At 64.8% G+C, this 114884-nt stretch carries 104 protein-coding genes and 3 pseudogenes (1 of these 107 only partly in view); 51 read left to right on the forward strand and 56 right to left on the reverse strand.

The genetic code is table 11. The features are described from left to right. Positions 1–476: the beginning of an aminopeptidase gene (locus QA642_RS44320; RefSeq protein WP_283082436.1), read on the reverse strand. The gene continues 781 nt to the left of window position 1, outside the view; 476 of the gene's 1257 nt are visible here — the first part of the coding sequence; its start codon is at positions 474–476; its stop codon lies beyond the left edge, outside the window. 113 nt (positions 477–589) lie between these two features. Then, positions 590–1951: a 3-carboxy-cis,cis-muconate cycloisomerase gene (gene pcaB, locus QA642_RS44325; RefSeq protein WP_283082437.1), complete on the reverse strand. Its 1362-nt coding sequence runs from the start codon at positions 1949–1951 to the stop codon at positions 590–592. A 445-nt stretch (positions 1952–2396) separates the two neighbouring features. Between pcaB and QA642_RS44330 the strand changes: the two genes are divergently transcribed. Further along, the gene (locus QA642_RS44330) at positions 2397–3950 is read left to right on the forward strand and encodes a winged helix-turn-helix domain-containing tetratricopeptide repeat protein (protein ID WP_283082438.1); all 1554 of its coding nucleotides are present in this window, start codon (positions 2397–2399) and stop codon (positions 3948–3950) included. 176 nt (positions 3951–4126) lie between these two features. Here the strand turns inward: QA642_RS44330 and QA642_RS44335 are convergent, their stop codons facing one another. Both QA642_RS44335 and mddA read right to left on the reverse strand, forming a co-directional pair. Next, positions 4127–4549 (reverse strand): GFA family protein, encoded by a 423-nt coding sequence (locus tag QA642_RS44335; protein ID WP_027562006.1) that lies wholly within the window; start codon positions 4547–4549, stop codon positions 4127–4129. 150 nt (positions 4550–4699) lie between these two features. Then, positions 4700–5488, reverse strand: a complete 789-nt coding sequence (gene mddA, locus QA642_RS44340; RefSeq protein WP_283082439.1) for a methanethiol S-methyltransferase — start codon at positions 5486–5488, stop codon at positions 4700–4702. A 133-nt stretch (positions 5489–5621) separates the two neighbouring features. On the opposite strand from mddA, the gene QA642_RS44345 reads away from it, so the two are divergent. Then, positions 5622–7172, forward strand: coding sequence for a winged helix-turn-helix domain-containing tetratricopeptide repeat protein (locus QA642_RS44345; protein WP_283082440.1), 1551 nt, complete (start codon positions 5622–5624; stop codon positions 7170–7172). A gap of 59 nt (positions 7173–7231) precedes the next feature. On the opposite strand, the gene irr is transcribed toward QA642_RS44345, so the two are convergent. Then, positions 7232–7711 carry a Fur family transcriptional regulator Irr gene (irr, locus tag QA642_RS44350; RefSeq protein WP_283087107.1) on the reverse strand — a complete coding sequence of 160 codons (480 nt, stop codon included), beginning with the start codon at positions 7709–7711 and terminating at the stop codon, positions 7232–7234. Between the two features lie 183 nt (positions 7712–7894). Between irr and QA642_RS44355 the strand changes: the two genes are divergently transcribed. Then, positions 7895–8206 carry a hypothetical protein gene (locus QA642_RS44355; RefSeq protein WP_283082441.1) on the forward strand — a complete coding sequence of 104 codons (312 nt, stop codon included), beginning with the start codon at positions 7895–7897 and terminating at the stop codon, positions 8204–8206. A gap of 3 nt (positions 8207–8209) precedes the next feature. On the opposite strand, the gene QA642_RS44360 is transcribed toward QA642_RS44355, so the two are convergent. The 3 genes from QA642_RS44360 to QA642_RS44370 all read right to left on the reverse strand — a co-directional run bounded on the left by QA642_RS44360 (position 8210) and on the right by QA642_RS44370 (position 10400). After that, the gene (locus tag QA642_RS44360; RefSeq protein ID WP_283082442.1) at positions 8210–8779 is read right to left on the reverse strand and encodes a DUF2147 domain-containing protein; all 570 of its coding nucleotides are present in this window, start codon (positions 8777–8779) and stop codon (positions 8210–8212) included. A 32-nt stretch (positions 8780–8811) separates the two neighbouring features. After that, positions 8812–9468 carry a DUF3313 domain-containing protein gene (locus QA642_RS44365; protein WP_283082443.1) on the reverse strand — a complete coding sequence of 219 codons (657 nt, stop codon included), beginning with the start codon at positions 9466–9468 and terminating at the stop codon, positions 8812–8814. 296 nt (positions 9469–9764) lie between these two features. Further along, a complete protein-coding gene (locus QA642_RS44370; protein ID WP_283082444.1) occupies positions 9765–10400 on the reverse strand; it encodes a TetR/AcrR family transcriptional regulator in 636 nt (211 codons plus the stop codon). Between the two features lie 216 nt (positions 10401–10616). Here QA642_RS44370 and QA642_RS44375 point away from each other — a divergent pair, with 216 nt between their 5' ends. The 7 genes from QA642_RS44375 (at position 10617) to QA642_RS44410 (ending at position 17918) form a co-directional block, all read left to right on the forward strand. Further along, on the forward strand, positions 10617–12167 hold the full coding sequence (locus tag QA642_RS44375; protein ID WP_283082445.1) for an ABC transporter substrate-binding protein: 1551 nt from the start codon (positions 10617–10619) through the stop codon (positions 12165–12167). Positions 12168–12409: 242 nt separating this feature from the next. Then, the gene (locus QA642_RS44380) at positions 12410–13381 is read left to right on the forward strand and encodes an ABC transporter permease (protein ID WP_283082446.1); all 972 of its coding nucleotides are present in this window, start codon (positions 12410–12412) and stop codon (positions 13379–13381) included. Beyond that, complete coding sequence (locus tag QA642_RS44385; protein ID WP_283082447.1) at positions 13378–14217, forward strand: ABC transporter permease; 840 nt, start codon at positions 13378–13380, stop codon at positions 14215–14217. Before QA642_RS44380 ends, QA642_RS44385 begins: the two co-directional genes overlap by 4 nt. 2 nt (positions 14218–14219) lie before the next feature. Further along, positions 14220–15839: an ABC transporter ATP-binding protein gene (locus tag QA642_RS44390; RefSeq protein ID WP_283087108.1), complete on the forward strand. Its 1620-nt coding sequence runs from the start codon at positions 14220–14222 to the stop codon at positions 15837–15839. Between the two features lie 620 nt (positions 15840–16459). After that, entirely contained in the window at positions 16460–16636 is a 177-nt protein-coding gene (locus QA642_RS44400; protein ID WP_283087162.1) for a hypothetical protein, read from the forward strand. Then, positions 16633–16842 (forward strand): hypothetical protein, encoded by a 210-nt coding sequence (locus QA642_RS44405; RefSeq protein ID WP_027561994.1) that lies wholly within the window; start codon positions 16633–16635, stop codon positions 16840–16842. The genes QA642_RS44400 and QA642_RS44405 overlap by 4 nt, the downstream gene beginning before the upstream one ends. Positions 16843–16988: 146 nt before the next feature. Further along, complete coding sequence (locus tag QA642_RS44410) at positions 16989–17918, forward strand: AEC family transporter (RefSeq protein ID WP_283082449.1); 930 nt, start codon at positions 16989–16991, stop codon at positions 17916–17918. 12 nt (positions 17919–17930) lie between these two features. Here the strand turns inward: QA642_RS44410 and QA642_RS44415 are convergent, their stop codons facing one another. Then, positions 17931–18215, reverse strand: a complete 285-nt coding sequence (locus QA642_RS44415) for a hypothetical protein (protein ID WP_283082450.1) — start codon at positions 18213–18215, stop codon at positions 17931–17933. A gap of 183 nt (positions 18216–18398) precedes the next feature. On the opposite strand from QA642_RS44415, the gene QA642_RS44420 reads away from it, so the two are divergent. The 4 genes from QA642_RS44420 to QA642_RS44435 all read left to right on the forward strand — a co-directional run bounded on the left by QA642_RS44420 (position 18399) and on the right by QA642_RS44435 (position 23268). Then, positions 18399–18719: a hypothetical protein gene (locus QA642_RS44420; RefSeq protein WP_283082451.1), complete on the forward strand. Its 321-nt coding sequence runs from the start codon at positions 18399–18401 to the stop codon at positions 18717–18719. 223 nt (positions 18720–18942) lie between these two features. Then, entirely contained in the window at positions 18943–19668 is a 726-nt protein-coding gene (locus QA642_RS44425; RefSeq protein ID WP_283082452.1) for an outer membrane protein, read from the forward strand. A gap of 165 nt (positions 19669–19833) precedes the next feature. Further along, positions 19834–21987, forward strand: coding sequence for a methyl-accepting chemotaxis protein (locus QA642_RS44430; protein ID WP_283082453.1), 2154 nt, complete (start codon positions 19834–19836; stop codon positions 21985–21987). Between the two features lie 219 nt (positions 21988–22206). Next, positions 22207–23268 carry an MBL fold metallo-hydrolase gene (locus tag QA642_RS44435; RefSeq protein WP_283082454.1) on the forward strand — a complete coding sequence of 354 codons (1062 nt, stop codon included), beginning with the start codon at positions 22207–22209 and terminating at the stop codon, positions 23266–23268. A 201-nt stretch (positions 23269–23469) separates the two neighbouring features. On the opposite strand, the gene aroQ is transcribed toward QA642_RS44435, so the two are convergent. Next, positions 23470–23901 carry a type II 3-dehydroquinate dehydratase gene (aroQ, locus tag QA642_RS44440; RefSeq protein WP_283082455.1) on the reverse strand — a complete coding sequence of 144 codons (432 nt, stop codon included), beginning with the start codon at positions 23899–23901 and terminating at the stop codon, positions 23470–23472. 339 nt (positions 23902–24240) lie between these two features. Between aroQ and hemA the strand changes: the two genes are divergently transcribed. After that, on the forward strand, positions 24241–25470 hold the full coding sequence (gene hemA / locus QA642_RS44445) for a 5-aminolevulinate synthase (RefSeq protein WP_283082456.1): 1230 nt from the start codon (positions 24241–24243) through the stop codon (positions 25468–25470). A 389-nt stretch (positions 25471–25859) separates the two neighbouring features. Next, positions 25860–29369: a PAS domain-containing hybrid sensor histidine kinase/response regulator gene (locus QA642_RS44450; RefSeq protein WP_283082457.1), complete on the forward strand. Its 3510-nt coding sequence runs from the start codon at positions 25860–25862 to the stop codon at positions 29367–29369. Between the two features lie 13 nt (positions 29370–29382). Here the strand turns inward: QA642_RS44450 and QA642_RS44455 are convergent, their stop codons facing one another. The 4 genes from QA642_RS44455 to QA642_RS44470 form a co-directional block, all read right to left on the reverse strand. After that, positions 29383–30207 (reverse strand): SDR family NAD(P)-dependent oxidoreductase, encoded by an 825-nt coding sequence (locus QA642_RS44455; RefSeq protein ID WP_283082458.1) that lies wholly within the window; start codon positions 30205–30207, stop codon positions 29383–29385. Between the two features lie 17 nt (positions 30208–30224). Then, positions 30225–30788 carry a cytochrome P460 family protein gene (locus tag QA642_RS44460; RefSeq protein WP_283082459.1) on the reverse strand — a complete coding sequence of 188 codons (564 nt, stop codon included), beginning with the start codon at positions 30786–30788 and terminating at the stop codon, positions 30225–30227. A gap of 72 nt (positions 30789–30860) precedes the next feature. Beyond that, a complete protein-coding gene (locus QA642_RS44465; protein WP_283082460.1) occupies positions 30861–31889 on the reverse strand; it encodes an alpha/beta hydrolase in 1029 nt (342 codons plus the stop codon). Between the two features lie 32 nt (positions 31890–31921). Further along, positions 31922–32341, reverse strand: a complete 420-nt coding sequence (locus QA642_RS44470; RefSeq protein ID WP_283082461.1) for an organic hydroperoxide resistance protein — start codon at positions 32339–32341, stop codon at positions 31922–31924. 198 nt (positions 32342–32539) lie between these two features. Here QA642_RS44470 and QA642_RS44475 point away from each other — a divergent pair, with 198 nt between their 5' ends. Continuing rightward, on the forward strand, positions 32540–35380 hold the full coding sequence (locus QA642_RS44475; RefSeq protein ID WP_283082462.1) for a winged helix-turn-helix domain-containing protein: 2841 nt from the start codon (positions 32540–32542) through the stop codon (positions 35378–35380). Between the two features lie 105 nt (positions 35381–35485). On the opposite strand, the gene QA642_RS44480 is transcribed toward QA642_RS44475, so the two are convergent. After that, complete coding sequence (locus QA642_RS44480; RefSeq protein WP_283082463.1) at positions 35486–36157, reverse strand: response regulator transcription factor; 672 nt, start codon at positions 36155–36157, stop codon at positions 35486–35488. Between the two features lie 338 nt (positions 36158–36495). Here QA642_RS44480 and QA642_RS44485 point away from each other — a divergent pair, with 338 nt between their 5' ends. Beyond that, a complete protein-coding gene (locus QA642_RS44485) occupies positions 36496–38121 on the forward strand; it encodes an MFS transporter (protein WP_283082464.1) in 1626 nt (541 codons plus the stop codon). A 67-nt stretch (positions 38122–38188) separates the two neighbouring features. On the opposite strand, the gene QA642_RS44490 is transcribed toward QA642_RS44485, so the two are convergent. The 3 genes from QA642_RS44490 to QA642_RS44500 form a co-directional block, all read right to left on the reverse strand. Further along, positions 38189–38662, reverse strand: a complete 474-nt coding sequence (locus QA642_RS44490; protein ID WP_283082465.1) for a secondary thiamine-phosphate synthase enzyme YjbQ — start codon at positions 38660–38662, stop codon at positions 38189–38191. Between the two features lie 166 nt (positions 38663–38828). Next, the gene (locus QA642_RS44495; RefSeq protein WP_283082466.1) at positions 38829–39362 is read right to left on the reverse strand and encodes a hypothetical protein; all 534 of its coding nucleotides are present in this window, start codon (positions 39360–39362) and stop codon (positions 38829–38831) included. A 36-nt stretch (positions 39363–39398) separates the two neighbouring features. Then, entirely contained in the window at positions 39399–39641 is a 243-nt protein-coding gene (locus tag QA642_RS44500) for a hypothetical protein (protein ID WP_283082467.1), read from the reverse strand. A gap of 75 nt (positions 39642–39716) precedes the next feature. Between QA642_RS44500 and QA642_RS44505 the strand changes: the two genes are divergently transcribed. The 6 genes from QA642_RS44505 to QA642_RS44530 all read left to right on the forward strand — a co-directional run bounded on the left by QA642_RS44505 (position 39717) and on the right by QA642_RS44530 (position 43720). After that, positions 39717–40091, forward strand: a complete 375-nt coding sequence (locus QA642_RS44505) for an AtpZ/AtpI family protein (RefSeq protein ID WP_283082468.1) — start codon at positions 39717–39719, stop codon at positions 40089–40091. 113 nt (positions 40092–40204) lie between these two features. Next, positions 40205–40954: a F0F1 ATP synthase subunit A gene (locus QA642_RS44510; RefSeq protein WP_080133417.1), complete on the forward strand. Its 750-nt coding sequence runs from the start codon at positions 40205–40207 to the stop codon at positions 40952–40954. Between the two features lie 53 nt (positions 40955–41007). After that, entirely contained in the window at positions 41008–41235 is a 228-nt protein-coding gene (locus tag QA642_RS44515; RefSeq protein WP_018643436.1) for a F0F1 ATP synthase subunit C, read from the forward strand. Between the two features lie 61 nt (positions 41236–41296). After that, positions 41297–41863, forward strand: coding sequence for a F0F1 ATP synthase subunit B' (locus QA642_RS44520; RefSeq protein WP_283082469.1), 567 nt, complete (start codon positions 41297–41299; stop codon positions 41861–41863). 5 nt (positions 41864–41868) lie between these two features. Then, a complete protein-coding gene (locus QA642_RS44525) occupies positions 41869–42354 on the forward strand; it encodes an ATP F0F1 synthase subunit B (RefSeq protein ID WP_283082470.1) in 486 nt (161 codons plus the stop codon). Between the two features lie 190 nt (positions 42355–42544). Next, positions 42545–43720, forward strand: coding sequence for an IS481 family transposase (locus tag QA642_RS44530; protein ID WP_283079492.1), 1176 nt, complete (start codon positions 42545–42547; stop codon positions 43718–43720). A gap of 105 nt (positions 43721–43825) precedes the next feature. Here the strand turns inward: QA642_RS44530 and QA642_RS44535 are convergent, their stop codons facing one another. The 5 genes from QA642_RS44535 to QA642_RS44555 all read right to left on the reverse strand — a co-directional run bounded on the left by QA642_RS44535 (position 43826) and on the right by QA642_RS44555 (position 49129). Next, positions 43826–44479, reverse strand: coding sequence for a hypothetical protein (locus tag QA642_RS44535; RefSeq protein ID WP_283087109.1), 654 nt, complete (start codon positions 44477–44479; stop codon positions 43826–43828). A gap of 129 nt (positions 44480–44608) precedes the next feature. Further along, positions 44609–45196 carry a GNAT family protein gene (locus QA642_RS44540; RefSeq protein ID WP_283082471.1) on the reverse strand — a complete coding sequence of 196 codons (588 nt, stop codon included), beginning with the start codon at positions 45194–45196 and terminating at the stop codon, positions 44609–44611. A 39-nt stretch (positions 45197–45235) separates the two neighbouring features. Further along, on the reverse strand, positions 45236–46525 hold the full coding sequence (locus QA642_RS44545) for a pitrilysin family protein (RefSeq protein ID WP_283082472.1): 1290 nt from the start codon (positions 46523–46525) through the stop codon (positions 45236–45238). Further along, on the reverse strand, positions 46522–47940 hold the full coding sequence (gene thrC, locus QA642_RS44550; protein WP_283082473.1) for a threonine synthase: 1419 nt from the start codon (positions 47938–47940) through the stop codon (positions 46522–46524). The genes QA642_RS44545 and thrC overlap by 4 nt, the downstream gene beginning before the upstream one ends. 544 nt (positions 47941–48484) lie before the next feature. Next, positions 48485–49129, reverse strand: coding sequence for a response regulator transcription factor (locus QA642_RS44555; RefSeq protein WP_283082474.1), 645 nt, complete (start codon positions 49127–49129; stop codon positions 48485–48487). Positions 49130–49215: 86 nt separating this feature from the next. Here QA642_RS44555 and QA642_RS44560 point away from each other — a divergent pair, with 86 nt between their 5' ends. Next, on the forward strand, positions 49216–50556 hold the full coding sequence (locus QA642_RS44560) for a histidine kinase (RefSeq protein WP_283082475.1): 1341 nt from the start codon (positions 49216–49218) through the stop codon (positions 50554–50556). Between the two features lie 120 nt (positions 50557–50676). On the opposite strand, the gene QA642_RS44565 is transcribed toward QA642_RS44560, so the two are convergent. The 9 genes from QA642_RS44565 to coxB all read right to left on the reverse strand — a co-directional run bounded on the left by QA642_RS44565 (position 50677) and on the right by coxB (position 57789). Next, positions 50677–51042 carry a nuclear transport factor 2 family protein gene (locus tag QA642_RS44565; RefSeq protein WP_283082476.1) on the reverse strand — a complete coding sequence of 122 codons (366 nt, stop codon included), beginning with the start codon at positions 51040–51042 and terminating at the stop codon, positions 50677–50679. Positions 51043–51147: 105 nt separating this feature from the next. Continuing rightward, positions 51148–51909 carry an SURF1 family protein gene (locus tag QA642_RS44570; RefSeq protein WP_283082477.1) on the reverse strand — a complete coding sequence of 254 codons (762 nt, stop codon included), beginning with the start codon at positions 51907–51909 and terminating at the stop codon, positions 51148–51150. Further along, positions 51906–52307 (reverse strand): DUF983 domain-containing protein, encoded by a 402-nt coding sequence (locus QA642_RS44575; RefSeq protein ID WP_283082478.1) that lies wholly within the window; start codon positions 52305–52307, stop codon positions 51906–51908. The genes QA642_RS44570 and QA642_RS44575 overlap by 4 nt, the downstream gene beginning before the upstream one ends. Before the next feature lie 97 nt (positions 52308–52404). Further along, entirely contained in the window at positions 52405–53301 is an 897-nt protein-coding gene (locus QA642_RS44580; RefSeq protein WP_283082479.1) for a cytochrome c oxidase subunit 3, read from the reverse strand. Between the two features lie 80 nt (positions 53302–53381). Next, positions 53382–54035, reverse strand: a complete 654-nt coding sequence (locus tag QA642_RS44585) for a cytochrome c oxidase assembly protein (protein WP_283082480.1) — start codon at positions 54033–54035, stop codon at positions 53382–53384. A 5-nt stretch (positions 54036–54040) separates the two neighbouring features. Then, positions 54041–54205 (reverse strand): hypothetical protein, encoded by a 165-nt coding sequence (locus tag QA642_RS44590; protein WP_018644977.1) that lies wholly within the window; start codon positions 54203–54205, stop codon positions 54041–54043. A 7-nt stretch (positions 54206–54212) separates the two neighbouring features. Beyond that, on the reverse strand, positions 54213–55157 hold the full coding sequence (locus QA642_RS44595; RefSeq protein ID WP_283082481.1) for a heme o synthase: 945 nt from the start codon (positions 55155–55157) through the stop codon (positions 54213–54215). Between the two features lie 60 nt (positions 55158–55217). Further along, the gene (gene ctaD, locus QA642_RS44600; protein ID WP_283082482.1) at positions 55218–56846 is read right to left on the reverse strand and encodes a cytochrome c oxidase subunit I; all 1629 of its coding nucleotides are present in this window, start codon (positions 56844–56846) and stop codon (positions 55218–55220) included. 88 nt (positions 56847–56934) lie between these two features. Beyond that, a complete protein-coding gene (coxB, locus tag QA642_RS44605) occupies positions 56935–57789 on the reverse strand; it encodes a cytochrome c oxidase subunit II (protein ID WP_283082483.1) in 855 nt (284 codons plus the stop codon). Positions 57790–58236: 447 nt separating this feature from the next. Here coxB and QA642_RS44610 point away from each other — a divergent pair, with 447 nt between their 5' ends. Further along, positions 58237–58797, forward strand: a complete 561-nt coding sequence (locus tag QA642_RS44610) for an invasion associated locus B family protein (protein WP_283082484.1) — start codon at positions 58237–58239, stop codon at positions 58795–58797. A 6-nt stretch (positions 58798–58803) separates the two neighbouring features. On the opposite strand, the gene QA642_RS44615 is transcribed toward QA642_RS44610, so the two are convergent. Next, complete coding sequence (locus tag QA642_RS44615) at positions 58804–59091, reverse strand: hypothetical protein (protein WP_283082485.1); 288 nt, start codon at positions 59089–59091, stop codon at positions 58804–58806. Between the two features lie 170 nt (positions 59092–59261). Between QA642_RS44615 and tldD the strand changes: the two genes are divergently transcribed. The 4 genes and pseudogenes from tldD (at position 59262) to QA642_RS44635 (ending at position 62393) form a co-directional block, all read left to right on the forward strand. Beyond that, positions 59262–60689: a metalloprotease TldD gene (tldD, locus tag QA642_RS44620; protein ID WP_027561956.1), complete on the forward strand. Its 1428-nt coding sequence runs from the start codon at positions 59262–59264 to the stop codon at positions 60687–60689. Then, entirely contained in the window at positions 60686–61462 is a 777-nt protein-coding gene (lepB, locus tag QA642_RS44625) for a signal peptidase I (protein ID WP_283082487.1), read from the forward strand. The genes tldD and lepB overlap by 4 nt, the downstream gene beginning before the upstream one ends. Positions 61463–61472: 10 nt before the next feature. Next, positions 61473–61814 (forward strand): MmcQ/YjbR family DNA-binding protein, encoded by a 342-nt coding sequence (locus QA642_RS44630; protein WP_283082488.1) that lies wholly within the window; start codon positions 61473–61475, stop codon positions 61812–61814. A gap of 12 nt (positions 61815–61826) precedes the next feature. Further along, positions 61827–62393, forward strand: a pseudogene (locus QA642_RS44635) (nucleotidyltransferase family protein). Positions 62394–62516: 123 nt separating this feature from the next. Here QA642_RS44635 and QA642_RS44640 read toward each other — a convergent pair. The 3 genes from QA642_RS44640 to QA642_RS44650 form a co-directional block, all read right to left on the reverse strand. Beyond that, positions 62517–63095 (reverse strand): PAN domain-containing protein, encoded by a 579-nt coding sequence (locus QA642_RS44640; protein WP_283082489.1) that lies wholly within the window; start codon positions 63093–63095, stop codon positions 62517–62519. A 113-nt stretch (positions 63096–63208) separates the two neighbouring features. Then, positions 63209–64579 carry a glutamate--cysteine ligase gene (locus QA642_RS44645; RefSeq protein ID WP_283082490.1) on the reverse strand — a complete coding sequence of 457 codons (1371 nt, stop codon included), beginning with the start codon at positions 64577–64579 and terminating at the stop codon, positions 63209–63211. A 99-nt stretch (positions 64580–64678) separates the two neighbouring features. Then, a complete protein-coding gene (locus tag QA642_RS44650; RefSeq protein ID WP_027561950.1) occupies positions 64679–65176 on the reverse strand; it encodes a MarR family winged helix-turn-helix transcriptional regulator in 498 nt (165 codons plus the stop codon). Positions 65177–65302: 126 nt separating this feature from the next. Here QA642_RS44650 and gstA point away from each other — a divergent pair, with 126 nt between their 5' ends. The 3 genes from gstA (at position 65303) to QA642_RS44665 (ending at position 67174) form a co-directional block, all read left to right on the forward strand. Further along, entirely contained in the window at positions 65303–65917 is a 615-nt protein-coding gene (gstA, locus tag QA642_RS44655) for a glutathione transferase GstA (RefSeq protein WP_283082491.1), read from the forward strand. Positions 65918–66143: 226 nt separating this feature from the next. Next, positions 66144–66452 carry a hypothetical protein gene (locus tag QA642_RS44660; protein WP_283082492.1) on the forward strand — a complete coding sequence of 103 codons (309 nt, stop codon included), beginning with the start codon at positions 66144–66146 and terminating at the stop codon, positions 66450–66452. A gap of 377 nt (positions 66453–66829) precedes the next feature. Then, on the forward strand, positions 66830–67174 hold the full coding sequence (locus QA642_RS44665; RefSeq protein WP_283082493.1) for a hypothetical protein: 345 nt from the start codon (positions 66830–66832) through the stop codon (positions 67172–67174). A gap of 52 nt (positions 67175–67226) precedes the next feature. Here the strand turns inward: QA642_RS44665 and QA642_RS44670 are convergent, their stop codons facing one another. The 4 genes from QA642_RS44670 to QA642_RS44685 all read right to left on the reverse strand — a co-directional run bounded on the left by QA642_RS44670 (position 67227) and on the right by QA642_RS44685 (position 73087). Continuing rightward, a complete protein-coding gene (locus QA642_RS44670) occupies positions 67227–69440 on the reverse strand; it encodes an FAD-dependent oxidoreductase (protein WP_283082494.1) in 2214 nt (737 codons plus the stop codon). A gap of 155 nt (positions 69441–69595) precedes the next feature. Next, positions 69596–70804, reverse strand: coding sequence for an acetyl-CoA C-acetyltransferase (locus QA642_RS44675; protein ID WP_260386835.1), 1209 nt, complete (start codon positions 70802–70804; stop codon positions 69596–69598). A 69-nt stretch (positions 70805–70873) separates the two neighbouring features. After that, complete coding sequence (locus tag QA642_RS44680) at positions 70874–72664, reverse strand: acyl-CoA dehydrogenase C-terminal domain-containing protein (RefSeq protein ID WP_283082495.1); 1791 nt, start codon at positions 72662–72664, stop codon at positions 70874–70876. A 39-nt stretch (positions 72665–72703) separates the two neighbouring features. Next, positions 72704–73087, reverse strand: coding sequence for a nuclear transport factor 2 family protein (locus QA642_RS44685; protein ID WP_283082496.1), 384 nt, complete (start codon positions 73085–73087; stop codon positions 72704–72706). Between the two features lie 204 nt (positions 73088–73291). On the opposite strand from QA642_RS44685, the gene QA642_RS44690 reads away from it, so the two are divergent. Next, positions 73292–73882, forward strand: coding sequence for a PadR family transcriptional regulator (locus QA642_RS44690; RefSeq protein ID WP_283082497.1), 591 nt, complete (start codon positions 73292–73294; stop codon positions 73880–73882). Between the two features lie 11 nt (positions 73883–73893). Here QA642_RS44690 and QA642_RS44695 read toward each other — a convergent pair whose 3' ends face one another. Further along, positions 73894–74652: an outer membrane protein gene (locus tag QA642_RS44695; RefSeq protein ID WP_283082498.1), complete on the reverse strand. Its 759-nt coding sequence runs from the start codon at positions 74650–74652 to the stop codon at positions 73894–73896. A 441-nt stretch (positions 74653–75093) separates the two neighbouring features. On the opposite strand from QA642_RS44695, the gene QA642_RS44700 reads away from it, so the two are divergent. The 3 genes from QA642_RS44700 (at position 75094) to QA642_RS44710 (ending at position 80516) form a co-directional block, all read left to right on the forward strand. After that, positions 75094–78498, forward strand: coding sequence for a hypothetical protein (locus QA642_RS44700; RefSeq protein ID WP_283082499.1), 3405 nt, complete (start codon positions 75094–75096; stop codon positions 78496–78498). A 333-nt stretch (positions 78499–78831) separates the two neighbouring features. Next, positions 78832–79749 (forward strand): sulfite exporter TauE/SafE family protein, encoded by a 918-nt coding sequence (locus QA642_RS44705; protein ID WP_283082500.1) that lies wholly within the window; start codon positions 78832–78834, stop codon positions 79747–79749. Further along, positions 79746–80516 carry a TIGR02186 family protein gene (locus tag QA642_RS44710; protein WP_283082501.1) on the forward strand — a complete coding sequence of 257 codons (771 nt, stop codon included), beginning with the start codon at positions 79746–79748 and terminating at the stop codon, positions 80514–80516. Before QA642_RS44705 ends, QA642_RS44710 begins: the two co-directional genes overlap by 4 nt. Positions 80517–80673: 157 nt before the next feature. Here the strand turns inward: QA642_RS44710 and QA642_RS44715 are convergent, their stop codons facing one another. Further along, the gene (locus tag QA642_RS44715) at positions 80674–81447 is read right to left on the reverse strand and encodes an MBL fold metallo-hydrolase (RefSeq protein WP_283082502.1); all 774 of its coding nucleotides are present in this window, start codon (positions 81445–81447) and stop codon (positions 80674–80676) included. Positions 81448–81460: 13 nt separating this feature from the next. Then, complete coding sequence (locus QA642_RS44720; protein ID WP_283082503.1) at positions 81461–82369, reverse strand: DMT family transporter; 909 nt, start codon at positions 82367–82369, stop codon at positions 81461–81463. Positions 82370–82465: 96 nt separating this feature from the next. Here QA642_RS44720 and QA642_RS44725 point away from each other — a divergent pair, with 96 nt between their 5' ends. Next, positions 82466–83329: a LysR family transcriptional regulator gene (locus QA642_RS44725; RefSeq protein WP_283082504.1), complete on the forward strand. Its 864-nt coding sequence runs from the start codon at positions 82466–82468 to the stop codon at positions 83327–83329. Positions 83330–83345: 16 nt separating this feature from the next. On the opposite strand, the gene QA642_RS44730 is transcribed toward QA642_RS44725, so the two are convergent. Then, positions 83346–83579: a hypothetical protein gene (locus QA642_RS44730; RefSeq protein ID WP_283082505.1), complete on the reverse strand. Its 234-nt coding sequence runs from the start codon at positions 83577–83579 to the stop codon at positions 83346–83348. 209 nt (positions 83580–83788) lie between these two features. Here QA642_RS44730 and QA642_RS44735 point away from each other — a divergent pair, with 209 nt between their 5' ends. Further along, positions 83789–86314 carry a glycogen/starch/alpha-glucan phosphorylase gene (locus QA642_RS44735; protein WP_283082506.1) on the forward strand — a complete coding sequence of 842 codons (2526 nt, stop codon included), beginning with the start codon at positions 83789–83791 and terminating at the stop codon, positions 86312–86314. A 226-nt stretch (positions 86315–86540) separates the two neighbouring features. Beyond that, complete coding sequence (locus QA642_RS44740; RefSeq protein WP_283082507.1) at positions 86541–87356, forward strand: thioesterase family protein; 816 nt, start codon at positions 86541–86543, stop codon at positions 87354–87356. 170 nt (positions 87357–87526) lie between these two features. On the opposite strand, the gene QA642_RS44745 is transcribed toward QA642_RS44740, so the two are convergent. From QA642_RS44745 to QA642_RS44755, 3 genes are all read right to left on the reverse strand, one after another. Beyond that, positions 87527–89143 carry a phosphoenolpyruvate carboxykinase gene (locus QA642_RS44745; protein WP_283082508.1) on the reverse strand — a complete coding sequence of 539 codons (1617 nt, stop codon included), beginning with the start codon at positions 89141–89143 and terminating at the stop codon, positions 87527–87529. A gap of 284 nt (positions 89144–89427) precedes the next feature. Beyond that, positions 89428–92016 (reverse strand): CHAT domain-containing protein, encoded by a 2589-nt coding sequence (locus QA642_RS44750; protein ID WP_283082509.1) that lies wholly within the window; start codon positions 92014–92016, stop codon positions 89428–89430. Positions 92017–92088: 72 nt separating this feature from the next. Beyond that, the gene (locus tag QA642_RS44755; protein WP_283082510.1) at positions 92089–92823 is read right to left on the reverse strand and encodes a DUF2470 domain-containing protein; all 735 of its coding nucleotides are present in this window, start codon (positions 92821–92823) and stop codon (positions 92089–92091) included. A gap of 240 nt (positions 92824–93063) precedes the next feature. Between QA642_RS44755 and QA642_RS44760 the strand changes: the two genes are divergently transcribed. The 5 genes and pseudogenes from QA642_RS44760 to QA642_RS44780 all read left to right on the forward strand — a co-directional run bounded on the left by QA642_RS44760 (position 93064) and on the right by QA642_RS44780 (position 97135). After that, positions 93064–93765 (forward strand): response regulator transcription factor, encoded by a 702-nt coding sequence (locus tag QA642_RS44760; RefSeq protein ID WP_008542552.1) that lies wholly within the window; start codon positions 93064–93066, stop codon positions 93763–93765. 203 nt (positions 93766–93968) lie between these two features. Continuing rightward, positions 93969–95765 (forward strand): sensor histidine kinase, encoded by a 1797-nt coding sequence (locus QA642_RS44765; protein ID WP_283082511.1) that lies wholly within the window; start codon positions 93969–93971, stop codon positions 95763–95765. Further along, a pseudogene (locus QA642_RS44770) lies at positions 95762–96229 on the forward strand (HPr kinase/phosphatase C-terminal domain-containing protein). The gene QA642_RS44765 and the pseudogene QA642_RS44770 overlap by 4 nt, the downstream one beginning before the upstream one ends. Before the next feature lie 190 nt (positions 96230–96419). Then, positions 96420–96821 (forward strand): PTS sugar transporter subunit IIA, encoded by a 402-nt coding sequence (locus QA642_RS44775; protein WP_024339151.1) that lies wholly within the window; start codon positions 96420–96422, stop codon positions 96819–96821. Further along, a complete protein-coding gene (locus tag QA642_RS44780; RefSeq protein WP_283082512.1) occupies positions 96818–97135 on the forward strand; it encodes an HPr family phosphocarrier protein in 318 nt (105 codons plus the stop codon). Before QA642_RS44775 ends, QA642_RS44780 begins: the two co-directional genes overlap by 4 nt. A 125-nt stretch (positions 97136–97260) precedes the next feature. Here the strand turns inward: QA642_RS44780 and QA642_RS44785 are convergent, their stop codons facing one another. Next, the gene (locus QA642_RS44785; protein WP_283082513.1) at positions 97261–98886 is read right to left on the reverse strand and encodes a glycosyltransferase family 39 protein; all 1626 of its coding nucleotides are present in this window, start codon (positions 98884–98886) and stop codon (positions 97261–97263) included. A gap of 114 nt (positions 98887–99000) precedes the next feature. Here QA642_RS44785 and lepA point away from each other — a divergent pair, with 114 nt between their 5' ends. Both lepA and QA642_RS44795 read left to right on the forward strand, forming a co-directional pair. Then, positions 99001–100812: a translation elongation factor 4 gene (gene lepA, locus QA642_RS44790; protein ID WP_283082514.1), complete on the forward strand. Its 1812-nt coding sequence runs from the start codon at positions 99001–99003 to the stop codon at positions 100810–100812. A gap of 827 nt (positions 100813–101639) precedes the next feature. Further along, positions 101640–102470 (forward strand): sulfite exporter TauE/SafE family protein, encoded by an 831-nt coding sequence (locus QA642_RS44795; protein ID WP_283082515.1) that lies wholly within the window; start codon positions 101640–101642, stop codon positions 102468–102470. Between the two features lie 188 nt (positions 102471–102658). On the opposite strand, the gene QA642_RS44800 is transcribed toward QA642_RS44795, so the two are convergent. Genes QA642_RS44800 through QA642_RS44810 form a run of 3 tightly spaced genes read right to left on the reverse strand, consistent with a single transcriptional unit; the run spans position 102659 to position 105725 of the window. Continuing rightward, a complete protein-coding gene (locus tag QA642_RS44800) occupies positions 102659–103687 on the reverse strand; it encodes a hypothetical protein (protein WP_283082516.1) in 1029 nt (342 codons plus the stop codon). Beyond that, on the reverse strand, positions 103642–104889 hold the full coding sequence (locus QA642_RS44805; protein WP_283082517.1) for a hypothetical protein: 1248 nt from the start codon (positions 104887–104889) through the stop codon (positions 103642–103644). The genes QA642_RS44800 and QA642_RS44805 overlap by 46 nt, the downstream gene beginning before the upstream one ends. Continuing rightward, positions 104886–105725 carry an MBL fold metallo-hydrolase gene (locus QA642_RS44810; protein WP_283082518.1) on the reverse strand — a complete coding sequence of 280 codons (840 nt, stop codon included), beginning with the start codon at positions 105723–105725 and terminating at the stop codon, positions 104886–104888. Before QA642_RS44810 ends, QA642_RS44805 begins: the two co-directional genes overlap by 4 nt. On the opposite strand from QA642_RS44810, the gene QA642_RS44815 reads away from it, so the two are divergent. Continuing rightward, on the forward strand, positions 105724–105924 hold the full coding sequence (locus QA642_RS44815; RefSeq protein ID WP_283082519.1) for a hypothetical protein: 201 nt from the start codon (positions 105724–105726) through the stop codon (positions 105922–105924). The two genes, QA642_RS44810 and QA642_RS44815, sit on opposite strands and share 2 nt — an antisense overlap. A gap of 88 nt (positions 105925–106012) precedes the next feature. Here the strand turns inward: QA642_RS44815 and QA642_RS44820 are convergent, their stop codons facing one another. Both QA642_RS44820 and QA642_RS44825 read right to left on the reverse strand, forming a co-directional pair. Beyond that, entirely contained in the window at positions 106013–106546 is a 534-nt protein-coding gene (locus QA642_RS44820; protein ID WP_283082520.1) for a hypothetical protein, read from the reverse strand. 151 nt (positions 106547–106697) lie between these two features. Next, positions 106698–107534: a hypothetical protein gene (locus QA642_RS44825; protein ID WP_283082521.1), complete on the reverse strand. Its 837-nt coding sequence runs from the start codon at positions 107532–107534 to the stop codon at positions 106698–106700. Positions 107535–107853: 319 nt separating this feature from the next. On the opposite strand from QA642_RS44825, the pseudogene QA642_RS44830 reads away from it, so the two are divergent. The 3 genes and pseudogenes from QA642_RS44830 to QA642_RS44840 all read left to right on the forward strand — a co-directional run bounded on the left by QA642_RS44830 (position 107854) and on the right by QA642_RS44840 (position 111629). Continuing rightward, positions 107854–109291 (forward strand): annotated as a pseudogene (locus QA642_RS44830) (IS1182 family transposase). 148 nt (positions 109292–109439) lie between these two features. After that, entirely contained in the window at positions 109440–111212 is a 1773-nt protein-coding gene (locus tag QA642_RS44835) for a tetratricopeptide repeat protein (RefSeq protein WP_283082522.1), read from the forward strand. A gap of 222 nt (positions 111213–111434) precedes the next feature. Next, entirely contained in the window at positions 111435–111629 is a 195-nt protein-coding gene (locus QA642_RS44840; protein ID WP_283082523.1) for a hypothetical protein, read from the forward strand. 49 nt (positions 111630–111678) lie between these two features. On the opposite strand, the gene pip is transcribed toward QA642_RS44840, so the two are convergent. From pip to QA642_RS44855, 3 genes are all read right to left on the reverse strand, one after another. Continuing rightward, entirely contained in the window at positions 111679–112632 is a 954-nt protein-coding gene (gene pip, locus QA642_RS44845; RefSeq protein WP_283082524.1) for a prolyl aminopeptidase, read from the reverse strand. 148 nt (positions 112633–112780) lie between these two features. Further along, positions 112781–113875 carry a serine hydrolase gene (locus QA642_RS44850; RefSeq protein WP_283082525.1) on the reverse strand — a complete coding sequence of 365 codons (1095 nt, stop codon included), beginning with the start codon at positions 113873–113875 and terminating at the stop codon, positions 112781–112783. A gap of 304 nt (positions 113876–114179) precedes the next feature. Next, positions 114180–114869: an aspartate/glutamate racemase family protein gene (locus QA642_RS44855; protein WP_283087110.1), complete on the reverse strand. Its 690-nt coding sequence runs from the start codon at positions 114867–114869 to the stop codon at positions 114180–114182. Between the last annotated feature and the right edge of the window lie 15 nt (positions 114870–114884).

Raw genomic sequence — 114884 nt, forward strand, 5'->3', positions numbered from 1 at the left:
GACGGGCTCGGATAGGCGATGATATTCCAGTTGGTGTCGAAATTGACGATCTTTTCCAGCGCCGGCTGATAGGCCATCGAATTGGCCTTGCTGGCGCGCGCGACCTTGGACGGATCCTCGCCCGACAGCAGCATCGGATTGTCGCCGACGATGGCGAGCCGCGCCGTGTTGTCGGAGAATGCCTTGGCCATGCCCTCATAGAGCCAGCCGGCGGCGCGGTCGAAACTGTCGTCGTGACCGTGGCGGTAGCGCGCCAGCGTCATCTCCTCGTCCGACAGGATCGGCGTCACGATGCCGGCGCCGGCCTTGTAGGCATGCACGGCGATCCGCCGCACCAGCGGCAGCGCGATCGCGGGCGCCGTCAAGAGCAGATCCTGTCCCGGCCGCAAGCCCAGGCCCACCTTCACCGCCACCTCGGCCAGCCGGTCGAGTTTCGCGGGATCGATGGGAGCGGCGGAATTGCGGTGATCAGTCATGCGGAGTCCTCTGCCGAAAGTCTGACGTTCAATCTAAGCCTAGCATCGCGAGACACAAGTGCGCGAGCACCTTGCGACACATGAAAGATACGCAATTTCACCCATCTTGGTTTTCAACGCGTTGCGGATTTCAGCACCCGGTCGACCATCGCGGGCGCGAGACCGAGGTAATTTTTCGGTGAGGTGAGCGCCTCGATCGTGGCGCGGTCGATGCGGCTTGCGACGCGGGAATCGGACGAGAGCGCGTCCGCCAGCGTCAGGCCCTTCTCGTTGGCGAGCCGGCAGGCGTCGTAGACGACGTCATGCGCCTCCTGCCTTCCGATCTGCGGCGCGAGCCCCATCATGACCGCTTCGGCCACGATCAGGCCGCGGCTGATGGCGAGATTGTCGTTCATCTTCGCTTCGTCCACGATGAGGCCGGCGAGCGCGAACTTGGCCTGGTGCAGCGCGCCCGCGGTGAGCACAAAGCTTTCGGGGATGGCCATCCATTCGGCGTGCCAGGGACCGGTGGCGCGTTCGAAGTCCTGCACCATCGCGTCCAGCATCAGCCCGGCGTGCTGGCGCACCGCCTTGCTTGCCGCGAGCATCAGCTCCGAGGAGATCGGGTTGCGCTTCTGCGGCATGGTCGAGGAGGCGCCGCGGCCCTTGACGAAGGGCTCATAGAGCTCGGCGAACTCGGTCGAGGCCATGATCATGATGTCGAGCGCGATCTTGCCGAGCGAGCCGGTGACGAGCGCGAGGAAGTTCACGCCTTCCGCAAAGCCGTCGCGTGCGACATGCCAGGTCGAGGCGGGCACCCCGAGCTTCAGCTCCGCGCAGAGCGCCTCCTGCACCTCAAAACCCTTGTCGCCGAGCGAAGCAAGCGTGCCGGCAGCGCCGGCGAACTGGCCGACCAGGACGCGCGGCTTCAATTGCTTCAGACGCTCGGCGTGGCGGTCGAACATCGCGAGCCAGATCGCCGTCTTGTAGCCGAACGTGACCGGCAGCGCCTGCTGAAGATGGGTGCGGCCGGCCATCGGCGTGTCGCGATAGCGCTTCGAGAGGTCCGCAAGGATTTTTCGGAGCTCGGCGATGTCGCGCTCGATGATCTCGAGGCCCGCGCGCAGTTGCAGCACCACGGCGGTGTCCATGATGTCCTGCGTGGTCGCGCCCCAATGCACGTAGCGGCCGGCCTCCCCGCACTGCTTCACCATCTGATGCACCAGGGGGAGGATCGGATAGCCGACGATGTCGGTCTCCTGCCGCAGCAGATCGAAATCGAGCGCGGCGACGTCGGTCCGCGCCGCGATCTGGTCGGCCGCCTCCTGCGGGATCACGCCGCATCGCGCCTCCGCTTTCGCCAGCGCCACCTCGACCTCGGCATAGCGGCCGACCAGCGCGACGTCGGAAAACACCTCGCGCATCTCCGGCGTGCCGAAGGCGTCGCGGAACAGCATGGAGTCGAGCACGGTGGTGGAGGCGGGAAAAGCGGGCATGGGCGTTTCTTTATGGTTGGCGTTTGTGTGGAGGGCAGCTTACGCGGGGCGTGCTGTTCGGCAATGGACATTCACTGTTCGGTGCATATGCAAATGCCGTCATTGCGAGGAGCTCTTGCGACGAAGCAATCCAGAATCCCTCCGCGGAAAGACTCTGGATTGCTTCGCGGAGCCTGTCATCGGGCCGCGCTTCGCGCGGACCCGTTGGCTCGCAATGACGAAGGAGAGGACGGAGGCCGCATGAGCGCAGCGATACCTCGCGAGAAGCTGTCGGAAATGGCCACAATTCTAATTCCGGTTGTATTCCCCCTTGAAATCCGCATGGCAGCCATCACGCAAACGTGCTGAACCCTGTTGCCCCTTCGGCGGACTCACAGACTTCAAGTCGAAATCCATTTTCGATTTCATCATTGCCAGATGTTGCCGTGAGGATTGAGTTTTCGACGTGCAGTTTCTGTTCCGGGATCACCTTCTCGACACCGACCGGCGCGAGCTGAGCCGCGAGCAGGTTCCCGTGGCCGTGGAGCCGCAGGTTTTCGATCTCGTCGTCCACCTCATGGAAAATCGCGATCGCGTCGTCAGCAAGGACGAGCTGATCGACAAGATCTGGCACGGGCGCAGCGTCTCCGAATCCACCCTGACCAGCCGGATCAACGCGGCGCGGAAGGCGATCGGCGACAGCGGCGCGAACCAGGCCCTGATCCGCACCATCGCGCGCAAAGGCTTCCGCTTCGTCGGCGACGTCCAGACCCAGTTCGGCGCGGCCGAGCCCGGCCGTATTGCCGCAGCGCCGCAGATCACGCTCGCGCTGCCCGACCGGCCCGCGATCGCGGTGCTGCCCTTCACCAACATGAGCGGCGATCGCGAGCAGGATTATTTTTCCGACGGCATCAGCGAGGACATCATCACCGCGCTGTCGAAGCTGCGCTGCTTCTTCGTCGTCGCGCGCAACTCCTCCTTCATCTACAAGGGCCGCGCCGTGCACATCCACGAGGTCGCGCGCGAGCTCGGCGTGCGCTACGTGCTCGAAGGCAGCGTGCGGCGGAGCGGCGAGCGGCTGCGCATTTCGGCGCAGCTCAACGACGTCTCGACCGGCAGCCATCTCTGGGCCGAGCGCTACGACCGCGAGCTCGCCGACATCTTTGCCGTGCAGGACGAGATCACCGAGGCGATCGTCGCCGCGATCGAGCCGCAGCTCTATGCCGCCGAGAGTTTTCGCGCGCAGCAGAAGCCGCCGGGGAGCCTGGATGCCTGGGACCTCGTGATGCGCGCGCTGTCGCATTACTGGCGCATCACGCGCGAGGACAATGCCGCCGCGCAAGGCCTGCTGGAAAAGGCTATTGCGATCGATCCCGCCTATGGTAAGGCGCTCGGCCTGTTCGCAACCAGCCATATCTTCGGCGCGCATATGGGCTGGGCCGACATGGCCATGACCGTGCCGGTCGCCGAGCGCGCCGCGGTCGCAGCGGTGGCGGCCGATCGCGACGACGCCTGGGCCCATCACGGCCTCGGCTATACGTATCTCTTCCGCCGCCGCTTCGACGACGCGCTGGCGGAGTTCGAGCTGGTGCTAAAACTCAATCCGAATTTCGCGATGGCGCACGCCTTCCATGGCGTGACGCTGTGCTACGCGGGAAGATGGCAGGACGGCGATGCCGCCGCGCGCCGCGCGCTGCGGCTCAGCCCGCGTGATCCGCTGGCCGCGATCTATTGCGGCGTTGTCGCCTATGCCCAGTTCATCGGCCACAACTATGAGGCATCCATGCAGATGGCGCGGGAATCGATGCGGCAGCGGGCCGATTTCGTCGGCGCCCATCGCGTGCTGACGGCGGCGGCCGGCATGTCGGGCGATCCCGAGCTCGCGGCCTCCGCGCTGCAAGGTCTGAACCGTGCCCAGCCTGGCATCTCGCTCGCCTGGATCACGCGCGAGCTGCCGATGCTGCGGGCCGAGGATCGCGAGCATTACCTGGAAGGATTGCGGCGCGCGGGGATGAGGTAGGCGCTACACTGACGGTGCACCCTCTCCCCTTGTGGGAGAGGTGGATTCGATGCAACGCATCGAAGCCGGGTGAGGGGTTTCTATCCTCGCGAGCGGTCTTGCATGCGGAGGGAAACCCCTCATCCGGCGCTTCGCGCCACCTTCTCCCACAAGGGGAGAAGGAAGAACAGAGTCCCCTACTCCTGCATCATCTCGCCGCTGCCGCCGAACTCGGCGGGGAAATCCTTCAGCTTCGGCAGCCCGTCGCGCATCGGCAGCACGGTCTCGGCATAGTTGACGTGGACGCCCGGCGTAAACGCGAGCGTCGGGATGGTCGCGGTGAAGACGTCGATCAAGTCGAGCGGCGGATGGTTGGTCATGAGATGGCCGCCGCACTTCCTGCAATATTTGCGCTGGCTGAGCGGCGTCTTCACAAAAGTCTCGACGTGCTGGGCGCCTTCGGTGATGCGCACCGCTTCGGGCTTCCACAGGCTGAAGGCGTTCACCGGTCCGCCCGACCACGACCGGCAGGAGCGGCAATGGCAATAGCCCATCGCCGCCGGCTCCCCCGTGACCTCGATCGTGACCGCGCCACAGAAGCAGTTTCCGACATGTTTCATTGGGTCGTCTCCGTTGAGTATGAGATTTGGTGAGTGAGAAGAGATTTGGTCAGGCGAGCAGGCTGCGCACTCCCCGTTCGTCGAAGGAGGGGCGAAGAGACACCGCCGCGCATCCTCCTTTCGGAGGACGCGCGCGGATGGACGCGAGGCCTATACTGACCGGCGCCAGGGAATAAGCATCGAAACCCGTTGTTTGTACTGCCGGTATTCGTCGCCAAAGAGGCCGATGAGATCGTGCTCCTCCAGCGCGATGCCGACGAAAATGTACATCGTGGTCACGGCCGCGAACAGCAGGTGGCCGACGGTCATCACAGGCGCCGCCCAGAACGCGATGATGAAGCCGAGATAGATCGGATGACGGACGAACTTGTAGAGCATCGGCGTCTTGAAGCGCACCGGCGCCTCCTCCTTGCCGACGAGATGGTTGGTCACCTGGCTGAGGCCGAACAACTCGAAATGGTTGATCATGTAGGTGCTCATGAACACCAGCACCCAGCCGGCGAACGACAGCGTGACCATGGTCACGGCAAGGTCCGGATTGCCGACGTCCCATACGACCGATGGCAACGGACGCCACTGCCAGAACAGGAGCAGCAATGACAGGCTCGCGAACAGGACGTAGGTCGAGCGCTCCACCGCCTTGGGGACGAATTGCGTCCACCATGCCTTGAAGCGCTGACGCGCCATCACGCTGTGCTGAACGGCAAACAGGGTCATCAGCAGCAAGTTGATGATGACGGCCTCGGCCGTCGGCGTGTCGGTTCCGGTGTCGATCGTCTTCGGCACCACCAGCCCCATCACGAAGCCGATAGCGTAGAGAATGGTGACGAAAAACACGAGATATGCCGCAATTCCGTACAGAAAGGCGATGAACTTGAAAACGCGTGAGCCCGCAATGTCCGGGCCGATCGAATGAACCTGATGATCAATTTGGGTCATAGAACGCTCCGTTGTGCCGAAGCATCGGCACTATTTGGTCTTCGCACCATGCCGGATCGGCCTGCCAGAGACTTTCGCGGACGGTTGATTTTCGCCTGAGACGACTTTGATTTTTGCTTGAGACGACAGAAACGTGCGATTTCTCTTTGAAAACAACGTGCTCGACGGCGACCTGCGGGAACTGACCTGTGACGGCGCAGCCGTGCCGCTGCAGCCGCAGGTGTTCGATTTGCTGCTTTATCTGGTCGCGCAGCGCGCCCGCGTGGTCACCAAGGATGACCTGATCAGCGCGATCTGGAGCGACCGAATCGTGTCGGATTCCGCGCTGAACAGCCGGATCAACGCCGCGCGCAAGGCGATTGGCGACGATGGTGCGGCGCAGCGGCTGATCAAGACCATCCCGCGCAAGGGCTTTCGTTTCGTCGGCGAGGTCCGGGAACAATCGGCAGCGCCATTGGCGGCGACCGAGCCCGCCCCTGCCAGGCCGCGCACTGCTGCGGACCGGCCGGCGATCGCGGTGCTGGCCTTCGAGAACATGAGCGGCGATCCCGCGCAGGATTATTTCGGCGACGGCATCAGCGAGGACATCCTCACCGCGCTGTCGAAGCAACGCTGGTTCATGGTGATCGCCCGCAACTCGTCCTTCACCTACAAGGGACGCGCTGTCCATATCCGGCAGATCGCCGAGGAGCTCGGCGTCCGCTACGTCGTCGAGGGCAGCGTGCGCAAGGCCGACAATCGCGTGCGCATCACCGCGCAGCTCAACGACGCCACGTCAGGCAGCCATCTCTGGGCCGAGCGCTACGACCGCGAGCTCGTCGACGTCTTCGCCGTGCAGGACGAGATCACCAACGCGATCGCCGCGGCGATCGAGCCGCAGATCCACGCGGCCGAGAATTTCCGCAGCCGTCGCAAGCCGCCCGCGAGCCTGGACGCCTGGGACCTCCTGGTGCGGGCGCTGTCGCATTACTGGCGGGTGACGCGGCAGGATCACGAGGCCGCGCGGGCGCTGCTCGAGCGCGCGATCGGGATCGATCCGAACTACGGCCAGGCATTGTCGGTGCTGGCGGCGAACCACATGTTCGGCGTGCATCTCGGCTGGGCCGAGCTCGCCCGCGTGGCGCCGGCCGCGGAAGCCGCTGCACTGAGGGCGGTGCGCTGCGACCACGAGGATGCCTGGGCGCATGCCGCGCTCGGCAGCGTGTTCTTCTCGACGCGCCGGCTTTCGAACGCGCTGTCCGAGTTCGAGCAGGCGCTCGCGCTCAATCCCAACTTCTCGCTGGCGCAGGGCTATTACGCGCTGGCGCTGTCCTATGCCGGACGCTCACGGGACTCGTTCGACGCGGCGCAGCGGGCGATCCGGCTGTCGCCGCGCGATCCCTCGCTCGCGATCTATCACGGCATCGCCGGCTATGCCCGCTTCACCGAGCGGCACTATGACGAGGCCATCGCGCTCGCGCGCGAGGCGATCCGCCACCGCGGCGACCTCACCGGCGCCTACCGCGTGCTCGCGGTGTCCGCCGGCATGACCGGCGACGCCGCGCTGGCGGAGAGCGCGCTGGGCGAGCTGCGCCGCACCCAGCCGGGCATCTCGCTGCACTGGATCGCGACGCAGCTGCCCTGGGCCAGCGAGGCCGACCGCGAGCATTACCTGGAAGGGTTCCGGCGCGCGGGGTTGAGGTGACATCTCTTACCCTCCCCTGGAGGGGGAGGATAAGAGCGGAGGGTAAGAGCGCGGCGGCGTTACATGCTCTTTCGGCGCAGATGCACGATGACGTCGAGCCGCGCGATCTCATGGCCGGGAAGCGCCTCGGGCATTCTGGTGAAGGCGAGGCCATCGGCGACATCGACCAGCACATCCTCGCCTTCGAGGTAGAAGTGCGGGTGCACTGACGTGTCGGTATCGAAGAACGACTTGATGCCGTCAGCGGCGATCCGGCGCAACAGGCCGGCTTCCGTGAACTGATTCAGGGTGTTGTAGACGGTCGCAAGCGACAGATAGGCGTTCGCGGCCATTGCCTCTTCATAAAGGCTCTCCGCGGTGACGTGACGGTGGCCGCGCAGGAACAGCAACTGGCCAAGCGCCAGGCGCTGGCGGGTTGGCCGCAGGCCGGCATCGACGAGCAATTGCAGGCAGTGCCGCATGCCCTCATCAAGCTCAGGTCCGACGCAGTCAGATCCGCTGTCGTCGGCCGTAGCGATATTCGTGGCCTGCATGTCCATCGATCGTCTCACGTCTGCAAGAACCAGGACGCGCAACAGAACATCCCGCCAGTTGCTATTGGATCGCAGAAGCGGCGACCCGGCGTTGATCCGGATCAAATTCGGCGCCGCCCCGCCTCTGACCTATCGCAAGGCTGTCCGGTTTATTCCCGGCCACAATGCGAAGATATCGATGAGGCTCACATGTCCAGGCCGGTTCCCGACAAGGCAGAGGTCGCGCTCGAATATCCCGACAAGTTCTATGTCGGCACCTTCGAGCATTCATCGCGTTTCGAGGCGCGGCTCGACGGCAGCGGCGTTGCGCTCGTGCTGCAACATCCGGGCGCGGCCGATGAGCGCAAATCGGTGCACCTGCACATCAATTTCGGGCTGCTCGCCGGCATCCTGCGGGAGCTTGCCGGCAGCGTCGCCGCCCTCCCCAAGGACGACATCGCACATCGCGAGCAGCTCGCAGACGCGCTCGACGAATTGCGAAAGGCGCTGCGGACGCCCTGAAGGCTACTTCGTTTTCACCTGGATCGGCTTCGGCGCCGGCACGGCGGCCCATTCCTTGTCGGCGCGGGGGCCGTTGAGATCGCCGGTCAGTCCGACGAGCTGGCCGGGTAGCACGTCGAGCGTCTGCTGCCAGGTCTGGGTCTGGCACAGAAATCTTATGAGGCAGCCCTTCAGCTTGAGGCGGTCGGGAGACTCGCGCCAGAGCGAGACCGAATAGGACCTGCCGTCCTCGGCATTATAGATCTCGCCCGCAAACCGCCCCTCGGCCGTCGCCTGCAAGCCCATGATGAACTGGTGGCCGAGCAGCGCCCGGGCGCGCTTGTCGGGATCCGGATTCTGGCTGTCGCGATAAGGCTGGCCGCGCTTGTCGGCGGGCTCTTTCATCCAGACGATGAAGCCGCAGATGCGATCGCGCGAGGGACCGCAGCGCTCGAGCCGGATGCGGGCGCGGCCGTCCTCGACCAGCCAGGTGCCGCTCGGATCCGGCGGTGCGGCGGCGCCGGCGCGGTCGCCAAAGGCCATCAGCACGATCGTGATCGCGATGCGCAGCACGAAGCGAAGCAGGAGGTTCATCAGTGGCACCTTTCGTTGGATTGGTCGCGGCGTCAGTTCAGTTGCGCCATCAGCGCGTCGGCGCCCTTGTCGAGGCCGGCGGTGGCGGCTGCGAGCGCGCCTGCGGTGGCCTTGATGTCGTAGGCGCCGGGATATTGCTTGGTGACGTAGGCGCTGATCAGCCGTGAGGTCGTGGCGTCGAAGATCTCGACGCCGTAGATGACCGAGCCGGTCAAGGTGCCCTCGCCGTCGCGCGCGGCCTGCACGCCGTTATAGACCGCACCGGCGACGTCGAAGCGGGAGAGCGTGCCGAGCACGGGCGTGTTGGTGACGGCGCCGGTAAGCGTCAGCCTGATCCGCAGCGTGTTCGGCCCGCGATCGCGCACCAGCGCGAAGCGGCCCCGCAGCCGGTCGGCGAAGCAATTCTGCATGTGGGCGGCGAGCGTCGCCTTGTCCTTGGCGGACATGTCGCCGAACTGATGATCCTTGCCGCGGTAGATCACGACGGGATCGAGGATCACTTTATTATAGGCGCGCCAGTCGACCGGCGTGGAATAGCGATAGGGCACACGGCCGTCCGACTTGTCTGGCACCATGTAGGCCGACGACGCCATCTCCGAATAGGGCACGGGCACGACCGAGGCGCAGCCGGCCGCGGCCACGCAAAACAGCAGCGTTCCCAGACCGCGCAGCGCGATCGAGCGATCCATTCCAGACTCCTCAAGTGGCTTTTGTGAAAGGCCGATTTTGCAAGAGGCCTTTTTGGGAAGGTCTTTTGAGAAAAGCTTCGGTGGCCGCAGCCGCGTATGGGACCAGACGCGGCTGCGGCGCTCACCATCGCCGGCCCGGGGCTTCTCCGGGGCCAGTTCGGAAGCCTCGGGCCGTCTCAGTGTTTCGATTTATAAAACCGACCAGTTGGTTTGTAAAGTCGCAAAATGACAGCCTGACGCATTTGGCCGCAGGCGCGGCTTTGAGCAGGTCATGGCAAGCTTTCGTTAACGATGAATCAGGCGCGCTTGCGCCGCGTTGCGGCCTTTGCCGCCGACGGCGCCGCAGATTTGGCGGCGCGCGTGGCCGGCTGTTCGAGGCCGGTCCACTGCGTATCATCGAGCAGGCGCGCGAACAGTCGCTGGTGCTCGTCCTTGTCGAGCGGCGACATGCCAAACAGCGAGCTCAGCAGCAGGCCCATCGCGCCGGCCCAGCGCAGCATCGCAAGATCGGGATCGGTGGCTTCTTCCCTGATCGCCGCCATCCTCTCCATCTCGCGCTCGCGCGGCAACGCCATCAGGCGGGGATTCTCGACCATGGCTGCAACCAGCGCCAGCGCAGCGGAGTTCGGCGAGGCCGCGGCTTCGCGGACGGTGGCGAGCTGGGTCGCCAGATTGGGATTGGCGGAGGTCTTGCTCACCTTCGCCATATAGGCTGCCGAGAATTCCTCAAAATGCGCCATCTGGCGCTCGAGCAACGCCTTCAGCACCGCCTCCTTGGTGCGGAACTGGTGCATCACGCCGCCCTTGCTGAGACCGCTCTCGCGCGCGATCGCATCGAGCGTCAGTCGGCCCGGACCGTCGCGCGCGATGATCGCGATGGCCGCTTCGAGCGCGGCATTGCGGGATCGTTCGGAGCGGGTGGCGTTGTCCATGGCCGACTTGTCTCCGTGACAAGACAATGAATCAAGTAAAAACGGGACGCGCTGTACATTTTTTGGGCGAACGCTGTCGAGACTTTCATCTTGCGGCGCCGAATGGGACTGTGTGAGCCTCGATATCGGATGGGGACTGAGATGGGCCGGCCGTCGCTTCGCGCGCGAGCACGTCGCGAAGCGTTTGCGGCCGGCCGCGCTTGAGAAAGATACGATATGCCAAAACGAGTGTTGCTTGGTCTCCTCCTGGCTTGCGGCCTCACGGCCCCGGCGCTGGCGCAAGAGCCGAAAACGGGGGGCGTGATCAATGCCGTGATCCAGCCCGAACCGCCCGGCCTGATGCTTGCGCAGGTCCAGAACGGCCCGACCCAGATGGTCTCGGGCAACATCTTCGAGGGCCTTTTGCGCTACAGCCCCAAGCTCGAGCCGCTACCGGAGCTGGCCGAAAGCTGGAGCGTCAGCGAGGACGCCAAGACCTACACCTTCAAGCTCAAGAAGGGCGTGACCTGGCATGACGGCAAGCCCTTCACCGCCGCCGACGTTCTGTTCTCGATGGAGATGCTGAAGCAGACGCACGCCCGTGCGCGCACCAATTTGGCGCAGGTCGACAAGATCGAGACGCCGGACGACTATACGGTGGTCTTCACGCTGAAGCAGCCGTTCGGTCCGTTCCTCGGCATCTTCGAGGTCGGCTCGATGCCGATGGTGCCGAAACATCTCTACGAAGGCACCGACTGGAAGACCAACCCCTACAACAACGCACCGGTCGGCACCGGCCCCTTCATGTTCAAGGAGTGGCAGAAGGGCTCGTTCATCCGCCTGGTCAAGAACCCGAACTACCACGAAAAGGGCAAGCCCTACATCGACGAGATCTACTGGCAGATCATCCCCGACGCGGCCGCGCGCTCGGTGGCGTATGAGACCGGCAAGGTCGACGTTCTGCCCGGCGGCTCGGTCGAGAATTTCGACGTGCCGCGCCTCTCCAAGCTGAAGGACACCTGCGTCACCGGCGCCGGCTGGGAGTTCTTCTCGCCGCTGGCCTGGCTATGGCTGAACAACCGCCAGGGGCCGCTCGCCGACAAGCGGGTGCGGCAGGCCATCATGTACGCGATCGACCGCGATTTTGCCAAGGACGTGATCTGGAACGGGCTCGGCAAGGTCGCGACCGGCCCTTCGTCCTCGGCCATCAAATACTACACCGACGACGTGAAGAAATATCCGTACGATCCGGCCAAGGCCAAGGCGCTGCTGAAGGAAGCCGGCTACAAGGGCGAGAAGATCCGCCTCTTGCCGCTCGCCTATGGCGAGACCTGGCAGCGCTGGGGTGAAGCGGTGAAGCAGAATCTCCAGGACGTCGGCATGAACATCGAGACGATCGCCACCGACGTTGCCGGCGGCAACCAGAAGATCGGTGACTGGGACTACGACATCGCCTTCACCTATCTCTACCAGTATGGCGATCCCGCCCTCGGCGTCGGCCGCAATTACATCTCCAGCAACATCGCGAAGGGACAGATCTTCAACAACGTCGAGGGCTACGTGAACCCGGAGATCGACAAGCTGTTTGCCGACGGCGCGACCGCGACCCCGGATTCCAAGCGCAAGGAGATCTACGACAAGGCGCAGAAGATCCTGGTCGAGGACGTGCCGGTGGCCTGGATGCTCGAGCTGCAATTCCCGACCATCACGCGCTGCAAGGTCAAGAACCTGATCACCACCGGCATCGGCGTCAATGACGGTTTCAAGGACGCATGGCTCGACAAGTGATGAGCCTCTTACCTCTCCCCGCCTGCGGGGAGAGGTCGACGCGCCCCGAGCGATGCGAAGCATCGTCTCGCGCGCGGCGGGTGAGGGGGTACATGTCCCTCGGCAACGTCCTGCCGTGGGGAGAGGCCCCTCACCCCAACGCTCTCAGAGCGAGCGAAGCTCGTCTCGCCCCCGCAAGGGCGGGGCGAGGGAGCGCACTGCCCCAGTGATTCCTGGTCAACTCACCAAGATGACTTTCTAAGATGCTCTCCTTCGTAGCCCAGCGTGTCCTCAAGGGCGTGATCGTCCTGCTCGCGATCGTCGTCCTCAATTTCTTCCTGATCCGGCTTGCGCCCGGCGATCCCGCGGTCGTGATGGCGGGCGAGGCCGGCGCCAGTGACCAGGTCTTCGTCAAGCAGCTCCGGGAAAAGTTCGGCCTCGACAAGCCGCTGCCCGAGCAGCTCTTCATTTACGTCAAGGGCGTCGTCAGCCTCGACCTCGGCTTCTCCTTCCGCCAGCAGGCGCCGGTCGCGAAGCTGATCGGCGAGCGGCTGCCGGCGACGCTGCTGCTGACGCTGACGGCATTCGCGATTTCGCTCGCGCTCGGCGTTATCTTCGGCACCTTCGCCGCGCGCTTTGCCGGGACCTTCCTCGACACCGCCATCACCGTGTTCGCGCTGATCTTGTATGCCATGCCGATCTTCTGGGTGGCCTTGATGGGCATCCTCCTGTTCTCGGTCACCATGGATTGGCTGCCGAGCTTCGGTTACGAAACGGTCGGCGCCAACTACACCGGGCTTGCCCATGCGGTGGACGTCGCAAAGCACCTGGTCATGCCCGCGATGACGCTCGGCCTGTTCTTCATGGCGACCTATACCCGCATGACGCGCGCCTCGATGCTCGAGGTGAAGCGCCTCGACTTCGTCAAGACCGCGCGCGCCAAGGGCCTCAGCGATGCCGTGATCCAGCGCCGCCATGTGCTGCGCAACGCGCTGCTGCCGGTCGTGACGCTTGCTGGCGTGCATTCCGGCACACTGATCGGGGGCGCCGTCATCACCGAGACCGTGTTCGCCTGGCCCGGCATCGGCCGCCTGATGTACGACGCCCTGCTGCAGCGCGACTACAACCTGCTGCTCGGCGTGTTCGTGATCTGCTCCGCCATGGTGCTGATCTTCAACCTCATCACCGACCTCGTCTATCGCCTGGTCGACCCGCGCATCGAATTCGCCTCATGAAACAGTTCTGGAAATCGATGCTGAAGAGCCCCAGCGGCGTCATCGGGCTCGTCATCTTGCTCTTCGCGATCTCGATCGCGGTGTTCGGACCGATGCTGTTCCCGAACTCGCCCTGGCGCATGGTGCAGCGGCCGTTCCTGCCGCCGTTCACGCTCTCGACGGTACCGCTCGGCACCGACGCGCTCGGCCGCGACGTCTTCGCCGGCATGATCTTTGGCGCCCGCGTCTCGCTGCTGGTCGGCCTCGTCTCCACGCTGGTCGCACTCGTCGTCGGCGTGCCCATCGGCGCCATGGCCGGCTATTTCGGCGGCAAGGTTGACGACGCCTTGATGCGCTTTACCGAGTTCTTCCAGACCATTCCGAGCTTCGCGCTCGCCATCGTGCTGGTTGCGATCCTGCAGCCCTCGATCTATTCGATCGTGGCCTCGATCGCGGTGGTGAGCTGGCCGCCGGTCGCGCGCCTCGTCCGCGGCGAGGTGCTGTCGCTACGTACGCGCGAGTATGTCCAGGCCGCAATCGTCACCGGCCAAAGCAACAGCTGGATCATCCTGCGCGAGATTTTGCCGAATGCGTTGTCGCCGGTGATCGTGCTGGCATCATTGATGGTGGCGACCGCCATCCTCCTGGAATCCTCGCTGGCCTTCCTCGGCCTCGGCGATCCCAATCTGATCTCCTGGGGCTACATGGTCGGCGCCGGCCGCACCGTGATCCGCCAGGCCTGGTGGATCACGGTGTTTCCCGGCGTCGCCATCCTGATCTCGGTGCTCGGGCTGAACCTGATCGGCGAAGGGCTCAACGACGCGCTCAATCCGCGCCTGTCGCGGGAGGGCCGCTGATGATGACCGCGCCGCCTGCCGTCTCCATCAAGAACTTGCGGATCGCGCTGCCCAAGGGCGCCGAGCGCCCCTTCGCGGTCGACGGTGTTTCGCTGGACTTGCGGCCCGGCAAGATCGTCTGCGTCGTCGGCGAGTCCGGCTCCGGCAAGTCGATGTGCGCCCACGCGCTGATGGGCCTGCTGCCCGATACGGTCTCGGTCACATCAGGCGAGATCCAGTTCGAGGGACGCGACCTGCTCAAGCTCGATGACGACGGCTGGCGCGATTTGCGTGGCCGCCGGCTCGCGATGATCTTTCAGGAGCCGATGACCGCGCTCAATCCGTTGATGCGGATCGGCGACCAGATGGCGGAGATGTTCGAGGCCCACGGCCTGCTCACGCCGAAGGAGCGGCGCGCGAGGGCGTTGGCGCTGGCGCGCGAGGTCGGCCTGCCCGACCCCGAGCGCATCGTGCGCGCCTATCCGCACCAGCTCTCCGGCGGTCAACGCCAGCGCGCCATGATCGCGATGGCGCTCGCGCTCGAACCGGCGGTGCTGGTCGCGGACGAGCCGACCACCGCGCTCGACGTCACCACGCAAGCACAGATCCTCAAACTGATCCGCAACCTCCAGCGCAACCGCAACATGGCGGTGATGTTCATCACCCACGACTTTGGCGTGGTTGCCGATATCGCCGACCAGGTCGTGGTGCTCAGGCACGGCAAGGTCGTCGAGGAAGGTCCCGCCGCGACCGTATTCAACGAGCCGCGGCATGACTACACCAAGGCGCTCCTCGCTGCCGTGCCGTCGATGGATCCGCCGAAACGCGCGCCGCTCGACGACCAGGCCAGGGCCGTCGAGGTGATCGGGCTGGACAAGACCTATGTCACGTCGGGCGGCTGGTTCCGCGAGGATCGCCGTGTCGATGCCGCGCGCGCAGTCAACTTCAACATCCTCAAGGGCGAGACGCTCGGCCTCGTCGGCGAGTCCGGCTCCGGCAAATCGTCGGTCGCGCGCCTCGTGATGCGGCTGATCGAGGCCGACTGTGGCACGGTGCGGATCGGCGAGACCGACCTCACACAGCTCTCCGGCAGGGCGCTGCGCGCCGAGCGCCACCGGATCCAGATGATCTTTCAGGATCCGTTCGCTTCGCTCAACCCGCGGCGCAAGATCGGCCACATCATCGCCGACGGCCCGATCGCAGCGGGCACCGATCCCAAGGTCGCGTTCGAGCGCGCTCGCGATCTCCTCAAGATGGTCGGCCTGGATGCCGGCGCGCTCGAGCGCTATCCGCACGAATTCTCCGGCGGCCAGCGCCAGCGCATCGGGATTGCCCGCGCGCTTGCACTGGAGCCCGAGATCATCGTCGCGGACGAAGCCGTCTCTGCGCTCGACGTCTCCGTGCAGGCGCAGGTGCTAAAGCTGCTCGAAGATCTCAAGGCACGCCTTGGCCTCTCGATGCTGTTCATCACCCACGACTTACGCGTCGCGGCTCAAATCTGCGATCGCATCGCGGTGATGCAGCGCGGCGCCATCGTCGAGCTGAAGCCGACCGCGCAGCTCTTCGCCGCGCCGGAGCACGCCTACACGCGCGAACTGCTCGTGGCGGTGCCGGGACGGAAGGAACGTGCGCCGGCGGCGTGAGACCGCAAATCGCGACTATCGCTTGGCCGGAGGGTTCGTATTGTTCCAGTTGGGGACCGAGTTGGTCACACCGACGGACGGCTGATTAGATGTTCCGACCGATGGCGCGGTGACCGTCCCGACAGTTTGTCCGGAACTTCCAACTGTGCCTTGTTGTGCGGGTACGCCCGGGCTGAGGCGCGTGCCGCTTTGTGAGCCCGCCGACGTTTGCGCGCTTGCGGCGAGCGGCACAGCCGCCAATCCAAGAGTAACAAGTGTGGCGATAGCGCGTCTTGTTCTTGTCATGACTGATCCTTTCGAGCGCGGTCCTTTGATCGCATCGGCCGTTCGGCAGGTCGAACCGCTCGTGCATTGAACGATTGTACAACTCCAAGCCCGCAAAAATGTGCCGCGGCACGATCGTACTGCGGGGCTCAACACTGCATCACGATGCCGGGAAGCGGCTCTGTCAGACGTGGCGTGAGGCAGAGGCGTTGCTGAGGTATTCTCTTCCGCTCAGGAACGGATCGGTCACGGGCTTTTTATCCCTTGTGACCGCCAGCACGGCTGCAACAACGAAGTGTGCACCCCATATCCGCATGGAATGATTTCCATCATCTGATGATGGATCGAGGATCATATTGGAGGCCGACATGGGCCAGGTTATTCAGTTTGTGTCGAAATCGGAGCGCGAACGTCTTCGCCTCATCCAGGAAGCGCGCGCGATTTACGACAGCATCTTCCCGCCGGCCGATCCGGCCGGCGATCAGTCGAGCGGAGCCGACGCGCGCCAGAGCGACAGGGGCAACCTCGCATGATCAAGATCATCGCCGTGCTTTGCAGCCTCGCCTCTCCGACCAACTGTCACGAGCAGCTCGTCACCAGCTCGGACTTTGCGCAGGTCTCGGTGCAGTCGTGCCTGATGGGCGCGCCGCAGCTCGCCGAATGGATGAACCAGCATCCGGCCGAGCGCCTGGCAGCCTGGCGCTGCGTGATCGGTCAACAGAACGGCCGGGGCATTTAGCGGCGCGAGGCCGCTTTCCCCGAACGGTCCGGCCGTCACGGCTATCGTGACCGGCGACCTTTCGAGCCAGGAACGGCTCGAACACAGTGACGACCATCCATTGCCGGAGTAACCTGACCTGCACCGTTGGCAGCAGGGGAAATCGGATGGAGGTCGCCAGCCTCGTTCTTCCCGTATTCGCGATCATCGTCACCGGGTGGCTCGCCGGCGAGTTCGGCTATCTCTCGCGCTCGCTCGCCGATGCGCTGGTGCATTTCGCCTACAACGTGGCGATGCCGGCGCTGCTGATCGTCACCATCGCCCAGGAGCCGGCGCGCAATCTCTTGGAATGGCGCTTCCTGCTCGCGTTCGGCGGCGGCTCCCTCATCTGCTTCGCGCTGGTCTTCGTCGCCGTTCGCGGAAAGCATGATCTCGCCAGCAGCACGATCCACGGCATGGCGGCGGCGATGACCAATACCGGGTTCGTCGCGCTGCCGATCCTGCATGCGATCTACGGCCAGCCCGCCGTCCTGCCCGCCGCGGTGGCGACGGTGTTCGTGGCCGCGGTGATGTTTCCGATCACCGTCATCCTGCTGGAGCGGAACGCGCGCGAGCCTGCGCATTCCGCCGGCCTCGCAAGGCAGATCCTGCTCAATCCGATGGTGCTGTCGACCCTCATCGGCCTCCTCTGGTCGATCACGGGCTTGCGGATTCCAGCAGCCGTCGCGGCCTATCTGAACATGATCGCGGCCGCGCTCACGCCCTGCGCGCTGTTTGCCATCGGGCTCGGCCTGTCGGTCGAAGGCCTCCGCTCGAACCTGAAGGCATCGTTCGCACTCGCCGCCATCAAGCTGGTGATCATGCCGCTGCTCGTCTACGGGCTCTGCGTGATCCTGGGCCTCAATCCGCTCTACACGGTGGCCGCCGTCATCTGCGCGGCCGTGCCGACGGCGAAGACCGTGTATGTGCTGGCGCACGAGCACAAGGTCGAGGAGAAGCTGGTTGCGGCCACGGTCTCGGTCACGACGATGCTGTCGGTCGGAACATTGCTGGTCGCGCTCTACCTGCTCTCGGGCCTCGCCACCGGATCGCGCTGATCCACATCGGCGCTATCGGGTGGTGTTGCTCCAGGTCGGCACCGCATTGGTCACGCCGACCGACGGCCAGTTGTACGTTCCGATCGACGGCGCAGTAACCGTGCCGACCGTCTGTCCGGACGAGCCATAGGAGGCCTGGGGCTGCGCGACCGGCGCGCCGACGCCACGATAGGTCGGAGCCACCACGCTGGTGCTGTAATGCCGGCTGGACCGGTGCTTCTTCGCTTCAGCCGCGTAGGGCGCGGCAAGCAGTCCGGTCGTGATAAGTGCGGCAATGGCGAGTTTCATGCTGGTCATGGCTGATCCCTCGATCGCTGGGAGCCCCTCGTGCCATGTGTTCATTCGCCGGCCGATGTCCATAGGCACTCGTTCATAACTCCGTGCACAGGCGAATGTGGCGACGCGGACGGCCGCCTTCGGATGGACCCGAATCAGCGCTAGTGCTTTGCCTTCAGTGATGTCCCCTGGACGAAAAGCAGCATGACCGGCGCCGAACTGAAGCAGCTCCGCAACGACCTCTCCGATGCCCTCGGGCGGACGCTCACTGCAGCCGATATGGCAAAGCTTTGCGGATTGCCGGAGAAGGGTGGCGCCGACACCATCCGGCGCTGGGAGGTGAGCGGTCCGTCACCGTCCGCGACCAAGGTGCTGCGCGTGCTCGCGATGGCGAGCGAGCGCTATCCGATCATGGAGAAGTTCGACATCTTCGATCGTCACGACGTGCGCGAGGAAGACCGGCCGGCCAGGCGCGCCGCGTTCCGCGAACAGATGCGCGACGAGGCGCGGCGGCGTCTTGGTTAACGGAAGCCGCGCGAAGGTTGCTCGATCGGCTTCGAATTAAGCCTTCCTTCAGCATTTCTTAAGCCGCCATTAAGCACGAAAATCATTTGCAGCCCAATACGTTAGGTTGGGTGCCGCTGTGCCACGGATGTGACAGCATTTTCGACAAAAGCGAGCTATCTGCAAAACCAACGCGGCGCGGACAGCGCGCCTGCCGGGGACCTTTAGTGCTGGAGTTTGGACTATGAAGAAGATTCTGATTGCGACCGTTGCGCTGCTCGTGGCGGGCGCTGCCGCGCCGGCCGTCGGCGCCGATCTCGGTAATCGCAATTACTACAAGACGCCCGCGCCGGCCTATGCCGCACCGATCTACAACTGGACCGGCTTCTATATCGGCGGCCATGTCGGTGGCGCGTTCTCCAGCGACAACAATTTCAACGGCCTCTCCACCGGCAACAACGGCAACGGCCGTTTCCTCGGCGGCCTGCAGGTCGGCGCGGACTGGCAGTTCAACCCGAATTTCGTGGTCGGCGTCGAGGGCCAGTATTCCTGGCTCTCCGGCAGCGTCGGCGCGGTGTTCCCGGGCGGCATCGCCTACACCAATGACCAGCGCGGCCTCGGCTCGCTCACCGGCCGTGTCGGCTACACATGGGGTCCGGGCCTCGTCTATGTGAAGGGCGGCTACGCCTATTCGAACAACAACGAGAAGGTGACCGTCGGCGGCGTGCCGACCGCCTTCGTCATCGATGGCGATCACAAGAACGGCTACACCGTCGGCGCCGGCATCGAGTACATGTTCGCCCCGAACTGGTCGGCCAAGGCCGAATACCAGTACTACAATTTCGGCGATGCGCACTTCACCGGAGGCCCGCTGACGGGCACCGGCAACTTCACCACCGACGACCACACCATCAAGGCGGGCGTCAACTACCGCTTCAATTGGGCGAGCCCGGCCGTCGCGCGCTACTGATCGGTTAGCAAAGTCTTATCCCGACCAAGGGCCGGCGTTCTCGCCGGCCCTTCTTTTTTCGCCCTGCGGAACCAATGCAAGCAATTGCACCAATTGCGATTTTTTAACCGGCCCCGCGGATACTGCGCGCCACAAAATAGAAGCAAGAGCGTGGGGGAATTTTCGATGGCGATCCGTCTGGGCGTTGGCCGCGTGCTCGGCCGATTCAAGCCTCGCTTCAAAATGCCGAAATGGGGCGTGCGCGGCAGCCTGTTCGCGGCCTTCGGCGTGATCGCGGGCATGGGCCTCGTGATCGCTGCCGGTGCTGGCCTCGCGCTGCAGAATCTCGGCGGACGCATGACCGAGCTAAGCGGACGTGACATTCCGCGCCTTGCCGCCAGCCTGCAATTGTCGGCCCTGAGCGCCAGCCTTGCGGCACAGGGACCGGCCCTGCTCGCGGCTCAAAGCGAGGAAGCCCTCAACGAGCGCACCAAGAAGCTCAAGGAATTGCAGGAGCAGACTCAGCAGAAACTCAACGAGATCATCGAGCTCGGTGCCGACAAGTCCGTCGTCGCCGGACTCAGCGACACGATGAAGAGCATCAACGAGGCGGCCCAGAGCCTGGCCAAGGCCGCCCGCGAACGGCTGGACATCGCAGCCCTCCATGACAAGCAATATGACGCGCTGCGCAACGCGCAGAGCGCGTTCGTCGGCGCGGCCAGTCCGGCGATGCTGGAGGCGCAGACCCGCGTCAACGCCATTCTCGGCTCGGCAAACCTGTCGGCCGAAGATGCCACCGAAGCTGCGCAGACCGTCGGCCAGCTCGGCAACGTCGTCGCCAGCGGCAATCTCGCCGCCGCCGACATGAGTGCAGCACTGTCGGCGAGCACGAGCGACAAGCTCGACGACATCCAGAAGGAGTTCAAGACGGCCCAAGGACGCCTGCGGTCGAACCTCGATCTGCTGGCGGACAACGAGGGTAACAAGATGCTGCGCGCGACGGCGGAAAAGCTGCTTGCGCTCGGCACCGGCAAGACCGGCGTGTTCAATCTGCGTGAAAAGGAGCTCGACTCCATCGACTACGGCCAGACCATCCTGGACGAGACGCGCAAGCTCAATGTCGGCCTTGGCATCAGCGTGCAGCAGCTCGTCGACGGCGTGCAGAAGGAGACCAATGCCTCGACCTTCCAGGCCCGGCAGGAGATTTCGCTCGCGACGTCGGTCATGCTGGCGCTGGGCGCGCTGATGCTGGTCTGCTCCGCGCTGTTCGTCTGGCTCTATGTCGGCCGCAACATCCTGCGCCGCATCCGCGAGCTTCAGCGCGCCATGCAGCTGCTCTCGGCCGGCGACCTCGATACCGAAATCGTCCGCTCCCGTCAGAACGACGAGATCGGCGCGATGAAGGAAACGCTGACGGTGTTCCGCGCCAGCATGATCGAAGCCCGCGCATTGGCGAGCGAGCAAGACAAGGATCGCGTCGCCAAGGCCGAACGCGCCGCCCATATGGAAGCCAGGATCGCGGAGTTCGAGGGTGCCGTGCGAACCGCGCTCGACAATCTGGCGCAATCGGCCAATTCGATGCAGTCGACCGCGCAGAGCATGTCGAACACCGCCGACCAATCCAACGCGCTGGTGAACGCGGTCGCTTCCGCTGCGGAGGAGACCTCGGTCAACGTACAGACCGTCTCGTCAGGCACCGAGCAGCTGTCGTCCTCGATCGAGGAGATCAGCAAGCAGGTCGTCACTTCCGCCGCGATCGCCAAGAAGGCGGTCGACGAGGCCGGCGCCACCGACACCACGGTGCAGAGCCTTGCCGACAGCGCAAGCCGCATCAGCGTCGTCGTCGACCTGATCCAGACCATCGCCTCGCAGACCAATCTGCTCGCCCTCAACGCCACCATCGAGGCGGCGCGCGCGGGCGAGGCCGGCCGCGGCTTCGCGGTGGTCGCCTCCGAGGTGAAGAGCCTCGCGAGCCAGACCGCCAAGGCGACCGAGGAGATCCGGACCCAGATCGCCAGCATGCAGCAGGTCACGACCTCCGCGGTCGGCGCGATCCAGGGCATCGGCCGGATCATCGGCGAGATCAACGACGTCACGACGACGATCGCCGCCGCGATCGAGGAACAGGGCGCAGCCACCCGCGAGATCGCCCGCAACATCCAGCATGCTGCGGGGGGCACCAGCGAGGTCTCCAGCAACATCGTCGGCGTCTCCACCGCATCGGCCGAGGCTGGCGCGGCGGCAGGCGAAGTGCTGAGTGCATCGGACGCGCTCCGCCGCGAGGCCGACATGCTGCGCGGGGAGATCGACGCGTTCCTCAACAATATGCGGGCGGCCTGATTGTCATTCCGGGGCGGCGCGTCGCGCCGAACCCGGAATCCCGCAATGACAACCTCTGGATTCCGGGTTCGCGCTCACGCGCGCCCCGGAATGACTGCGTTTTTTGGCAGGCTTCAACCGGCACACGGAAATACACCGCCCGGAATGACCGCCATGCGGAGACCACGGCCCGTCCTTTTTCGGCTGGCGCACCGCCCGCGCTGGGTTTAAGCCGGTAGCATGAACGCAAAAACCGACACCGTGCAGTCCTCGGCCGAGGCGCTGCGCTATCCCTGGGACCAGCATCCCGGCCACGACGAAGTCGTCGAAGTCCGACCCGGCGTGTTGTGGGCGCGGCTGAAACTGCCGTTCCGCCTCAACCATGTGAACATCTATCTGCTCGCCGACGGTGACGGCTATGCGATGGTCGATGCCGGCTTCGGCAACGAGGAGACGATCGAGGCCTGGACCAAGCTGTTCGACGGGCCGCTGAAGGGCGTCAACATCACGCGGCTGATCGTGACGCATTCGCACCCCGATCATGTCGGTCTCGCCGGGTGGATCGTCGAGCGCTTCAACTGCCCGCTGGTGATGTCGCAGGTCGAATATCTGCAATCGGTCTATCACCAGAACCGCGGCACCGAGGAGCGGCGCGAGGCGCAGCGGCTGTTCTTCCGCCGCCACGGCATGGACGAGTCGCTCACCGAAAAGCTGCTCGGCCGCGGCCAGGATTATCTCAAGCGCGTCTCGGTGCTGCCGCCGTCCTACCGCCGCATCTCGCATGGCGACGAGGTCGTGATCGGCACGCGCCGCTTCAAGGTGATCACCGGCGGCGGCCACGCGCTCGACCAGGTGATGCTGTATTGCGCCGACGACAAGCTGTTCCTGTCCGCCGACCAGGTGCTGAGCAAGATTTCGCCCAATGTCAGCGTGTGGGCGGTCGAGCCCGACCAGAATTCGCTCGGCGAATATCTGGCCTCGCTCGCGAGCCTCACCACCACCCTGCCCTATGATCTGCTCGTGCTGCCCGGCCACGGCGTGCCGTTCTACGGCCTGAAGACCCGCATCAAGCAGCTCGCCGATCACCACGAGGAACGCTGCCGCCTGATCGCGGAGGCCTGCCGCGAGGTGCCGCAGACCTCGCGCGCCCTGGTGCCGGTCGTGTTCAACAAGCATGTGCTGGACGAGCACCAGATGGGCTTTGCCGCCGGCGAGCTCGTCGCTCACGTCAACTACATGATCGTCGAGGGCCGGCTGACGGCGGAGACGAAGGACGGCGTGCTCCAGTTCAGGACGACGTGAGCTCTTTCTTCACCTCGCCCCGCTTGCGGGGAGAGGTCGGAATTCGCGCGTAGCGGATTCCGGGTGAGGGGGACTCTCCGCGAGTCCAATTCTCACCATCTTTGCCAAAGCAGCCCCTCACCCCAACGCTCTCAGCGCGAGCGAAGCTCGTCGCGCCCCCGTAAGACCGGGACGAGGGAGCGCAGCGGCGGCTCCAGCAGCTCACTTCATACTCGCGATCGCGTGCAGCGCGGCGATGTAGCCGAACGGCCCGAGACCGCAGATCACGCCGGTGGCCACGAACGAGATCTTCGAGTGGCGGTGATATTCGTCGCGGGCGTGGATGTTGGAGATGTGGACCTCCAGCACGGGGCCCTCGAACGTCTTGATCGCGTCCATGATCGAGACCGAGGTGAAGGACAGGCCCGCCGGATTGATGATGATCGCATCGGCATCCTGCCGGGCCGACTGGATCAGGTCGACCAGCACGCCTTCATGGTTGGACTGGTGGAAGGCGAGCTTGAGCCCGAGCTTTGCGGCGGCGTCTTCGCAGCTCGCATTGATCTCTGCGAGCGTCGTCGTGCCGTAGATGTGCGGCTCGCGGATGCCGAGCATGTTGAGGTTGGGACCGTTGAGGATCATCACGCGCTTCATGAAAAGGTCCTTTCGAAGGCCTGGTTTGAGCATGCTCTCAGGGCCAATGGCGCATGCGCTGCGAGAATCGGATTGGGTAAAGCCGGCGGCCGCGGTCAAGAAAGCGCGTACCGAGCCGCGAAGGAAGACCAGGGCTGGCCAGACCCGCACGCGGCTAATGCTGCAAAGCAACATGACCTCTCGCGCGAGTTTGATCGGGATCAAGTTTCAAATCGCACGATAGGGCATTTTGCCCAAATGCCCCTCACCCCCAAATGTGGGATAGCGCATAGACATTGGAGCTGGAAAAGCTCTAAGAAGATGCGGCCCTTTTGGTCAGTTCCGTCTCAGGTTTTGCCGATGGATTACAGCCAGTTCTTCAATTCCGCCCTCGATCGCCTCCATACCGAGCGGCGCTACCGCGTCTTCGCCGATCTGGAGCGCACCGCCGGCCGGTTCCCGCACGCGGTGTGGCACTCGCCCAAGGGCAAGCGCGACGTCGTGATCTGGTGCTCCAACGACTATCTCGGGATGGGCCAGCACCCGAAGGTAGTCGGCGCCATGGTCGAGACCGCGACCCGCGTCGGCACCGGCGCAGGCGGCACCCGCAACATCGCCGGCACGCATCATCCGCTGGTGCAGCTCGAGGCCGAGCTCGCCGACCTCCACGGCAAGGAAGCCGCGCTGCTGTTCACCTCGGGCTATGTCTCGAACCAGACCGGCATCGCCACCATCGCAAAGCTGATTCCGAACTGCCTGATCCTGTCGGACGAGCTCAACCACAATTCGATGATCGAAGGCATCCGTCAGTCCGGCTGCGAGCGCGTCGTATTCCGTCACAACGATCTGGCTGATCTCGAAGAGAAGCTGAAGGCTGCGGGTCCGACCCGGCCGAAGCTGATCGCCTGCGAGAGCCTCTATTCGATGGACGGTGACGTCGCGCCGCTCGCAAAAATCTGCGATCTCGCCGAGAAATATGGCGCGATGACCTATGTGGACGAGGTCCACGCCGTCGGCATGTACGGCCCGCGCGGCGGCGGCATCGCCGAGCGTGACGGCGTCATGCATCGCATCGACATCCTCGAAGGCACGCTCGCAAAAGCGTTCGGCTGCCTTGGCGGCTACATCGCCGCCAACGGCCAGATCATCGATGCGGTGCGCTCCTACGCGCCGGGCTTCATCTTCACCACCGCGCTGCCGCCGGCGATCTGCTCGGCCGCGACCGCCGCGATCAAGCATCTGAAGACCTCGAGCTGGGAGCGCGAGCGCCATCAGGACCGCGCCGCCCGCACCAAGGCGATCCTGAATGCCGCTGGGCTGCCGGTGATGTTGAACGACACCCACATCGTGCCGCTGTTCGTCGGCGATCCCGAGAAGTGCAAGCAGGCGTCCGACCTGCTGCTCGAAGAGCACGGCATCTACATCCAGCCGATCAACTATCCGACCGTCGCCAAGGGCACCGAGCGGCTGCGCATCACGCCCTCGCCCTATCATGACGACGGCCTGATCGATCAGCTCGCCGAAGCGCTGCTGCAAGTGTGGGATCGCCTCGGCCTGCCGCTGCGCGAGAAGTCGCTCGCGGCGGAGTAGGCGCTTTCGCCGCTCTCCGAATAACTCTCACCGAGCCCGGGGCTACCCCTCTCCCCGACCCTCCCCCGCAAGGTCCCCGCAAGGGGGGGAGGGAGCGAGGCAGGTGTGCCTACCTCACGTTGATCTGTCGCCCCGACCTGGCTCGTCGCCGCCGCGACAATCGGCACTCTCTCTGTTCCCTCCCCCTTGCGGGGGAGGGTCAGGGAGAGGGGTGCCACACGGGGACTCTCTCGGTGGGCCAAGACGCCCCAGGCGACGCACCTTAACGACACCCCCAGTTCCCGCTCCTGCCCCGCCATTTCGCTGTCGCCTCCACCGGTCCAACGCGCTAGATTTGCAGGGAAAATGAGATCGGGCGCCTCGCGCGCCCAGGGAGAAGCACGCTCGCCATGCTGCACGACTGGGGCGTGATCGCCGCCGCCTTCGGCTATATCGGCTTCCTGTTCCTGGTGGCGAGCCATGGCGACCGCCGCTCGCCAGCGGGGCCCGGCCGCGCCTCGGGGCTGATCTATCCGCTGTCGCTGGCGATCTACTGCACCTCCTGGACCTTCTTCGGCTCGGTCGGCTTCGCCACCCGCACCTCGACCGACTTCCTTGCGATCTATGTCGGCCCGATCCTGATGATCGGGCTTGGCGCCGGCGTGCTCCGCCGCGTGATCCAGCTCGCCAAAACCCACAACATCACCTCGATCGCCGACTTCATCGGCGCGCGCTACGGCAAGAGCCAGGCGGTGGCGGCAACCGTGGCGCTGATCGCGATCATCGGCTCGGTGCCCTACATCGCACTCCAGCTCAAGGCGGTGGCGTCCTCGCTGGAAACCATCCTCAGCGAGGACCAGGCGTTCTCCCACATCCCGATCCTGGGCGACATGGCGCTGATGGTGACGCTGGCGATGGCGGCCTTCGCGGTTCTGTTCGGCACGCGGCAGACCGATGCCACCGAGCACCAGCACGGATTGATGCTGGCGGTCGCGACCGAATCCATCGTCAAGCTGGTCGCCTTTCTCGCCGCCGGCATCTTCGTCACCTTCTGGATGTTCTCGCCCCATGAGTTGATCGAGCGCGCGATGAAAACGCCGGAGGCGGTGCGCGCCATCAACTATTCGCCGTCGATCGGCAATTTCCTGACCATGACGCTGCTGTCGCTGTGCGCGGTGATGCTGCTGCCGCGCCAGTTCCACGTCAGCGTGGTGGAGAATTCATCCGATGCCGAGGTCGGCCGCGCGCGCTGGCTGTTTCCGCTCTACCTCGTCGCCATCAACGTGTTCGTGATTCCGATCGCGCTCGCCGGTCTCGTCACCTTCCCGTTCGGCACGGCTGAACCGGACATGTATGTGCTGGCGCTGCCGATGGAGGGAGGCGCGGACCTGCTCAGCGTCGCCATCTTCGTCGGCGGCCTGTCGGCGGCAACCGCGATGGTGATCGTCGAATGCGTCGCGCTGTCGATCATGGTATCGAACGACCTCGTGGTGCCCCTGGTGCTGCAACGGCGGCCGGAGGGACGCACCGGCGGGGCCGATTTCAGCGACTTCCTGCTGCGCTCGCGGCGCCTGGCGATCTTCGCCATCATGGTGATGGCCTATTTCTACTATCGCGCGCTCGGCAACACCCAGCTCGCGGCAATCGGCCTGCTCTCCTTTGCCGCCATCGCCCAGCTTGCACCGAGCTTCTTCGGCGGTCTGTTGTGGCGGCGGGGGACCGCGCGCGGCGCAATCGGCGGCATGATGGTCGGCTTCGCGGTGTGGCTCTACACGCTGTTCATGCCGAGCTTCATGGATTCCTCGACCACAGGCATCCTGCTGCTCCAGCACGGCCCGTTCGGGATCGAGGCGCTGCGGCCGCAGGCCTTGTTCGGCGCCGACCTGCCGCCGCTGATGCATGGCGTGATCTGGTCGCTGTCGCTCAACATCCTCACCTATGTGCTGCTGTCGCTGGCGCGCCAGCCCTCGTCGATCGAGCTGGTGCAGGCCGATCTGTTCGTGCCCAACACGCTCGCGCCGATCTCGCCGAGCTTCCGCCGCTGGCGCACCACCGTCACGGTGCAGGACATCCAGACCACGGTCGCGCAATATCTCGGGCCGGACCGCGCGCGGCATTCGTTCGAGGCCTTCTCGGCCAGACGCAACATGCGGCTGGAGCCTGCGGCGCCTGCCGATTTCGAGCTGTTGCAGCACGCCGAGCACCTGATCGCCTCCTCGATCGGTGCGGCCTCCTCGCGCCTCGTGATGTCGCTGCTGCTGCGCAAGCGCACGGTGTCGGCGAAAGCCGCGCTGAAGCTGCTCGACGATTCCCATGCCGCGCTGCATTTCAACCGCGAGATCCTTCAGACCGCGCTCAACCACGTGCGTCAGGGCATCGCGGTGTTCGACGCCGATCTGCAACTGATCTGCTCCAACCGGCAGTTCGGCGACCTCCTCAACGTCCCCCCGCATTTCATCCAGTTCGGCACGCCCTTGCGCGAGATCCTGGAATTCATGGGCGTGAGCGATCTGGCCGGTGACACCGATCGCGAGGCGATGATCGAGCAGCGGCTCGTGGCCTACACCACCGACAGCGAGCCCTATCTGGAGCGCCTGCCGGAACGCCACATGGTCATTGAGGTGCTGACTAACCGCATGCCCGGCGGCGGCTTCGTCATCACCTTCACCGACGTCACGCCGACCTTCGAGGCTGCGGAAGCCCTGGAGCGTGCCAATGCGTCGCTGGAAAAGCGCGTGCGCGACCGCACCGAGGAATTGACGCGGCTGAACTCCGAGCTGGCGCGGGCCAAGAGCGCGGCGGAGGACGCCAGCAGCTCCAAGACACGCTTTCTTGCAGCCGCCAGCCACGACATTCTCCAGCCGCTGAATGCGGCGCGGCTCTACATCACGAGCCTGATCGAGCGCCAGCACAGCGGCGAGGAGACGCGGCTGGTCGAGAACATCGACGAATCGCTGCAAGCCATCGAGGAGATCCTCGGCGCGCTGCTCGACATCTCGAGGCTCGATGCCGGCGCGATGGCGACCTCGATCTCGAGCTTCAGGATGGCGGATCTGATGCGCTCGCTGGAGATCGAGTTCGCGCCGATCGCGCGCGCCAAGGGTCTCGCGCTCGCCTTCGTGCCCTGCTCGCTTCCGGTCGAATCCGATCGCCTGCTGCTGCGGCGCCTGCTCCAGAACCTGATCTCCAACGCGATCAAATACACCCCGCGCGGGCGCGTGCTAGTCGGCTGCCGCCGCCGCGGCCCCTCGCTCAAGATCTGCGTCTACGACACCGGCGTCGGCATTCCCTCGGCCAAGCGCGCCGAGATCTTCAAGGAATTCCACCGCCTCGAACAGGGCGCGCGGATCGCGCGCGGCCTCGGGCTCGGCCTCTCGATCGTCGAACGGCTGGCGCGCGTGCTCAAGCACGGCATCGCCATCGACGGCAACAAAAGCGGGGGCTCCGTGTTCTCCGTGACGGTGCCGACGGCGAAGGCGGTCACACATACGGCCGCCGTGACCAGCGCGACGCCGCTGGCCCGCACGCCGATCTCGGGCGCCCTGATCGTCTGCATCGAGAACGACGCGGCGATCCTCGACGGCATGCGCACGCTGCTGAAAGCCTGGGACGCCGAGGTGATTGCGGTCGCCGATCCCGAGGGTGCGATCGCGGCGATCGAAAAAGCCGGCCGCCGCGTCACCGGCCTGCTCGTCGACTATCATCTCGACCGCGGCAACGGCATCGCCGCGATCCGCGACATCCGCCGTCGCTTCGGCGATACCATCCCCGCGATCCTGATCACCGCCGACCGCAGCCCCGCCGTGCAGGTCGCCGCCCGCGACGAGAAGATCGCAGTGCTCAACAAGCCGGTGAAGCCGGCCTCGCTGCGCGCCCTGCTCGGCCAGTGGCGCACCCAGCAGATGGTGGCGGCGGAGTGAGACGCGCGGACGTTCAGAAGTCCGTGGAGACGCTGAGCGCGCGCCACCTCTCCAGCTCGTCGAGACGCTGCCGGTCGGTCGCCGCGATGGCGCTGACGGCATCGCTGCCGAGCGCGATGCGCAGAGGCGGGCGATCCATGTTGGCAAGCTTCAGCACGACAGCGGCGGCCTTGGCCGGGTCGCCTGGCTGGCGGCCATCGTAATCACGCTGCATCCGGACGGCGGCGCCGACCACCGCGTCGTACTCCGGACGCCCCTCGTCGGTGTCATGCGCGGCCTGAGCAAAGTCCGTCCGGAAACCGCCGGGCTCGACGATCGTCACATGCACGCCGATCAGCGCCATCTCGCGCGCCAACGATTCCGAAAAGCCTTCGATCCCCCATTTCGCCGCCGAATAAGGTGCGCGGGCCGGCGCGCCGATCCGGCCGCCGACGGACGAGACCTGCATGATGTGCCCGCGACGCTGCCGGCGCAGCACGGGAATCGCCGCCTTGGTGACGATGATGGTGCCGATGAGATTCGCCTCGATCTGCTGCCGAAAGGACTCCAGGCTGGTATCCTCGACCGATCCGAGATCGCCGAAGCCCGCGTTGTTCACGACCACGTCGAGGCCGCCGAATGCTGTCACGGCAAGATCGATCGCCGCCTGAGCGGCGGCCTCGTCGGTGACATCAAGCGTTGCGAGCTGCAGTCTTTCTCCTAAACGTTCCCGCAGGGGCTCGAGCGGGCCGAGGCTCCGAGCCGTGGCAACCACCTGGTCGCCCGCCGCAAGCGCCGCTTCGGTGATGGCGCGGCCGAGCCCGCGCGAGCTGCCGCTGATGAACCAGGTCTTCGACATGACCGTCTCCCGAGCGCTCAGGGCGCGAGCCGCGTGAACACGTAATCGCGGCTCTTGGCGCGGGCCTCGTGGCAGCCCCAGCAGGTGCGGTGCTGCGCCTCATCCACCGGCTTGCCATTGACGAAGCGGCCAAAGCCCCAGCCACCGGTGGAGGCATATTTTTTGGCGTCCTTGACCATCACCTGCACCGTGGTGGCGGCGCCGGGGATCGTCGCGGATGCGAACTCGGGCGACTGTTTCCGCTTCCAGGCGCGCTTGACCAGAATGGTGCCGTCGGGGAACGGCAGCCTGCCGGCCTGATAGGCCTCGATTGCGGTCTGGTTGCCGACAACAGCGCGAAGCTCGTCGAGCGGCGCGGCCTCTTCGGCCGGCGCGATCAGCTCCCACTGCTTGTACCCGTCAGGAATCGTGACGCCGAAGATCGGCGAGGCGTCGGCCGGATTGCTTTGCGCCGGCCCTTCAGCAAGAGCGATCGAGACCAGATAGGGCACACAGGTCAGGAGAACGACAAGAAGCAGCACGGCCAATGTGATCGCCGTGGCGCCGAAGCGCTTTTTCATTTCAGGTTCGCTGGACGTCATGAGGTTTCTTTATGCTTGGGGCGCGGCACGTCCTCGGTCCAGCCGCGCTGGACCGAGGCGTCAAATGAATGCTCAGGTGCCCTCGGCGTCGATGACGGCCTTGGCAAACGCTTCCGGCGCTTCCTGCGGCAGATTGTGACCGATGCCGCCGGTGATCAGGCGGAAATCGTACCGGCCCTCGAACTTCTTGGCATAGGCGCTGGGATCGGGGTGCGGCGCGCCGTTGGCGTCGCCCTCCATCGTGATCGTCGGAACGCGGATCACCGGAGCTGCGGCGAGCTTCTTTTCGATCTCCTCGTACTTTGCTTCGCCCTGGGCGAGCCCGAGCCGCCAGCGGTAATTGTGGATCGTGATCGCGACATGATCCTTGTTGTCGAGCGCCGCCGCGCTCCGGTCGAACGTCGCGTCGTCGAACTTCCATTGCGGCGAGGCAAGCTTCCAGATCAGCTTTGCGAAATCATGCGTGTACTTCTCGTATCCGGCGCGGCCGCGCTCGGTCGCGAAATAGAACTGGTACCACCATTGCAGCTCGGCCGACGGCGGCAGCGGCGCATTTCCCGCGGCCTGGCTCGAGATCAGATAGCCGCTGACCGACACCAGCGCGCGGCAGCGCTCCGGCCACAACGCAGCGATGATGTCGGCGGTGCGCGCGCCCCAGTCGAAGCCGGCGACGACCGCCGTCTTGATGTCGAGCTTGTCCATCAGCGCGATGATGTCGACGGCCATTGCAGCGGGCTCGCCGTTGCGCGGCGTCTCGCTGGAGAGGAACTGCGTCGAGCCGTAACCACGCAGATATGGGATGATGACGCGATAGCCGGCCTTTGCCAGGATCGGCGCGACATCGACGAAGGCGTGAATGTCGTAGGGCCAGCCGTGCAGCAGGATCGCGACGGGACCGTTCGACGGGCCAGCCTCGGCATAGCCGACGTTGAGGACGCCGGCATCGATCTGCTTGATCGGGCCGAAGGACGCGTTCGATGCTCGGGATCGCTGCGCTTCGGTTTGGGCGAGGGCGAGGTCGATCACGCCGAGGCCGACGGCGACGGTCCCTGCGGCGACGCCAAAAAACTTGCGACGATGCTGGTCGATGAGCTGCTTCATGATGGTGCTACCCGGTTGGTGGTTGGTGATGGTCAGATCAGTGCGACCGTGACGTCGATATTGCCGCGCACGGCCCTGGAATAAGGACAGGTCTGGTGCGCCTCATCGACGATGCCGCGCGCGACCTCGTGATCGAGGCCCGGCAGGCTGACATTGAGGCGCGCCCGCAGAGCGTAAGTGCCATCGTCATGGAGAAGGTCGATTTCCGCATCGATCGCGCTTTTCCTGGGAAGCACGATTTTCCGCTTGCGCGCGGCGATCTCCATGGCGCCTTCGAAACATGCCGACCAGCCGGCCGCGAACAACTGCTCGGGGTTGGTGCCGACGCCTGCTCCGCCCGGTGGCGACAATTTGACATCCAGGCGGCCGTCGGAGCTGCGGGACATGCCGTCCCCTCGTCCGCCGCTGGTGTGGGTCCTCGCCGTGTAGATCAGCTTTGCCGCTTGCGTCATGAAAGTCTCCTTGCCGTCGCGCACCTGACTAGCAGCCACCTCCGCAGCGCGCCCGTTGGGAGTTGTGAGAAATTGTGAGACCGGCAGGGAACCCGGTCCGGGAGGCCCTGCAGACGCGGTCTGATGCCGATGCAAAGCCGGTCTTGCCGGATCGACGCCCGCTCGTTATGCGGTCCTGCAAATGAGCAAGATTTCGTGATGATTGAACCGGCCGCGCCCGCGGCGTCGACATTGTCGTTCGGGCCATTCATCGTGACGCCGCATGAGCGGCTCGTCACGCGCGACGGCGTCGCGCTGCCGATGGGTGCCAAGAGCTTCGATACGCTGATCGCGCTGATGTCGCGGCCGAACGAGGTCATCAGCAAATGGGACCTGATGGCGCAGGTCTGGCCCGGCATGGCCGTCGAGGAAGCCAATCTGCGCTTTCACATTGCAGCGCTTCGCAAAGCCCTCGGCGACGGAAAAGACGGCGCGCGCTACATCACCACGCTCTCCGGTCGCGGCTATTGCTTCGTTGCGCCGATCTCGCAAACGGAGATTCAGGCAGAACGCCGCACAGCGCCGCGGCGCGAGCTGCCGCCGGTGAAACTACCGAACCGGCTGCAGCGGATGGTCGGGCGTGACGATGCGATCGCAGCCATCTCTGACAGGCTCACGACCTCGCGGTTCGTGACGATCACCGGCCCCGGTGGGGTCGGCAAGACCGCTGTCGCCGTGGCGATTGCTCACGACCTGCTCGAGACATTCTCCGGCGCCGCGCACTTCGTTGACCTTGCTGCGCTGAGCGATCCCGATCTCGTGACCACCTCGATCCTGCTGATGCTGGGGCTGCCGGCGCAGGCCGACGACCCGCTGCCCGCGCTGCTCGCCCATCTTCAGGACGAGCGGATGCTGCTGATCCTGGACAATTGCGAGCATGTCATCGCCGCTGCGGCGTCGCTCGCAGCGGAGATTTTCCACGCCGCGCCGCATGTCCATATCCTCGCCACGAGTCGCGAAGCCCTGCGCGTCGAGGGCGAGCAAGTCTATCGCCTGGCGCCGCTTGCCGTTCCGCCCGACGGCAGCGAGCTGACCGCGACGACAGCACAGACCTATCCAGCGCTGCAGCTCTTCCTCGAGCGGGCGTCAGCCGGCGGGGCGCAGATCGCGCTCGACGATGCCAATGCCGCGATCGTCGCGAACATCTGCCGCAAGCTCGACGGCATGGCGCTAGCGATCGAGCTCGCCGCGGGCCGGGTCGAAGCCTACGGCCTAGAGCAGACGGCCACGCTGCTCGACGAGCGCCTCAATCTGCTCTGGCAGGGCCAGCGCACGGCGCCACCGCGCCAGAAGACGTTGCAGGCGACGCTGGACTGGAGCTACGGCCTCTTGTCCGACACCGAGCGCCTCGTGCTGCGCCGCCTCGCCGTCTTCGCGGGCCACTTCACCATCGACGCCGCGTTGGAGGTCGTGCCGGACGAGCGCGTCGACCGCTCCCGCCTGTTCGACGCCATCGACAGCCTAGTCGCCAAGTCGATGGTCGCACCGCGCCCGATCGGCGCCATGATGCGCTATCGCCTGCTCGACACGACGCGGGCCTATCTGCTCGAGATCGAGCCTGACGAGGCGGCACTCGCGGCCCGCCACGCGACCTACTATCGGCGATGGCTGGAGCAGGCCGGGACGATATGGGCCACCGTGCCGAGCGCCGACGAGCGCGCGATCCATTTCTCCGCGCTTCACAATGTGCGCGCCGCGCTCGACTGGTGCTTTGGCGCGGGCGGCGATGCCGGCATCGGCATTGCGCTCGCGGCATCGGCATCCCCGTTGTTCCTGGCGATGTCACTGCTGATCGAATGCCGGCGCTGGTCGGAACGGGCACTGCTTGCGATCGATCCGTCCACGCGCGGCAGCGCCGAGGAAATGCACATCCAGGCCGCGCTCGGCCTGACCTTGATGTTCACGCGCGGCGGCAGCGAAGCAGCGCGTGGGGCACTGGCGAGAGGTCTTGCGATCGCCGAAGGGCGCGGCGATGCGCCGAACCAGCTCCAGCTGCTCGGCCGCATGCATATCTTCCACGAACGAATAGGACAGTTCGACGCCGCGCTCGGCTATGCCCAGCAGAGCCTCAAGGTCGCCGAAGCTCTCGGCGATGCCGCTTCAATTGCGCTCGCAAGGTCGCTCCTGGGTGTCTCTCTGCATCTGGCCGGCGAGCATCGCGACGCGCTGACGATGCTGGAAGCGGCTTGGCGGGGCCCCGGCACGGAGCGGATCAGCACGGTGTACGGCTTCGATCACCGCAACCGGGCCGGCATCTCGCTGGCACGAGAGTTTTGGTTGCAGGGCCGGCCCGCGGATGCTTCACGACTGGCGCAGCAGACGATCGCCGAGGCCGCGCAGATGGACCATCCGATCACGCTCTGCATCGCGCTGATCTGGGCAGTGTCGATCGATCTCTGGAACGGCGATCTCGACGCCGCCGAAGCGAACATCGACCGTTTCATCGCACATGCCAATTCGCGCTCGATGGGCCCGTATCTCGCAGTCGGCCGTGGCGTCAAAGGCGAATTGGCGATCCGGCGCGGCGATGCCGCGGGCGGTGTCGAGACGATAAGCGCCTGCCTGGGTGAGCTTCACGACGTCGGCTACGAGCTGCTCACCACGACCCTCAACATCGCTCAGGTCCACGGCCTGCTGGCGCTCGGCCAGATCGAGCAGAGCGCACGCCAGATCGACGACGCGATCCACATCGTCGAGCAAAATGGCGATCATCTCTACATGCCCGAACTGCTGCGGATGAAGGCCAAGGTATTGCTGTCGCTACCGGAGCCGAATACCGGGGACGCGGAGGCCTGCCTCATGCGATCGCTGAAGCTCAGCCGCGACAAAGGCGCGAAAGCCTGGGAGCTGCGAGCGGCGATTGATCTTGCGCAGCTTCTTGCTGAACGGCGCAGCCGCAAGGACGCAAGGCAATTGCTCCAAGCGGCGCTCGAAGGTTTCGCCGATGGCTCCGAAACGGCCGATATCAGGGCGGCCGACGCGCTACTGGCGACGCTGTAGCGGACTAAAGCGCGACGAGATCAGGACGAATCGTCATCGTGCTTTAGGTTATTGTTTGAGCATGATCTTTTCGGAAAACCGCTGCGCACTTTTCCGGATGATGCTCTACCCCGTCGGGGTGCCCTGCTTCCACTGGCCGCCGGCGATCTTGGCCGCCGCGATCACGGCCTGGGTGCGGCTCTCGACGCCGAGCTTTTGCAGGATCGCCGAGACATGCGCCTTGATGGTGGCCTCGGACACGCCGAGCTCATAGGCGATCTGCTTGTTGAGCAGCCCTTCCGACAGCATCATCAGCACCCGCACCTGCTGCGGCGTCAGCGTCACCAGGCGGTCGCGCAGGCGCGTCGTGTCGGGATCGGCGGCGGCGGAGAGGTCGGTGTCGGCGGGAACCCAGACGTCGCCCTCCATCACCTTGAGGATGGCGTCGCGCAGCGTCTCGACGCCGAACCGCTTCGGAATGAAGCCGGAGGCGCCGAAATCGAGCGAGCGGCGGATCGTGGCATTGTCGTCGGAAGCCGAGACGATGACCACCGGGATCGCCGGATATTGCGCGCGCAGATAGATCAGGCCGGAAAAGCCGGAGATCCCGGGCATCGAGAGGTCGAGCAGGATCAGGTCGACGTCGGAGGCCTGTTCCAGAAGCCCGGTCAGATCCTCGAACGATCCGGCCTCGTCGATCCTGGCCGAGGTCAGGACGCCCGCTACCGCCTGCCGCAGCGCATCGCGGAACAAGGGATGGTCATCGGCAATGACGAGATGGGTCGAGGGAGCGTTCATCGTTCTCTTGCTGGCAATCACCGGCCAGTAAGCCGGTCCGGGGCCTCGGTCAATTCTTCCCCGACCCGCCGTGGCATGCAAGCAGACAATATCCCTTTGCGGGAACGGGGTTAATCCAAAGTCGAGCACTATCGTGCCGGTTGGAGGCGCGCGCCGTCAGGTGCGCGTCAGTGCGCAAGGCCGAAAGTCGTATTGGGGCGGGTTTCACGCCGATGTTACCTTGCGGGCAAGACCTGGGTTGATCCGGCATGTCCGGACATCCGGGGCGCGAGGAAACGCATTTCGGGGAGCGACTCAACATGTCGACAATGGCTGTGTCTCAGACAGGCGCGGGAGGGATGACGAAGGACGAACGTTTCGTCATTCTCGCCTCCTCGCTCGGTACCGTCTTCGAGTGGTACGATTTCTATCTCTACGGGTCGCTCGCCTCGATCATCGGCGTGCAGTTCTTCTCGGACTATCCGCCGGCCACACGCGACATCTTCGCCCTGCTGGCGTTCGCTGCGGGCTTCCTGGTCCGGCCGTTCGGCGCGATCGTGTTCGGCCGTGTCGGCGACATCGTCGGCCGCAAATATACCTTCCTCGTCACCATCCTGATCATGGGTCTGTCGACCTTCATCGTCGGCCTCTTGCCCAGCGCGGCGACGATCGGCATCGCGGCGCCGATCATCCTGATCGCGCTGCGCCTCGCCCAGGGCCTGGCGCTCGGCGGCGAATATGGCGGTGCGGCGACCTATGTCGCGGAGCACGCGCCGAACGGCAAGCGCGGCTACTACACCTCCTTCATCCAGACCACCGCGACGCTCGGCCTGTTCCTGTCGCTGCTGGTGATCCTGTTCACCCGCACCGCGACCGGCGAGGCCGAGTTCGCGAAGTGGGGCTGGCGCATCCCGTTCCTGGTCTCGGTGCTGCTGCTCGGCATCTCGGTCTGGATCCGGCTCCGCCTCAACGAATCCCCGATCTTCCAGAAGATGAAGGATGAAGGGAAGAGCTCGAAGGCGCCGCTGACGGAAGCCTTCGGCAACTGGCAGAACGGCAAGCTCGTGCTGCTGGCGCTGCTCGGCGGCGTGATGGGCCAGGGCGTGGTCTGGTACACCGGCCAGTTCTACGCGCTGTTCTTCCTGCAATCGATCCTGAAGGTCGACGGCTACACCGCCAACCTCCTGATCGCCTGGTCGCTGCTGCTCGGCACCGGCTTCTTCATCGTGTTCGGCATGCTGTCCGACCGGATCGGCCGCAAGCCGATCATCCTCGGCGGCTGTCTGATCGCAGCGCTGACGTTCTTCCCGATCTTCAAGATGATCACCACCAACGCCAACCCGGCACTGGAAAAGGCGATCGAATCGGTCAAGGTCGAGGTGGTGGCGGATCCCGCAGGCTGCGGCGACCTGTTCAACCCGGTCGGTACCCGTGTCTTCACCGCACCTTGCGACACCGCGCGCGCCTACCTGTCGCAGTCGTCGGTCAAGTACTCGACCACGTCGGGCCCGGCCGGCTCCGGCGTCAAGGTGGTGGTGAACGGCAAGGAAGTTCCGTACGCGACCGCCAAGGACAGCAACCCCGCCGTTCTCGCCGCGGTGCAGGCGGCCGGTTATCCCAAAACCGGCGATGCGGGCATCGTGAAGATGGCGCATCCGTTCGACATCTTCCGTCCGCAGGTGGCCGCGACCATCGGGCTGCTGTTCATCCTGGTGATCTTCGTCACCATGGTGTACGGCCCGATCGCCGCGATGCTGGTCGAACTGTTCCCGACCCGCATCCGCTACACCTCGATGTCGCTGCCCTACCACATCGGCAACGGCTGGTTCGGCGGCCTCTTGCCGGCAACCGCCTTCGCAATCGTGGCCTCGACCGGCGATATCTATGCGGGTCTCTGGTACCCGGTCGTCTTCGCGGCCATCACCGTCGTGATCGGCTTCCTGTTCCTGCCCGAGACCAAGGACGTCGACATCAGGGCGACCTGATCGACGCTAGCGATCGACAATACGAACCGGCCGCGGAGCGATCCGCGGCCGGTTTCATTTTGGAAAGCTATTGATTGCTGCCGATGAATTGCAGCACCACCTCGCGCCGGTGCGGGCGGGCGCGATGCTCGATCAGGTAGATCGCCTGCCAGGTGCCGAGCGCGAGCCTGCCGTTCAGGACCGGCACCTGAAGCGAGGTCTGCGTCAGCATCGTCTTGACATGCCCGGGCATGTCGTCCGGTCCTTCGGTGTCGTGTGTCCAGCCGGCATTCTCGGGCGCAAGACGCGACAGTGCCGTTGTGAGATCGACCAGCACGGACGGATCGGCATTCTCCTGGATCGTAAGCGAGGCAGAGGTATGACGGATGAACAGCGTCAACACGCCCTCACCCGCGCGGGCCTCGTTGATGAATTTCGCGGCTTCGCTTGTGAGATCGGTGAAGCCGCGGCCCGGCGTCTGCACCGTCAGCAGCGACGATGCGATCGTCGTGGCTTGCACCGACGACGGCGCCGAGCGGGTCATGGATTTGGCTGATGTCATCGAAGTCTCTCAACTCTGGAAGCTGCCGTAGGGTGGGGCAAAGCGGCTTGTCCGCCGTGGCTCGAAGAGCGAAGGCGGAAGCGTGCCCACCAATCTGCGCGACGATATCAAGATGGTGGGCACGGCCCTTTGCGCCTTTGCCGACCCTACGGCAGCTCGTCGCGCATCAAATCCTCCCCGACACGTCCTTCTGCACGCGGTTGGCCATGTCGATCAGCCGGCGCCAGGCCTTTTCCAGGAACGACATCACGCGGTCCATGTCCTGGTCGCTCGGCAGCGGGATCTCGATCTTGCGGTCGCCCTCGGCGACCTTTGGCTCCGCCTTCTTGAGCGGATCGGATTTCGGCAGCGCCTCGTCGATCTTGCCGGAGACCGTCGGCCCGGCCGCGAGCTGCCCCTTCAGCTTCTCGACTTCGGCCTGGAGCCGGCCGATTTCGGCGTCGAGCGCGGCACGTTCGTCGGGCACCGCGTAGCAGGCCCAGCCTGCACCGTTCTTGGTGCAGGTCGACACCGTGCCGGTGCGGGTATCGAGCCGCAGCACGCCCTCGGGAATCGGCGTCATGCTGTAACGGCCGTTTTCACTGTCGGGCGCGGATTGGGCGGCAACGATGCCGCCGCCGGCGGTCATCGCCGCGGCGAATGCCAGCGCTGCAAGCCAAGATGCCCTGCAAGTTGTTGTGGATGGTTTCGCAGGTCTCATCGCGCTCTCCGACGCGCCGGTGGCGCTTTCGTAATTCTACACCCCGGCCGGGCAATCCGCCGCCCAAAACGCGCCTGCGGCATCAACGATCGCGTCGGCCCCTTTGATCCCGGCAGGACGGCGAAATGGCGACCGCTTCCGCCGATCCTGCCGAGAGCTGCTGCGGTGCGGCGTCACGCTGTGCGCAGCGCGGCCGCGCACGCCAATATCGCCAATAAAATCAGTCAGATAACAGAAAGAGACGCAATCGTGACTTGGCTTGACTTGATTATAGGCCATCAGTATGGTCCGCGCGGCTTTTGAGGGTGGCGGGCGTAATTTCCATTCAACCGCGGCGTTTCTGGTCTTCGTGGCATGGCTCAAGACACGGGACACGACGAGAATGGAAATCGCGATAGATCGCCCGAGGAAGCTGCGCTTTCCGAACGGCTCGGAAGTCTTGATAAGCGGTTGTCCGAAATTCGCGGCCGCCACATCAAGACCGAGCAACCCACAGGTGACGGTGGAGACGGAGCGGCCAGAGCCTCGGCGATGGCGCTTGGTTTTCGGTTATCTTCGGAGTTGGTCGCCGGTGTCGCTGTCGGAGCGGGGATTGGCTGGGGGTTCGACCGCTTGCTGTCGACGTCGCCTTTCGGGTTTATCGTGTTCCTGCTGCTCGGCTTCGTGGCCGGCGTGGTGAATGTGGTGAGATCGGCGGGCGCGGGTCAAAACAGGCGCGGTGGTTCGTAAGGCCGATCCACACAGGAGAGGAATGATCGTGCCGGCTTCGCCGGTGCGGGCCGGCCCGGCCGGCAGACCGAGACCCGCCGGCATTGCCCGGCAGACCAAGAGATGCCGCGCTGATGAAAATCGACCCGATCCACCAGTTCAACATCGAGCCTCTCTTCACCCTGGGCCATATCGGCAATCACACGATCGCCTTCACCAATTCGTCGCTCTACATGCTGGTGGCAGTCGCCATCATCTCGATCCTGATGCTTGCCAGCGGCACGCAGCTGGTTCCCGGGCGCCTCCAGTCGGTCGCCGAGATCTCCTACGAATTCGTCGCCAGCACCATCCGTTCGACGGCCGGCGCGGAAGGCATGAAGTTCTTCCCGCTGATCTTCTCGCTGTTCATGTTCATCTGCGTCTCGAACCTGGTCGGCATCATCCCCTACACCTTCACGGTCTCGAGCCACCTGATCGTCACCGTAGGACTGGCGCTGCTGGTCTTCTTCACCGTGCTGATCTACGGCGTCGCCAAGAACGGCCTGAAGTTCTTCTCGATTTTCGTTCCTCACGGCGTCCCGGGCTACATCCTGCCGCTGGTCATGTTCATCGAGATCCTGTCGTTCTTCCTGCGGCCGGTCTCGCACAGCATTCGTCTGTTCGCCAACATGCTGGCCGGCCACATCGCGCTGAAGGTGTTCGCGGGCTTCGTCGCCATGCTGGGCTTCTCCCTCGGTGCCATCGGCTGGGTCGGCGGCGTGCTGCCGCTGGCTCTCACGATCGCGCTGTACGCGCTCGAGATTCTGGTCGCGTTCCTGCAAGCCTATGTGTTTGCGATCCTGACCTGCATCTACCTCAACGACGCCATTCATCCGGGACACTGAGCGGTCCGGGGAATTTCCACCCACAACCCAATCTTTCTTCCAAGGAGTCTAAAATGGATCCGGCAGCAGCAAAACTTATCGGCGCGGGCATCGCGTGCATCGGCATGGGCGGTGCGGGCGTCGGCGTGGGCGTGATCTTCGGCAACTACCTCGCCGCAGCCGTCCGCAATCCGTCCGCCGCTCAGGGCCAGTTCGGCAACCTGATCTTCGGCTTCGCCGTGACCGAAGCGCTCGGCATCTTCTCGCTGCTGATCGCTCTGCTTCTGCTGTTCGTTTTCTAAAGAACGACTTCTTCCGCGCCGCTTCATCCGAAGCGGCGCGTGACAGCAACAGGAGTACTCCATGGCCGAGAGTCATGGCGGGGCAAAAGGTCCGGCGGCGGGCGCTCACACCGAAGCCGATGGCGGTCACCACGCCGGCGGTTTTCCGCCGTTCGAGAGCAGCACTTTTGCTTCGCAGCTGGTGTCGCTCGCGATCTTCTTCGTCCTGCTCTACGTGATCGTGTCCAAGCTCGCTCTGCCCAAGGTCGGCGGCGCGATCGAAGCGCGTCAGAACAAGATCGAGGGTGACCTCACCGAAGCGCAGGCGCTGAAGGACCAGTCCGAGGCGGCGCTGAAGGCCTATGAAAGCGAGCTCGCTTCGGCGCGTTCGCGGGCGCAGGCGATCGGCAACGAATCCCGCGACAAGGCGAATGCGCAGGCGGAAGCCGAGCGCAAGACGCTGGAAGAGCAGCTGGCGGCCAAGCTCGCCGAGGCGGAGAAGACCATCGCCTCGACCCGCACGACCGCCATGAGCAACGTCCGCGGCATCGCGGCCGACGCGGCAGGCCAGATCGTGCAGCAGCTCACCGGCATCGTTCCGGATGCGGCGTCGGTCAGTGCCGCCGTTGACGCGTCCTTGAAGGGTTAGTCGAGATGTTCTTCGATCCTGAAACCTGGGTCGCCGTCGCCTTCGTGATCTTGATGATCGTGTTCGGCTATCTCGGTGTGTTCAAGTCGGCGATGACCGCGCTCGATCATCGCGCCGCGCGCATCAAGGCCGAGCTCGACGATGCGACGCGCCTCAAGCAGGAAGCGGCCAAGGTGCTCGCCGACTACAAGGCGCGCAGCGCCACGGCCGAGCGCGAGGCTGCCGACATCATCGCCAACGCCAAGTCCGAAGCCGAGCGCATCGCGACCGAGGCCAAGGCGAAGATGGAAGACTTCGTCGCCCGCCGCACCAAGACCGCGGAGAGCAAGATCGCGCTCGCCGAAGCCCAGGCGGTGGCCGATGTCCGCGCCGCAGCCGCGGAAGCCGCCGTGCAGGCCGCCTCGACGATCCTGTCGCAGTCGGTCAAGGGCCAGGTCGCCGACGATCTGCTCGCCAAGGGCATCAACGAGGTTCGGCAGAAGCTGAACTGAGGGATTTCGCCTCACCAATCAAAAAGCCGGCGCGATGAGCGCCGGCTTTTTTGTTTGTGCGAGTATTGTAACCGCAAACTCGATGTCATCACCCGCGAAGTGTTTAGCCCGGACAGATCACTGACGGGTGTTCGGAGACATAGCTGACACATCAACATTGGCTGGATTGGTCCGATTCGGGAGGCCGTCCATGCCTTGGAGTGAGGTGTCAGCAATGGATCAGCGCCACGAGTTCGTGCGGCTGGCTTTGCAGGAAGGCGTCAACCGGCGCGAGCTCTGCCGTCGGTTCAACATCAGTCCTGATGTCGGTTACAAGTGGTTGCGGCGCTGGCAGGCTGGCGATCGGGAGCTGGCCGACCGTTCCCGGTGCCCGCATGCGATGCCCAAGCGCAGCAAGGCTGCGGTCGAGGCACAGGTTCTGGCTGTGCGGGACAAGCATCCCGCCTGGGGCGCACGCAAGATCGCCCATTGCCTGAAGCGGGATGGCCAGACGGTGCCGGTGCCGTCAACGGTGCACCGGATCCTGTGCCGGAACGGCCGGGTCACACCGAGTGAGACTGCGCCACCCAATCCGGGGCACCGCTTCGAGAAGGAAGCTCCCAATCTGCTGTGGCAGATGGACTTCAAGGGCCACCTGCCGCTCGCCAACGGGACACGGTGCCATCCGCTGACCGTCGTCGACGATCACTCGCGCTATGTCTTGTGCCTGAAGGCCTGCGCCGACGAGCAGCGTCTCACCGTGCAGGATCACCTGACGGCGACGTTCCGCTGCTATGGCCTGCCGGAGGCCTTCTACACCGATAACGGCTCACCTTGGGGCGATACGTCCGGCGTTCGTTGGACCGGACTGAAGGTGTGGCTGCTCAAGCTCGGCGTCAGGGTGGTGCACGCCAGGCCATGTCACCCGCAGGCCCGCGGCAAGAACGAACGCTTCCATCGCACCCTGAAGGCCGAGGTTTTTGCCATGCGTCGCTTCCGTACCCTCGCGGAAGTCCAGCGCGCCTTCGACGCCTGGCGACCGGTCTACAATCTGGAGCGCCCCCACCAAGGCATCGATATGCACGTCCCCGCCGATCGCTTCCGGCCGAGCGCCCGTGCCATGCCGGCGCGCATTCCGAAGGTCGAATACGACAGCACAGAGATCGTGCGCAGGGTCTCATCGACCAGACCCTATATCTCTTTCAAGGGACGATTTTGGAAGGTTCCCCAGGCCTTCGCACGCGAACATCTCGCGATCCGCCCGCTGGACCGCGACGGCCATTACGGAATCTTCTTCGCCAGCTGGCAGGTCGCATCGATCGACTTGACCAACGACCAACCTGTCAGTGATGTGTCCGAACAGGTGTCAGCCATGTCTCCGGACTAAACAGAAGGCGGGTGATCCAGTATTCCGAGACGGTTGTGATTGCTCGATAGGCCGCGGCGTACTGGATGCCCCGCCTCCGCGGGGCATGACAGCCAAACTAGCCGCCTATTTCTTCTTCTTCGCCTTCGGCTCGGGCGACAGCGCCTGCGGATCGAAGCCGACATAGAAGATGTAGGAATCGGCGACCGCGGCCGACGGCACCGGATAGGACAGGTCCTCGGCAACGAAGGTGAACGGCACGCTGCCGCCCTCCGCCATCTCGACCGTGGTCCGGTAGGCCTTCGAGGCGATCACTTTCTCGCCGACGCCGCCCTGCACCACCGCCACGCGCAGGGGCACCTCGACCGTCGACGGCGCGCCGGCGGGACCGGCGATGACGCGGCCCTGGATGCCGATCCGGGCCGTGATCTCGCCGCCGTTCCGGGTACATTCGCGCGCCATCTTGGTGATCGAGGCCTGGAAGCGGACGTCGTTGCCGACGGCCGGCTTGCCGGTGGCGCCGACCCCGTAAGTGGAGGCGCCAGCGCGCACCGTGACCTGGGGGCAATCGACGTCGTCATCGGCGGCCGGCTGGCCCGGTGCGGGCGCCGGCTTGGGCTGGGCCGGCTCGTCGGACTTGCCGCCGAACAGGCTCTTGAAGCGGTCGGTGAGTGACTGGGCCGCCACCGGCGAGACCGAGGCGAGCGCAACCGACAACGCCAGTGCGATCCCCGTCCCCCGCCGCAACATCGTCCGCGATGACCGAAGCTCCTGCACCATCGACACCCATACTCCATGACAAATACCGGCCGATCGCCGCCGGCCTTGCGCGTTATATCGTCAAAATCGGCGAACCCAAGGCAGCAAAAGGCCGTCGCAATGCGACTTTGGCCACAGGAATGGCCGGGTTCAGCCCCGGAAATCCTCGTGGAGCAGGCCGAACAGCAAATGGTCCTGCCACACCCCGTTGATGCAGAGATAACGCCGCGCCAGCCCCTCGCGGGAGAAGCCGCACTTCTCCAGCACCCGGATCGACGGCGCATTGGTGGGGATGCAGGCGGCCTCGACCCGGTGCAGATTGAGCTCGCCGAACAGCGTCGGCAGCAGCACCCGCAGCGCCGCCGTCATGTAGCCGCGACGGGCATGGGGCTGGCCGACCCAATAGCCGATGGTGCCGGCCTGCACGATGCCGCGCCGGACATTGGCGAGCGTGATGCCGCCGACCATGGCGCCGTCGAGCTCGCGGAAGATCAGAAACGGGTAGGAGCGGTCCGCGGCGATGTCCTCGGAATAGCGGCGCAGGCGGCGGCGGAAGCCGGACCGGGTCAGGTCGTCAGACGGCCAGATCGGCTCCCAGGGCGTCAGGTAATCGCGGCTGCTCTCGCGCAAATGCGCCCATTGCAGGAAATCTGACATCTGCGGCGCGCGCAGCAATAGCCCGTTGCCGCGCGGAGCGAGGGCGGCGGGTCCACTGGAAGGCAGGCGAAAGAGAGCCATGGTGATGCTTCCCGAAGGCGAGGCTCCGTGGCGCGGCTCCTAATGCAGCCGCGCCTTGGCGCGCGCCCGCGTCAATCCTTCCGCAAAAGACACCGCCGTGTCCAGACCCCTGCCGCTGCCTAATGCGACAACTGCAGGGCGGCTGCGCGAAAGCAGCGCACGCGCCGCGTCCCGGGTCGATTCGACACTGACGGCGTCGATCCGGGCCACCAGTTCCTGCACCGTTTGCGGCCGGCCATAGGCCAGCACATGCCGGGCCAGTTGCTCGGCGCGGGACGAGCAGCTCTCCAGCGCCATCAGGAGCCCGGCCTTCATCTGCGCCTTGGCGCGCGCGATCTCGGCCTCGGTCAGGGTCTCGACCGAATCATTCATGATGTCGACCACGACCTCCATCATCTCGGGCGCGTCGGCCGGATCGGTTCCGGTGTAGAGGCCGAAGAAGCCGGTGTCGGTATAGGGGGCGTGGAAGCTGTAGATCGAGTAGCAGAGGCCGCGCTTCTCGCGCACCTCCTGGAACAGCCGCGACGACATCCCCCCGCCGAGGATGTTGGTGAAGACCTGGAGCGAGAACAGCGACAGGTCGGTCTGGGGCACGCCTTCCAGCGCCAGCGTCAGATGCGCCTGCTCGAGCTCGCGATGCACCACCTTGGCGCCGCCCTTGCCGAACTGCGCCGACTGCGGCTTGGGACCCGGCGTCGCCTCGAAGCTCGCAAAGCGGTTCTCGACCTCGGCGACCACTTGTTTGTGATCGACCGCGCCGGCGGCCGCCACCACCATGTCGGGGCCGCGATAATGCGTCGACAGATAGCCGCGCAGCATGTCGCGGTTGAAGCTGCGCAGCGTCTTCGCGGTGCCGAGCAGCGAGCGGCCCATCGGCTGGTCGGGATAGCAGAGCTCGTTGAGGTGCTCGAACACGACGTCATCGGGCGTATCCTGCGCAGCGCCGATCTCCTGCACGATGACGTTCTTCTCGCGCTCGAGCTCGTCTGGCTCGAAGGCGGGATTGGCGAGGATGTCGGCGAGCACGTCGAGCGCCAGCGGCACGTCGGCCTTCAGCACCCGCGCGTAATAGGACGTGGTCTCGGTCGAGGTGCCGGCATTGAGGTCGCCGCCGACCGCCTCGATCTCCTCGACGATCTCGCGCGAGGAGCGCTTGGTCGTGCCCTTGAACGCCATGTGCTCCAGGAGATGCGAGATACCGTGCTCATTCGACTTCTCGTCGCGGCCGCCGACGCCCGCCCAGACGCCGAGCGCCGCAGTCTCGAGATGGGGCATCTTGTCGGTGACCACGGTCAGGCCGGAGGCAAGCTTGGAAATCTCGACGCTCATCCGGCAACTCCCTGTTTTGCGGCGCGGCTGACCGACAGCACGAACCGCTCGATCTCGGCCTGATCGTTCTTCATCACCTTCATGTGTTCGGATTTGGTCATGAGACCATCGAGCCAGGCCGGCAGTTGCGGCCGCTGGCCGCAGGCTGCCTCGACCGCATCGGGGAATTTGGCCGGATGGGCCGTGGAAAGCACGATGCTGGGCACCGTCGTGTCGGTGGTGTCGCGGTCGGCAACGGCAAGCGCCACCGCGGTGTGCGGATCGACCAGCTCGCCTGCCTCACGCCAGGCGGCGCGAATCGCAGCCGCGGTCTCGGTCTCGTCGGCACGGCCCGCGTCGAATTCCTCGCGGATGGCGGCCAGCGTCGCATCGGGCAGCACGAAGCGCCCCGACTGCTTCAGCGAGTCCATGAGGCGGCGCACGCCGGCCGCATCGCGCTTGCCGGCCTCGAACAGCAGCCGCTCGAAATTCGAGGAGATCTGGATGTCTATCGACGGCGAGGCGGTCGCATGCACCTCGCGCACCTCGTAGATGCCGGTCTTCAGCGTGCGCGCCAGGATGTCGTTGACGTTGGCGGCGATGCAGAGGGTGCGCACGGGCAGGCCCATGCGCTTGGCGACATAGCCGGCAAAAATGTCGCCGAAATTGCCGGTCGGCACGATGAAATCCACCGCGCGCGCCGGCGCGCCGACGGCAACGGCCGAGGTGAAGTAGTAGACCACCTGGGCCACGATGCGCGCCCAGTTGATGGAATTGACGCCCGAAAGCGAGGTCGCATCGCGGAAGCGATGGTTGTTGAACATCCCCTTCACCAGCGCCTGGCAGTCGTCGAAATTGCCTTCGATGGCGAGCGCATGGACGTTGGCCGCGCCCGTCGTCGTCATCATCCGCTGCTGCACCTCGGAGATGCGGCCGTGCGGGAACAGCACGATGAGATCGACATTCTCGAGGCCCGCGAAGGCTTCGACCGCGGCGCCGCCGGTGTCGCCTGACGTCGCGACCACGATGGTGGTGCGCTGGCCGCGCTTGGCGAGCACATGGTCCATCAGCCGCGAGATCAGCTGCATCGCCACGTCCTTGAAGGCGAGCGTCGGACCGTGAAACAGCTCCAGCACGAACTGGTGCGGCGCCATCTGGCGCAGCGGCACCACCGCGGGATGACGGAAGGTCGCGTAGGCCTCGTTCGCCATGCGGCCGAGCTCGGCGTCCGATATCTCGCCGCCAGCGAAGGGCCGGATCACGTCGACCGCGACCTCCCAATAGGGACGGCCGAAGAAGCCGGCGATGGTCTCGGTCGAAAGCTGCGGCCAAGTGACCGGCACATACAGGCCGCCGTCACGGGCAAGCCCGGTCAGCATCACGTCGCAGAAGCCGAGTTCGGGGGCCTCGCCCCGGGTCGAGATATAACGAGTCAAACTGCCCTCCAAAGGCCGACCGGGCCGAAGCTCGATCCGTAAGCCTTTGATTTCACGAAATACTTGTTAACAGCCAGAGGCTTTGGGCCACCATAAAGTGTTTTGCGGCATCGGGAAACCGCCTCCCGCCAGGGGTTCTGCAACGAAAAAGGGCTGCGGCGATGCCGCAGCCCTCTCTTGGAAGGTCTGTCGTTGATGTGCAGACCGGTTTGCCTTGTCCGGGTCGCCGACCCGCTAAACTATCGGCGCCAGCTTTCATTGCCTGTCATCAGATCGTCAAGAGCGAAAACCGCGCAGGCCGAAAGATGTTCCTTGTTTTTCCCGGGATGCTTCGGGCAGCTCCCGGGCATTCGCACGCAAGTTCATTCCGGAATTACCACTTTTTCCCGAATCTATTGCCTGCCTCGGGAACAATTGACCCGGCGGCCGATTGTGTCGGCGGATGGTATCAGCCGTCATCCATGCATTGCCCGGCCGACGGCGGCGCCGATCCGTCGACCGAACCGCTGCATCCTGGAGCAGCCGGTTCGGTCGCTGACGGACCTCAGCTCATCCCGATTTCCACCGCGATCCTGATCAGGTCGGAATGGTTCTTGGCCCCTAACTTCTGCTTGAGCAGGGACGTCGTGTTTGCGACGGTCTTGTAGGAGATGCCGAGTGCCTCGGCGACCTCGACGATCTTGTCGCCGCGTCCGAGCAGGCGGAGAATCTCGAGCTCCCGCGGCGTCATCTGCGAAGCCGGATTGGCCTTGATCGCGGCGCCGGAGAACGTCACGGCCTCCGCGAGCTGCGGCGAGATGAAATTGTCACCCGCGACGACCTTGCGCACGGCTTTCAGCAGAATCCTGGGATCGTCGCCCTTGGAAACATAGCCCTGTGCGCCCAGCTCGACCGCCCGCACCACGAAGGCCGGATCGTCGTTCATGCTGAACATAATGATCTTGGCGTCGGGATCGTCCTTGCGAATGCGTCGCATCAACTCAAAGCCTGAGACGTCAGGCAGGCTGATATCGATCACGGTGACGTCAGGCCGCTTGCTCACGTAGGCGCGATGCCCGGATTTGGCATCGGTCGCCTCGTCGATGCGGATCGATTGGTCGGACGCGAAAAGCGTCCGGCATCCGGACAGCACCACAGGATGGTCGTCGACGATCAGGACCTTGGTCGCCGGCTTGGCGGTATCTTGCATCGCGCGCTCTCTTGTTTTTCGACTCATAGACCGGCGGGAACAAATGGAAAGAGAAAATCGCCCCGATGCGCGTTAGAATTGACCTAATGTGGCAACGGCTCTCGTTCAGAACCCAATTGTTTCTTCCGCTCGGCCTGAGCTTTCTTGCCGCGCTGGCCATGGGCGGCGTGCTGCTCAAGACATTCGCGACCGGCCAGCTGGCCGACGAGAACGAGCCGGGTCGCCGCTCGACCCGGACTGTCGCTGTTGCGCTCAACAACGCCCTCGGCGCCTCGGATCATCCGCGGACGATTCTCGACGCATTCGTCCGTTCCCTGGATTCCTCCTCTGATATCCAATTCCGCCCCATAGAAGCAGGTCCCGCGCCTTCCGTGAAGGACGGTCTGCGCAATCTGCATGGCGTACCGCAATGGTTCGTGGAGCTGATCGTCATTCCGGACATGGACGCAGCCTCACCTGTCATCATCGACGGCAGGCGTGTCGGCGACATCGTCTTCGTGCCTGACCTGTCGGCCGACCTGTTCGAGAAATGGATCGGCTTTCTGGCGCTGACGAGCCTGATCGCCATATTGACGGTGCTGACCGGCACGATCGCTTATCTGTTCGCGGAATCGGCGCTGCGCCCCCTGCAAAAGCTCGGCGCAGGCCTCACCCGAATGCGATGCGGCGATTACGCGATGCCGATCCCGGTGGCAGGGCCGCCGGAGATCCGGCAGAGCTGCGAGGAGGCCAATGCGCTGGCAACGACGCTGGCGCGACTGAGCCAGGACAATCGCGACCTGCTGCATCGCCTGGTGTCGCTCCAGGACGACGAGCGGCGCGACCTCGCCCGCGAGCTGCATGACGAGCTCGGGCCGCTGCTGTTCGGCATCCGCGCCAGCACCATCGCGCTGGCCGACGCCTCGCCACAAGCAGGAAATCTCGGCAATTCGGTGCAGGAGGTGATGCGGTCGGTCGAGGCGCTCCAGCAGACCAACCGCCGTATCCTCGACCGGCTGCGGCCGCTCTATATCGAGCAGCTGGGGCTCGAGACCACCGTGCAGACGTTGCTCCAGAACTTTCGCAGACAGGCGCCGCATATCGGCCTGACGGCCACGATCGATCCGGCGCTGAACGAGATCGACGGACCGCTGGCCCAGACCGTCTATCGGTTGATCCAGGAGGCGCTGACCAACGTCCTGCGCCATGCCAATGCCGGCAATGCCCACGTGCAGGCCACCGTCGCGGGCGAGGCGCTCGTCATCGAGATCTCCGACGACGGCGGCGGCTTTCCGGAGAGCAACGTCTTCGGCCGGGGCCTCACCGGCATGCACGAGCGCGTGCGCGCGCTCAGCGGTTCATTGTCACTGCTGCGCGCCGATGAGCGAACCTATGTGCGCTGCCTGCTGCCGGTGAATGCGACGCAAGAAGAGCCGCCGCAGAGCTAAAGCGCGATGGGATGAAGATCACCACCGCGCTTTAGCTTATTGTTTGAGCATGATCTCCGCGCAAACGCGTTCCGCGTTTGTCGCGAGGGAAAACCGCTACGCATTTTTCCGGTTCATGCCCTAGCACGCACAACCGTCGTGGGAGTTCTGCCGCGACGGCGTGCACAGCGTGCTGTAGATCTTGCCTTCCGCGCTGAAGCGGAACGAGGCGTGGATGCGCAGTGAGCCCGCGATGGAATATTCGAGATCGACGCCGTGCGGCACGGGATTGATTTCTTCGAGGCCGAATCCGACCGACGAGAACGTGCTGAGCCGGGGTCCCCAATAGGTTTCGAGCTCGCTTCGGCCACGATAATGCTGCGTGCCGTTGCACGTGCATTCGACCCGGGCGTCGTCCGCATAGAGCTCGAGCAGGCTCGCAAGGTCGCCCTTGCGGCAGGCATCGACCCAGTCGACGACAATTCCCATCTGATCAATATCGCTCACGCCAACATCCTGCTTGCCGCGAAAAATTTCGTGCGGCTTAGGACCACACTCGTGAATATGCGCTGAATAATAAACCCCGGACGATCCCGGGTTCCTCCCGGAAACCTACGGAGAATTTGCCGGACGTCGTCCTCTCGTCCAGACGCCGAACGCGATCAACACCGCGCCTGCGAGCGCGAACCAGGTGATGGCGTATTGCAGATGATCGTCCTTCAGATGCACGTCGAGCGGCCCCGGACGCGGGATGCCGTTCTCGGGCGCCGGCTGCTCGAGGTCGATGTAGAACGGCGCAACCGCGCCCCAATGAAGCGCGCTTGCGATCGCCAGATGATCGCGCACGAACCAGAGGCGCTTGTCGCGGTTCTCCGCCGGCGTCAGCCAACCCGGCGCCTCGGGAAAGCGCAGATAGCCGGTGAACATGACCGGAGCGCCGGTGACGAGCTTCTTCACCGCACGATCCTCGATGCTGCGGTCCTGCATCGTGTTTTCGACGAAGCCGGCATCGATCACGATCGTCTCACCGCTCGGAAGGCGCGCCGGCAGGAACGCCCAGGTGCCGGGACCGGAGGCGTCCTTGCGCACGGCCGAGCCGGAGGAATAGACCATCGCATCAGGCAGCGGTGCATAGGTCGCGGTGAAGCTGACGCGGCGGAATTCGTCGCGCGCGGGATCGAGCGCGGTCCATTGCGCCGGCGGCGGCAGCGCGATCGGCGCTTCGGCCAACCGCTCGGTGAGCGCCGCGATCAGCGCATGCTTGGCGGTCCGGCGCTGCAATTGCCAGACTCCGAGCGAGATGAAGACCGCCGTCAGGAACAGCGTGAACAGCGCGAAGCCGGCCACGCGAGGCTTGCGCGCCGTCTCGTTCATTTCGCGCGGTCGACCAGCCGGCCCGGCGCCGCCTTGTGGTGGAATTGCAGTGCGATCAGCAGCGACTTCATGGAGCGCAGTGGCAGCAGCGTGGTGGCGAGGATCAGCGGCAGCCAGAGCATCGCATGCAGCCAGAACGGCGGCTGGTACTTGACCTCGACGACGAGCGCGCAGCCGACCACGATCGCACCGGCCAGCATGATGATGAAGATCGCCGGACCGTCGCCGGAATCGATGAAGGCGTAATCGAGGCCGCAACGGTCGCAGGACGGCGCGAGCGTCAGGAAGCCCGCATAGAGCTTGCCCTGGCCGCAGCGCGGGCACTTGCAGGCAAGCCCGCGCAGCGCGCTTTGCAGGACGGTGGTCTCGGGCTCGGTTGGACCGGCAGTGTCGTTCATGATCGCGGACTCTATCACAGTTTCCGCCGAAACTTGCGACGGCTGAAAAGCGAAAGGGCGGCCCAGCGGCCGCCCCTTCTGATCAATTCACGACGGCTCAGTGCGCGCCGTGGGCCATGGTCTCGGCGCCGTGTCCCCACACATAGATGCAGAGGAACAGGAACAGCCAGACCACGTCGACGAAGTGCCAGTACCAGGCGGCGAACTCGAAGCCGAGATGCTGCTTCGGCGTGAAGTGGCCGGCGTAGGCGCGGAACAGGCAGACCAGCAGGAAGATGGTGCCGACCAGCACGTGGAAGCCGTGGAAGCCGGTCGCCATGAAGAAGGTCGCACCGTAGACGTTGCCGGCGAAGGAGAACGCCGCATGGCTGTACTCATAGGCCTGCACGCAGGTGAAGAGCGCGCCGAGCACGACGGTGAGGATCAGGCCGTACTTCAGGCCCTGGCGATCGTTCTCGAGCAGCGCATGGTGAGCCCAGGTCACCGTGGTGCCCGAGGTGAGCAGGATCAGCGTGTTCAGCAGCGGCAGATGCCAGGGATCGAAGGTCTCGATGCCGTGGGGCGGCCAGGTGCCGGGGACCGAGCAGGCACCGGCCTGGGTGCCGAGACCGCAGCCGAACACCGCATCGCGGGTGGCGTGGACGGCGTCGGCCGGGAACAGCGCCGCGTTGAAATAGGCCCAGAACCAGGCCACGAAGAACATCACCTCGGAGGCGATGAACAGGATCATGCCGTAGCGGTGATGCAGCTGCACGACGCGGGTGTGGTCGCCCTTGTACTGGGCTTCCTTGATCACGTCGCCCCACCAGCTCGCCATGGTGTAGAGCACGCCGACGGTGCCGACACCGAACACGATCGGCGCGGCCGAGAACATGTGGTGCATCCAGGCGATCGCGCCGACCGCCATGATGAAGGCCGAGAGCGAACCGACCGCCGGCCAGGGAGAGGGATCGACCAGATGATAGTCGTGATGCTTGCCTTGCGCGGTAGCCATTTGCGGTCTCTCTCCTCAATCCCGTGCCTGTTCGGCACTTATCCCCTTGTTTCCAACCCCCATGGCGCGAAGCCCGGCGATCAGAGATTTCCCTTGCGTTGGTCGTTCTCGCCGGATGCGAGCGGCTTCACCACCGGATCCTTCACCGGATAGAACGTGTAGGACAGCGTGATCGTGTTCAGCCCGTCGTTCTCGTGATCGTCGGCGATCGACGGATCGACGTAGAACACGACCGGCATCTCGCGCTTCTCGCCCGGCGCCATGGTCTGCTCGGTGAAGCAGAAGCAATTGATCTTCTGGAAGTAGGACCCGACCGTCAGCGGCGCGACATTGTAGGCGGCCTGGCCCGCGGTGGTGCGCGCAGCCTGGTTGGTGACGGTGTAGAATACGGTCACGACCTGGCCGATATTGACCTCGATCTCGTTCTGCTCCGGCTCGAACTTCCAGGGCAGTCCGGGCGCGACGTTGGAATCGAAGCGCACCGAAATCTTTCGGGCGATCGGGCCGCTGGCGGGCGCGGAGGTTGCGACCTGGGTCGTGCCGTTGAAGCCGGTGGCGCGGCAGAACCAGTTGTAGAACGGCACCGCCGCGTAGGAGGCGCCGACCATCAGCGCGACCACGCCGCCACAGATGGAAGCAACCACCACATCGCGGCCCAGCCCGCGGCCCTTGGCCGGCTTCCGATTGACCGGCTTGGCGCTGACGTCCTGCGATATGGTCGGCTCGTGATCCATGATTCCTACATCGGCCGGACTAGCACTGCCGGTCCCTTGACCATGGTGACGGCGAAGAACAGCACGACGAGCACGCCGAGCGCCAAAGCAATGGCAATCGAGCGCTGACGACGGCTCTTCTTCTGCGCCTCGGTGAGGACGATTCCATCTGGCTCGGGTTTGTCGGCCATTCCTGCCTCATGCGCCCCCAACCATCGGAGCAACCGCCCGGAACACGACCTCGGCCAGCAGGGTCGCGAACAGCGCGAACAGATACAGGATCGAGAAGGCGAACAGTTTTCGCGTCGCGCGCAGGGACTGGCTGCGTTCGCGGCGCACATAGACGTTGATCGCAAGCACCAGCATGCCGGCGCCGAGGATCAGCGAGACCACGCCGTAGACGGCGTCGAAATAGCCGAGCACCCAGGGCGCGGCGGCGACCGCGATCAGCACGACGGTGTAGAGCAGGATCTGGAGCCGCGTCGCGTCGGGGCCGGCGACGTTGGGCAGCATCGGAATGCCGGCGCGCGCGTAATCGTCGGAGCGGAACAGGGCCAGCGCCCAGAAATGCGGCGGCGTCCAGAAGAAGATGATCGCGAACAGCAGCAGCGGCTCGACGTCGACCGTGCCCGTCACCGCGGCCCAGGCCACCACCGGCGGCAGCGCGCCGGCGGCGCCGCCGATCACGATGTTCTGCGCGGTCCAGCGCTTCAGCCACATCGTGTAAATCACGACGTAGAAGAAGATGGTGAAGGCAAGCAGCGCGCCCGCGATCCAGTTCACGAGGATGCCGAGCGTCATCACCGAGAAGAAGGCGAGCGTCGTGCCGAACGCCATGGCTTCAGGGCGGGTGATGCGGCCGCGCGGGATCGGCCGGTTCGCCGTGCGCGACATTTTCGCGTCGATGTCGCCTTCGAGCGCCATGTTGAGCGCCCCCGAGGCGCCGGCACCGACGGCGATGCAGAGCAGCGAGGTGATCGCGAGCACCCAGTGGAAGTGCCCGGGCGCCATCGCCATGCCGACCAGCGCGGTGAAGATCACCAGCGACATCACCCGCGGCTTGAGCAGCGCGATGTAGTCGCCAACCTCCGCTTCGGAGATGCGGGGATTGATGTCGATGGCGTTGTGGTCGAGGACGGACACTAATCTAACTCGCTTCGTTGTAGAGCCGCGGCGCCCATGACGGGCGCCGCGGAAGATGGCTTACTGCACGCGGGGCAGCACTTCGAACTGGTGGAAGGGCGGCGGCGAAGGCAGCGTCCACTCCAGCGTGGTCGCACCTGCACCCCACGGATTGTCGCCCGCCGGGACCTTCTTCATGAAGGCGTCGAGCACGCAGTAGAGGAAGATCAGGACGCCGAAGCCCGAGATGTAGGAGCCGACCGACGAGACCAGGTTCCAGCCGGCGAAGGCGTCGGGATAGTCGACGTAGCGGCGCGGCATGCCCGACAGGCCGAGGAAGTGCTGCGGGAAGAACACGAGGTTCACGCCGATGAAGGTGACCCAGAAGTGCGCCTTCGCCAGCGTCTCGTTGTACATGTAGCCCGTCATCTTCGGGAACCAGTAGTACCAGCCGGCAAAGATCCCGAACACGGCGCCGAGCGACAGCACGTAGTGGAAGTGCGCGACGACGTAGTAGGTCTCCTGGAGCACGCGGTCGACGCCGGCATTCGCCAGCACGACGCCGGTGACGCCGCCGACCGTGAACAGGAAGATGAAGCCCACCGCCCAGATCATCGGGGCGCGGAATTCGATCGAGCCGCCCCACATCGTGGCGATCCAGGAGAAGATCTTCACGCCGGTCGGGACCGCGATCACCATCGTGGCAGCAACGAAGTAAGCCTGCGTCGCCGACGACATGCCGACCGTGTACATGTGGTGCGCCCACACCACGAAGCCGATGCCACCGATCGCGACCATGGCGTAGGCCATGCCGAGATAGCCGAACACGGGCTTGCGCGAGAAGGTCGAGACGATCTGGCTGATCATGCCGAAGGCGGGCAGGATCAGGATGTACACCTCGGGGTGACCGAAGAACCAGAACAGGTGCTGGAACAACACGGGGTCGCCGCCGCCGTCGGGCGCGAAGAATGTCGTGCCGAAATTGCGGTCGGTGAGCAGCATGGTGATCGCACCGGCGAGCACCGGCAGCGACAGCAGCAGCAGGAACACCGTCACCAGGATCGACCACACGAACAGCGGCATCTTGTGCAGGGTCATGCCCGGCGCGCGCATGTTGAAGATGGTGGTGATGAAGTTGATGGCGCCGAGGATCGACGAGGCACCGGCAAGGTGCAGCGACAGGATCGCGAAGTCGACGGCCGGGCCCGGATGGCCGGAGCTCGACAGCGGCACGTACATGGTCCAGCCCGCGCCGACGCCGTTGGCGCCCGGCTCGCCCTCGACGAAGGTCGACATCAGCAGCAGCGCGAACGAAGCCGGCAGCAGCCAGAACGAGATGTTGTTCATGCGCGGGAACGCCATGTCGGGCGCCCCGATCATCAGCGGCACGAACCAGTTGCCGAAGCCGCCGATCATCGCGGGCATGACCATGAAGAAGATCATGATCAGGCCGTGGCTGGTCACGAAGACGTTGTAGGTGTGCGTCTCGTGGAAGATCTGCACGCCCGGATACATCAGCTCCGCACGGATCGCGATCGACATCGCGGCACCGATGACGCCGGCAACGACCGCGAAGATCAGGTACATCGTGCCGATGTCCTTGTGATTGGTCGAATAGACGTAGCGCCGCCATCCGGTCGGATGGGCGTGCTCGTGGTCATGTCCGTGGTCTTGCGCGTGATCGCCGTGTGCCGCTGCGCTCGTTGCCATTTTCAAATCCTGCCTTGCGTCCCATGCGGACCTTATGCGGTCCCGCCCTTTATGTCGCTTTCAGTCCCCTCGAGCCCTGACCCGGCGCTTACTGCGTCGGGCCGGCCGCCGAGGCGTAGGTGCTGGTGCCGCCACTCGCAAACTTCTTCTTCGCCGTCTCGACCCAGGAGGCGAACTCCTGGTCGCTGACCACGCGGATCGCGATCGGCATGAAGGCGTGATCCTTGCCGCAGAGCTCCGAGCACTGGCCGTAGAACATGCCGGTCTTGGTGGCCTTGAACCAGGTCTCGTTCAGCCGGCCGGGGATGGCGTCGATCTTGACGCCGAAAGCCGGCAGCGCAAAGGCGTGGATGACGTCGGCGCCGGTGACCTGGACGCGAATCACCTTGTTCACCGGCACCACCATCTCGTTGTCGACGCCGAGCAGGCGGGGCTGCTTGTCCTGGGCCATCAGCGAGTCGAACTCGAACTTGCCGTTGTCAGGATAGGCATACGACCAGTACCACTGCTTGCCCGTCGCCTTCACGGTCAGATCCGCCTTCGGCACGTCGAGCTCCAGGAACAGAAGCCGGAACGACGGCACCGCGATGCCGACCAGGATCAGCACCGGAACCAGCGTCCACACCACCTCGATCAGCGTGTTGTGGGTGGTCCGCGACGGCACCGGATTGGCCCTCGCATTGAACTTCAGGACCACGATCACCAGCAGCGCCAGAACGAACAGCGTGATCAGGGTGATCAGCACGAACAGGAAGTTGTGGAACCAGACGATGTTGTCCATCACCGGCGAGGCCGATTGCTGCAGCGTCCATTCCCACGGCGCCGGCTGCCCGACCTCGGCGAATGCCGTCCCGCCCGCCGCCAGCGTCATGCCAGCCGCCACCAAGGCGATGGTGGCCATTCCCAGCAAATGCCGGCCCACCCGACCCATCGACATCCTCATGCCGTTCGCGCTCCCCTTACGAAATCACCCCAGGTGCGTTCCCCTATTTTTGGGAAACGCTTATTCGATCCGCCCGTCTGACAAACCGCCGCGCAAGAATACCTCTAAGAGGAATTGGGGCCAGATCGCTAGAACGCCGAAATCAAGCCTCTCAAACCATAATTCTTGATCTATCGCAATGCAGTCTTGAGGCCTGTCTGTCAGCGATCACCCGCAAGATATTTCCTAGTAACATCAGAGAAAAATACCGTTTCCCGGGATGCTGCGGCTTGACAGCGGCATTGCCCGCGGTAGGCACTGGCGAACAGCCGCGCAGGAATCTGATTCGTGCTGATGTTGGCGGTGTGGGCGGCGCGGAATTTGCTTGGGAATCGCCTTCAAGCCGCCGTCATTCCCGTATCAGTCCGCCAGGTGCGAGCGACCCAGGCGAGCAGAGGGACCGACCCGATGGGGTTTTCGAGTTGCATGGCAAGGGAGGCCAAAAGGCAGGCTGACGGCCTCACGAGGCTTGCCGCCCTGCTGGCTGCGGTCGTCCTGCTGGCGCTGCCAGGCCTCTTCGTACCAAGCCTTGCCCATGCGCAGGGCGCGGTGCGCTCCGTCCATGGCGACTGGCAAATCCGCTGCGACACCCCGCCGGGCGCCCAGACCGAGCAATGCGCCCTGATCCAGAGCGTGGTGGCCGAGGACCGCTCCAATGCCGGCCTGACCGTGATCGTGCTCAAGACCGCCGACCAGAAGAGCCGCCTGATGCGCGTGGTCGCCCCGCTCGGCGTCCTGCTGCCCTCCGGCCTCGGGCTGAAGCTCGACAACCAGGACGTCGGCCGCGCCGGCTTCGTCCGCTGCCTGCCCAACGGCTGCGTCGCCGAGGTCGTCATGGACGACAAGCTGCTCGGCCAGCTGCGCAGCGCCAAGACCGCGACCTTCATCATCTTCGAGACGCCGGAAGAAGGCATCGGCTTCCCGCTCAGCCTGAACGGGCTCGGCGAGGGCTACGACAAGCTGCCGTAGCAGGGCTCACGCCGCGTCGACGCGATAGAGCTCCATGTCGCACCAGCCGCAGCGATAGATGCGGCCTCTCCCGGCCACCGGCCCGACCAGCGCCTTGCGCCGGCATGTCGCGCAGACGACGCCGTCCACGGTGTCGCAGCCCGGGTGAGCTGCGACATAGGCCTCGCGGGTGGGATAGGAGGTCCAGAAGCGGTGATAGACGAACTGGTTGAACAGCAGGACCAGCCCCAGCGCGCCAAAGCCGATGATCAGGCCGTGATACTGATCCCAGAACACAAGCAGGGAATTCCACATGCTTTTGCCGGCAGATCTCTCACCAAGGGTCGCCCTCGATAGCCCAAAATCCTGAAAACCGGTTTAAGGGGAAGCCGTACCTATCGTTTCCGTAATGTGACGGCCCAGCCCTCGCGGAACGCGCGGGAAACCATTATCTTGCCCAACATCCCCCGATAATGGACGGACGCATGACCAATCCTGCCACAACCTCCCTGCTCGACCGCGCCAATCTCGATCGCGACCAGGTTCGCAACGAGGTCGCGCGCGGGCTTGCCGGCGCCGACGACGGCGAATTGTTCCTGGAATACAGCCAGACCGAAGCGCTGATGTTCGACAATGGGCGGCTGAAGCAGGCGACCTACGACACCTCGCAGGGTTTTGGCCTGCGCGCCGTCAAGGACGATGCGGTCGGCTATGCGCATTCCTCCGACGTGTCCCTGCCGGCGCTGATTCGCGCCGCGGACGCGGTCGCGGCCGTGCGCGGCGGCTATTCCGGCAGCTTTGCCGCTCCGCCGGCGCATACCAATGTGCGGCTCTATAGTGACGACAATCCGCTGGATGCGCCGGGCTTCGAGACCAAGGTCAAGCTGCTCGCCGAGATCGACGCTTATCTGCGCGACAAGGATCCGCGGGTGCGGCAGGTCAGCGTCAGCCTGGGCGCGACCTGGCAGGTGGTCGAGATCCTGCGGCCCGATGGCGAGAGCTATCGCGACATCCGCCCGCTGGTGCGCGTCAACATCTCCGTCGTCGCTGGCCAGGGCGACCGCCAGGAGAGCGGCAGCAAGGGCTATGGCGGCCGCGCCGGCTATGCCGAATTCATCGAGAGCAGGAATTGGCGCGAGGCCGCCGACGGCGCGCTGCGCGAGGCCCTCGTCAATCTGGAATCGATCCCCGCCCCCGCCGGCGAGATGGACGTCGTGCTTGGCGCCGGCTGGCCCGGCGTGATGCTGCATGAGGCGGTTGGTCATGGCCTCGAAGGCGACTTCAACCGCAAGAAGACCTCGGCGTTTGCGGGCCTCATGGGCCAGCAGGTCGCGGCCAAGGGCGTCACCGTGGTCGATGACGGCACCATTGCCTCGCGCCGTGGCTCGCTGTCGATCGACGACGAGGGCACGCCGACCAATCGCACCGTGCTGATCGAGGACGGCATCCTGGTCGGCTACATGCAGGACCGCCAGAACGCGCGGCTGATGAACATGAAGCCGACCGGCAACGGCCGCCGCCAGGGCTATGCCCATGTGCCGATGCCGCGCATGACCAACACCTACATGCTGGCGGGCGACCGCGACCCGGCCGAGATCCTTGCCTCCGTGAAGAACGGCGTGTTCGCCGCGAATTTCGGCGGCGGACAGGTCGACATCACCTCGGGCAAATACGTGTTCCAGTGCACCGAGGCCTACAAGATCGAGAACGGCAAGATCGGCGCGCCGCTGAAGGGCGCCATGCTGATCGGCAACGGGCCGACCGACCTGCATCGCATCCGCATGATCGGCAACGATCTGGCGCTCGATACCGGCATCGGCACCTGCGGCAAGAACGGCCAGGGCGTCCCTGTCGGCGTCGGCCAGCCGTCACTTCTGATGGAACGCATTACGGTGGGTGGAACAGGCGCATGAGTGTCGAGAAGATAACCGTCCCCGCCAAGCGGAAGACCAGCGGCTGGGGCGGCCAGCTGATGCAGCTCGCCGGCATCGTTGCCGCAGTGTTCATCGCCAAGGGCGCGCTGGCCGAGCCGTTCTACGTGCCGTCCGGCTCGATGGAGCCGACGCTGCTGATCGGCGACGCACTGCTCGCCTCGAAATTCCCCTACGGCTACGGCACCTCGTCGCTGCCGATCCAGATCAACCTACCCGAAAGCGGCCGCGTGTTCGCGGAAACGCCGAAGCAGGGCGACGTCGTCGTGTTCCGCTGGCCCGGCGACCGCTCGCAGGCCTGGGTCAAGCGCGTCGTCGGTCTGCCCGGCGACCGCATCCAGATGCGGCAGGGCCAGCTCTTCATCAACGACCGGCCCGCCGAGCTGAAGCCGGATGGCATCGGCCAGGCCGAGGACGACAATGGCGGCAGCGAGCCCGCCCACCGCTATATCGAGACGCTGCCGAACGGCGTCTCGCATCTGATATTCAAGATGCGCGACAACGGTCCGCTCGACAACACGCCGGAGGTGACGGTGCCGCCCGGCCATCTCTTCGTGCTCGGCGATAACCGCGACAATTCCGCCGACAGCCGCGTGCCGCTGCGTTCCGGCGGCGTCGGCCTTCTGCCGATCGACAATCTGATCGGACGCGCGGATGCCGTGGTTGGCTCCTGGGATCTCGGCATGCGCAGCCAGCCCGTGTACACGTGGCTGTCCGGCTTCCGGCTCGCACGGTTCTTCACCGCCGTACACTGAGCTGATCCTCATGACCTTCGACGACGTCAGAAAATTCGCGCTGACGTGGCCGGAGGTCGAGGACGGCACCTCCTACGGCACGCCGGCACTGAAAGTGCGCAAGAAGATGCTGGCGCGCCTGAAGGAAGACCGCGACAGCCTGGTGATGCCGGATGTGCCGATCGACGAACGCGCGATGCTGGTCGAGAGCCAGCCAGGAATCTTCTATTTCACCGACCACTACGCCGACTATCCGATCGTGCTGATCCGCCTGTCGAAGGCGAAGCGCGCGATCGTCGAGCCGTTCCTGCGGCGGCGCTGGCGCGCGCTGGCCTCGAAGGCGGCGCGCACCGCATTCGACGCCAGCCTGTAGGTCATGGCCGCGATGGATCGCGATCGTTTCCTCGCATTAGCGCTGAAAAATCCCGTCAATGCCGCGATCGTCGACGAACTCGCGCGGCTGGACCTGCCGGATGCATGGCTGGTCTCGGGATGCCTGGTGCAGACCGTATGAAACGTGCTCACCGGCCGCGCCATCGATCACGGCATCGCCGACTACGACGCGTTCTATTTCGACCCTGACACCTCGTGGGAGGCGGAGGATGCGGTGATCCGCAAGCTGCATGAGCGGCTGGCGCATCTCGGCGTCAAGGTCGAGATCCGCAACCAGGCACGCGTGCATCTGTGGTATCCCGGCAAGCACGGCCTGCCCTATCCGCCCCTGAGAAGCTCGACGGAGGGCATCGACCGCTTCCTCACGCAGAACACGCAAATCGGCGTCAGGCGCGCAGGCGATGGCTACGAGGTCTACGCGCCGCGCGGCTTTGGCGATGTCGCAGGGCTGATCGCGCGGCCAAATCCGGGACCGAATTTTTCGGCGGCGAATTACGCGGTGAAGGCCGGGCGATGGAAAGCGCTATGGCCGGAGCTCACGGTGATCGCGGCGGAGTAGATGCCGTAGGGTGGGCAAAGCGAAGCGTGCCCACCACCTCTTGTAATAGTTGAAAGATCGTGGGCACGGCGCTTTGCGCCTTTGCCCACCCTACGACAGCAATGACGATGGAAAGAGCTGCGCCTACCGCACCACGCCCGACGTAAACCCCGCTTTGCGGCGCGGCGGCTTGATTTCCTTCTTCAGGAAGCAGCGCGCCTCGCGCCCGGTGTAGCCGGGGCGGGCATAGGTGAAGGCGCGACATTTGTTGTCGGCGATGCAGGCCGCCTTGCAGGCCTCCTCGCCTTCGCCCTCCTTGAGCTCGAAATTGCGCAGATCGCCGCCGGGGCGGTCGATCGACGTCTCCACGCCTTCGACCCGCGGCTCGATCACGCCGGCACCGCGCACACCGGAGATGCAGCAATTGCCCGGCACGCGCGGCGGCACGACGTTCTTGAGCCAGCACACGGCCGAGCCGCCTTCGACATCGGGATAGCTGAAGCTCCAGGAACGACAGCGGCGGTCGCGCTCGCAGAGCAGCGCGCAATCCTCGGGATCGCCCGAGGTGACCGGCGTGCTGAAATAGTCGCCGCCGGGCCGATCGAACGCTGTCTGGGCGCGCACGGGCCAGCTCGCACATGCGAACGAAAGCAGCGCGACGCAGGCCACGACGCTTGCCAAGACCTTCGCCATGACGGCCCTGGGCGGGCGGCCCTTCCCCATCAGAACAGCTTTCGAGTTATTGACGACGCTCAGGTTTTTTCAGCCGGTCATTTGATCGCCGCAAACCTGTATGGGCGATGAACGGCTCAAGTCCTGGGCGTTGGCCTATGTGTCTAGAAAGCGTATTCCGCGTAGGCCGGTTCCACCGAGCCGTTCCAAGGACCGTTGAACTTCTCGAGCATCTCCTCGGCCGGCGTGCGGCCGGAATCGATGATGCGATCGAGCGGCTCCAGATGCCGGGTCTCGTCACGGCCGAGTTGGTCGATCCGGCCGCGCCGGCGCAGGCCGGCATGTGCCAGAACGAGGCACTCCTTGGCGATCTCGAACAGATAGCGGTCCTTGAGCCGCGCCTTGAAGCCGAAGCGCGGCACGTCGTCGCGCAGGGCCTGGCGTTCATGCGCGCTCCAGTGCTTCACCATGTCCCAGGCGGCATCGAGGGAGACATCGTCATAAAGCAGCCCGACCCAGAACGCGGGCAGCGCCGGCAGCCGGCCCCACGGGCCGCCGTCGGAGCCGCGCATCTCGAGATAACGCTTCAGGCGCACCTCGGGGAAGATCGTCGAGAGATGGTTGGCCCAGTCCGACAGGGTCGGACGCTCGCCGGGGAGGTTGTTGTTGCGGCCGTCGAAGAAGGCACGGAACGAGGAGCCCGAGACGTCGATATACTCCTCGCCGCGCTTGACGAAATACATGGGCACGTCGAGCGCGTAATCGACATAGCGCTCGAACCCCATGCCGTCCTCGAACGCCCACGGCATCATGCCCGCACGCGCATTGTCGGTGTCGCGCCAGATCTCGGAACGGAACGAGAGGAAGCCGTTCGGCTTGCCTTCGGTGAACGGCGAATTGGCGAACAGCGCAGTCGCGACCGGTTGGAGCGCGAGCGAGACGCGCAGCTTCTTGACCATGTCGGCTTCGGAGGAGAAGTCGAGATTGGTCTGCACGGTGCAGGTCCGGTACATCATGTCGAGGCCGTACCGGCCGACCTTCGGCATGTAATTGGTCATGATCTTGTAGCGGCCCTTGGGCATCACCGGGATGTCGGCGCGCGACCAGGACGGCGTCATGCCGAGGCCGAGGAAGCCGATGCCGAGCGGAGCCGCGATCTCGCGCACCTGCGCCAGATGCGCCATCAGCTCGCTCTGGGTCTGGTGCACGTTCTCGACCGGCGCGCCCGAAAGCTCGAACTGTCCGCCGGGCTCGAGTGAGATCGCGCCGCCGCCGGTGACGTCGTAGAGGCCGATGATGTTGCCCTTCTCCATGATCGGCTCCCAGCCGAGCAGGAGCTTCATGCCCTCGAGCAGCGCGCCGATGCCGCGCGGGCCTTCGTAAGGCACCGGACGGTGGCCCTCGAGCGTGAACGGCGTCTTCTCGTGCTCGGTGCCCAAACGGAAGTCGGACGGGTCCTTGCAGCCGGCCTCGAACCACGCGACGAGCTCATCGCGCGATTGCAGCGGCGTCATATCGATCTGGTCTCGCGCCATATCAAACTCTAATCAAAAGCGCTTCGACCGAATGCGCGCGGGTGACGGGATGGTCCGCGAACCCACCGGGCGCGCGGACGTGCTGGTTTTGCCGCGCGATCATCGCGTCGGCGAGGTTTCGTTGACGTTGGCGACGGGCGGCAGCTTCATCTCGCCGCACGAGCAGCCGAGGCGGTCGAGCAGACCGCTGAGCTTGACGGCATCGGCATCGGACAATTTCGAGCCGACATACTTCTCGATTGCGGCCGAATAGGCACCCCACATCCGCTTCTGCAATTCGCGGCCGGCTTCCGTGATCTCGACGAACTGGCCACGCTTGTCGATCTTGCATTCGCGCCGGGAGGCAAGGCCTTCGTCGACCAGGCGGTCGATCAGGCGCGAGGTCGAGTATTGCGGGATCAGCATCTGCCGCTCGAGCTCGACCGGCCGCAGCTCTCCGCTCGGCGCACGCGACAATTCCAGCAGCGCGTCATACCAGGCCAGCGGCGGGAAGCCCGCCTTCTTCAGATCCTGCTCGACGCAATCGAGCACGCGGCTCTGCACCCGCATCAGGCGGATCCAGGCGGAGGTTGCCTCGGTCGATGGTTTGCGTTTCATGGTCCCGCTCAAGCTCGTCGTCCGTGTCTTACCCCATTCGATGCAGCTGCATCAATCTTGACTATTCCATGCAGACGCATGTAGTCGTTCTTTCGCCCTAGCCAAGCGGCAAGAGGAGGAAATTCCATGAAACTGTACTATTCGCCCGGCGCCTGCTCCCTGTCCCCCCACATCGCGCTCCTGGAAGCCGGCCTGCCTTACGAGCTGGTCAAGGTCGATATCCGGGCCAAGAAGCTCGAAAACGGTGAGGATTATCTGAAGCTGAACCCCAAGGGTCAGGTCCCCGCACTAGGCCTCGACAGCGGTGAGATCGTGACCGAAGGCCCGGTGATTGTCCAGATGATCGCCGATCAGGCCTCGGCCAAGGCGCTGGCGCCGGCCCATGGCAGTTCCGAGCGCTACAAGCTGCTCGAGTGGCTGAATTTCCTCACCTCGGAGGTCCACAAGAGCTTCGGCCCGCTGTTCGCGCCGGCGCTGAACGACGAGGCCAAGGCCTTCTTCAAGGATCGCGTCATGGGCAAGCTGAAATACATCGACAGCCAGCTCGCAGGCCGCGACTACCTGATGGGCCAGCAGTTCACGGTCGCCGACGGCTATCTCTTCACGATGCTGACCTGGGGCGACCGGATGAAGTTCGATCTCTCGGCGATGCCGAATCTTGCGGCCTACAAGGCCCGCGTCGCGGCGCGGCCGAAGGTGCAGGAAGCGTTGGCGAAGGAAGGGTTGGCCCAGGCGAAGTAAGGACAGATCACGACTGCAACGACGAAGAGCCGGACGATGATCCGGCTCTTCGCTTATGGAACCCGGCGGTTCGTGACGCCGCATCTTCAATTTTTACGAGGATTGTCGGGGTTAACAATAACTCCGCCTTGTTTGCTCCACGAACGTCACCATCCTTGTGAGAGCAATACAGTTGGCTCAACCTCAGCTCGGGACGCAATGCGGACCGCTGAACTGGGAAGCTGTCGTGACGATCGTATTTTGTCTATTGCTCGTGAGCGGAATCACCGGACTGGCGACCGGGCTGTTCTTCCGAGTCTGGGCGCTGGTGCTCGTCTCGCCGGCCATCGCAATTCTTGCAGCGATCGTTCTGCAGAGCTCGAACTTCGGATTCTGGACGGGCGTTCCGATCGTCGTCAGCTGCCTGCTGGTCGGCCAGCTCGCCTATCTGGCAGGGGCGTTCCACCTGCACAGAGGGGAACTCTCAATGCAGGACGACGCTAACGGCGAACCAGGCAAGTATAGCCATCGCCACATCGGCGACCAGAACGAGTAAGGCCAGGCCCAGCCACGAGGGAACTTTCCTGCGCCGCCGGAGCATCTTGCGGTGCGACCACGGCCGACCCAGCAGCAACAGCGGAGCGTATCTGACCGCAACGCCGGCTGCGCTATCTTGAAACACCATGGGGCTCATTGCGGGACACCTTCACTGCTAATCGTCGCGATGTGGATTCGTTAGCAAGAGCGGTGCCAGTGCGGAGCGGGCGTGACCGTTGCGGGGATTTGGAGCGGCCCTAGTGTGGCACGGAAACACACGAACCGATGTGACAGGGCCCAAGCAAGACGTGGCGGGATTGGTGATCCGGTCTTTTTCATTGTGAACCATTTGGCAGGTAACGACGTCGAAGGAGCATCTCCCCGAGACAATGCCCCATGAATATGATCGTCCTGATGACCGCCGCTGGCGCCCCGCTCGCGATGCTCGGCCTGTCGACGCCGGTCGCGTCCCAGCGCAACTGCATCTTCATGATCCATCCGCAGATCACCTCGTCCGTGTTCGAGAGCAAGGAAGGAAAGATCGTCTTTCCCGACCGGCCGACCGAATATCCGTGCAGCTACGCCAAAAAGAAGGGCGGAGTGGACATCGCCTTCACCAACCAGAATGGCTGGCGCTTCGAGGTGCGTATTGGCCGCGGCGACGAAGGTCGCTGGAAAGCCAGTCTCGCCGACGATGCGGTCTCGGGCCGCGCGTTCTCGCCATTCGGCGACGGAAAATAAAAAGGCCGGATCGAGGATCCGGCCTTTGTTGTTTCTGCGTCGTCGGGTGCCGTCAGGCCGCCGTCTTCTTCGGCGCGAAACGGCCGTAGAAGGTCTCGCCCTTCGCCGCCATGTCCTCGAGCAGCTTCGGCGGGGTGAAGCGCGAGCCATACTTCGCCTCGAGCTTGTGGCAGAGTTCGACGAACTTCTTCGTGCCCATGAAGTCGATGTAGGACAGCGTGCCGCCGGTGAACGGCGCGAAGCCGAAGCCGAGGATCGAGCCGACATCCGCCTCACGCGGATCGGTGATGACGTGATCCTCGACCGTGCGCGCGGCTTCCACCGCCTGCACCACCAGGAAGCGCTGCTTCAGCTCCTCGACGTCGAGCGTGTCGGGGTCGAGCTGCTTCGGCTGCAGCGCCGAGAGGCCCGGCCACAGGCTCTTCTGACCCTTGCCCTTCTCGGGATAGTCGTAAAAACCCTTGCTGTTCTTGCGGCCGAGGCGGCCCTGGTTCTCGACCATCTCCACCATCAGCTTCTTCTGATCGGGGTTGATGGCATTGGGACCGAGATCGGCTTCGGTGGCCTTCATGATCTTGAGGCCGAGATCGAGCGCGACTTCATCCGAGAGCGAGAGCGGGCCGACAGGCATGCCGGCCATCTTGGCGCAGTTCTCGATCATCGCCGGCGGCACGCCTTCGAGGAACATCTCGTTGCCTTCGGCGACGTAGCGGCCGACGCAACGATTGGCGAAGAAGCCGCGGCTGTCATTGACGACGATCGGCGTCTTGCCGATCTGCCGGACATAGTCGAGCGCGGTCGCGAGCGCGACATCGCCGGTGTTCTTGCCGAGGATGATCTCGACCAGCATCATCTTCTCGACCGGCGAGAAGAAGTGGATGCCGACGAACTTGCCCTGGTCCTTGAAGCTCTCGGCCAGCGAGGTGATCGGCAGGGTCGAGGTGTTCGAGGCGAAGATCACGTCCGGCTTGAGATATTCCTGCGCCTTGGCGAAGGTCTCGGCCTTGACCTTGCGGTCCTCGAACACGGCCTCGATGACGAGGTCGACATCCTTCAGCGCGGCGTAGTCAGCCGTCGGCGTGATACGCGCGAGCAGCGCTTCGGCATCGCCCGGCTTGGCGCGGCCCTTCTTGATCTGGTCCTCGATCACCTTCTGCGCGTGCGCCTTGCCCTTGTCGGCGCTCTCCTGATCGCGATCGATCAGCACGACGTCAAGGCCGGCGCGGGCCGAGACATAGCCAACGCTCGCGCCCATGAAGCCGGCGCCGATCACGGCGATCTTCTTCACCTTGGTCGCGGGCACGTCCTTCGGACGGCGCGCGCCCTTGTTCAGCTCCTGCATCGACAGGAACAGGCTGCGGATCATCGCCGCCGCTTCCTTCGAACGCAGCACCGATGTGAAGTAGCGCGACTCGACGCGGAGCGCGGCGTCGATCGGCAGCTGGAGGCCTTCATAGACGCAGCTCATGATCGCGCGCGCGGCCGGATAGTTGTCGTAGGTCTCGCGGCGGTAGATCGCGTTGCCGGCCGGGAACATCATCATGCCGGCCTTGGAGAACACCGGTCCGCCGGGCAGCTTGAAGCCCTTCTCGTCCCACGGCGCGACAGCCTTGCCACCGCCCTTGATCCAGTCCTTCGCGGCCTTGACGAGGTCGGCGGCCGGAACGATGGCGTGGATCAGATTCAGCGCCTTGGCTTTCTCGACGGTGACCGGATCGCCCTTGAGCAGGATGGTCATCGCGTCCTGCGGCGGCACCAGACGCGGCACGCGCTGCGTACCGCCGGCGCCGGGGAACAGACCGACCTTGACCTCGGGCAGGCCGAGGCGGGTCTTGGGATTCTCCGCGGCCACGCGATAGTGACAGCACAGCGTGATCTCGAAGCCGCCGCCGAGCGCGAGGCCATTGATCGCGGCCGCCCACGGCTTGCCTGATGTCTCGATCGAGCGCAGCACCTGCGAGAAGCGGCGGCTCTGGTCGAACAGCATCTGGTTCGCGGCGGTCTCGCCCTGCTCCTTCAGAACCTTGGCATAGGCCTGGTTCATGCCTTCGAGCATGGAGAGGTCAGCGCCGGCGCAGAACGCTTCCTTGGCCGAGGTGATGACGACGCCCTTCACCGCGGCGTCGGCCGTGGTTTGCTTGACGATCGCGTCGAGCTCGCTGGTCGAGGTCTCGTCGAGCACGTTCATCGAGCGGCCCGGGATGTCCCAGGTGACGAGCGCGATGCCGTCGGAATCAGTCTCAACCCTAAAGTTCTTGTAAGCCATGTTGGTTGCTCCTCGGTGCCGCAGCCGATGTCAGGCGCGGCGGTTGACTCTGGATCTCGTAGGGTGGGCAAAGGCGCCCTTGCGCCGTGCCCACCATCTTTCGCGGAGATATCAGCGGTGGGTATGCTTCGCTTTGCCCACCCTACGGCGGCTCGTTAAACACGCTCGATGATGGTCGCGGTGCCCATGCCGCCGCCGATGCACAGCGTCACGAGGGCGGTCGACTTGTTGGTGCGCTCAAGCTCGTCGAGCACGGTGCCGAGGATCATCGCACCGGTCGCGCCGAGCGGATGGCCGAGCGCGATCGCGCCGCCATTGACGTTGATCTTGGCATTGTCGATGTCGAAGGCCTGGATGTAGCGCAGCACCACCGAGGCGAAGGCCTCGTTGAGCTCGAACAGGTCGATGTCCGACTTCTTCATGCCGGAGCGCGCGAACAGTTTTTCGGTGACGTCGACCGGGCCGGTCAGCATCATCGCCGGCTCCGAGCCGATGTTGGCGAAGGCGCGGATCTTTGCACGCGGCTTCAGGCCGTACTTGGCACCCGCCTCCTTGCTGCCGAGCAGCACGGCGCCGGCGCCGTCGACGATGCCGGAGGAGTTGCCGGCGTGGTGCACATAATTGACGCGCTCGATCTCGGGATGCGACTGCACCGCGACGCCGTCGAAGCCGCCCATCTGCGCCATCATCGTGAACGACGGCTGCAGCTGTGCCAGCGACTGCATCGTCGTCGACGGACGCATGTGCTCGTCCTTGGCGAGGATGGTGAGGCCGTTGATGTCTTTCACCGGCACCACGGACTTGTTGAAGCGGCCCTCGTCCCAGGCCTTGCCGGCGCGCTGCTGGCTCTGCACCGCGTAGGCATCGACGTCGTCGCGGGAGAAGCCGTACTTGGTGGCGATCAGGTCGGCAGAGACGCCCTGCGGCATGAAATAGGCCGGCACCGCCATCGACGGATCCATCGGCCAGGCGCCGCCGGAGGCGCCGATGCCGACGCGGCTCATGGATTCGGCGCCGCCGCCGATCACCAGCTCATGCTGGCCGCTCATCACCTGGGCTGCGGCAAAATTCACAGCGTCGAGGCCGGAGGCACAGAAGCGGCTGATCTGCACGCCCGGCACGGCTTCGCCGAGCCCGGCCTTGAGCGCCGCAAAACGCGCGATGTCGGAGCCGGCTTCGCCGACCGGATCGACCACGCCGAGCACGACGTCGTCGACGGAATCTTCCGGCAGGTTGTTGCGGTCCTTCAGCGCCTTCAGCGGCACGGTGGCGAGCGCAAGCGCGGTGACTTCGTGCAGCGCGCCGTCCGGCTTGCCGCGGCCGCGGGGGGTGCGGACGTGATCGTAGATATAGGCATCTGCCATGGGAGCCTCCTGATTGCAGTTATTGGTTACGACCGCGGCGCGATCGGATCATTGGTGAAGCGAGAAGCCTCAGAACGCTTCCGCCGGCAGTTCCATGATGGTGGCGCAGCCGGCCTGGATGCGCGCAAGATTGGCCGCAGTCTCCGGCAGCATCCGCTCCATGAAGAAGCGGCCGGTGACGAGCTTGGTCGAGAGATAGGGCGTGGCGCCCTGCTCGACAATCTTGGCCTGGGTGACCTTGGCCATCTTCGCCCACATGTAGCCGAGGGCGACGAAGCCGAAGAGATGCAAATAGTCGGTCGCGGCCGCACCGGCATTGTCCGGCTTCATCATCGCATTCTGCATCAGCCAGGTGGTGGCCTGCTGGAGATGGCCGAGCGAGGCCGAGAGCGGAGTGATGAACGGCTTCATCGCCTCGTCGCCACCGTTCTCCTTGGCGAAGGCCATGACCTCGCCGAAGAACGCCATGATGGCACGGCCGCCGTCGCGCGGCAGCTTGCGGCCGACGAGGTCGAGCGCCTGGATGCCGTTGGCGCCTTCATAGATCATCGCGATACGCGCATCGCGCACGAACTGCTCCATGCCCTGCTCGGCGATGTAGCCGTGGCCGCCATACATCTGCTGCGCCTGCACCGCGTTGGCAAAGCCGTAGTCGGTGAGGAAGCCCTTCAGCACCGGCGTCATCAGGCCCATGTGATCGTCGGCGGCCTGGCGGTCCTTCGGGTCTTCGGAGCGGTGGGCGACATCGCTCTTCAGCGCGGTCCACATCACGAAGGCGCGCGCGGCCTCGTTGAAGGCGCGGATCGAGAGCAGCGTGCGGCGCACGTCGGGATGCACGATGATCGGATCGGCCGGCTTGTCCGCCGCCTTCACGCCGGTGAGCGCGCGGCCCTGGATGCGCTCGCGGGCATAGGCGACGGCGTTCTGATAGGCGACCTCGGACTGCGCAAGGCCCTGAACGGCGACGCCGAGGCGAGCCTCGTTCATCATCACGAACATGCCCTGCATGCCCTTGTTCTCTTCGCCGATCAGCCAGCCGGTGGCGTTGTCGTAGTTCATCACGCAGGTCGAGTTGCCGTGGATGCCCATCTTGTGCTCGATCGAGCCGCAGACGACGCCGTTGCGGGCACCGACTGAGCCATCCGGATTCACAAGGAACTTGGGCACCACGAACAGCGACACGCCCTTGATGCCGGCGGGCGCGCCTTCGATGCGGGCCAGCACGAGGTGGATGATGTTGTCGGCGAGGTCATGCTCGCCGGCCGAGATGAAGATCTTGGTGCCCGTGATCTTGAAACTGCCGTCGGCCTGGCGCACGGCCTTGGTGCGCAGCATGCCGAGATCGGTGCCGCAATGCGGCTCGGTCAGGTTCATGGTGCCGGTCCATTCGCCCGCCACCATCTTCGGCACGTAGGTCTGCTTCTGCTCGGGCGTTCCATGCACCAGGAGCGCTGCGGTCGCGCCCATGGTGAGGCCGCCATACATCGAGAACGCCATGTTGGCGGAGATCTGGAATTCGTTGACGGCTTGCGAGAGCGTCACCGGCAGGCCCTGGCCGCCGAACTCGGTCGGCGCGGAGAGACCAAGCCAGCCGCCTTCGGCGACCTGCTTGAAGGCGTCCTTGAAACCCTTCGGCGTGGTGACGCTGCCGTCCTCAGTGCGCTTGCAGCCTTCGAGGTCGCCGACGCGGTTGAGCGGCTGCAGCACCTCTTCGGCGAGCTTGGCGGCCTCGCCCAGGATCGCTTCACGCACGTCGCTCGACGCATCGGAGAAGCCGGCGAGATTGTCGTAGCGGTCGATCTGGAAGACGTCGTTGAGCAGGAAGTTCACGTCTTCGACGGGGGCTTTATAGATCGGCATTGCGTTCTCCCGGCATGGGGCTTGAAGTGGCGGAATTCTCTAGGATTGGGCGGCGAGTTGCTCCGCCATCAGGCGGTGCAGCATGTTGATCGCCTTGAGCGGACGCACCATCACCTTGAAATGGGTGATGCGTCCCTCGGCATCGAAGGTGATGATGTCGACACCGTTGATCTCGATGCCGTCGATGATGGTCTTGAATTCGAGCACGGCGCCGCTCTCGCTCTTCCACTCGCCGACATAGGTGAAGCCGGGACCGCCGAGCACCTTCTCGGCGCTTGCGAGATATTTGAAGGTGATGTCGCGGCCGCGCTGGGGCGAATGCACGACGGGGCTTTCGAACACGGCGTCAGGATGCAGCAGGTCCCAGAGCGCGGTGCGGTCATGGGACTTCATGAAGGCGTACCAGGAATCGAGGCCGGTCATGGTCAGGATGCCTCCCTAGATAAAAGCCTTGGCAAAAAACTCGAAAACAACCCCATGCACAGTAGCAAGGAGGTTGATTCCGCTGGGTTATCCGGTCGGGTCTTGAGCCCCGCCCTGGATTGCCTCATATGCACATTGACGCATATGCACCAATACGCATAAAGTCAAGTCAATTGGTCGGGACCGCAAGAAGGAGCTGGTGCCATGGCGCTGGGCGACGCAATCCTCGCATGCCTGACGGAACGTCCGATGACGGGCTACGAGCTCGCCAAGACGTTCGATTCCTCGATCGGCTTCTTCTGGAAGGCCGACCACCAGCAGATCTACCGCGAACTCTCCAAGCTGCGCGACCGCGGCTACATTCAGGGCCGCGAGGTCGTGCAGTCAGGCAAACCCAACAAGCTCATCTATACGCTCACTCCGGAGGGCCGAACAGCGCTGCGGCACTGGGCCGCGCGGCCGAGCACGCCGCCCTCGATCAAGGACGACCTCCTGGTGCGGCTGCATGCGCTCGACAGCATCGACATCGAGCCCATGCGCACCGATTTGATGGACCGGCTGGAGCACCACCGCGACCGTCATGCCAATTACGAGCGCATCCTCAAGAAGCGCTTTCCGGACGGCACGGCGGAGGGTGTGCTCGACCTCGGCAATCTGCTGCTGCTCCGCCTCGGCGCCCGCCACGAGCAGATGGTGGCCGATTTCTGCGAGGAGGCGCTGGAGGCGCTGTCGGCGATGAGCAGCAAGGGCACGGTGGTGCCGCTGGAGGACGGCAAGCGCGAGGGCAAGGGCTAGCGAGTGCGCGGCTAGAACTTGGTGACGACGGGCCTATCCCAGTTGAAGCGGACGTTCACGCCGGCGCGGACGATGTCGTCGGTCAACCGGACATCGCGGGTGCTGACGGTGAGTGCACCAGTCGGGACGGCCGGGTCGACATATCGCTTGCTGCCGAAATCGGCGTGAACGTATTCGAGCTTGAAGCTCACCGCGCCCCAGCTATCGGTCCACGCCGCCCATTCGCCGCCGAGACCAGCCGCGAGGCCGGTGCGGGTCTTGGAGTCCGTAACCTGCCCCGCCGGATTGGATACGGTGACCTCCGTGCCGGCGAAGGCAATGCCGGCTGTGCCATAGATCAGGAACTGATCGATCGCATAGCCGATGCGGCCGCGAAACATGTCGATCCAGCGCTCCCGCGTGCTGCTCAAGGCTGCGCGATTGAAGGGCGGCAGGTCCTGCGCGGAGCCGTGCGTGTTGGTCCATGAGGCGTCGTTCTCGAATCCGAGCACCGTCTTCTCGATCTGGAAATCGCAGCCGAAAGCCCCGCCCGCGACCCCGCCGGTGAGATTGAAGGTGCCTGTGAGCGTGGGACCGACGGCATCGCCGGCGCGCGCGACGTGCTCGCTCTTGCCCCAGGAGCCGCCCCCCTGAACGCCGACATAGCAGCCGGTCCAGTTGAACGGCGCAGGCGCGGGCGCCTTGACCGCGGGCTTTGCCGCTGGGGCATCGGCGGCAAAAGAGGGCGATACCAGTCCGGCCGCCATCGCGGCCACGAGCAACCATTTCATGTCGGCAACAATCCGCTCAGGCGGAGCGCAGAACGCGGCGCTCTCTATCCCTGAGACGGGCCGGTCATGCCGGCGGCGAAATTTTTTCGGGAATATGCGCCGCGCGCTCGACCGTCATCGCCCGCGAAAGCGGGCGATCCAGTACGCCGCGGCGTCTCGTTTACGGCCGCACTGCCTCGGAGTACTGGATGCCCCGCCTTCGCGGAGCATGACACCGGTTATGGAACGACTTGCGGCGGCCGCAGGACTCGGCCCCCTGCTCCCCCCGCCCAACTTTAAGACACCGGCGCCGCATTCCTTAACCCGTTATTTACCGTAACAGGAAAAAGTCGGTTTTCGAGGCAGACGACCCGCGCCAAATCCGATTGTCTTTGCAACCGGCACGCGAGGGAAGGCTGGAGGCGCCGGGGTGGGGCGCTGAAGTCGGAACCGGACAGAGTCATGAATTCGCGCGTATCGTGGAGTGTTGACGGCATCGATCCATCCGTCAGGGAGCGGGCCGAAGCTGCTGCGCGGCGCGCCGGCATGTCACTCAACGATTGGCTGAACTCCACGCTCGGCGAGACTGCCCCGCCGAGCTTTCGCGCGCCTTACGATCAGCGCCAGCAACAGCAACAGATCCCAAGCCAGGAGAGCCGCGAAGTCGCGGACATTCACCAGCGGCTCGATGCGATCACCCAGCAGATCGAACGGATCTCGAAACCGGCGCCGCGCCAAGACTCTTCTCGTGAAAGAGACGTCTCGCGCGAGCAGGGCGTCGCGCGGCAGCTCAACGACGCGATCTCGCGGCTCGATGCGCGGCTGTCGCAAATTTCCCGACCACAGCCTCAAGCGCAGGCGCCGCGGCCCGCGCCGTCACCGGTCGAGACGCGCCAGCGCCAGGCTGATGCAGTCGAGCGCGCGGCCGCCCAGGTCTATCGCAACTCACCCCCCCTGAGCCCCGCCTCGTTCGACGTCGCGGTCGCCGAGATCACCGCGCGCCAGAGCGAGCTCGACGGCTTTACGCCGAGGCAGATGCCGCCGCGCGCCGCGCCCTCGATTGCACCCGCAGCACATTACGCGCCGCCCGCGCCCGCCTATGCTCCGCCGCCGCCGCAGCAGCAGCCGGGGCCGGATTTCTCGGCGCTCGAACGCCATCTGCTGAAAATCACAAGCCAGATCGAATCGCTGCAACGCCCTGACAATACCGAGCAGGCCATCTCCGCCTTCCGCGGCGAGCTGGCCGAGATCCGTCAGGCCATCACCGAGGCGATGCCGCGCCGCGCGATCGAATCGATCGAGAACGAGATCCGCTCGCTGCACCGTCGCATCGACGAGACCCGCTCCAACGGCACCGACGGCCAGGTGCTGTCGGGCATCGAGCGCGCGCTGTCCGACATCAAGCAGGTGCTGCGCACGCTGACGCCGGCCGAGCAGCTCACCGGCTATGACGAGGCGATCCGCAATCTCGGCGCCAAGCTCGATCTGATCCTGCGCGCCAATGACGATCCCTCGACGGTGCGCCAGCTCGAGGAGGCGATCTCGGCGCTCCGCGCCATCGTCTCCAACGTCGCCTCCAACGAAGCGCTGGCGCGGCTCTCCGAAGACGTGCACTTGCTCTCGTCCAAGGTCGACCAGATCACCCGCTCGTCCGGCCACGGCGACAGCTTCGCGGTGCTCGAGCAGCGCATCGCCGCCCTCACCGCCGCGCTGGAAACGCGCGAGCGGCCACAGCCGTCCGAGAGCACCGAGCATCTGGAAGCCGCGATCCGCGCATTGTCGGACCGCTTCGACCGCATGCAGGTCGGCAATGATTCCGCCTCGACCTTCGCGCATCTCGAACAGCGGGTCTCGTATCTCCTCGAGCGGATCGAGGCCACCGCCGATCCGCGCAACAGCAATCTAAGCCGCGTCGAGGACGGACTGCACGACATCCTCAGGCACCTCGAGCGGCAGCAGGCGACCTATTCCGCACTCGCCGAGAGCCGCAATTCGGCACCGCCGGTGGATTCCGGCGTGGTCGATCTCGTCAAGCGCGAGCTCTCCGACATCCGCTTCAGCCAGGCCGAGACCAACCGCAGCACGCAGGACTCGCTCGAAGCCGTCCACAGCGCGCTCGGCCACGTCGTCGATCGCCTCTCGATGATCGAGGGCGATCTGCGCGCGGTGCGCTCGGCGCCCGCGCCGCAGCCGATGCCCATGGCGATGCCGATGGCCGCGCCCATGGAGCCCGCGCCGATGGCGCGCGAGCCGTGGCCGCAAGTGCAGCAGCAGCCGAAATACGATCCGAAGCCCGAGCTGCCGAATCCGGCCGCCGCGCAGCACCCGCCGCACTCCGCCTTCGTCGCCGCGCCGCGCGAATTCCACGCCGCTGCCCCCGCCGCGCCGCCGCCGGTGCCGGCTGCCCCACCCGTTCCGCCTCGCGCGATCAGCGAGATCCTGGAGCCGCACACGGCGCCCGCGCGCGCCGCGATTGCACCGGAATTGCCGCCGGATCATCCGCTCGAGCCGGGCACGCGGCCGGGCGGCCGTGCCGCCACGCCCTCGGAGCGCATCGCCGCCTCCGAGAGCGCGATCAGCGAAATTCCCGCCGCGCCGAAGGAGCCGGTGTCGTCGTCGAGCTTCATTGCAGCCGCACGCCGCGCAGCCCAGGCCGCAGCGGCGCAGCCGCCCGAGAAGCCCGGACGCGCCGCCAAGGCCGCAGCCCGCGCCAAGGACAAGGGCCAGGAAGGCGGCTCGACCATCACCTCGAAGATTCGCTCACTGCTGGTCGGCGCGAGCGTGGTCGTGATCGTGCTCGGCACCTTCAAGATGGCGATGAACCTGCTCGAAAGCGGCGGCTCGGCGCCGGCGCCGCAGGCGATGGAGACTTCGTCGCCCGTACCCGCGCCGCAGCCGGCACCGCCGCCGGTCGAGACCAAGCCTGCCGCGCCCGAGCAGATCACGCCTTCGATGACCTCGCCGACGCCGATCGGCCGGCAGTCGCAAAACAATGCCACGCCTGCGCCCATGAATAATTCCGGCGGCACGGCTTCGGTCGAAATCCCGCCTGCGCCCGCAGTGCCGCCTCCGCCGGCGGCGTCGAGCGATGTGACCGGCGCACTGTCCGGCACGAGCCGCACGAAGCTCGGAACGATCCAGGTGCCGCCGAGCGAGAGGCTGCCGGACGGTATCGGCGGTCCGGGCTTGCGCTCCGCCGCGATGAAGGGCGATGCGACCGCGGCCTACGAGATCGGCCTGCGCTTTGCGGAAGGCAAGGGTGTCGCCACGAATTACGACGAAGCCGCCAAATGGTACGACCGCGCGGCGCAGGCCGGCGTGGTGCCCGCGACCTTCCGCCTCGGCACGCTCTATGAGAAGGGCCTCGGCGTGAAGAAGGACGCCGACATCGCCCGCCGCTACTACACGCAGGCCGCCGAGCGCGGCAACGCCAAGGCGATGCACAATCTCGCGGTGCTCGATGCCGACGGCGGCGGACGCGGCGCCAATTACAAGAGCGCGGCGCAGTGGTTCCGGAAAGCGGCCGATCGCGGCGTCGCTGACAGCCAGTTCAACCTCGGCATCCTCTATGCCCGCGGCATCGGCGTGGAGCAGAACCTCGCCGAGTCCTACAAATGGTTCAGCCTCGCGGCCGCCCAGGGCGACGCGGATGCCGCCGGCAAGCGCGACGATGTGGCCAAGCGCCTCGACCCGCAATCGCTCGCCGCCGCCAAGCTCGCGATCCAGACTTTTAGCGCCGAGCCGCAGCCCGACGACGCCGTCAACGTTCCGGCCCCGAACGGCGGCTGGGACAGCGCGCCGCAGGCCAGCGCCAAGCCCGCGCCGAAGCAGGTTGCGACGAAGCGTTCGGCCTCTGCTGCGCATTGATCGGTTTGGTACGAACTCTCTCCTCTTGTCGTCGCCCGGCTTGACCGGGCGACCCAGTATTCCAGAGGCCGGCGTTAAGGCGTTGGCTCTCACAACAAGGGGGCGCGGCGTACTGGATGCCCCGGTCAAGCCGGGGCATGACAGCGGAGAAATTGGTGAAATCCCTGGCTCGCAGTGAAACGGTCATCGGATTCAGCTTAGCCCATTCACCACGCCCCAAATTCCCGGTCCCGCCCGCCGCCAAATTCCGCTATTGAGGGACGCGGCAATCGTCACGACCTTCCGGCGAGTAGTCCGCGAACTCGATCCGTCTCGCCGGAGCGTGGTCCTACGATGCAGCTCTATCTCCCGATCGCCGATCTGCCGGTCAACGTCTTCCTGGTGTTGGCGATGGGCGCCGCGGTCGGCTTCGTCTCGGGCATGTTCGGCATCGGCGGCGGCTTTCTCATGACGCCGCTTCTGATCTTCATCGGCATTACACCGGCGGTGGCCGTCGCTTCGGTCGCGAGCCACATCGCGGCCTCGTCCTTTTCCGGCGCGCTCTCCTACTGGAGGCGGCGCGCGATCGATCCGGCGCTGGCGAGCGTGCTGTTATGCGGCGGCGTCACCGGCACGGCGCTCGGCGTGTGGACATTTACGCAGCTCCGCGCGCTCGGCCAACTCGATCTGATGATTGCGCTCTCTTACGTCGTGCTGCTCACCACGGTCGGCAGCCTGATGTTCTCCGAAGGCCTGCGCGCCCTGATGCGGACGCGGAGCGGGGCGGTGCCGCCGCGACGCACGCATAACTGGATCCACGGCCTGCCGCTGAAGATGCGGTTCAAGCGCTCGAAGATCTACCTCTCGGTGATCCCCGTGGCGATCGTCGGGATCGTGATCGGCTTCATCGGCGCCATCATGGGCATCGGTGGCGGCTTCATCCTGGTGCCGATCATGATCTATCTTTTGAGGGTGCCGACCTCGACGGTGATCGGGACCTCGATGGTCCTCACCCTCGTCACCATGCTGTTCGCCACCATGCTGCATGCGGTGACCAATCATCTGGTCGACGCCGTGCTGGCGCTGATCCTGATGGTCGGCGGCGTCACCGGCGCGCAGTTCGGTGCCCGTGCCGGCCAGAAGATCCGGGGCGAGCAGCTGCGGCTGCTGCTGGGCCTCCTGATCCTTTCGGTAGGCGTGCGCTTTGCGATCGAGCTTGTGATCCGGCCCGAGGACCTCTTCACCATCCGCGAGCTCGGGGTGACCGGATGACGCGCGCGGTTCTCGCAATCCTTGTCGTCCTGCTGCTCGGCTCGGCCGCGCGCGCCGAGCGGCTGATCGTGTCGGTCTCCAACCACCGCGTCACCGTGACGCCGAACTATTCCGGCGAGGAGCTGGTGCTGTTCGGCTCGGTCGAGCGGGACGCCACGACGCCCGCCGATCGCACCGCCTATGATCTCGTCGTCACCGTGATGGGCCCACGCGCCGACATGGTGACGCGGCGCAAGGAGCGCAGGTTTGGCATCTGGATCAACACCGACTACCGGCAATTCCTGGAGGTGCCGAGCTATCTGGCGCTGTTCGCCAACCGTCCCTTCAACCTCATCACCTCGCCCGAGATCGCGCGCCGGCAGCAGATCGGGCTCGACAACGTGCTGCTGACACAGCGCGTCAGCGGCGACTATGCCGACGTGGTGCCGAACGATGCGTTCCGTTCGGCCTTCATCCGCCTGCGGACCGAGCGTGGGCTATACCGCGAGGATGCAAGCGCGGTGACGTTCCTGACGCCGACGCTGTTCCGCACCGGCATTCCGCTGCCGGCGGAAGTGCCGATCGGCACATATGAGGTCGAGATCAAGCTGTTCGCGAACGGCGCGCTGATCACCAAGACCGAGACCGCGTTCGAGATCGTCAAGGTCGGCTTCGAGCAGTTCGTCGCGACCAGCGCCCGGCAGCACGGGCTGATCTACGGCCTCGCCACCGCGGCGATGGCGCTGATGACGGGATGGATGGCGTCGATCGTGTTCAGGAAGGATTAGCCTCGGTCATTCCGGGGCGCGCCACTCTCTCCGCTCGTCATCGCCCGGCTTGACCGGGCGATCCAGTATTCCAGAGGCCCTTGTCGGATAGCTCGCTCTCGCAACGACCGCCGCGGCGTACTGGATGCCCCGCCTTCGCGTGGCATGACAGTGGGGCTCACGGCGCCTCGATCACCGTCGGCACGCCCGGCTCCAGCAATCGCAGCCGCGTCCCGAAGCCGAGCACGTCGAACGTCTTGCGCAGGTCCTCGCTGTTCTGGCGGAAATGCGCCCAGCCCTCGGTGTGCACGGGCACGATCACCGCGTTCGGAAAGGCGCGCGCGGTCTCGATGGTGTCGTTGGTGTCCATGGTGAGATGGAACGGCCCACGCGTCTGCGCGGCGCCGGCGAAGGGCAGCACCACGCCGCATTTGAAGCGGCGCGCGACCTCGGCGACGCCGTCGAACCAGGTGGTGTCGCCGCTGATATAGATGGAATGGGTGTCCTTCCGGCTCGACGACACCACAAAGCCGATGACGTCGCCCGACAGCGGCTCGATGCCGGCCGGGCCGTGACGCGCCGGGGTCGCGGTGATCGTCAGCGTGTTGCCGTCATCGTCCTTCAAATGCGCGGTCGCCCAGGGCGCGAGGCCCTCGACATGGCCGCCGAGGCGTTTTGCTCCGGCCTCGGTCGTCAGCGCGCGCGGCGCCTTGAGCAGATAGTCGCGGCCGGAATTGTCGAGATTGTCGGAGTGCTGGTCGTGGCCGAGCAGCACGGCATCGATCGGGCCGATCGCATCGGCCTTCAGCGCGGGACCGATCGTCTTCTCCAGCTTCACATGCGGCAGCTGGTAGGCGCCGGGCGCATCGAAGGTAGGGTCGGTGAGCAGGCGAAAACCGTCGATCTCGATCAGCGCGGTGGGGCCGCCGATCAGCGTGATGGAAATGGGCATGAGAAAGCTCCTCTTACGCGACGGCCTTTGCCGGCCGCGTCACCAGGTAAATGCCGAGCGCCACCGGAATGATCCCGAGGAGGTCGCGCATCTCGATGTGCTCGCCGAGCACGATGTAGGCGAACAGCATGCCGAGCGGCGGCATCAGGAAATGATAGGCGCTGGCGGCGGTGGCGCCACACACTTTCAGGAGATGAAACCAGAGCCAGTAGGCGAGGATCGAGCCGCCGAGCACGAGGAAGGCGAAGGCGCCGATCAGGCTCGGTGTGAAGTCAATGGCGTGGACGTCGGCGAAGGTGAGCGCGACCGGCGTCAGCACGACGCCGGCGGCAAGGTTCTGCACGCCGTTGCCGATCCACAACGACCCCTTCGGTGCCAGCAGCTTGAACAGGATGGTGCCGGCGACGATGGAGGCGAGCGAGGCCAGCGTGAAGACGATGCCGTGCAATGAATCGGTGCCGACCGACAGGCGATGCCAGACGATCGCCGTCACGCCGATGATGCCGAGCATGAGGCCGCTCGCCTTGCGCCAGGTCATGCCCTCGCCGAGCAGCAGCGCCGCGAGCGCCGCGGTGAACACCGGATTGGCCGAGACGATCAAACCGCCGAGGCCGGCGGAGACCGATTGCAGGCCGGTGTAGCCGAGCCCGAGATACAGCGCGTTGTTGGCGATGCCGAGCACGGCGAAGATCGCGGCGTCGCGCCATGACAGCGACCAGTCGCCGCGGACCATCGTGGCGCCGAGGATCAAAATGCCGGCGAGCGAGAAGCGCGCCGCGAGCAGGATCAGTGGCGGGCAATGGGTGACGCCAATCTTGCCGGCAACGAAGGCGTAGCTCCAGAGCAGGCAGAACAGGCCGATATAGAGCGGCAGCGCGTTGAAGCGGCTGTGGGGGACGGACATCGAAGGGGCAAGCGACATGATATTTCTCCTGAGCCTTCGACATAGGGAGACGGCTTGCCATTTGGAAATTAAATGATTAACTGCATGCCAGTGGATTTTCGAATGGAGGCGGGCATGCTCGATCTGGAGCTCCTGCGCAGCTTCGTCTCGGTGGTCGAGGCCGGCGGCTTCACCCGCGCCGGCGAGCGCGTTCACCGCACGCAATCGACCGTCAGCCAGCAGATCAAGCGGCTCGAGGAGGATGTCGGCCAGGTGCTGTTGCACCGCGACGGCAAGGACGTGCGCCCGACTGAGGCGGGCGAGCGGCTCTTGTCCTATGCGCGGCGGCTGCTCTCGCTTGCAGAAGAAGCGCGCGACGTGCTGCGCGAGCCCGGCGGCGAAGGCGCGATCCGGCTCGGCATCCCCGAGGATTTCGCGGCGTATCGTCTCGCAAAACTGCTCGGCGCGTTCTCGCGCTCGCATCCGGGGCTGCGCCTCGATGTGCGCGCGGACCAGAGCAAGAACCTGTCCCGCGATCTCGAACGCGGCGAGCTCGACCTCGCGCTGTTCAAGCGCGGAGCCGGCGAGAAGGGCGCGATCGCGGTGTGGCCGGAACGGGTGCACTGGGTCACCAGCAAGAGCCACCCGGTCGATGTGAATGTGTCCTCGGTGCCGTTGATCGGCTTTCCGCTCGGCTGCCTCTATCGCGCCGGTGCCATCCACGCGCTGGAAAGCGCCGGTCGCCCCTGGCACATGGCCTATTCCTCATCGAGCCTCGCCGGCATCCAGGCTGCGGTGGCCGCCGGCATGGGCCTCAGCATTTTGTCCGAGATGTCGATCCAGTCCGATCACCGCGTGCTCACCGCCAAGGACGGTTTCGCGCCGATCAACAGGACCGAGGTCGCGCTGATGGCCGCGCCGGATGCGAGCCCGGCAACTCTGCGGCTTGCGGATCGTCTCGCCGAGTTCTGCGATACGGTGCAGGCGAAGGCCGCCTGAGCGCGCGAGATCAACCTCAATTCGCCGCCGACATCAGCCTGTCGCCACACGCATTGGCGTAGAACTTGCCGCCGCATTGACGCTTGATGACGGCGCAGCGGGCTTTCGGCGACGCATTTTCCGGGACCGTGAAGCCGCAGCCGAGACCATCGGCGCTGCGGCCGGACTTGCCGGCGGCCAAGGCGGCGCTGGAGGCGGTGATGCAGACCACGAGCAGGGCCGCAGCGGCGATCTCGATCAGCAGTCGCATCGTGGGCGTCTCCCTCCACACTGATGGCTGAATCTGACTGCAATCTACCACGGAATCCGAGTTTCTCCGTGGCCGCCCGGGTTCCCAAACCGGCCCATTCCTTGCATAATTTTACGCCAGCGCAGTGCATCGGCGCGCCGGCGACGGTTCCGGCGCCGCGGCAAGACGCGTAGGGTGAGCAGCAGTTTTTCGACCAGGAAGTGACGGCCTTGCAAGATCAATCGTTCCAGCCCAGTTTCCCCGCGCCCGGGCAGCCCATCGACGAACTCGCGCTGGCCGAGATCAAGGGCGCGATCCTGGCGAAGCTGCGCCTTGCCATCGGCAAGGACGCCGGCATGGCGACGAAGCACGACTGGTACCAGGCCGCCGCGCTGGCGCTGCGCGACCGCATCGTGCACCGCTGGCTCACCGCCGAGAAACGCAGCTACGATGCCGGCCGCAAGCGCGTCTATTATCTCTCGCTCGAATTTTTGATCGGTCGCCTCTTCACCGACGCGCTCAACAACATGGGCCTTTTGAAGATCTTCGAGGTCGCGCTCGGCGATCTCGGCGTGTCGCTCCCCGACTTACGCAAATGCGAGCCGGACGCGGCGCTCGGCAATGGCGGCCTCGGGCGTCTTGCCGCCTGCTTCATGGAGAGCATGGCGACGCTGTCGATCCCCGCGATCGGCTACGGCATCCGCTACGATTTCGGCCTGTTCCGCCAGATCATCAATCAGGGCTGGCAGCAGGAATATCCCGACGAATGGCTGAGCTTCGGCAACCCCTGGGAATTGCAGCGGCCCGAAGTGATCTACGACGTCAATTTCGGCGGCGGCGTCGAGCATGTCGACGACAAGGGCCGCGACCGCGCGATCTGGCATCCGGCCGAGACCGTGCAGGCGATCGCCTATGACACGCCGATCGTCGGCTGGCGCGGCCAGCACGTCAACGCGCTGCGGCTGTGGTCGGCGCGCTCGCCCGATCCGCTCAAGCTCGACGCCTTCAACAAGGGCGACTACGTCAGCGCCAGCGCCGAACAGGCCCGCGCGGAGGCGATCTGCAAATTCCTCTATCCCAACGACGAGAGCCCGGCCGGCCGCGAGCTGCGGCTGCGCCAGGAATATTTCTTCGTCTCGGCTTCGCTGCAGGATCTGGTGAAGCGGCATCTTGCGTCCGACGGCCAGCTGCGCAGCCTGTCGTCCAAGGTCGCGGTGCAGCTCAACGATACCCATCCGAGCCTCGCCGTCACCGAGCTGATGCGCATCCTCGTCGACCTGCACAATTTCCGCTGGGACGAGGCCTGGAAGATCACGGTCGCCACCCTCTCCTACACCAACCACACGCTGCTGCCCGAGGCGCTGGAGACCTGGCCGGTCGAGCTGTTCGAGCGGCTGTTGCCGCGGCATCTCGAGATCATCTACCGCATCAACGTGCAGCACCTCGCGCTCGCCGAGGCGCGCGCGCCCGGCGACATCGACTTCCGCGCCTCAGTCTCGCTGATCGACGAGAAGAGCGGCCGCCGCGTGCGCATGGGCCAGCTCGCCTTCGTCGGCTCGCACCGCATCAACGGCGTCTCTGCGATGCATTCGGACCTGATGCGCGAGACCGTGTTCCACGATCTCAACCATCTCTATCCCGGCCGCATCACCAACAAGACCAACGGCATCACCTTCCGCCGCTGGCTGATGCTGGCGAACCCCAAGCTCACCGACCTGTTGCGCGAGACCTGCGGCGAGGCCGTGCTCGACGACCCGACCCCGCTCTCGCTGATCGAGGCGCGCGCCAGCGACGTCGAGTTCCAGAAGAAGTTCCGCAGCGTCAAGCTGCACAACAAGGCCGCGCTGGCGCGCCTGATCGGCGAGCGGCTCGGCATCAAGGTCGATCCGAACGCGCTGTTCGACGTGCAGATCAAGCGCATCCACGAGTACAAGCGCCAGCTGCTCAACGTCATCGAGACGGTCGCGCTGTACCAGGCGATCAAGGACGACCCCAACGGCAATTGGGTGCCGCGGGTGAAGATCTTCGCCGGCAAGGCGGCGGCGAGCTATCGCTACGCCAAGCTGATCATCAAGCTGATCAACGACGTCGCCGAGGTCGTCAACAACGATCCCGCGATCGGCGGCAAGCTCAAGGTCGTCTTCCTGCCCGACTACAATGTCAGCCTCGCCGAGGTCATCATTCCGGCGGCCGATTTGTCCGAGCAGATCTCGACCGCCGGAATGGAAGCCTCCGGCACCGGCAACATGAAGCTGGCGCTGAACGGCGCCATCACCATCGGCACGCTCGACGGCGCCAATATCGAGATCCGCGACCAGGTCGGCGCCGAGAACATCGCGATCTTCGGCATGGAGGCCGGCGACGTGATGATCCGCCGCAAGCAAGGGCTGGATGCCTCCGACGTGATCCGCAGATCGCCGAAGCTGCAGCGTGCCATCAACGCGATCGGCGCGGGCGAGTTCTCGCCCGGCGATCCCGGCCGCTTCGAATCGATCGCGCATGCGCTGCGCTATCTCGACCATTACATGGTCAGCGCCGATTTCGCTTCCTATTACGAGACGCAGCGCGCGGTCGATGCACGCTGGCAGGTGGCGCCGGCCTGGACGCGCGCCTCCATCCTCAACGTCGCGCGCATGGCGTGGTTCTCCTCGGACCGCACCATCCGCGAATACGCCGAGGAGATCTGGAACGTGCCGGTCAATCCGATCACGCCGCCGTTCCAGGACGCCGAGGACCAGCGCGGCGCGACGGGCTGATTTTTCCGCGGCGTGAAATCGGCGTCACCTGCGAGGTCATTGCATCTGGCTGAGAGGATGATGATATGATTGTCATCATCCCCAAGGCAGCGTCAGTGATACGCACACCGCAACCTCAACGTCGTCATTGCGAGCGCAGCGAAGCAATCCAGGGTCTTTCCGCGGAGGCAGTCTGGATTGCTTCGCTGCGCTCGCAATGACGATGGGGCCGGCATCGAGGACCAACATGCACGCCAAGCTCCCGCACGCCTTCGACGACGCCACCCGCATCACCGCGGGTGACTCGAGCTGGCAGGGGCACACCAGCGACGACTACTGGGCCTTTGTCGGCCCGTTCGGCGGCGCCACCGCCGCGACCATTTTGCGCGCGCTGATCGAGCATCCGCAAGCCGCCGGCGATCCGCTGGCGCTGACCGTCAATTACTGCGCGCCGATCGCCAAGGGCCCGTTCGATCTCGACATAAGGCTGGTGAAGGCCAATCGCTCCAGCCAGCACTGGAGCGTCGAACTGTCGCAGGGCGGCGGCGAGGTCGCGACGCTCGCCACCGCCGTGTTCGCCGAGCGCCGGCCGTCCTGGGAGCACAGGGTGGCCAAGGTCCCGGACGCAAAGCCGTTCGAGCAGACGCTGCCGTTCCCGAAGATCCAGGCGTCCTGGGCCAACCAGTATGAATTCCGCTTCGTCGAAGGCGAGATGCGCATCGGCCCGCCGCAAGCGGAATTCGCCAGCACCTACTCAAAGCTCTGGATCAGCGACCGCGAGCCGCGCAGGCTCGACATGCCCTCGCTAATGTCGATGTCGGACGCGTTCTTCGGCCGCATCTTCCACGCGCGGCGCGAGCTGGTCCCGTTCGGCACGGTGTCGCTGACGACCTATTTCCACACCGACAGCGACGAGCTCGCCGCAGAGGACATCACCCGCGTGCTGGCGACGGTGGATTCGAAGATCATGCACAAGAGCTACGCCGACCAGAACGCCGAGCTGTGGTCGCCGAACGGCAGGCTGCTCGCGACCACGACGCAGATCGCGTATTTCAAGGCGTAGCTGTTTCCACAAACTCGTCATTGCGAGGAGCGTAGCGACGAAGCAATCCAGACTGTCTCCGCGGAGAAATTCTGGATTGCTTCGCTGCGCTCGCAATGACGCGTGGAGAGATCCTGCTACAAACAAAAAGGGCGGCCTTGCGGCCGCCCTTTTGCATGAAGACGGAGCGATTACTCCGCTGCGAGCTTCACGTCCGGCGCGGCGGCGCGCACCTCGGCGTCGACCTGGGCTTCGAACTTGGCAAAGTTCTTCTGGAACATGCCGACCAGCGCGCGGGCGGTCTTGTCGAACTCGTCCTTGTCCTTCCAGGTGTTGACCGGGTTGAGGATCTCGGCGGGCACGCCCGGCAGCGCGGTCGGGACCGCGAAGCCGAAATATTTGTCGGTGCGGAATTCGACGTTGCGAAGCGAGCCATCGAGCGCGGCGGTGAGCAGCGCGCGGGTCACCTTGATCGGCATGCGCGAGCCGGTGCCGTACTTGCCGCCGGTCCATCCCGTATTGACCAGCCAGCAATCGACATTGTGCTGGGCGATGAGGTCACGCAGCATGTTGCCGTAAACGCTGGGGTCGAGCGGCAGGAAGGGCGAGCCGAAGCAGGTCGAGAATTCCGGCTGCGGCTCGTTGCCGAGGCCGCGCTCGGTGCCGGCGACCTTGGCGGTGTAGCCGGAGAGGAAGTGATACATCGCCTGCGCGGGCGAGAGCTTTGCGATCGGCGGCATCACGCCGAAGGCGTCGGCGGCGAGCATCACCACGTTCTTCGGCTGCGGCGCGCGGCCGGTGCGCGAGGCGTTCGGGATGAAGTCGAGCGGATAGGCCGAGCGCGTGTTCTCGGTCTTGGAGCCGTCGTCGAAGTCGACGACGCGGGTGTCCACGTCGAGCACGCAGTTCTCGAGCACCGCGCCGAAGCGGGTCGAGGCGGCGAAGATCTCGGGCTCGGCTTCCCGCGACAGCTTGATGCACTTGGCGTAGCAGCCGCCTTCGAAGTTGAAGACGCCGTTCGGGCCCCAGCCGTGCTCGTCGTCGCCGATCAGCGTGCGGTTCGGATCGGCCGACAGCGTGGTCTTGCCGGTGCCGGACAGCCCGAAGAAGATCGCGGTGTCGCCCTTGGCGCCGACATTGGCCGAGCAATGCATCGGCATCACGCCGCGCTCGGGCAGATAATAGTTCAGCGTGGTGAAGACCGACTTCTTCATCTCGCCGGCATAGTAGGAGCCGCCGATCAGCACGATCTTGCGGGCGAAGTCGATCGCGACGACGTTCTCCGAACGGCAGCCGTGACGCTTCGGATCGGCGCGGAAGCTCGGCATGTCGATGATGGTGAGCTCGGGCGTGAAGCTCGACAGCTCGACCGCCTCGGGGCGGATCAAGAGCGTGCGGATGAACAGCGAGTGCCAGGCGAGCTCGGTGAAGACGCGCGTCTTGATCCGGTAGGCCGGATCGGCGCCGCCGTAGAGGTCCTGCGCGAACAGCGTCTTGCCTTCGGCGTGCTTGAGGAAGTCCTGGTAGAGCGTCTCGAACTGCTCTGCGGTGATCGACTGGTTGCCGGCCCACCACATCTTCTTGTCGGTGGTGGCGTCACGCACCGTGAACTTGTCCTTCGGGCTGCGGCCGGTGAATTCACCGGTGTCGGCGCACAGAGCGCCGTCGGCGGAGAGCACCGCCTCGCCCGCGGAGAGCGAGTATTGGTAGAGTTGCGGCGCACCGAGATTCCAATGAACCTGCTTGAGATTCCTTAAGCCGAATTTGTCAGCGCCGAAGGCACCGTTGCGCACGCCCGTCTCTTGCACGAAAAAATCCTCCTAGAACCCGCGACACTCAGCGCGGCCAAGCTTTGGCACCATCGCGGTCACCGTTAATAATAGACCATCCGGCCTCGGCTGGGCGACCTAATACTGATGAACGCTGGCGTTGCCAAGCTGATCCCGCAGGATTTGGTTTATTCAAGGACCGCGCCAAACGTCGCGCATGTCAGCTCTGAGCAGGCGCATCATAAAATCGCAAATGATCGCGCAACCAAATGCGTATTTCGGCGTTGTCCGAGGTTTTTGCGATGCACAACCTCGCATGCGGCCTATCGTACCTCTCCTTCGCCGATGAGTGCGAACGGTCCCCACATGGCGGGGTAGGCATTGCGCGGTGACGAAGCGTCATCAACGTAGGTTAACATCGCGCGGCGCAAGGCTTCGGCTCGCCCGATCCTTGGTTCGTTTTTGAGCAGCTCGAAAGTCGACGTGGTCAGGCGGGTGGCAGCTTCCGAGTCCACCGCCCAATGCGAGACCAGCAGCGCGCGGGCGCCGGCATAGAAGAACGCGCGCGCCAGCCCCGACAACGCCTCGGCACCGGGCTTGTCGCCGGCGATCGTGTTGCACGCCGACAGCACCACCCAATCCGCATTGAGCTTGAGCTGGGCGACCTCGCTCGCGGTCAACAAGCCGTCGTCGAGGTCGGTGGGCTGATCGGGAATGGAGAGCGCAAGCGAAGGCTCACCCAGTCCCTTGATGTCGCCGGCAACGAGGCCGTGAGTGGCGAAGTAGATGATGCTGTATTGAGCAAGCGCTGCACGCTTCAGCGTCGTCTCGCTGGCGTCGCGGCCGAGATGGATGTCGGCATCGGTGGCACCGACATCCTTCGCCACCGCGTTCAACTCGTCGGCGGTGTCGGGCAGTTGCGGCAGCGCTTTTGCAAGCTGCGCGCGATCGACGCCGGCACCGCGCCAAAAGTCGGTATAGGCGATGGTCGCAATGTTGCGCGCGGCGACCTTGCCGCTTGCGGCGCGCCGATCGGCCGGGCCTTCCAGCGCCGGGTTGAACACGGGATCGCCAAAGCCGGTCATCGGCTTGACGCCCTGATCCCGTCGCGCAACCGCGCGCAGGGATTTCAGGCTGATCACCGATGGCAGCACCGACACCGCCTGACGCCGCAGCAGCCAGGCGGCGCTGCGATAGCCTTCGAGCGTGTCCGGGATCGCAGCTTGCGGCTTCTCCGTGACCAGCAGGTGAAACGGCAACGCGGTGAGCGCCGCCGATGGCACCACCAGCAGGTTGCGCTTGTCTTTCGTCAGCGCCTCGACCGGGCCGAGCAGCGCGACATAGAGCTCGTTAGCAAGCGCGAGGTCGAACAGCCCCGATTTGCCGGAGCCATCGCGCGCCTTGCCGACGTCGAGACCCCTGCGGAATGCGGTGACCTTTTGCGTCAGCGCGTCCGCACCGACCGGAATCTCCTTCCAGTCGACGCCCTCACGCGTGATCGCGATGACATAGCTCTGCTTGTCGACGACGGAGTAGAGCACCATCGCCTCGTCGGCAGACAGCAAAGGCTGGATGTCCTTCAACGTCAGCGGCAGCGGATTGGACAGCGAGGCATAGTCGGGAAACTCGACCGCGAGCGTCTTCTGCAAGCCCGCACGTTCCTTCGCGATCGCAGCGATCCGCGCGCGGCTGCGCTGCTCGGCGGCGAGGTCGCGCTGGGCGGATTGCTTCGACACCGCGCTGACGATCGCCTTGTCGAGCGCTTCGGTCTCGGCCGCGAGGTCCTGGTCCTTGCGCACGAGCTCGGCGAGCCGGTCGCTGCCTGCGGCGAGCCGGACCGCAAGCTTGTTCAGGGCGGAGGCGGCGGAGGATTGCGTGCCGCGCTGGATCGCGGCCAGCGCCTCGTCCAGCGCCTTGTCGTCCGCCAGCAGGGATTGCTGGCGCGCGGCGAACAGGATCGGCAATACCACACGCAGTTGCGCGCGGTTGGCCGCGAGGGTCTTTTCGGCGAGCGGCAGCGCATCGGCCGTTCGTCCCGACACCTGAAGGAAGGCGGCGAGATTGCTGGTCGAGGTCGCGACATCGGGATTGTCCGGCCCGAGCGCGCGCTCGCGGATCGCGAGCGCGCGGCGATAAAGCGGCTCGGCCTCGGCATAGCGCTGCTCGTGCTGATAGAGCCCCGCGAGGTTGTTCAGCGAGCGAGCCACGTCCGGATGATCCGGTCCAAGCACCTTCTCGCGGATTGCGAGCGAGCGCTTGATCGGCGCTTCGGCCTCGGCATCGCGGTTGAGATCGCGGTCGACCTGGCCGATGTTGTTCAGGACCGTGGCGACCGCAGGATGCTCGGGCCCTCCGACTTTCTGATAGATCGCGAGCGCACGCTGGAACAACGGCTCGGCCTCGGCCTGCCGTTCCTGCTTCACATAGAGCGTGGCGAGATTGTTGAGGGCCCGGCCGACATCGGGATGCTCGCGCGACACGCCCTTTTCGCTGACGGCCAGCGCGCGCTTGAACAGCGGCTCGGCTTCAGCGAAGCGGCCCTGGCGCTGATAGAGCGCGGCGAGATTGGTCAACTCCGCCGAAAGCAGCGGCGTTTCGAAGCCGAGCGACTTTTCCATCAGCGCGATGGCGCGCTTGTAGAGCGGCTCGGCGAGATCATCCCGCCCCTGACCGGCATAGACCTGGCCGAGATTGTTGAGCGCGGCGGCGAGCTCGCGGCCGTTGTCACTCTCCAGGCGCGCGGCCATGCCTTGCGCGAGCGGCAGCGCTTCCGAATATTTGCCGGCACTGATGAGCGCGCTGATCCGCGCGCTTTCCGCGGCAAGGCCTTTCTGAGCAAGACCGGGGGTGGCAAGCGATATCGTGGTCGCGAGCGCCAAACCCGCAACCAGCGTCAAACGACGGCGTGTCATGAACCCTCTCGCGGCCGAACCATTACGGTCTTGGGTCGCAGCGATGGGGGGCAGCGTTCAAATCGTTGCGCTTCAGTCCACCTTTATGCGCGCTTCCCCAGCGAGGCGGACCAGCATCTTGCGCAGGCCCGTGCCGTCGGTCACGCGCTCCGGAAAATCCAGCCGAAGCGCCGTCTGGCCGTCCTGCATGTCGAGACCCTCGGGGTCGCAGCCGGTGCAGCGCCAGTCGCCGGCGGGGGCGCCGAGGAGCTTTGTTGCATAGAGACCCATGGCATCGCGATGGTCGGCATTCATGTGCTCGACGGCTCCCTCCTCCGCGGCCAGCAGATCCTCGGCGCCCGCGAGGTCGGTGAGGAACTGTTCGGGCTTGAGGTCGACGATCCGGCCGAAACCGGCAACCAGATGGGTTCCCGTCGGGCGGATCCGGAAGAAGGAGAAATCCTTAAACGAAACAAAAGCTTCCGCGGACGGATGGGCCTTGAGATACCGTCGCTGGAGGAGGTCCTTGTCCGCCCCGGCCGCTTCGGCCCGGCCCGACAGCATGATCCGGGCACCCTCCAGGGGATCGCCGGCGGCACGCTCGTCCAGCATCAGGGAGACCCGGCTATCGGCCAGGATGTTCCTGGTGTGCACGGCCAGACCCGAGATCAGCAGGATCGGCGAGCCATCCGGGTGGCTCGCCAGATTGACCAGGGAACAATAGGGATCGCCGGAGCCTGCCATCAACGTTGCGAGAGCGCCCTGCCGCGAGCGCCGCAGCAGCGATTTGGCGAGCTTTTCGGGAGCGAAATCGGGGGTGGGTTGCATCGGCTTTCTCGGCTCAGGTGGTTGCAAGGTGGGTCTTTTTTCGGGTAAACGGGGGTCTGGTTATGGGTCGAGATGCGGCGAATCTGCCGTGTTTCGTGGAACTTGGTCACACTTCAGCCCAGCTTGCATTGCTCGGTGACAAGGTTCGTACGCCACTTCGGCACCCATGTATGCGGCGCATCACTGGATTGCTCGCCGTTTCAAGCCACGACCCAAACGGAAAGCAGAAAGCAGAGGCTCATGCCCACAATCGCTTTGGTCGACGACGACCGCAACATTCTCACATCCGTCTCGATCGCGCTGGAAGCCGAAGGCTACCGCATCATGACCTACACCGACGGTGCCTCCGCGCTTGACGGCTTCCGCACCACTCAGCCCGATCTTGCCATCCTCGACATCAAGATGCCGCGCATGGACGGCATGGAGACGCTGCGCCGCCTGCGCCAGAAGTCCGACCTGCCGGTGATCTTCCTGACGTCCAAGGACGAGGAGATCGACGAGCTGTTCGGCCTCAAGATGGGCGCCGACGATTTCATCCGCAAACCGTTCTCGCAGCGCCTCCTGGTCGAGCGCGTCAAGGCGGTGCTGCGCCGCTCGGCGCCGAAGGACCCGACCGTCGCGCCGAAGGAGAACGACGCCAAGGCGCTCGATCGCGGCCTTTTGCGCATGGACCCCGAACGTCACACCTGCACCTGGAAGAACGAGCCGGTGACGCTGACCGTCACCGAATTCCTGATCCTGCAGGCGCTCGCGACCCGGCCCGGCGTGGTGAAGAGCCGCAACGCGCTGATGGATGCGGCCTATGACGACCAGGTCTATGTCGACGACCGCACCATCGACAGCCACATCAAGCGGCTGCGCAAGAAGTTCAAGGTGGTCGACAACGAGTTCGAGATGATCGAGACGCTGTACGGCGTCGGCTACCGTTTCAAGGAAGCCTGAGACTCAGCGCGCCTTCGCGAAAGATTGAGAGCATCGCCGGTTCTCGTTGCATCGGGACCGGGATCGCTCCAAGGCGCGATCGGAACGGCGCTTTGGATTGTTGCTTGAGGATGATCCTTCCGGAAAACCGCTGCACACTTTTCCGGATCATGTTCTAGGATGCGAGGACCCTTCGCACGAGATGCCTAACGCGGGCGTAAGCATTGCTTGACCGAACGCAGCCTGACGAGAACCAGAACGCCGGGGATATCGGATCCAACGGCGTTCCGGAGCACGTTGCCGACGACAAGCCGGCCGCGCAGGGCTGGCGGCCGCTGAACTGGCTGAAGCGCGCCGGGCAGTTCTTTTTCGCGCTGTCCTTCTCGAGCCTGACCCGCCGCATCGTCTCGCTCAACCTCGCCGGCCTCGTCGCGCTGGTGGCGAGCATCCTGTACCTGTCGCAATTCCGCGCCGGCCTGATCGACGCGCGCGCGCAGAGCCTGCTGGTGCAGGGCGAGATCATCGCCGGCGCGATCGCGGCCTCCGCGACCGTGCAGACCAACGCCATCACCATCGATCCCGACCGCCTGCTCGACCTCAAGACCGGCGACAGCTATGGCGGGACCGACGATTCGCTCGATTTCCCGATCAACCCGGAGCGCGTGGCGCCGGTGTTGCGCACGCTGATCTCGCCGACCAAGACCCGCGCCCGGATCTTCGATCCCTACGGGACGTTGCTGCTCGACAGCCGTGACCTCGACAACGTGCTGAGCTTCCCGCTGCCGCCGCCGTCGCAGAAGCCGGGCCTCGTCGAACGCGGCATGGTCGCGATCCGCACCTGGCTGAACCGCGGCGACCTGCCGCTGTATCGCGAGCTCGGGCGCGAGAACGGCAATGGCTATGCGGAAGTGAGCGACGCGCTCCAGGGGCAGAAGCGCTCGATGGTGCGGGTCAATTCGCGCGGCGAGGTGATCGTCTCGGTCGCCGTGCCCGTGCTGCGCTCCCGTGCCATCCACGGCGCGCTGATGCTCTCGACCCAGGGCGACGAAATCGACCAGATGGTGACCGCGGAGCGCCTCGCCATCCTGAAAGTCGGCGGCGTCGCCGCCGCCGTCATGATCATGCTGTCGCTGCTGCTGGCGAGCACGATCGCCGGGCCGGTGCGCCGGCTCGCCGACAGCGCCGAGCGCGTCCGCCGGCGCATCAGGGCCCGCATCGAGATTCCCGACTTCACCCGCCGCCGCGACGAGATCGGCCACCTCTCCGGCGCGCTGCGCGACATGACCAGCGCGCTGTACAGCCGCATGGAGGCGATCGAGATGTTCGCCGCCGACGTCGCCCACGAATTGAAGAACCCGCTGACCTCGCTGCGCTCCGCGGTCGAGACGCTGCCCCTGGCGCGCAACGAGAACAGCCGCGCGCGCCTGCTCGAGGTGATCGAGCACGACGTCAAGCGGCTCGACCGCCTGATCTCCGACATCTCCGACGCCAGCCGTCTTGATGCCGAGCTCCAGCGTCAGGATGCGATCCCGGTCGATTTGCGCCGCCTGCTGACGACGCTCGTCTCCGTCGCCAACGAGACCAAGCTCGGCCACGATGTCGCGGTCGAGACGCGGTTCGAGGGCCGCGGTCCGACCGACACCTTCGCCGTGACCGGCCACGATTCGCGGCTGGGACAGGTGGTCTCCAACCTGCTCTCGAATGCGCAGTCGTTCTCGGAAGCCGGCAACAAGGTGCGCCTCACCTGCCGCCGCGTGCGCTCCGAGATCGAGATCGTGGTCGACGATGACGGCCCCGGCATCCGCGACGACGCGCTGGAGCGCATCTTCGAGCGCTTCTATACCGACCGGCCGCATCAGGGCTTTGGCCAGAACTCCGGCCTCGGGCTGTCGATCTCCAAGCAGATCGTCGATGCCCATGGTGGACGAATCTGGGCCGAGAACCGTGCGGGCCCGGTGGACGAGGACGGCGCACCGACCGTCGCCGGCGCGCGCTTCGTGGTGAGACTGCCGGCGCTATGAGCGACGGCGGGCCCAGCATTCACGCCTCCGCAGTCAAGGTCGGGACTCTGGCGGTGCTGATCCGCGGTCCCTCGGGCTCCGGCAAGTCGCGTTTGGCCTTCGATTTGATTCTGGCAGGGCGATCAGGCGTCGTCGAACGCGCCATTCTGGTCGGCGACGACCGTGTCCATCTGGCGACAGTCGGCCAGGAAATTGAAGTCCGCCCCGCGCCGACTCTGGCCGGCCTCATCGAGATCCGGGGCCTCGGAATCCGACGCTGCGACTTCGTGGAGCGTGCGACCGTCGGCCTCGTGGTCGATCTGGACGCCGAGGACGCCGAACGGCTGCCTCGGGCCGAATCGTTGAAAACCAGCATTTTTGGTGTCGAAATACCGCGAATCCCCGTGGGCCGCGACTATTCGCCCCTCCCTTTGGTTGTTGCGGGCTTGACCACTACCAAGAGTTAACCTTCTGCTAAGCCCTGAGGCGATTGTTTGAAGGGAAATGGTAACCATATGAACCCCACTATCGCGGCCGAGTAGACCGGCGCAGCTCCCCTCATCCATCCGTCTAGATTCAGGGAGATACGCAACATCCCCTCTTGCGCGGGGGCTCTGGATGGTCAAAGTGGCGCGTTCGTGCGGTGCACCAAAAGCGCCCGCGAGGAGTTTTCCGATGATTGGTCTAGTACTTGTGACCCACGGGCGCCTTGCCGATGAATTCAAGGCAGCGCTTGAGCATGTCATGGGCCCACAAAAGCAAATCGAAGCGATCACGATCGGCGCCGAAGATGATTCCGATCTCTGCCGAAGCGACATCATCGAAGCGGTTAACCGCGTCGATTCCGGCGACGGCGTTGCGATCCTCACCGACATGTTCGGCGGCACGCCGTCCAACCTTGCGATTTCCTGCATGAGCCGGCCCAAGGTCGAAGTGCTCGCGGGCATCAACCTTCCCATGCTGGTGAAGCTTGCCAAGGTGCGCGAAGAGCGTTCGCTGCCCGACGCGATCGCGATGGCCCAGGAAGCGGGCCGCAAATACGTCACCATCGCCAGCCGCGTGCTCGCCGGCAAATGAGCGAAGAGGCGCCACAAGCGGGGACGGGCGTGCCCGCGAGCGCGATTTCCAAAGAGCTTCTGATCATCAACAAGCGCGGACTGCATGCCCGCGCTTCCGCGAAATTCGTCCAGGCAGTCGAGCGTTTCGACGCGCAAGTCTGGGTGACGCGCGGCGGCGAGACCGTCGGCGGCACCTCGATCATGGGCCTGATGATGCTCGCTGCCGGGCCTGGCACGACGATCACCGTGGCGGCGGCGGGAGCGGAAGCGGAAGCCGCGTTGGCGGCGATCACCGAGCTCGTTGAGAGCAAGTTCAACGAGGAAGGGGTCTGAGCCACGCGCTCAGTTCCGTAGGGTGGGCAAAGGCGCGACGCGCCGTGCCCACCATTTCTCGATAATCGCAACAGTTGGTGGGCACGCTTCGCTTTGCCCACCCTACGGCACCGACAACGTCGCAATCACTTCGCCGGCGGGGCGATGTAGATGTTCCAGCTCATCGACGGGCCGGCCTTGCCGTGGGTGAAGCGGCGCGTGGTCATCACGATGCGCTCGGCGTTCGGTGCGACCTCGGAGACCCATTTCTCGAACGCCGGCAGGCGGCCGTCGGTCGGGTCGAACACGCCGATGAAGCCGTACTTTTTGACGTCGTCGCGCGAGGTCAGCCCGGAATCCCAGGCCTCTAGGGGCAGCAGCGCTGACGGATGATCCTGGCTGTAGAACACCAGCGGCTGGATCTGTTCCATCGTGCCGGCCACGACGGCCCAGCGCGAGCCGAAGCGGGTGTGCCAGGCCTGCGTCAATTCGCGCGCGAGCTCCGAGCGCGCGCCATAGATCGCAGCGTTGCCGGCATTGGCCGCCATCTCGCGCGCGGCGATCCAGGGCGAAGCCATGAGCGTGGCGATGCTGAGCACGAGCCAGATCGCGGCGATGTTGAACAGCACCGCGCTCTGCACCCGCAGCGCGGGGATCGCAACCAGCGCCAGCGGCACCAGGAAGAACAGCGAGATGCCCCAGTCCGTCTTCATGTAGATGCTGAAGGCCAGCGCGCCGAGCGGCGGGCCGACCGCGACGATGATCTGGACGATCCAGACATTCAGCGCCTGCGAAACATTGACGCCTGGATTTTTGCCACGCGCCCAGGCCCGCGTGACGATGCGGAGCGGCGCGCGCGCAAGCAGCTTGAGCCACGGCGGCACCAGCACCATCGCCAGTGCGGCGAGCGCCACGGGCAGCGCCAACAGGGCGACGTTGTGCAAGGCATAGCCGGCCACGAGCTGATGCACGAGGCCAGCGTCCTCGAGGCTGTAGGTGTCGCCGGCATAGGTCAGCGGCACGAAATGCGCCTCCGCCAGCCAGACGACGTGCGGGATCATCGCCACCACCATCGTCGCGATCCCCACCCACGGCGCCGGCGACAGCAGAAATTTCATGCGCTCCGGATGGATCAGCGCGGCAAGGCCGATGGCGCCGATCATGGTCAGCACCCAGTATTTGGTCATCAGCGCCAGCGCGCCGGCAAGACCGAGCCAGACGCCGGATTGCCACGTCCGCTTCTCGAAGGCGTTGAGATAAGCGAGCACCAGCAGCGGCAGCGTGACGAGCTGGAGCAAATCCGCGTTGTACTTGAAACCCTTGAAATTGAAGATCGGGTAGAGCGCGACCATCACCACGACCAGGAACGCGCGCCGCGCATCCACCACGCGCAAGGCGGCCAGCCAGCAGATCACCATGCCGACGCCGTCGGTCGCCATCGCCAGCGCATAGGTCGCCCAGTCCGCCGCCGGGAACACCTTGAACCAGAGCCCGGCGACCCAGCCCGACAGCGGCGGGTGCTTGCCGTAACCCCAGAGGAATTGCTGGCCCCAACCATAGGCTTCTGCGACGTCCATATGAACGTCCTGCGCTGCCTTGAGATTGATCAGGATCAAGGTCCAGAGCACCGCATGCAGGATGGCGAACTGGATCACCAGCCCCAGCCGCGCCTCCGGGCGGATCGCGCAGGCGACCAGCCAGGACCGGAAACGGTTGTAGCTCAAGCGGGTCTTCGCCCGCGCTCTGGCCGTGGGAAGAGAGGTGGTCGACATGGCCCGCTTGCTAGCGCGTTTTGGCCCCGCTTGGAATCAGCTTGGCGTGAACAAAGACCCTGAAAATACAGCAATATGGTTGCCGCACGGGGATGTGAGTGGTATCCCGCGCCCATGACGACCGTCCCCATTTCCAACATCCGCAATTTCTCCATCGTCGCCCATATCGACCATGGCAAATCGACGCTGGCCGACCGCCTGATCCAGATGACCGGCGGCCTCTCCGACCGCGAGATGGCGGGCAAGGAGCAGGTGCTCGATTCCATGGACATCGAGCGCGAGCGCGGCATCACCATCAAGGCGCAGACGGTGCGCCTGTCGTACCGCGCCAAGGACGGCAAGGATTACATCTTCAACCTGATGGACACGCCCGGCCATGTCGACTTCGCCTACGAAGTCTCGCGGTCGCTGGCGGCCTGCGAGGGTTCCCTGCTCGTCGTCGACGCCAGCCAGGGCGTCGAAGCGCAGACCCTCGCCAACGTCTACCAGGCGCTCGACAACAATCACGAGATCGTCCCGGTCCTGAACAAGGTCGACCTGCCCGCGGCCGAGCCGGAGAAGATCAAGCAGCAGATCGAGGACGTCATCGGCATCGATGCCTCGGACGCGGTGATGATCTCGGCCAAGACCGGCCTCGGCGTTCCCGACGTGCTGGAAGCCATCGTCACCCGCCTGCCGCCGCCGAAGGGCGATCGCGACGCGACGCTCAAGGCGCTGCTGGTCGACAGCTGGTACGACGTCTATCTCGGCGTCGTCGTGCTGATCCGCGTCGTCGACGGCGTCATGAAGAAGGGTAGCCGCGTGCGCATGATGGGCACGGGCGCGGCCTACGACGTCGAGCGCGTCGGCTTCTTCACGCCGAAGATGCAGCAGGTCGAGGAGCTCGGCCCCGGCGAGATCGGCTTCATCACCGCCGCGATCAAGGAAGTCGCCGACACCCGCGTCGGCGACACCATCACCGACGACAGGAAGCCGGTCGCGGACATGCTGCCGGGCTTCAAGCCGGCGATCCCCGTGGTGTTCTGCGGCCTGTTCCCGGTCGATGCCGACGACTTCGAGACGCTGCGCGCCGCGATGGGCAAGCTGCGCCTCAACGATGCCAGCTTCTCCTTCGAGATGGAAACCTCGGCCGCGCTCGGCTTCGGCTTCCGCTGCGGCTTCCTTGGCTTGCTCCATCTCGAGATCATCCAGGAGCGGCTGTCGCGCGAGTTCGATCTCAACCTGATCGCGACCGCACCGAGCGTCATCTACAAGATGAAGCTCACCGACGGCACCGAGCTCGAGATCCACAATCCCGTCGACATGCCCGACGTGGTCAAGATCGCCGAGATCGACGAGCCCTGGATCGAGGCGACGATCCTCACGCCCGACGAATATCTCGGCAGCGTGCTGAAGCTGTGCCAGGACCGCCGCGGCGCGCAGAAGGAGCTCACTTACGTCGGCTCCCGCGCCATGGTGAAATACGACCTGCCGCTCAACGAGGTCGTGTTCGACTTCTACGACCGCCTGAAGTCGGTCTCCAAGGGCTACGCCTCGTTCGACTATCATCTCACCGACTACAAGCCGGCCGACCTCGTCAAGATGCAGATCCTGGTCAATGCCGAGCCGGTCGATGCGCTCTCGATGCTGGTCCACCGCACCCGCGCGGAGGGCCGCGGCCGCGCCATGGTCGAGAAGATGAAGGAGCTGATCCCGCCGCACATGTTCCAGATCCCGATCCAGGCGGCGATCGGCGGCAAGGTGATCGCGCGCGAGACGGTGCGCGCGCTGCGCAAGGACGTCACCGCAAAGTGCTACGGCGGCGACATCACGCGTAAGCGCAAGCTTCTGGAGAAGCAGAAGGAAGGCAAGAAGAAGATGCGGCAGTTCGGCAAGGTCGACATCCCGCAGGAAGCCTTCATCGCCGCGCTGAAGGTGGACAGCTGAGGCGGGGACAGGCTGTTCTCCGGGCGCGCGAACCGCGCCTCAGACAAAACAGCGAAAACAACCCCATGCACAGTAGCCGCCGCCTTGGCGGGACTACGCTTTTTCGATTTTAGCGAAATCGACTTGACCCGTCGGGCAAAACACTGGCATGATGGCATCATCGCGCCGTGTGGGACGCAGGCGTCCATCCAACGAAAGGGCCCACGATGATCCGGGGCGCTTAGAGCGGTCGAGCCTCGCGTCGTATCCGCTGGCGGCCCAAGCGAGGTCGCAGCAGGCCATTGCCGTCGCCGCCAACGGCCCATCGCGTCCTGGGGACAAGATCTGAAAACAGGCCTCTATGCGCCAGGCGCCATTAGGCGATTTCGATTTCTACGAATCCAATCTGACGCGTCCGGCAAAAGCACCGCTGGGATGGCAGCAGCGCATGGTGTGTGGTGCAGGGTCGTCGGCACGCGACACCTCGACGCGGATGGGCAGGCCTCATCTCGATGTCCAGGCGCAACATCCGATGATCGTTTAGGGGCGTGTACTCATAGAGGCAGCGTCAGCTGCTGATGACCAAGCGGAAAGCATCTGCTCAGGTTAAGCTTTACTGCTTTCGACCCGAAGCGGAAGTCGGCTCGGTCCTGCGAATGTAGGAATGTCCTTCCGGCATGACTTGCCGGGGCCAGTTTGCTGGAGGGGCAACGACCGAAACGGGCTGTTGTTGGACAAGAGCAAGTGACGAATTCAACCCGTCGTCTCTTGGCCGCCTTGATGGGATTCTTGACCGAGTTAAAGTGGCACATTCCACGGCCGTAGCCGGCCAACTGACGGTTGCCTCAATGCGGGAACTCCTGTTCTTCGTCCTGTCGAGCTTCTGGGCGGGCACCGCGCATGCGGCGACGCCGGGTCACGGCAAGACGATCGCGGCCGCCTACATCGTTGGCGCGCGCGGCAAGCCGATCGACGCGGTGATCCTGGGAATTTTCGTCACGCTGTCCCACACCAGCGGAATCGTGCTGGTCGGCGTGCTCGCCTCACTCGGCTCGACCTGGCTCCGGCCGCAGCGCACCGAAGCCTACCTGGCGGTCGCGGTCGGCATCCTGGTGATCGTGCTCGGCCTATGGATGCTGTGGACGCAGCGCGATCTGGTGGCGCTCGCGATGGGCGAGCCAGGCGATGTCGCCAATCGAGCGGATGCTCATGCGCAGGACCATGCTCACGATCACGCGCATGACGCGGCTCACGACCACCCGCCTGGCCATGGGCACGGCGAGCCTGTGGTCTGGCACAGCCACGGATTCGGCAAGGTGCACGCCCACCGGCTGGATGTCGTGGCCGAAAACCGTCCGAAACTCCCAGTGCTGCTGGCGCTGGGTATTGCGGGCGGCCTACTCCCCGATCCAGCCGCGCTCGCGCTGCTGCTCGGCGCGCTGTCGAGCGGAAAAGTCCTCCTAGGCCTAATCACCGTCTTGGTGTTCAGCCTCGGCTTCGCGGCAACGCTCGTGGTGGTGGGCATCGTTGCCGCGAAGGTCGGCGAGAAGGTGCTCGACTGGCTGGCCAGCATCTGGATGATCCGCCTTCAGATCGCCACCAGCCTGCTGATCGTCGGCATGGGCGTGGTGCTGACCATCCGCGCGGTGTCCGAGCTGGCAGCGCTGCCGGCGGGCTGATTCCGTAATTCGCACCACCTAAAGCGCGATGAGATTAGGATTGATCGTCATCGCGCTTTAGGTTGTTGTTTGAGCATGATCTTTTCGGAAAACCGCTGCGCACATTTCCGGATCATGCTCTAGCGGCACATCCTACTGGGTTTGCCGCGAGCACCATAGAAACTCCAAATCCACCTTGAAATCCACTGTTACCGCGCACCCGCATACCTGGCCGGCAGCATGCCGACATATCCGCTAATGTCGGCGTACCAGACATTGCCGTTGCGATCGACCGCAACACTGAACGGCCGGGCGTTGTCGCGGGGAAGCGCAAAGGCCGTGATGCGGCCGTCGCGCAACCGCCCAAGGCTTGCACTGCGCATCATGCCGAACCAGACGTCATCGTTGGGAGCTACGGCAATGCCACTGAGGCCTGCATTTTCGCGAGCCGCCTCGACATCCCAGAATTGTCCATCCTTGAAGCGCCCGATGCGATTGGCGCGGAACTGCAGAAACCACACCGAGCCGTCGGAGCCGACGGCAACATCCGTCGGTACGGCGCCGCGGCGCGGGAGATCGATTGTCCGGCTGGTCCCGTCGGCGGCGAGGTTGAGCAGCTGGTTGCCGTTCTGCAGCGTCGCCCATATGCCGCCGTCGGCCGTCGCGGCGACCCCATAGGGTCCGCCGCGTGCGGAATCGATCTGGTGGCGGGTAAAGACGCCGTCCTTCAGCCGGGTCACGCCATAGCCGGTCGGCTCGGCGAACCAGGCCGCGCCGTCGGGCGCGAGCGTCAGCCGTCCGGGGCGCGCAATCGGGGTGTCCAACGCGAATCGTGCGATCTCGCCGGCGCTGCTGACGCGCGCGATGGCGCGTCCGGCGAGGTCGGTGTACCAGGCGCTGCCGTCAGCGGCGACCGCCAGGCCAAGGGGCTCGACGTTGCGGTTTGTCGTCGGCAGCCGCTCGAGGCGGCCGTCGCGCAGACGGCCGATCGCATCGGCATGGTCGATGGTGAACCAAATGCTGCCGTCGGCGCCCGCTGCAATCGCGATCGGCGCATCCTGCGGCTCGCTCATGCGGTACTCGACGAATTTTTGCACCGGCACGGCGCGCATCATGAGAAACGCGACTCCAGCCAACACCGCGATGCCGAGCACCCCGGCTGATATTCGCAGCATCAGCGGCCATGCGCGGATCATCGCGGCGAATGTGTGGTGGCGCGCCGGCGCGACAGGTGCCACGCCGCGAGAACGCCGCCGATCAGCATCAGCACACAGAACGAGAGCCCGCCGGCGAGGCTGATCGGGTCGATGCGCGCCAGCAGGTTGCCGCCTTCGACGGCAGTTCGCCAGACTTCGGCATAGGGCATCAGCGAGAACACCGCGTAGATCACACCCGCATCGTTCGGATCGCGGGCGAGCGGCCCGGCCTCGATATGGATCGGAAGGTTGTCTTCTTTTGGCGCCCAGGTTTGACCGCCGTCCTCGCTGCGATAGACGCCACGATCGGAGGAGACCACGAGCGTGGTTGCGTCGGCACTCGCCGCGATTCCGCGCACCCTCGCTCCCGCCAGAGGCAGCGAACGTCCGACGGAATGCCAATCGGCGCCGAGGTTATCGCTGACGACGATCCGGCCGCCTGCCGCCGCCCAAATGCGTTGCGGCCGCGTCGCATCGGCCGCGATCATGTCGACCGGCGCATCCGCGCCGCCAAAACCGGTATTGCGCCAGTTGCGCCCTCCATCGTCGCTGATCATCGCCCGGCTGTCGATCACGGCCGCCAGAAGTTCGGCCGATCCCGGGATCGCCACTAGCGCCGTCATCTCGCTCGTTTGCGACAATCCGGGCACGACGGCAAAGCTGCGGCCGCCATCCTGGCTCGCGAACAGCCGGCTGCGGCCGAGCAGATAGAAGCGATCCTTCGCTGCCCCCGCGACCAGCGCCCGCGCAGGGATCGCGGAAGAAGGCGCTTCGGCGCGCCGCCAGCCGTTCTGGTCACGAAGAAAAACGCCGCTGGTGGCCGCACACATGGCCAGTTCACCGTCCGGCGAGAAGGCGAGCGCAAATACCGCGCCGATGATGACGCCGGGCCCCTCCGGCACCCAGCTGCGCCCGCCATTGCGCGAACTCAGGATACCGAGATCGGTGCCGACCACCAGGTGCGATGAATCGCGTGGATCGACAGCAATGACGAGCGCAGCATTGAGAAACAGACCGACATCCGCATTGAGCCAAGCCGCGCCGAGATCGCGGGAACGAAACACGCCACCATAGCTGCTCGCATCATGCGACGACGCACTGCCGGACAGCAACATGCAGGCGAGCGCGAACGCCAACTGACGCACCCATAGGGCCAACTGGCGCAACCCGATCTGCTTTTTTCCAGCTTCGATAAGAAGCGGTCGGGCTGGGAAGGCTGGTCCCACCCCGAGCACACCATTCATGGCTTGCGCGATTTCTCACCCGGCGCCAGCGCAATTTCGGCCATCCGTCCGCCGTTCAACGCGACCCAGGAATTCTTCGTCAGCGGATATTTGTCGGTGTAGCTCAGCGGCTCGTGGGCGGCGACGCAGTTGTTGTATCCGCCGGTGATCTTGTAGCACTTCTCGTAGGAGAGAAACTGCTGGACCGTGTCGGTCTGCTGCACGTTCGCCGTCATCCAGTCGCGGATGCCCTCGTAGGACGAGAACGCATCGGAGCCGAAGACCAGCTTGCCGATGCTGGTCGGCACCTCGAGCAGCTGCGAGCCGGCGGTATGGGCGCGGAACGCCGGATGAATCCGCACGCCCGGCAGAATCTCCATCTCGCCGTCGACGATCACCGCCTTGCCCTTCAGCACCTTGCCGTAGACTTCCTCGATGGTGAGCGGCATGTAGCCGCAAGCAGGCGTACGATTGCAGCCGCCGGGATCGGAGTTGACCGCCCGGATGTGCGGCTCTGGATAGTTGAGCGCCCACTCGATCGCCTTGAGTTCCTCGCGCTGGACGTAGAGTACGGCATTAGGCAGGTCGGACAATTGGCCGGCGTGATCCCAGTGGGCGTGGCCGATCACCACCTTGGTGACGTCGGCGGCATTCAAGCCGAGAACCTTCAACTGGTCCGGCAGCGGAGCCCAGTGCTCCGACCCGGTCATCTTCAGATAGTCCTGCTGCTTCCAGCCGGTATCATACAGGATCAACTCGGTGCCGCACTTGATCACGCCGATGTTGACCGGGAGATCGACGCTCGGAATGTTGCTCTCCGGCTTGGTACTGCCGGGCACGAAAGCACGATCCGGCATGAACGATCCGAACGGGACGTTCATGAAACGGCTACTCTCGATCAGCCATGCCGAACAGACCGGTTGCTGGGCTTGTGCAGCCGCGCTGAACAGGCACGCCAGCCCCGCCATCATTGCGGCCCACGCGAACGGACGGGTTCGTAACGCACGCTTTCTCATTGTCTTCCTCCCTGCAGCTTCTTTGAGCTTTCCTGATTGAGATTGGACTGCGCTTATCTCTTCACCCGCGATTCGATGGCCTTATCTTGTCTCGATGTGAACCGGCCTCCACTTCAGCCGAAAACGCTTCAATGCGGCTTGTATTGTCCCGGCCACAGCACTTCGCCGACGCGCAGCATGTCTTCGGAAGCCTTCACATCCATGCGGTGGGCGTCGCCGAGATGTTGCGCGTCGCCATCCTCGGTGAATTTCAGTATTTCGGCGGCGGCGTTAGCGTAGAGCGCCATGGCGCTGACATATTGCGCTTGCGTCCCGGACAGCGACGGCGGCGCATTCATGGTGCGGACCTGCGCTTCGGCGGCATGGAAGAATTTCGCCAGCGGCTCGATCTTTCGTGCGAACGCGTGTGGGTCCCGATCGTCGGTCTGATAGGAGATGCCGGCAAAGCTCATCGCTACCGCCGACCGGGTTGCCTCCCGGTGGAGGGCCCACAATTCTGTCGCGAAGCGTTCCTCGTCCGCGGTCAACGCCGGCGGCTGGGTTTTCTCGGCTCGTGCTCCGCTGGTTTGCGCCGTGGGTTCCACCACCGACCGCGGCCGGATCTCGTGCAGCCACGCGGCACCGGTGGTTGCTGCGAGCGCCACAACGACGCCGGCCAGCAACAACGGCCGCCTACCGGGCATGCCGATCGTCCGAATGGCGTATCCTCCATTCTACTTGTTGTTGCGACACTGTATCTCTCGGTTTCCCCGATGGTCAACCGAAACAGGTCTTGCGGAAACGCATGTTGCCGCTGATGTCGTGCGCCAGCCGTCAGCGCGGTTCCCAACTCGGCGCGTCGGTGAACAGGCCGCCTTCGGCAAAGCCGATGGCATAGATCAGGATCACTCCGAAGACGAAGCTGATCAGGCCCGACGCCACACGGAGCCGCCAATTGAATTTCGGCAAATTAACGGCGGTGAACGCGAACGGCGCTGACAAGATCAGCGTGATCAGCATCATACCGACCACAGTGCCGAGCCCGAACAGCAGCAAATAGCCAAGCGCTGCGACCGGTTCGCGGATGATGGACAGCACCATCAGGGCTGCGGCGGCCGATCCTGCAAGACCGTGCACGAGACCGACCACGAACGGTCGCAGCCACTGATAGACCGCCATTCGCCCAAACGCACTGCGGTCGAGCTGCGCCAGCGGCGTCTGGTCTTCGGCGTGCCCGTGCGCATCCGAGTCATGACCGTGTGGGTGCGTGTGCACGTAGTCGCCATGCGCATGCAGGTGATCGTGAAGATCGTGCGAATGTCCGCCTGGGATACTCGCATGGGCATGGGCTGCGCCGACCGCCCGGCCCATCCCGGTCAAGGTGAGAATGCCGAGCAGGACCAGCATGATGCCGACGGCGAATTCCATCGACAGACCGAGCTTTGGCGGGATCACGACCCCGAATACGATGATCGCCGCGCCGACCGCCATCACCGTCATTGTGTGCCCGATGCCCCAGGCGGCGCCGATCAGCGCCGAGCCCGCCATGCTGCGCTCGCGACTGACGATCGTGGCAATGGCGACCACGTGGTCGGCGTCGGTCGCATGCCGCATCCCGAGGAAAAAACCGAGAAACAGGAAGGACACAACGTTCAGGGCAGTTCCGGTCATTGCGCACGTACCAAAATGGCGACCCCCGTCCATTATTAAACAGCATTTAGACCCAACACCAAATTCCCCTATGCGCGTGCGCCCGTGACATGGCCGCGGTGCGGGGCATGCCAGCCGACCCCGCGTGCTCTTGGAACAGGATGTCCCGAGCTATGGTCCTGGCCCCAAGCTGAACACCGCGAGAGCCGTCGCGACGTCTGCTGTCTGAGGGAGGCCGGACGCCGCCCCACAGATAAGCTGACGCCCGCTTTTGACCCTGGCTGTGTGAAAACGCTGTGCCGCTGCTATGATTCTCCGGTGATTCTTTTTGGGGGAATCGATGAGGCGCTTCGTTGAGGAGGCGGATCGTGGGCAATGCACGCTGTTGCCGGAATGCCTCGATGATTTCATTGACGAGAGTAATCCTGTCCGTGTGATCGATGCGTTTGTCGATGCGCTCGATTTGGCCGAGATGAGCTTCGAGGTTGAGCCGGCGGCGACCGGTCGGCCATCGTACCATCCCTCGGTTCTCTTGAAGCTCTACATCTATGGCTATCTGAACCGGGTGCAGTCGAGCCGGCGGCTCGAACGAGAAGCCGGACGCAATGTCGAACTGATGTGGCTGCTGGGTCCGGCTCACTCCCGATCACAAGACGATTGCCGACTTCCGCAAGGACAATGGCCTGGCGCTGCGCAGGGTGTGTGCGCGCTTCGTTGAACTCTGCCGTGGGATGGGTCTCCTGACGACGGCGAGCGTTGCCATCGACGGCAGCAAGTTCAAAGCGGTGAACAACCGGGACAGGAACTTCACCCGGGCGAAGGTGGAGCGGCGACGCTCCCAGCTGGAGGAGAGCGTCGCGCGGTATCTAGGCCAACTTGACACGGCCGACCGGCAGGAGCCGACGGAGGCCCTGGCCACGAAGGTGACGAGGCTTACCGAAAAGCTGACGAAGCTGAAGGAGGAAATGGGCAAGCTTGCCGCTTACGAGAAGCAGATGCTTGCATCGCCTGACCAGCAAATCTCCTTGACTGATCCCGATAGCCGCTCGATGGCGACGAGCGGCCGCGGCTCCGGCGTCGTCGGCTACAATGTGCAGGTCGCCGTGGATACCGAGCACCATCTGATTGTGACCCATGAGGTAACGAACAGCGGCTCAGATCGGGCTCAACTGGCCAATATGGCAAAGCAGGCGAAAGAAGTGCTCCAGACCGATGCGCTCGAGGCCGTTGCCGATCGCGGCTACTTCAGCAGCGTGGAGATCCTCGCGTGCCACGAGGCCGGCATCACGGTAACTCTGCCCAAGCCACAGACGTCGGGTGCCAAGTCAGATGGGCGCTTCGGCAAGCAGGATTTTGTCTATTTGCCTGAAGAGGACGCCTATCGCTGCCCAGCTGGAGAGCAACTGCCTTATCGCTTCACGAGCGAGGAAGACGGGAAGCGGCTACGGCGCTACTGGACCACGGCCTGTCAAAATTGTTCGCTTAAATCGCAGTGCACGACAGGGCCAGAGCGGCGGATTCCACGATGGGAGCATGAGCATCTGCTCGAGGCTGTGCAGCAGCGTCTCGATGCAAACCCACAAGCCATGCGCCAGCGTCGAGAGACAGTCGAGCATCCGTTCGGCACGATGAAGGCCCGCATGGGAGCGACACACTTCCTCACCAAAACGCTTCCAAAAGTAGCCGCCGAAATGGCACTCTCGGTGCTGGCCTATAATCTGACACGGGTCATGAACATCGTCGGGATCAAGCCGCTGATCGCTGCGATCGGGGCCTGAGACACACGCGGCTCCCCGCTTCCGGGACCGACGCCCTTTGAGATCGTTTTTACACGGCCAAGACCCGGAGCGGACATTGGCCCTAGCCCGAGGGCCACGCCCTATGCTTTGATATGTGCGACGGATCGACCGACCTCGGGAGGCCGTTTTGACCGACAATCGCGTTGAACGACGACTTGCAGCGGTCCTGGCGGCGGATGTCGCTGGTTACTCACGGCTCATGGGGGCTGATGAGGTAGGCACTCTGCGAGCCTTGAAGGCGCATCGTCGCGAGCTGATCGATCCCTCGATTGCCGAGTACAAGGGCCGTATCGTCAAGACCACCGGCGATGGCATGCTTGTCGAATTTGCCAGCGCAGTGGACGCGGTGACATTCGCGATGACCGTTCAAAGCAGCATGCGGGAACGTAACCTCAGTGCCGCTCTACCTGTCACCTTCCGCATCGGCATCAACGTCGGTGACATCATCATCGACGGCGATGACATCTTCGGAGATGGCGTCAACGTTGCTGCCCGTGTTGAAAACGAATGCGAGCCGGGCGGGGTCTATCTCTCCGATGATGCTTTCCGGCAGGTTCAGGGGAAGACGCCGTTTGCCTTCGACGACATGGGTGATAGGTCGCTGAAGAACATCGACCGAGTAGTCCGTATCTACGCGGTGCGGGTCGGCGCAGCGCATCCCGCACCCTCCGACGCGGGTAGGTCGCTGGAGCTATCCAGCCAGCCGCTGCGCCTCCCAGATAAGCCGTCCATCGCTGTCCTGCCGTTCGAGAACATGTCCGATGATCCTGAGCAGGAATACTTTGCCGATGGAATGGTCGAGGAGATCATCACGGCGCTGTCCCGTTTCAAGGCTCTATTTGTCATCGCCCGAAACTCCAGCTTCACCTACAAGGCGCGGGCCGTCGACGTGAAGCAGGTGGGGCGCGAGCTTGGAGTGCGCTACGTATTGGAAGGGAGCGTTCGCAAGGCGGCAAACCGAGTGCGCATCACCGGACAACTGGTCGATACCGCTACTGGAGCACATCTATGGGCCGATCGGTTTGATGGCGGGCTCGGCGACATCTTCGATCTGCAAGACCAGGTGACCGAGAGCGTTGTCTCCGCAATCGCACCAAGATTGTTGCAGGCTGAAATCGAACTGGCGACGCGGCGTCGGCCGGATAACCTCAGCGCTTATGACCTTTATCTCCGAGCCGCAGCGCGGCTTTATTCTTATACCCGCGAGGGCTCAGCGGAGGCGCTCCAGCTGTTGCATCGTGCTTTGCAGATCGACCCCCGGTATGGCGCTACGGCGTCGTTCGCAGCCAGTTGCCACCTTCTCAACATCAGTCACGGATGGGCTGTCGATTGGAAGTCAACGATTGAAGAAGCGACGCGGCTTTCGCGATTGGCGCTAAGTATTGACGAGAATGACGCGGAGGCTTTGGCCATCGCTGGTCGCGCAACGGCTTTCTCCGGAGATACGGACGCTGCTATCGAACTGGTGGACCGGGCGATCGCTCTCAATCCAAATTCCGCCAATGCATGGAACCGAAGAGGCTTGACCTATCGGCATCTTGGGCATCCCGATGAAGCACTCCGAAGTTTTGAGCGCGCCATCCGCCTGAGCCCGGTCGACCCCTGGATTTTCCTGACGTTCACGGGAATGGGGATTGCGTTTATTGACCTTCGGCGCTTCGACGAAGCGGCCACGTTTGCAAGGAAGGCCCTTCGCAAGAACCGCGCTTCTTCGATGGTCTATCGCTGCCTTGCGGCGGCCTCGGCACATCTCGGACGCGAAGCAGAAACGAAAGAGGCAGTTGCCCACATGCTTGAGCTCGAGCCCAATTTTCGCATTGCTGAATGGGTGGCCCGCACCAGTTCGTCAAAGCTCGAGGTATTTATTGACGGGCTGCGCAAAGCAGGACTTCCCGAATGAGTGATACGCGGGTCGTCGGCTCACGCGAGACGAACTTCGACGAAAAGAATTTCGATCGGGATCGTGTGAACGGGAAGCTGCGCGAGTCTCCGGATCCGTGGGAGAAGTCAGCCAAACTCACCGCCGCTGACCTTGGTCTCGCCTAACTGGGCAGCCGGATGGGTTGAGATCTTGCGGAGCCCATCGCCCTGGTATTTTCGTTGGCTCGCCCGATGTAGAAGTTTGAGGGGTTTTGCTTCGCTCTACCCATCCTACGAACTCGGGCCCTGGGCCGACGGGCTCGTGTTCGATAATTTCCAGCACTACACCTGGCTGCACGTCGGCTCCTTCGCGATCGGGCTTGCCGCCGTTGCGGTGGCGCTGAGTTTTCCGACGAGGCGCAGGCCATCGCTCGACCTTGGCCGCGCTGCGGCGTGACGCGGTGACGGACGAGCGAGCCCGGACGATAAGTCCGCAGCCCGCATTCCTACAGCTTCCCGAACTCATCCAGCGCTCGGATCACCAGGGGCATGAACTCATCGCCGCCACCGTGGCCGGCGTCGCCGAGAACATGCAGCCTGCTGGTCGTCCATCGCCTGTGCAGTTGCCAGGCCGTGGACAACGGTCCAGAGACGTCGAAACGGCCGTGAATCAAGGCGCCGGGAATGCCGTTCAGCTTCGTTGCGTCGCGGATCAATCGACCATTCTCGAGAAACGCCGCGTTGCGCCAATAGTGCGTGACGAGCCGGGCAAATCGTAGCCGAAATTCCGCGTCGTCATATCGCGGATTGGGCTGATGTCCCGGTGTCAGCGAGACGTGCGCGTCCTCCCAGAGGCACCATTCCCGCGCGGCTGCATCGCGAACCGCCTCGTCGGCGTCCGCCAGCATGATCGCGTAGGCATCGACGAGCGGGAGGCTGCGCAGACGCCGGGGGACAGCATCGGAAAAGCGCTCCCATTCCCTTGGAAAGATGCGCCCGACATCGTGGGTGATCCACTGCACCTCGTCACGCGATGTCGTGGTCACAAAGCCGAGCACCATCGCTTTCACCCGCCGCGGATGGACTTGCGCGTAGGCAAGGCCGAGCGTGGTTCCCCAGGACAGGCCGAGGATGATCCAGCTTTCGATACCGAGCAGATCGCGCAGCCTCTCGATATCCGCGATCAGGTGGTGGGTAGTATTGCTTGCCAGGTCCGCGCCCGATTCACTTGCAAGCGGAAGGCTGCGACCGGAGCCGCGCTGATCAAGCAGCACGGCCTTGTAGACGTTCGGATTGAAACACCGCCTTTGCCCGATAGAGCAACCCGTGCCAGGACCGCCATGCAGGAAAAGCGCCGGCTTGCCGGTGGGGTTGCCGCAACATTCCCAGTAAATCCGGTGACCATCCCCGACATCCAGCAATCCATGCTCATACGGCTCGATGGGCGGGAACTGAGCCATCGCTTTTTCTCTTGAGTTGGATCGAGGGGACTTTGGGAAGCCTTCCTATCCTATCGCGCGACGCCAGGGCAATTCATTGCCCGAGCTGCCCAAGCACGGCGGACCACAACGCGAGCGGCTCCCTGAGGGCTCCCGGCTCGGACGGCTTCTAGCGAACGGCCGTGTGCACCATGACGAGCTTCGAGGCCGGATCGACCAGGATGACCTGGCCGCGGATGCCGATCAGGGCAAATCTGCGCTGCTCGCCGGGGAGGAGCCAGACCTGATAGCCGTAGCCGAAATAGGGCGTGGCCACGCGCGGCGCGAGATGGCCATCCTCCGGCCTGACGGTCGTGGCATCCAGCAGCCACTGCCGGGGAATCAACTGACGACCGTCCCAGGCGCCGTCGTGTGCGAGCAGCCGGCCCAGACGCGCATAGTCGCGCAAGGTCGCGTTGAAACAGCAGAACGCAATCTCCTGCCCGCCGCTATCGATCGCCCATGAGGCATCCGCTTCAGTGCCGATGGCATTCCAGATCCGGTCGTGGAAATAGTCGGCAACCGGCGTACCCGTGGCGGCGCGCAGGACGAGGCCGAGGATCTCGGTTTCCACGCTGGCATAGTGCCACCGGGTGCCCGGCGGTGCGGTTCTCGTATTGAATTGCGCGACGGCGGCGGCGGGGTCTTTCGTCTCTTCGACGAACAAGGCTCGCCCAAGTCGGGCGATGTCATCGTTCCCGTCATAGACCTCCGAGAATTCGACGCCCGACGACATGTTCAGCAGGGCCCGGATGGAGGTGTTTCCATATTCCTTACCTGCAAGGCCCGGGACGTAGGTTGAGACGAGGTCGTCGATCGACTTGATCCGTCCCTCCGAGACCGCGATCCCGACCAGCATGCCCACCAGCGTCTTGGCCATGGACTGCGAGAGAAAGCGGTCCTGGTCGGTCCGCGCATATTGATAGTGCTCGTACAGGATGGTGTCGTCCCTGGCGATCAGGAGTCCCGTCACCGGGTTGCGCTTGAGATAATCCGCGATGCTCAGCCGCTCGGACCCGAAACTGTAGGCGATCGATGGCTCCGGCGCGCGCTTGAACTGCCAGGGCGTCGTCGCGCGCGCGATCCGACGGGAAGGGTAGATCTCGCCAAAATGGCTGTAGACTCCGACCAGTTGGTCAAGCCGGGCGGTGGTCCCCCGCGTACCGACCGGATAGCCGGACGCCGCGCCGTAAAGCTCGGCATCGGGGCCGCTGTCCGAAAACACCGGCCCCGGCTCGCCGAGAGGGCTTCGGAGGCCCTCTGCGCAAACCAAGGGCGCCGAGAGCGCGGAGGCGAGAATGACAGACGCAAAAAGCCTGCGGCAACTGCGCGGCCTGCAGAGCGCTCCCCAACTCATTGGCCTTCCTCCTCACACCTCGTCGCGTGTGCGCTTGTGAGAACGACTTGCGGGCCGGTGACGAGAGGCATGCTATCACGAGGGGTGGATGGAGTCAGCATGAACACCATAGCCGACGTCGGCCGACATCTCCGTTTCAGATGGCAAACCTCCGGCACCACCGACATCGCCATCACCCGATGGCGAAATCGGCCGCCGTCTCCGCGTGAATCGCGGTCGTGTCGAATGTCTCGACCGTCGTGTCACCCTGCCCGACCAGCATCGTGATCTCGGTGCAGCCGAGGATGATGCACTCGGCGCCCGAGGCGACCAGCGCCGCCATCACGTCCTGATAGCGGCGGCGCGAGGGCTCCGCGGTGACGCCAAGGCACAGCTCGTCGTAGATGATGCGGTTGACGTCGGCGCGCGCGTCTGCGGGAGGAACGAGGACGTCGAGATCATGCGCGCGCAGCCGCTCGATGTAGAAGTCCTCCTCCATTGTGAACTTCGTGCCGAGCAATCCGACGCGCCGGTATCCTTTGGCCCGGATGCGCTCAGCCGTCGCGTCGCCGATGTGGATGAAGGGAATGGTCAGCTTCGACGTGATCTCGGGCGCCAGCTTGTGCATCGTGTTGGTGCACAGCACGATGGCGCGCGCGCCAGCGCTTTCGAGGCGGCGCGCGACCTCGGCAAGGCTGGATGCTGCCTCCTGCCAACGGCCGGCATACTGCATCTGCTTGATCTCCTGGAAATCGTAGGAGTACAGCAGCAGCGGCGCCGAATGCAGCTTGCCCAGCCGATCGCGGACGCGCTCGTTGATGAGCTTGTAATAGAGCGCGGTGCTCTCCCAGCTCATGCCGCCAATCAGGCCAATGGTTCGCATCCTCGTGCCTTTCAA

It is taken from the genome of Bradyrhizobium sp. CB2312 (assembly GCF_029714425.1).
GTDB lineage: Bacteria > Pseudomonadota > Alphaproteobacteria > Rhizobiales > Xanthobacteraceae > Bradyrhizobium.

Coding starts and splice junctions, on each gene's coding strand:
- pcaB (WP_283082437.1), bottom strand. CDS start 1,951: ATGCCCGCTTTTCCCGCCTCCACCACCGTGCTCGACTCCATGCTGTTC.
- QA642_RS44335 (WP_027562006.1), bottom strand. CDS start 4,549: ATGAAACATGTCGGAAACTGCTTCTGTGGCGCGGTCACGATCGAGGTC.
- mddA (WP_283082439.1), bottom strand. CDS start 5,488: ATGACCCAAATTGATCATCAGGTTCATTCGATCGGCCCGGACATTGCG.
- irr (WP_283087107.1), bottom strand. CDS start 7,711: ATGGACATGCAGGCCACGAATATCGCTACGGCCGACGACAGCGGATCT.
- QA642_RS44355 (WP_283082441.1), top strand. CDS start 7,895: ATGTCCAGGCCGGTTCCCGACAAGGCAGAGGTCGCGCTCGAATATCCC.
- QA642_RS44360 (WP_283082442.1), bottom strand. CDS start 8,779: ATGAACCTCCTGCTTCGCTTCGTGCTGCGCATCGCGATCACGATCGTG.
- QA642_RS44365 (WP_283082443.1), bottom strand. CDS start 9,468: ATGGATCGCTCGATCGCGCTGCGCGGTCTGGGAACGCTGCTGTTTTGC.
- QA642_RS44370 (WP_283082444.1), bottom strand. CDS start 10,400: ATGGACAACGCCACCCGCTCCGAACGATCCCGCAATGCCGCGCTCGAA.
- QA642_RS44375 (WP_283082445.1), top strand. CDS start 10,617: ATGCCAAAACGAGTGTTGCTTGGTCTCCTCCTGGCTTGCGGCCTCACG.
- QA642_RS44380 (WP_283082446.1), top strand. CDS start 12,410: ATGCTCTCCTTCGTAGCCCAGCGTGTCCTCAAGGGCGTGATCGTCCTG.
- QA642_RS44385 (WP_283082447.1), top strand. CDS start 13,378: ATGAAACAGTTCTGGAAATCGATGCTGAAGAGCCCCAGCGGCGTCATC.
- QA642_RS44390 (WP_283087108.1), top strand. CDS start 14,220: ATGACCGCGCCGCCTGCCGTCTCCATCAAGAACTTGCGGATCGCGCTG.
- QA642_RS44405 (WP_027561994.1), top strand. CDS start 16,633: ATGATCAAGATCATCGCCGTGCTTTGCAGCCTCGCCTCTCCGACCAAC.
- QA642_RS44410 (WP_283082449.1), top strand. CDS start 16,989: ATGGAGGTCGCCAGCCTCGTTCTTCCCGTATTCGCGATCATCGTCACC.
- QA642_RS44415 (WP_283082450.1), bottom strand. CDS start 18,215: ATGACCAGCATGAAACTCGCCATTGCCGCACTTATCACGACCGGACTG.
- QA642_RS44420 (WP_283082451.1), top strand. CDS start 18,399: ATGACCGGCGCCGAACTGAAGCAGCTCCGCAACGACCTCTCCGATGCC.
- QA642_RS44425 (WP_283082452.1), top strand. CDS start 18,943: ATGAAGAAGATTCTGATTGCGACCGTTGCGCTGCTCGTGGCGGGCGCT.
- QA642_RS44430 (WP_283082453.1), top strand. CDS start 19,834: ATGGCGATCCGTCTGGGCGTTGGCCGCGTGCTCGGCCGATTCAAGCCT.
- QA642_RS44435 (WP_283082454.1), top strand. CDS start 22,207: ATGAACGCAAAAACCGACACCGTGCAGTCCTCGGCCGAGGCGCTGCGC.
- aroQ (WP_283082455.1), bottom strand. CDS start 23,901: ATGAAGCGCGTGATGATCCTCAACGGTCCCAACCTCAACATGCTCGGC.
- hemA (WP_283082456.1), top strand. CDS start 24,241: ATGGATTACAGCCAGTTCTTCAATTCCGCCCTCGATCGCCTCCATACC.
- QA642_RS44450 (WP_283082457.1), top strand. CDS start 25,860: ATGCTGCACGACTGGGGCGTGATCGCCGCCGCCTTCGGCTATATCGGC.
- QA642_RS44455 (WP_283082458.1), bottom strand. CDS start 30,207: ATGTCGAAGACCTGGTTCATCAGCGGCAGCTCGCGCGGGCTCGGCCGC.
- QA642_RS44460 (WP_283082459.1), bottom strand. CDS start 30,788: ATGACGTCCAGCGAACCTGAAATGAAAAAGCGCTTCGGCGCCACGGCG.
- QA642_RS44465 (WP_283082460.1), bottom strand. CDS start 31,889: ATGAAGCAGCTCATCGACCAGCATCGTCGCAAGTTTTTTGGCGTCGCC.
- QA642_RS44470 (WP_283082461.1), bottom strand. CDS start 32,341: ATGACGCAAGCGGCAAAGCTGATCTACACGGCGAGGACCCACACCAGC.
- QA642_RS44475 (WP_283082462.1), top strand. CDS start 32,540: ATGATTGAACCGGCCGCGCCCGCGGCGTCGACATTGTCGTTCGGGCCA.
- QA642_RS44480 (WP_283082463.1), bottom strand. CDS start 36,157: ATGAACGCTCCCTCGACCCATCTCGTCATTGCCGATGACCATCCCTTG.
- QA642_RS44485 (WP_283082464.1), top strand. CDS start 36,496: ATGACGAAGGACGAACGTTTCGTCATTCTCGCCTCCTCGCTCGGTACC.
- QA642_RS44490 (WP_283082465.1), bottom strand. CDS start 38,662: ATGACATCAGCCAAATCCATGACCCGCTCGGCGCCGTCGTCGGTGCAA.
- QA642_RS44495 (WP_283082466.1), bottom strand. CDS start 39,362: ATGAGACCTGCGAAACCATCCACAACAACTTGCAGGGCATCTTGGCTT.
- QA642_RS44500 (WP_283082467.1), bottom strand. CDS start 39,641: ATGGCCTATAATCAAGTCAAGCCAAGTCACGATTGCGTCTCTTTCTGT.
- QA642_RS44505 (WP_283082468.1), top strand. CDS start 39,717: ATGGCTCAAGACACGGGACACGACGAGAATGGAAATCGCGATAGATCG.
- QA642_RS44510 (WP_080133417.1), top strand. CDS start 40,205: ATGAAAATCGACCCGATCCACCAGTTCAACATCGAGCCTCTCTTCACC.
- QA642_RS44515 (WP_018643436.1), top strand. CDS start 41,008: ATGGATCCGGCAGCAGCAAAACTTATCGGCGCGGGCATCGCGTGCATC.
- QA642_RS44520 (WP_283082469.1), top strand. CDS start 41,297: ATGGCCGAGAGTCATGGCGGGGCAAAAGGTCCGGCGGCGGGCGCTCAC.
- QA642_RS44525 (WP_283082470.1), top strand. CDS start 41,869: ATGTTCTTCGATCCTGAAACCTGGGTCGCCGTCGCCTTCGTGATCTTG.
- QA642_RS44530 (WP_283079492.1), top strand. CDS start 42,545: ATGCCTTGGAGTGAGGTGTCAGCAATGGATCAGCGCCACGAGTTCGTG.
- QA642_RS44535 (WP_283087109.1), bottom strand. CDS start 44,479: ATGGTGCAGGAGCTTCGGTCATCGCGGACGATGTTGCGGCGGGGGACG.
- QA642_RS44540 (WP_283082471.1), bottom strand. CDS start 45,196: ATGGCTCTCTTTCGCCTGCCTTCCAGTGGACCCGCCGCCCTCGCTCCG.
- QA642_RS44545 (WP_283082472.1), bottom strand. CDS start 46,525: ATGAGCGTCGAGATTTCCAAGCTTGCCTCCGGCCTGACCGTGGTCACC.
- QA642_RS44555 (WP_283082474.1), bottom strand. CDS start 49,129: ATGCAAGATACCGCCAAGCCGGCGACCAAGGTCCTGATCGTCGACGAC.
- QA642_RS44560 (WP_283082475.1), top strand. CDS start 49,216: ATGTGGCAACGGCTCTCGTTCAGAACCCAATTGTTTCTTCCGCTCGGC.
- QA642_RS44570 (WP_283082477.1), bottom strand. CDS start 51,909: ATGAACGAGACGGCGCGCAAGCCTCGCGTGGCCGGCTTCGCGCTGTTC.
- QA642_RS44575 (WP_283082478.1), bottom strand. CDS start 52,307: ATGAACGACACTGCCGGTCCAACCGAGCCCGAGACCACCGTCCTGCAA.
- QA642_RS44580 (WP_283082479.1), bottom strand. CDS start 53,301: ATGGCTACCGCGCAAGGCAAGCATCACGACTATCATCTGGTCGATCCC.
- QA642_RS44585 (WP_283082480.1), bottom strand. CDS start 54,035: ATGGATCACGAGCCGACCATATCGCAGGACGTCAGCGCCAAGCCGGTC.
- QA642_RS44590 (WP_018644977.1), bottom strand. CDS start 54,205: ATGGCCGACAAACCCGAGCCAGATGGAATCGTCCTCACCGAGGCGCAG.
- ctaD (WP_283082482.1), bottom strand. CDS start 56,846: ATGGCAACGAGCGCAGCGGCACACGGCGATCACGCGCAAGACCACGGA.
- coxB (WP_283082483.1), bottom strand. CDS start 57,789: ATGAGGATGTCGATGGGTCGGGTGGGCCGGCATTTGCTGGGAATGGCC.
- QA642_RS44610 (WP_283082484.1), top strand. CDS start 58,237: ATGGGGTTTTCGAGTTGCATGGCAAGGGAGGCCAAAAGGCAGGCTGAC.
- QA642_RS44615 (WP_283082485.1), bottom strand. CDS start 59,091: ATGTGGAATTCCCTGCTTGTGTTCTGGGATCAGTATCACGGCCTGATC.
- tldD (WP_027561956.1), top strand. CDS start 59,262: ATGACCAATCCTGCCACAACCTCCCTGCTCGACCGCGCCAATCTCGAT.
- lepB (WP_283082487.1), top strand. CDS start 60,686: ATGAGTGTCGAGAAGATAACCGTCCCCGCCAAGCGGAAGACCAGCGGC.
- QA642_RS44630 (WP_283082488.1), top strand. CDS start 61,473: ATGACCTTCGACGACGTCAGAAAATTCGCGCTGACGTGGCCGGAGGTC.
- QA642_RS44640 (WP_283082489.1), bottom strand. CDS start 63,095: ATGGGGAAGGGCCGCCCGCCCAGGGCCGTCATGGCGAAGGTCTTGGCA.
- QA642_RS44645 (WP_283082490.1), bottom strand. CDS start 64,579: ATGGCGCGAGACCAGATCGATATGACGCCGCTGCAATCGCGCGATGAG.
- QA642_RS44650 (WP_027561950.1), bottom strand. CDS start 65,176: ATGAAACGCAAACCATCGACCGAGGCAACCTCCGCCTGGATCCGCCTG.
- gstA (WP_283082491.1), top strand. CDS start 65,303: ATGAAACTGTACTATTCGCCCGGCGCCTGCTCCCTGTCCCCCCACATC.
- QA642_RS44665 (WP_283082493.1), top strand. CDS start 66,830: ATGAATATGATCGTCCTGATGACCGCCGCTGGCGCCCCGCTCGCGATG.
- QA642_RS44670 (WP_283082494.1), bottom strand. CDS start 69,440: ATGGCTTACAAGAACTTTAGGGTTGAGACTGATTCCGACGGCATCGCG.
- QA642_RS44675 (WP_260386835.1), bottom strand. CDS start 70,804: ATGGCAGATGCCTATATCTACGATCACGTCCGCACCCCCCGCGGCCGC.
- QA642_RS44680 (WP_283082495.1), bottom strand. CDS start 72,664: ATGCCGATCTATAAAGCCCCCGTCGAAGACGTGAACTTCCTGCTCAAC.
- QA642_RS44685 (WP_283082496.1), bottom strand. CDS start 73,087: ATGACCGGCCTCGATTCCTGGTACGCCTTCATGAAGTCCCATGACCGC.
- QA642_RS44690 (WP_283082497.1), top strand. CDS start 73,292: ATGGCGCTGGGCGACGCAATCCTCGCATGCCTGACGGAACGTCCGATG.
- QA642_RS44695 (WP_283082498.1), bottom strand. CDS start 74,652: ATGAAATGGTTGCTCGTGGCCGCGATGGCGGCCGGACTGGTATCGCCC.
- QA642_RS44700 (WP_283082499.1), top strand. CDS start 75,094: ATGAATTCGCGCGTATCGTGGAGTGTTGACGGCATCGATCCATCCGTC.
- QA642_RS44705 (WP_283082500.1), top strand. CDS start 78,832: ATGCAGCTCTATCTCCCGATCGCCGATCTGCCGGTCAACGTCTTCCTG.
- QA642_RS44710 (WP_283082501.1), top strand. CDS start 79,746: ATGACGCGCGCGGTTCTCGCAATCCTTGTCGTCCTGCTGCTCGGCTCG.
- QA642_RS44715 (WP_283082502.1), bottom strand. CDS start 81,447: ATGCCCATTTCCATCACGCTGATCGGCGGCCCCACCGCGCTGATCGAG.
- QA642_RS44720 (WP_283082503.1), bottom strand. CDS start 82,369: ATGTCGCTTGCCCCTTCGATGTCCGTCCCCCACAGCCGCTTCAACGCG.
- QA642_RS44725 (WP_283082504.1), top strand. CDS start 82,466: ATGCTCGATCTGGAGCTCCTGCGCAGCTTCGTCTCGGTGGTCGAGGCC.
- QA642_RS44730 (WP_283082505.1), bottom strand. CDS start 83,579: ATGCGACTGCTGATCGAGATCGCCGCTGCGGCCCTGCTCGTGGTCTGC.
- QA642_RS44740 (WP_283082507.1), top strand. CDS start 86,541: ATGCACGCCAAGCTCCCGCACGCCTTCGACGACGCCACCCGCATCACC.
- QA642_RS44750 (WP_283082509.1), bottom strand. CDS start 92,016: ATGACACGCCGTCGTTTGACGCTGGTTGCGGGTTTGGCGCTCGCGACC.
- QA642_RS44755 (WP_283082510.1), bottom strand. CDS start 92,823: ATGCAACCCACCCCCGATTTCGCTCCCGAAAAGCTCGCCAAATCGCTG.
- QA642_RS44760 (WP_008542552.1), top strand. CDS start 93,064: ATGCCCACAATCGCTTTGGTCGACGACGACCGCAACATTCTCACATCC.
- QA642_RS44775 (WP_024339151.1), top strand. CDS start 96,420: ATGATTGGTCTAGTACTTGTGACCCACGGGCGCCTTGCCGATGAATTC.
- QA642_RS44780 (WP_283082512.1), top strand. CDS start 96,818: ATGAGCGAAGAGGCGCCACAAGCGGGGACGGGCGTGCCCGCGAGCGCG.
- QA642_RS44785 (WP_283082513.1), bottom strand. CDS start 98,886: ATGTCGACCACCTCTCTTCCCACGGCCAGAGCGCGGGCGAAGACCCGC.
- lepA (WP_283082514.1), top strand. CDS start 99,001: ATGACGACCGTCCCCATTTCCAACATCCGCAATTTCTCCATCGTCGCC.
- QA642_RS44795 (WP_283082515.1), top strand. CDS start 101,640: ATGCGGGAACTCCTGTTCTTCGTCCTGTCGAGCTTCTGGGCGGGCACC.
- QA642_RS44805 (WP_283082517.1), bottom strand. CDS start 104,889: ATGAATGGTGTGCTCGGGGTGGGACCAGCCTTCCCAGCCCGACCGCTT.
- QA642_RS44815 (WP_283082519.1), top strand. CDS start 105,724: ATGAACGATCCGAACGGGACGTTCATGAAACGGCTACTCTCGATCAGC.
- QA642_RS44810 (WP_283082518.1), bottom strand. CDS start 105,725: ATGCCGGATCGTGCTTTCGTGCCCGGCAGTACCAAGCCGGAGAGCAAC.
- QA642_RS44825 (WP_283082521.1), bottom strand. CDS start 107,534: ATGACCGGAACTGCCCTGAACGTTGTGTCCTTCCTGTTTCTCGGTTTT.
- pip (WP_283082524.1), bottom strand. CDS start 112,632: ATGGCTCAGTTCCCGCCCATCGAGCCGTATGAGCATGGATTGCTGGAT.
- QA642_RS44855 (WP_283087110.1), bottom strand. CDS start 114,869: ATGCGAACCATTGGCCTGATTGGCGGCATGAGCTGGGAGAGCACCGCG.